Genomic DNA, 115,343 nt, shown 5'->3' on the forward strand with positions numbered 1-115,343 from the left:
TCTTTCTTATAGTGAGGATTTATCATACCATATAAATATATAAATGGGACATAATTAAAAATGGTATATAAGGACTTTATCAAAAATCAATCAGAGTCAATAAAATTAAAAATAATTTATACTTGACAAATCCCGTATTTCTAAATATACTATCATAGTACTTACTGATTTAAATAGATAAATAATTTAATGTTAACCATGGGATCTTAGCTCAGCTGGGAGAGCATCTGCCTTACAAGCAGAGGGTCACAGGTTCGAGCCCTGTAGGTCCCATTTTTTATGGACTTTTTTAAGCAATAAGTATGAGAAGTTATAAATTGTCCATAATAATATTATATGGCGGAATAGCTCAGTTGGCTAGAGCACACGGTTCATACCCGTGGTGTCATGGGTTCAAATCCCTTTTCCGCTACTTCAGGATGCACATACATGAACGGACTTTCTAGTATCATGATGTGCATTTTTTGATATATAAAGAATTAATTACAGTTAACATATACTATAAAATGAGAGCAGTCATAGAAAGGAGAAATTTTATGAGAGTTGGAATGGGATATGATGTCCATAAATTAGTAAAAGATAGAGATTTAATCCTTGGTGGGATTAAAATACCATATGAAAGAGGATTATTAGGACATTCAGATGCAGATGTTTTAGTTCATGCGATCATGGATGCATTACTGGGAGGTGCAGCTTTGGGAGATATCGGTAAGCATTTCCCGGATTCAGATCCAAAGTATAAAGGAGCATCCAGCATTGAACTATTAAAAGAAGTAAAAAACCTTCTTGCAAAGGAAATGTTCTTTATTGAAAATATAGATGCAACAGTCATTGCTCAAAATCCGAAACTTGCACCGTACATACCAGAGATGGTGAAAAATATTGCAAAGACTTTACGGATTAAAGAAAATCAAATAAATATTAAGGCAACAACAGAAGAAGGGCTGGGCTTTACGGGAACTGGAGAGGGAATTTCAGCACAGGCGATTTGTATGCTCAATTCTGTGGGTAATTATATTTATGATGATATAATGACTGTAGAAAAGAATTGTTCTTCCTGCAGTGGATGCTGTAAACGTTAGTATACCATTTTGAGATGTATTCTTTAAAAGAGTGGATAAATTAAAATGATTTTTATCTGATATTACTGGTTTGGAGGAAAACTATGGAGGAAAAGAAATCAAAGGTTATGAGTTATGAAAAAGTTTATACTGAAAAACAACAAAAAGACTCATATGATTTATGGAAACTTTGTTTTGGCGATACCAGAGAATATATGGATAATTATTTTGCCTGGAGATTAAAAGAAAATCAGATACTATCATTGTATAGTGATGAAGCTATGACTTCTATGATTCATTTAAATCCTTATCCTCTTATACTGTCAGGAAAAGAGATACAAACAAATTATATTGTTGGCGTAGCTACAAGACCGGAATATCGTAAACAAGGGCTTATGAGAAAACTTCTGACAAAGGCTCTTGAGGATATGTATGAGGAAGGTCATGAATTTACCTGGCTGATGCCGGCAAGTGACAAAATCTATCTTCCATTTGATTTCCGATATATTTATGAACAACAAAGAAGAAAAATAACCATAAATAAAGATAATGCATCTGTTTGGTCAGAGGAAAAAGAAAGTGATGTTCAGGCGGCAGCTATTCGTGGACTGGGGAATAAGGAATATCAGGATAAAATAGACCAGTCTGATATTTATATAAAGGTTTTGGACAGCAGCAATTCAAAAGAGATAACGCGTCTGATTAGTTTCGTAAATAAAGTATTAGATAAGACACAGGAAATCTTTGCAAAGCGGGATGAACATTACTATAAAAGACTTCAGGCAGACATGGAGAGTGCCGGCGGCAATGTATTGATTGTTTATAATGACAAAAGAATCATTGGCTGCGTTTCCTATATGTTAGAAGGAAATTATGCTGAGATAACAGAGTCGGTCATTAGAAAGAAATATACCAGACAAATAGTAGAAACAGTTGTGAAGGCAATTGCTGCAAAGTGGACTGATAAGAAAGACTCAATCAAAAATGATAAAAATACAGATGAAGTGAAAGATAATTTAGAGATTACATTTCTTGAAAGTGAGTTTATGGATGAGTCAGTTCTTGATGATTTTCATTTTAATGGAGAAACAAAACCTATTATAATGGCCCGTATTGTAAATGTTCCAAAATTTATGAAGGGCATAACTGCAAAAGAACCATTATCCATTATAATTAAGATTGAGGATCCCATATTAGATGGAAACCATAATATATGGGAGTTTAATTTTCAGAATAAAATTGGTGAAAGTTATTTTTGTGAAATAAGTTCGACAGATAAAATACCTGAAATAGTCCTTGATATTGGTAATTTTACTGAAATCTTTATGGGGCATAAGAAGATAACGGAGTTAGAGCAGAATTTATCTAATGATGTATTAGAAAAATTAAAAAATATAAAATTCTTTCATAAAATATTTCTAAATGAAATAGTATAGTTTATAATGAATTTATAAAGGATTGTGATACAAATTCCAGTGAAGATGCAGGCAGATTTGTGATTGCAAGATTAATATCTTGAAGTGATATTGACAAATAACACATTAATGCATAGAATATATTAGAAAATAAGAACATATATAAATAGCAATGAATAGAAGAGTAATTCTTTGGAAGATATCAGAGAGAGAATGTCGCCGTCTGAAAGCATTCTTTATGGGAAGAAGAATGAAGTGCATCTAGGAGCTGATTTTGTGAAGAAAGAGTAGCAAAATCCGGTTGCAGCCGTTATCTGTATGAAAGAAAGTATTCATACCTAAGGAAGAATGGGATGGAAGAATACTAAGTAGAGTGGAACCACGGTTAACTTCGTCTCTAATATTGAGACGGAGTTTTTTTACATATTATGAAACTATATTCCATACCACAAAAATATTTTGGGATAGATGGGACTTTACTGTCTGGAATTCTTATAATAATGGAGGTTGAAATCATGGGTATAATAAGATATATTAAGGAAGAGATGCAGATTATAAAAGACAGGGATGCAGCAATTAAAACACCCCTGGAGGTATTTTTATATCCAAGTTTTAAAGCAATTATAAGACATAGAATTGCACATAAATTATATAAGAACGGACATTACTTTTTAGCAAGATGGTATTCACAAAGGACTGTCAGAAAAACAGGAATTGAGATACATCCTGGTGCGACGATTGGAAAAGGTTTATTCATAGATCACGGACATGGAGTTGTAATTGGTGAAACAGCGATTGTTGGTGATAATGTAACTCTTTATCAAGGAGTTACACTTGGCGGTACCGGGAAAGAACAAGGGAAAAGACATCCCACGATAGAGAACAATGTTATGATCAGTGCAGGTGCAAAAGTATTAGGTTCATTTACTGTTGGTGAGAATTCAAAAATTGGTGCGGGATCTGTTGTATTATCTGAAGTTCCCCCAAACTCAACAGTTGTTGGTGTACCAGGCAGAGTGGTGAAAAGAGATAATGTTCGCATACCTACTGAAGATTTGGATCAAATTCATTTTCCAGATCCAGTTCTTAATGATTTATCCAGATTACAGTCAGATAATGAAATGCTGAAAAAACAATTAAAAGAAGCATGCGAAAGATTAAAAAAACTTGAAAAATAGGAGGAGTCCAATGAAATTATATAATACACTGACTAAGAAGAAAGAAGAATTTGTACCGATAGAAGAGGGCAAAGTGCGTATGTATGTATGTGGTCCAACGGTATACAATTACATTCATATTGGTAACGCCAGACCTATGATTGTTTTTGATACCGTTAGACGTTATTTTGAATATAAAGGTTATGACGTAAATTATGTATCTAATTTTACAGATGTGGATGATAAGATAATTAAGAAAGCCAATGAAGAGGGAGTGGAAGCCTCTGAGATTTCTGAACGTTTTATTAAAGAAGCAAAGAAAGATATGGAAGATCTCAATGTGAAACCAGCAACAACTCACCCAAAGGCAACAGAAGAAATTGATGGAATGATTGAGATGATTCAGGCGCTGATTGATAGAGGACATGCATATGCAAAGAATGGATCGGTTTACTTCCGTACAAGAAGTTTTGATGGTTATGGTAAATTGTCAAAGAAGAATATAGATGATCTGGAAGCAGGTATTCGTATTGCTGTAAATGATGAAAAAGAAGATTCCATGGACTTTGTTTTATGGAAACCAAAGAAACAGGGAGAACCTGCATGGAAGTCCCCATGGGGAGAAGGGCGTCCTGGGTGGCATATTGAATGTTCTGTTATGAGCAAAAAATATCTTGGAGATCAAATTGATATTCATGCCGGTGGAGAAGATTTAATTTTTCCTCATCATGAAAATGAAATTGCTCAAAGCGAAGCAGCCAATGGAAAAGATTTCACAAAATATTGGTTACACAATGGCTTTTTAAATATTGATAATAAGAAGATGTCAAAATCAGAGGGGAATTTCTTTACCGTCAGAGAGATTGGTGAGAAATATTCTCTTCAGGTATTGCGTTTCTTTATGCTTAGTGCACATTATAGAAGCCCGGTTAATTTTAGCAGGGATTTGATGGAAGCTTCTAAAAATGGATTAGACAGAATCTTAACTGCAGTAGATAATCTTAAGTTTATATCAGGAAGTGCTGCAAACAAAACAATCACTAAGGAAGAACAGGAATTTCTTGATATTATAAAAGGATTGAATGGTAAATTTGATGCTGCAATGGAAGATGATTTTAATACAGCAGATGCAATTTCAGCAATTTTTGAAATTGTAAAAGCAGCGAATACCAATCTTACTTCAGAGAATTCTTTAAGTGTGATTGAAACAACTTTAGAATTAATCAGTAAATTATGTAATGTACTGGGTATCATTACAGAAAAACAAGAAGAATTACTTGATGATGATATAGAGAAATTAATAGAAGATAGACAGAATGCCAGAAAGAATAAAGACTTTGCAAAAGCAGATGAAATCCGCAATCTTTTATTAGAAAAAGGTATTGTTTTAGAAGATACCAGAGAAGGGGTAAAATGGAAGAGAGCGTAAATAGTTTTATTGGTTTAATAAATGAACAATTTAAATTACCATTTACAGATATTAAAACATATTCCCCTTTAACATTGGCCTATATTGGGGATAGTATCTATGATCTGGTGATTCGGACTATGATAGTAAAGCGTGGCAATGCTCCAGTGAATAAGCTTCACAAATCCGCGAGCAGTATGGTAAAGGCATCGGCACAAATGGAATTATTTCATCGTATTGAACCAGAATTAACCGAGGAAGAACTTTCGATTTATAAGAGAGGTAGAAATGCCAAATCATATACTTCTGCAAAAAATGCAAGTATATCAGATTATCGATCGGCTACTGGGTTTGAAGCTCTGATGGGATATTTATATTTAACAGACCAGTTACCAAGGCTATTAGAGCTTATTAGCATGGGGCTGAACAAAAAAGAGTAAACAGAGTAGGAGAATAAAATGAGATACGAAGAATTTACAATAGAGGGAAGAAACCCAGTCCTTGAGGCATTTCGTGCAGGGAAAACAATTGATCGTGTATTTATTCTGGATGGATGCCAGGATGGACCAATAAAATCCATTCTAAGGGAAGCAAAAAAGGGAGATACTATTATCTCTTTCGTCAAAAAAGAAAGGCTTGACCAAATTTCTGAAACTGGGAAGCACCAGGGTGTAATTGCCTATGCAGCAGCATATGAATATGCACAGGTGGAGGATATTTTAAATTTAGCAAAAGAGAAGAATGAACCTCCATTTATTATTATATTGGATAGCATTGAGGACCCCCATAATCTTGGAGCAATGATCCGGACAGCGAATCAGGCTGGTGCTCACGGTATCATCATTCCTAAGAGAAGAGCAGTTGGATTAACAGCAACTGTTGCGAAGGTATCTGCCGGGGCAATTAACTATACTCCTGTTGCAAAAGTAACGAACCTTACATCTACCATTGAAGAATTGAAAGAACATGGACTCTGGTTTGTATGTGCAGATATGGATGGAGAAGTAATGTACAAACTTGACCTGAAAGGTCCCATTGGTTTAGTTGTGGGAAGTGAAGGAGAAGGTGTATCCAGGTTAGTGAAGGAAAAATGTGATTTTATTGCAAAGATTCCTATGGCAGGTGATATTGATTCACTAAATGCATCAGTAGCCATGGGTATTTTATCTTACGAGATTGTTAGACAAAGGATGAATTAATTTGGCGAAGGAATATCTGCTTGTAGATGGCTATAATATAATATTTGCCTGGGAGGATCTTCGGGATTTAGCAGATGACAATCTTGAAGCAGCCAGGGTAAAACTTGCTGATATACTGTGTAATTATCAGGGATTTAAGAAGAATGAGGTTATCCTTGTATTTGATGGGCATAAATTCAGAGGTAATCCAGGCAGCATCTATCATTATAATAATATTGATATTGTATATACAAAAGAAGCTATCTCAGCAGATCAATTCATAGAGACAGTTGTACAGCAGATGGGAAGAAGCTATAATATAAGGGTGGCTACTTCAGATGCACTTGAGCAAGTGATTATCCTTGGAAAAGGAGCAACCAGAGTTACTGCAAGAGAATTAAAAGCTGAAATCAGGGCAGTTGAGAAAAGCATTGAAGAAACATATAAAAAGAAAGTAAGCAACAAAAGAAATAGTCTGATTGATAATTTATCAGATGAGATGGCAGAGCTACTAGAGAAGATGCGGCTAGATGATTCAAAGTAACGGGGGTGAATGATATGATATATTCTGAAGAATTTCATGATATGTCAGATTCTGATATTTTCGAAAGAATGCATAAGGGAGATAAACAGGCAGTTGATTATCTCATGGAGAAGTATAAATATCTTGTCCGTCAAAAAGCCAGAACTTTGTTCCTTATGGGTGGAGATAAAGATGACCTGATTCAGGAAGGTATGATAGGACTTTATAAAGCAATTCGTGATTATAAAGAGGATAAGGATAATTCCTTTCGAAACTTTGCCGATTTATGCGTATCCAGACAAATGTATAATGCGATTAAAGCCTCCAACCGTAAAAAGAATATTCCATTAAACAATTATATATCCTTTTATACCCCTATTCATGGAGACAATCGTGAATATGAAGACAAGTTTTCCATGGTTGACTTAATCATTCAGGATAATGAATTAAATCCAGAGGAAATGCTTATTGACAAAGAGAATACCAGTATGATACAATATGAACTTGGTAAGCGCCTTAGTAGTTTTGAGCAGCAGGTTTTGCAAATGTATCTTGGTGGATTAAGTTATACTCAGATAGCCGAGGAACTTGAAAAAGAACCCAAATCAATTGATAATGCCCTTCAAAGAATCAAGGCGAAATTAAATCAGATATTAAGAGAAAGATAAATTTCTCTAATATGCTGCCGTGGCACAGTAGGTAGCGCGCAACATTGGTAGTGTTGAGGTCACGGGTTCGATTCCCGTCGGTAGCTTAATAAAATAGTGAGTAAAATTAAGGGTTTGATAGATTTTGCGAATAGGAAAAGCACTCGTAGTTGAGTGTTTTTTTTGATGTTCGGTGACTATTTGGTGACTGCTTAAAAACTGGACTATGGAAGATTGTAGAACGTGAAACTAATTATATAGAGAATAAATTAATAAATGCTAGGTTTAAAAAATCATTGTCATTTAATACTACAGGACAAGAATTAGGGATCACCAAAGAAGCAGTTAGACAATGGGAGAGTAAAGCATTAAGAAAGCTGAGACGATCAAGAGTAACGAGAGAGATACAAGAAAAGTTTGAAATTATAGTTTTATGGTAATAATTAATGGATTTCCACTATAAATTATTCTCTTAAGAAAATAATTTTGACTTTGCATGAAATGCTTTTTAGTATTATTTAATACAAGCTTATTGAAACATAAAAATTAATGGTATATAATGGATACAAGAAAATTTAAGGGGGATACAAATGGGACTATTTAGAGAAACACCAGAGAAAGATCGTGAAAAGATACAGGACTACATTAATGAATATCAATTAAACGAATTAAATGAAAATGATTTAGAACTTTTAAAGAAAAGTATTTTAAAAGTAGAGTCATACTTGGTTCCTTCAGCAGACATATACGTATCGCTCATGGTTACTCAAAACTGGACAATAATGAAACAACTTGAAAGATTAAATAAGAATATTGAAGAATTGAAAAATAAATTGTAATGATGAAGGCGCTCTTATAATGAGTGCCTTTTTAGTATTGCATGAATAAAAAAGAAGCACATATGCAAATACTAGAACTATCCTTGAAAGAAAGGAGGGCTCTAGTATGCATGAAATAATTATTTTCCTGTATATCGTAGAATCATTGATTGTATCTACAGAAAGAGTTATAGATTTAATCAATCGATATTACAGAAAGCCATAATCAAGGACTAAAACTACTTGTCCGATAATGTTACCTACAATAATATTATTGGACTAATAGTTTTATATTATTCATATTAAGTTATAGTTTTATATAACGTTTATTAAATTGTATTTTAAGAGCATCGGGGTATTTATACTATAAGGCATAAAATGGAATAAGTTTCATATTGAATATTGAATTTATAAATGATAAAATATTCTCAATTCAATACGGAGGTGAATTAGCATGGCTAAATTAAGGAAATGCATTCGCAGATTTATTTCTTTATGTAAGATATTTAAATTTTTCTTGCATTAGGATAAATTCTCTAATGTAAAACCGGGAAGATAAACTTCCTGGCCATGCTAATATGCAATAAATAACACAAATAATAAAATATAAATATAATTGTTACTAAATAAAGTTAAGTCTACGACCTATGTTGTAGGCTTTTTATATACCTAAAACAACACGAATAGAGGTGAGGCTTGGCAAGGAGCACCTGATAAAAGATATAATCAAGCATACGAATTATTTAAAAAGGGTATGAAGTTAGTTGAGATTGCAAGTCAACTAAATTTTCCAGAAGGTACAGTCTGTAGAAGTGAAGGGAATAAAAGTTCTAATAAACCTATTGACAAAAAGAACAAATGTTCGTATAATCATTATATGACATAAATTAACATAATTTTCCCTTTTGGTATTGATTAACATTATTTATGGATGTATAATGTGGTAAAATAATAATATTAGGGGGAAGTTAAATGGATTTTGAGCCACTTTTTACAACTTTACATGCAATTAATACAAAGGATGATAATGTCGAACGCAGAGATATTAGTGATAACGATGTAGTAGATGATTATATCAAAACATTAACACTAGAAATTAAAAATAGTAACAGATACAAACGCTATAAAACATCTAGTAATAATACTGAAGTAGTCACGACAATTATGAAGGCTTTGTTAAACGAACATTTAGATCAAGAAGAGATGGATATCATAGCTAATAGACTTCTAAAAAAGGAACAGGATGCTCAAAGAAAAATAAAGGCATTACCAAGAAATATAAGAGAAGGAAGCTTAATTCAATGTCTTTTTAAATCAAATGATGATTATTATTGCCTTATCTCAAAAGTTGAACTTGGTTCATTTTTAGATTTTGTAGATTTATTAAAAAAAGAAGGTTTGCCCTATACAAGTAAAGCATTGAAGAATTGTTTATTTAAATTTAATGAGAACAAAGAGATTGAAGATATATGGGTTTCTGATACTTCATCATCAAATGCGGCTTATTGGTATAAAGATTTCTTAGAATTAGAAGAATGTACAACTAATGAAATATCAACTAAGAATTCATTTGATTTAATAGAAAAAAGTTTATCTACAATAAAAAAATCTGCTCCAAAGGATTATTATAATTTTAGAAATCAATTAATATCATATTATAAAACACAGCCTATATTTGATTATGATAATATGATAGATTATGTTTTTGGAACATATACTCCAGAAGTTCTAGATGAAACAAATATAAATAATATTAAAAATAGAATCCAAAAAACATTTCTTAATAAAAAAATTGATACGCAATTTGATATTATAAGGGATCAAATTAAAGCAAAATCAATTTTAAGGGTAAATGAATTTGTTGAAATAAATATTAATAACAGTAGTGCTGACTTTAAAAGTAAAATACAAGCTTTTGAAGAGGAAAATAAGATGTATTTAAAGATTGAAACAGATAATGAAGAGGTGTATAATGCCTTTAAATAGCTAATCATGAGGGGGTAAATATGTTTGAAATAAAAGATTTTTTAGATAAGATGTTTTTAAATTATAAAATAAAAAATCAAAGTGAAAGTATTTACTCATATAAAATAGCTATAGAAGCAACAGATGTTATTTTATCAGCATATGCAGATCTGGATTATTTATTAAGTGAGTTACCATACAGGGATCATATTTGTTTTTCAATGCATATTAATAATGCAGAACCGGAAACAATTACATCTTATGATCTTGACAGGTCAGATTTTATTAATAAATTTATAGATCTAATAACATACCATAAAGATATACTTTTTGAAGAGGGAGATATATATAATTGTAATATAACAATAAACAAAAGTGAATCTTCAGATGCTATATCAATATATTATTTAAAACTTTTTATAAATTATCTAGATAGTTTATCAATTGATGATTTAAATAACTTGATCTCATCACTAGAAAATAATAATACCGTTATCAACTTTAATCTTATAAACGATAATATTAATTTTTATACTCAAAAATTCAATTTTTATTTTGATGTAAAGAATAGAAGATGTTGCAGGATTAGTAAATTTGATGAAATCTTAAGTAATAGTAGAGAAATTGTAAATTTTGTTGGATATAATAATTTTAAATTAATTCCAGATTATTTTTATTTAGTAAAAAGATCTAATAGAGATGATTATAATAAATGGTTTGATAAATTATCGATTATTATTTCCTTTTGTTACTTGACTAATTTAATAGAGTATAATAAATATGAACATAAAATAGATTATAAATTAAATGGTTATAAAACCATTTTTGGCAGCATTGATTTAAAAAAACATTATAAAATTGAACACTTAGCAGTAAATCAATATTTCAAAATATATAATTGGGTTTATAGCGATTCACATATAACTGACAAAATTGGTTTAGCCAGAAATATATTATCTATACATATTAACAATTATAATATATTTTGTTTAAAGGATGACTTATTTACTTCTATAAATGCTTGCTATGATATTTATCTTAAAGAAAACTTCGATAAGTATATCGAAGTAAAAAACAATGTAGTTACTTTATTAAATGATATGTCACAAAAGACAGCAGAAACAGCTGAATCATTTTCAAATAAAATTCGAAATAACTTTATTGCATACATAACTTTTTTTGCATCTACTATTATTATGAACACAATATCAACCGGAAAAATTGAAAATATATTTACAAAGGATATTGCAACTATATCAAATGCATTCATTGTAATTTCGTTTATTTATTTTATATTATCTTTATATGAATATATATCTTTGTATAAAAGATTTAAAAAGAACTATGACAGACAAAAAAATTATTATAATGATATTTTAAGCATAGCTGAATTAACCAAGATTTTTAATGAAGATAAGCCACATATTGAGGATTGTACTTATCTTAAACATATTGGAAGATTGTATAGCATTTTATGGTTAGCATCACTAATCATTTTATTTGTCGTTATACGCATATTGACTATAAAATAGTTCTTTGTAATTTAGAAGCATCCTTCAGGGTGCTTTTTTAAACTTGGTGTTGAATTTTTATGGAATATTTTGTATGATTATATTTATGGAGGGAGATTATGCAAAGTAAAGATACGTATGAATTAATTGGTGTTATATCAGGGATTGTTGCAATTATTGCAACATATTTTAACAATGGGTATAAGAAAAATGAAAAAATGGCAGAAGATTATTTTGAGTTATTATTGGTTCCATATGTTTGTGATTATAAAAATAATAATACATTAAACGCTGTTAAATATATAAAAAAAAATTATACACAAAAATGCTATTTTATACCTAAATATATTTTCTACTTAGTTAAATATAATAAAAAAGTTGAATTACATAAGATATTAATGGTAGATTATATATGGAGCTATCCCACAGGTAATAATATTATGAGCAATATATTGGATAAAATGTATAGAATTGTGTCGTTCATACAAAGTTTTGCATGCATATTTGGAGGATTATTTATAGTTTTTAAGGTTTTGATAATTATAGAGACTTTAATTAGTGGCACGGTAAATGACTTTACTCTGCCGGACTTGCTTCTTGGTTTTATATTAATCATCTTGTTTTTTACATTGATAAAACATTCATTTCAAAGTATTGAAGATAATTATTCATTAAGTAAAAAACAAATTGAAAAAAATGTAAAGAAAAAATTAAAAAAATATGATAAGGATTATAATAAATATTATGTTTAAAAATTGAATAAAGAAAAATATATTTATTATGGTGACTATTATTATAAAAAGTCACTAAAAAATATAAAATAGTAAAATAGAACATCTTTTAACAATTGAATAAATTAGGAGGAGCTATCATAACAATAATTCTTAGTGATTGTTTTCTTAATAACTTACCTTTTATTTTATTAAATACAGGTATAGTGCTTATTTTTTTAAACAAGCAAAGAAAGCAATAAAGGGAAAAGTAGCATGATTTGCAACACGTATCCTTGCAGTAAGTAGTGAATTTATAATTACAAAGGAAAAGTGTCTCCTATAAGTAATAAATAAATAAAACAATGAGATAAAATATTGTAATAAAAATATCTAAAGAATAAAAACATTATATATACTGAAAGATTAAATGTTATAATATGCAGATTTATAAACTATGTAAAATAATAATAATTAAAGCCTTCAACATTGATTTAAGGCTTATAGACGTTAAAAGCATATTTTAATTAAACAACAAATAAAACAACAGATCATTCTCAAAATATCAGACCGTATAACGTAGTTGTTCTATTAAAATTCTATGGACACAAGACTACCAGTGCTGAGTGCTATTAATATTTTTATAACCTAATCGTATTTAATATTGTAATCTTGTGAATAATAAAGAAAACACTATTGGTAGGTGAAGATTAAGGTGGAAGATTTATTAAAAGAGATTTTGCAGAGTGCAATTGATATAATTGAAGGCACCATAATAATGGTTGTATCAGCAATAGTTTTACCCCTTTTAAAAAAAATCTAAACAATAAAATATAAACATTACGGAACCATTAACAATGGTTCTTTTTTTATGAAAGAAGGCGAAACCAATGGATAAAGGAGGATATAAATATTGGTTAACTCCTAATGGCTTAATGAGGCTTAAATCATATGCAAAATTCACATATTAACTTTATAAAAGGATTGAATCAAGAATGGGACTAAAGAATAGTATTAAAGTCACATAAAAAATACTTGCAGCAGAATCATTTTTGAATTCTACAATAGTCCTAAAAGCCTTCTGAAAGCTCTAATTTGTCAAATAATACAAATAAAATTAATAATAAAAGTTAGTAAAATAAGCATTTACAAAACAGAACAAATTCTGATATTGAAGGAGAATATATAGATTTATTTTAGTGAAAAAAGACTCTTCTAATTAAATAATTTTTTTGCTATAATATGTTTATCTATACTTATATTGGTAGATGCATTATTTCTAAAATCATACACAAGGGAGATGCTGGATGGAAGTACAAGTTTGTAAAAATTGCAGAAGACTTTTTAATTATGTACATGGACCGAAGTTATGTCCGGAGTGTATTAAATCAACTTCAAAAGATGAAATAACAAAAGAGAATAGTGAAAAAGTTTCAAGAATAAAACCTGTATTTACAGAGGATGAAGAAAAATATGAACAGGTAAAAGATTATATTATGCATTATCCAAAAGCAACGATAGTGCAGATTTCCGAAGAAAATGGAATCTCTCCAATGAAACTTCTTGATTGGATTCGGGAAGACAGACTGGAGTTTTCAGAAGATTCAAAAGATGCCTGGTTTGAATGCGTAAGTTGCGGTGCAAAAATCAAAAGCGGAAGATACTGTAATAGCTGTAAGATAAAACAACATGGTTAATATATAAGGGGCAGATACAGGATATGAAGAACTAAAATCATATCCTGTATCTGCCCCTGCAATATTTGCATCAGCAGGGAACGAGCGTGATAATCCCTAAGTATGGTGTTTTTACATTTAAAAGGAGATTAGAAGTTACGGTCTCCAAATGTGCCATAGATGATTGTTCTGGCCTCTTGCAAAAACGTCCAGTCGATCTCCACCCCAGGATATAGCAGCAGGTTCAGAAGTGATTATACCGTCAAGATCTTCCCAAGAAGTCCATCTGGATCCGGTCCAGGATCGAAAGATCAGCTCATTATCATCGTCTCTTGCGAATATTTCAAGACGATTTCTTCCGGTTGAGGCAGCAGCAGGACCAGAAGTGATGGTACCGCCACCAACGTCGCTCCAAGGGCTCCAGCGAACTCCATCCCAGTATTTTTGCCACAAACTTTGATTGCGTCCTCTTGCAAATATATCTATTCTATCTGGTCCCCAGGAAACTGCGGCAGGTGGAGAAGTTAATACGCCGCCTAAATCTTCCCAGTCGCTCCATTCAGAACCATCCCACCATTTATGCCAAAGGGATTGATTTTGCCCGATACCAAATACATCTAATCGATTGTTTTGCCATGAAGCAACTGCGGGTGCATATGTTAAAACACCGCCTAAATCCTCCCAATTGCTCCATCTGGAACCATCCCACCATTTGTGCCATAAAGCTTGATTTTCCCCTACACCGAATACATCAATACGATTAGGTCCCCAGGATACAGCCGTAGGAGATGTTATAAGAATGCCCCCAAGGTCTTCCCAATCACTCCATCTAGAACCATCCCACCATATGTGCCAGAGAGCACGGTTTTGACCTCTTGCAAAAACATCGAGCCGATTCTCTTCCCAGGAAGAAACAGCGGGAGCCGATGTTAAGATACCCCCAAGGTCTTCCCAATTACTCCATCCTGTTTCAAGCTCATCATCATCATAATCATTTCTGATATTTCTTAGTGTGAAACTAATGATGTCCCTGAATATTTGATTGATCCGGTTATTTGGTATTCTGAAATTTCTTAAAAGACTGAAGAATACCCCATTATCTTCCCATAAATCATTAAGTAGATCCTGAGTCTTTTCATCGATAGATCCTGTATAGTTTCTTTCATTCCTTAATACATAAGATACTATACCTGAAAATATACTGTATGCAACTACTCGTCTGACTCCGCTTCTTTGCAATTCATCAAAATAATCTCTAAATTCCTGGTTGATCATATCCATAATCCGATTTGTATCTTGTGGTCTCCGACGCAGTTCACTAATTTCAATAAAATTATCTTCTATCACCTTATCTACCTTCTTAAATATAAATCACTACATTATATGCGATGGTTACATTATTGTTATGGGCAAAAGATCACCACTTGTATTTTCTGTAAAATAAAGATATTATTAAACTGGAATATGCACAATCAGGTACTAAAGTGATTTTATATCGATTGGAGGAAAGTATGAGTTTTAGCAAAGAATTTATATGGGGAGTTGCTACTTCGTCCTATCAGATAGAGGGAGGCTCTTATGAAGATGGGAAAGGTTTAAATATCTGGGATGTCTTCTGTCGGGAGGAAGGTAAGATATTTGATGACCATACCGGAGATATTGCCTGTGATCATTATCATAGATATAAAGAAGACATTAAAGCCATGAAAGAAATGGGAGTGAAAGGTTACCGTTTTTCACTTAATTGGGCAAGAATATTACCAAATGGTACTGGTTATAAGAATCAAAAAGGGATTGATTTTTATAATAATATAATTAATGAATTAATTAAAAATGATATTATTCCCTATATAACACTTTATCATTGGGAATTACCGTATGAATTACATAAAAAAGGTGGATGGTTAAACGAAGAAATTATTGACTGGTTTGCTGAATATGCAGCTGTTGTTGCAGAAGAATTTTCTGACCGGGTAAAATATTTTATTACGTTAAATGAGCCACAATGTTTTGTTGGCCTTGGATATTTACAGGGCAATCATGCTCCGGGACTTAAAATTCAGATAAAAGATACCTTTCAGATCATACATAACGCATTAAGAGCTCATGGAAAAGCAGTAATTGCCTTAAGAGAACATGCCAAAAAAGATATTGAAATAGGATATGCACCTACAGGACCTATGTTTTATCCTGCTACAGATCGTGAAGAAGATATTAATGCTGCGAGGGAGCAATTATTTTCATTACCTGATGATATGTCAAATTGGACATGGAATGTTTCCTGGTTTAGTGATCCGGTTTTTCTTGGGAATTACCCCGAAGAAGGACTTAAGAAATATAAAAAATATCTTCCGGATATAACAAAGGAAGATATGAAATTAATTTCACAACCATTGGATTTCATGGGAGAAAACATATATAATGGAGCAATGGTATATTCTGGACTGAATAAAGAGATTAAATTTGTAAATCGATATATTGGTTTTCCGAAGACATCAACTGGCTGGCCGGTTACCCCTGAGTGTATCTACTGGGGAGCAAAATTTTTAGTGGAAAGATATAAGCTACCCCTTTATATCACTGAAAATGGAATGGCTTGTCATGATGTGAAATCTGTGGATGGTCGTGTTCATGATCCTAATCGCATTGATTTTTTACATAGATATTTATATGGAGTGAAAAAAGCAATTGAAGATGGTATTAATATTGCCGGGTATTTTGAATGGTCCTTTATGGATAACTTTGAATGGAATGAAGGATATGATAAACGCTTTGGATTGATTTATGTAGACTATACCACCCTGGAAAGGACCTGGAAGGATTCTGCGTACTGGTATCAAAAAGTAATAAAAGAGAATGGAGAAAATATTATTATGAATAAAGAAAAAGAAATATTATTTTTAAATCCAATATTTGTAGAGATGATATGGGGTGGAGACCGCCTTGCCTTGGAATATAATTATGACATTCCAAGTGACAAAACAGGGGAATGCTGGGCAGTCAGTGCTCATAAAAATGGTGATTGCAGTATTGCAAATGGCACTTTTAAAGGAGAAAGACTAAGCAGCTTATGGACAAATCACAGAGAATTATTTGGAAATATTGAGGGTGACAGATTTCCTTTATTGGTAAAAATTATTGATGCCAAAGATGATTTAAGTATTCAAGTCCATCCAGATGATAGTTATGCCAAAAAGAATGAGAATGGATCCCTTGGCAAGACAGAATGCTGGTATATCCTGGATTGTAATGAGGACGCCAATCTGATTATTGGTCATAATGCAAAAGATAAGGAAGAATTAAAGCAGATGATCGATAAAAAAGAGTGGAATAAACTTATTAGAAAGGTGCCAATCAAGAAAGGGGATTTCTTTCAGATTGAACCAGGTACTGTTCATGCAATTACAGCAGGGACTCTGATTCTTGAAACACAACAAAACAGTGATATCACATACCGTTTATATGATTATGACCGTTTAAGCAATGGAGTACCCAGAGAACTTCATATTGAGAAAAGCATTGATGTAATCAGGGCCCCATTCGTAGAAAAAGACCTTCAAAGAAAAATTACAAAAGAAATGTACTATACGAAAGAAGAATTAGTAACCTGTGAGTATTATTTTGTAGATAAAGTAGATATTGCAGGTATTCAGATTTTTAGAAACACCAGTCCTTTTTTAATTATGAGTGTATTGGAAGGAGAAGGAATGATCAATCATACTCCAATTAAAAAAGGTGACCATTTCATTCTGCCAAATGGATTTGGTGACTATACATTAGAAGGTAATATATCGATTATTAGTTCTGGCGTAAGTAAATAATAAGATTGAATAATAGGATAAAATAGGTAATCAATAGTGATTAACCTATAGACAGTTGGGAAACTCTAAAATTATTTTACAAATTTAAAAAACTTAATAGTTTCCCAATTGTCCAAATAAATCGGCAGTACAATCTGAATTCCAGATATATTCTATATGAGTGGCTATTTCTTCTGCATATTGTCTATTGAAACGATCTTTAATAAATCCCAATGTCATATCCATCCCGGCGGAGACACCGGACGAAGTATAAAACTTGCCATCCGCAACCCATCTGGCTCTTCTGATCCAATTAACATGTGAATTAATTGATCTTACCCATTCAAAGGCCTTTTTATTAGAAGTTGCTTTTTTACAGTCAAGAAGACCTGTTTTAGCTAACAGGGCGGAGCCCGTACATATTGACAGACAATAACGGGCTTGTTCTGCATACTCTTTTAAAAGATTAATAAAAGACAAATCATTTATTAATACTCTTGTACCTTTCCCTCCAGGTACAACTAAAATTCCATCCCTGGATGCAGATGTGATATTTTTAGTCAATATGGTTGCATTTTGAGCGCTGACAATCTCTCCACCATTTTGAGAATAATAGTGCAGATCATATTCTTTCACACTTCCAAGAATTTCAACAGGTCCAAAAACATCTAAAGTTTCAAAATTATCAAATAATAATATATTTACATCCATAGCAGCCTCCTATCAATTATATTAATATCATATAAATATATGGTCCTATTACTCTCATAACGAATTATTCTGTACTCTAACACTATATCTAAAATCTGTCAAATATCAGGTGTCATAATCTAAATATAAATCATCCAGAGAAATTATTATTTATTATTATCTGGCCTTTTCCATACAAACCCAATGTAATATAAATTACACAAGAATTAAGTTTCACTTTATATGATATATGAATGAAATAATTTATTAATAAATTACAATATGCATTCTGCACAAAAATAAAATGAAAAAAAAGACTGTAACTAGTGAATAACACGTAAAATTTAGCATATTATGATAATGAGGAGATAGCCAAGATATAAATAAAGATTAAAAAGACTTGATTTTTTGGATTATTATGTTATACTTATTAAGTAATTGTTAACAAAATGTTACTGATTTTATGAAAAATATCTAATTTGTAATATTTCATTAAAAGAACTACCAAAGATAACCAATAGAACTAAGGTTATATAAGGAGATTAATTATGAAAACAAAGAAACTTTTAATTGGTTTTCTGGCAGGAGTATTGCTTTTGGGTTCAGCTGATATAAGAGCGCTGGCTGCAGAAACCACAGAAACAGAAACCGTAGTTGACAGTACTATTACAACTACAACGGAAACAGCATTAGAAGCGACTGATACAGAAACAACAGATACGAATACAGAAGTAACTTTGACAGAAGAAGAAAAGATTGCAGCAGAGAAAGAAGCAGCAGAAAAAGCAGCGGAAGAGAAGAAGGCAGAAGAAGAAGCCAAGGCAAAAGCTGCGGCAGAGAAAAAAACAGCTGCAAAGAAAGCAGCACTTAAGAAGAAACAAACTGCAGAATATAATAAACAAGTGAAGTATTTAGCGGCTTTAATATATACAGAAGCGGGAAATCAACCATACAAAGGTAAAGTTGCAGTAGCGAATGTAGTACTTAACAGAGTAGGTTCTAAGAAGATAACAGCTGAGAAAATCCGTGATGTTATTTATGCACCGAATCAATTCTCTGTAGTACGTAATGGTTCATTTGAACGTGCTTTAAACAACTATAATGATTTTGATTCAGCACAGGAAAAGGACTGTATTAAGGCAGCCAAAGCAGCACTGGAAGGCAAAAATTATGTTGGTGGTCGCGAGTACTTTACCAGATATACAAGATCTTTAGCGAGTAGTTATCCATCAGGTGTTAAGATTGGGGATCACTATTTTTGGTAATAATAGATATGATTTTAGGGCTTATCTCTTGGGATAAGCCCTTTTGATATTTAAGGCTTTTATATTAGAAAAATATGTGGTATTATAATATCATATGTACAGGAATAACAGGCGTATTCTGTCTAGAATTTGTGACTTAAGGAGGAAACATATAGATATGGATAATGTTTCAAGCGAAAAAGAAATAGTTTCAAAAAATTTTATAGAACAAATTATCGAAAAAGATATAGAAGAAGGTCATTGTAGTAGTATTATGACAAGATTTCCACCAGAACCAAACGGATATCTTCATATTGGACATGCTAAATCTATATTATTAAATTATGGATTATCAAAAAAATATGGTGGAAAGTTTAATTTAAGATTTGATGATACAAATCCTACCAAAGAAAAAACTGAATTTGTTGAATCTATTATTGAAGATGTAAAATGGATTGGTGGAGATTTTGAAGATAGATTATTTTTCGCTTCAAATTACTTTGATCAAATGTATGAAGCAGCCGTTAAGTTAATTAAAAAAGGAAAAGCTTTTGTATGTGATTTGACTGCTGATGAAATAAAAGAATACCGTGGTACCTTAAAAGAGCCTGGAAAGAATAGTCCTTACAGGGATAGAACTGTTGAAGAGAATCTTGCATTGTTTGAGGCTATGAAGAGTGGTGAATTTGAAGACGGTTCCAAAGTTCTTCGGGCAAAAATTGATATGAGCTCACCAAATATAAATATGAGAGATCCAATTATTTACCGTATTGCAAGAATGACACATCATAACACAGGGGATAAGTGGTGTATTTATCCAATGTATGATTTTGCTCATCCAATTGAGGATGCAATTGAAGGGATTACTCATTCTATCTGTACTCTTGAATTTGAAGATCACAGGCCATTGTATGATTGGGTCGTGAATGAATTAGAATATCCGAATCCACCAAAGCAGATTGAATTTGCCAAGTTATATTTAACAAATGTAATCACTGGTAAAAGATATATTAAAAAGTTAGTAGAAGATGGCATTGTAGATGGATGGGATGACCCAAGGCTTGTATCTATCAGTGCTCTGAGAAGAAGAGGCTTTACACCGGAATCCATTCGCATGTTTATGGAATTGTGCGGTGTATCCAAAAGTAATAGTTCAGTAGATTATGCGATGCTTGAATATTGTATTCGTGAAGATTTGAAATTGAAGAAGCCAAGAATGATGGCAATCTTAGATCCGATCAAATTGGTTATCACCAATTATCCTGAAGATCAAGTAGAATATCTTGAAGTTCCAAATAATCAGGAGAATGAAGAAATGGGAGTCAGAAAGGTTCCTTTTAGTCGTGAACTATATATAGAGAGAGAAGACTTTATGATAGAACCACCTAAGAAATACTTTAGATTATTTCCAGGAAACGAAGTCCGTTTAATGCATGCATATTTTGTGAAGTGTGAAGAGTATATTACGGATGAGACAGGAAAAGTAGTTGAGATTCACTGCACTTATGATCCGGAAACAAAGAGCGGATCCGGATTTACAGGGCGCAAAGTAAAAGGTACCATTCACTGGGTAAGCGCGCCACATGCAAAAAATGCAGAAGTTAGATTATATGAGAATATCGTTGATGAAGAAAAAGGTGTTTATAATGAGGATGGCAGTCTTAATTTAAATCCAAATTCACTCACCATTTTAAAAGAATGTTATGTTGAACCAAGCTTTGATGGAAGTAAGGCACATGATAGTTACCAGTTTTTAAGAAGCGGATATTTTTGTATAGATTCTAAAGATTCAAATGAGGAGCATCTGGTATTTAATAGAATTGTTTCATTAAAGAGTTCTTACAAACCAGTTTAAGGAGGAAGCAAGATGGGAAACATATTTTCTGGATTGGAAGATTTTGGTCTGGGTAAATTATCTAATATGGATATTTATAGTGTTGAAGAAAGTGCAGAAAAGAAAACGAGTAGTACACAAAAAGAAAAGCCAAAGTTTAATGAAGCAGATTTCATATTTGAAAAGACATTTAATTGTCCGGTATGTGAAGAAGAATTTAAATCTAAAACAGTTAAAACTGGTAAAGTTAAATTATTATCAGCAGATACAGATTTAAGACCCAAATATCATCTTCTTGATTCATTAAAGTATGATGCTATTGTCTGCCCAAAATGTGGATATAGTGCCTTAAATCGTTTCTTTAATTATATGACTGCCGCTCAGGCAAAATTGATTAAAGCGCAGATATCAACAAATTTCAAAGGGTTAACTGAAGAAGGTGATATCTTATCTTATGATGATGCAATTGCAAGACATAAACTTGCATTAGTTAATACTATTGTGAAAAAAGGTAAAATAAGCGAGAGAGCATACACTTGTCTTAAATTAGCCTGGTTACTTCGTGGTAAATCAGAATCATTACCAGCGGATACACCGAATTACGATGAAGTAAAGAAAGCTTTAGCAAAAGAAGAATTAGAATTTACTAATAAGGCATATGAAGGATTTATGTCTGCTTTTGAGAAGGAACTTTTCCCAATGTGTGGAATGGATGAAATTACTACAACTTATTTGGTAGCCGATTTGGCAAGGCGCTGTGGTAAATTAGACGAATCCAGCAGATGGATATCAAGAGTTTTAATTTCAAAAGATGCTAATGAGAGAATAAAATCAAAGGCAAGAGATATTAAAGAATTAATTCAAAATGCGAAAAAATAGAATTAAGGGAAAAAAAGGGATTTATAGGAGAGAGTATAAGGATGGCTTCAAAAAGTAGGAAAAACCATTACTTTAAGAATAGAGCGAATAGCAAAGAAAAAGAACAATTACCTGAGGACCGGGAAATCTATATTATGCTATCGCAAACCAGGACATATTTTGCAAGATTGATTAAACTCTATACAAAAGAACCATATGCCCATGCATCTATTGCATTTGATGAAGACTTAGAAGAAATGTATAGTTTCGCAAGGCTAAGACCTAAAAATCCGTTTATTACTGGATTTGTAGAAGAAGATATTAATTCAGGTGTGTTTGGAGCATGTACAGAGACTACTTGCTGCGTGTATAGCCTTAAGGTAACACAGGAACAGTATGACAGATTAAAATCTGAAGTTGAAGTCTTTAAACGTAATCGTGATAAATATTCTTATAATTTTCTTGGAATTGTTGGCGTTATGATTCATAAACCAATCAATTCAAAGAATCGATATTTCTGCTCTCAATTTGTTGCACATATATTGGAGAAGAGTGGGATTAAATTATTTAATAAGAGCAGTGCTTTGGTCAGACCTTTTGATATAAGAATTTGTCCAAAACTCAAGAAAATCTATCAAGGAAAACTTGTGGATTATAGAGACTATCGGAACTTAATATTGAATAATCAAGGGGTATTATCTTAATACCAAATGAACATAAATAGAGTTATTATTCCACTCACATAATCTGAGAGTGGAATAATAACTCTATTTTTATCTATCTTAAATTTATAAATTAATACTATTTGTTTTTAACATTGTTCTGGGAATTGCATCTTTTGCTTCTTTCCAGGGTTCGTCCCCATATCGATAATCGAATTTGTTAATGAACCATTCTAAATCTTCATTCACTCTTTTCATATTATTCATATAAAGGGAATTAAGTTCTGCTATAAAATCATCCAGGTATTTTCCATGAAAATAGTTTGGTGCGTTTTTATAAAGTAAGCTATAATGGTCGATACAAAATCCTTTAGTATCACGAAACTTTTTGGAGAAGTTTGGATCTGTTTTATATAAATGATAGATAGTTTTTATATAATGATTGAAGGTATCATTTATCTTATCACAGATAAAACAGGACGTTTTTAATTTATCCACATAGTCAGCGATCTCATTATTAGCTGCCTTCTTTTTAAATATAGAGGATGAAGATATTTTAGGCTGGGACTTCATTAAATGTTCAATATCTCTATTGATTTTATTCAAATGAGTATTTAATATTAGTGCCAATCCTAATCGATTCTGATTATTGTATAGCATCTTAAGATGTTCCGGACAAAATCCTTTTTCATCTGTGACAGCTCTCACATCTTCTTCCATATAACTTGGTCCCAAGGTATATGCAATTGCCTCCTCTTCAAGTGTTTCCCTCATGGAACAAAGGGGGCATTCTGTATCTTTATCAAAGGCATCATTTACAGGGATAGTATATAATTGTTCTTTCATCTTCCAATTTCCTCTCGAATATCTCATTTGTAAAATACACTAGAACTATTATATCATTGCTTTTGGAGTAAATCAAAAGGTATCATTTTATTTGATAGATGGTTTTGTGATGCCATCAAACCGCTAACATGAAATAACACTTTCTAATTGGGGAGAGGTCATATATAATAGAAAATGTAAATTGGAATCACATTAGGAGAGAGTTATGAAGATAATTGAGAAAAATGGAAATATTATTGTTCAGGGTTTGAGAGATTTTAATATTGGTCAGACTTTAGAATGCGGCCAATGTTTTCGATTTGATAAAATATGTGAAGATGATTATATTCTTGTGGCCAAAGGGAGAATACTGCATATTGAGCAAAAAGAAGATGATATTATCTTTTATGATACTGGTTTAGAAGACTTTAATTTAATCTGGAAAGAATATTTTGATTTGAACAGAGATTATGGATTGATCAAGAAAAGTCTGCTAAAGAAAGATAAGGTATTACAAGAAGCAATTCATAGTAAATCGGGGGTTCATATTCTGAATCAGGATTTTTTTGAGATGCTTATTACATTTATTATTTCACAGAACAAGCAGATACCTCATATTAAACAAATCGTAGAATTAATATCTAATCGGTACGGTGAAAAAATAGGCGAGATGTGTGGAAAGGAATATTATAGTTTCCCTACGGTAGAACGCTTAAGCAAAGTAAGTGAAGAAGAATTCCGCGACTGTAAAGCGGGATTTCGTGCACCTTATCTTGTAAATGCCTGCCGGTCCGTCTTGGAAGGCAGAGTTACAAGGGATAAGCTAATGAATCAAAGTACAGAAAAAGTATTGGAAATTTTAACGTCGATCAAAGGAGTAGGAGAAAAGATAGCAAACTGTGTTATGCTTTTTGGACTTTCAAGAAGTGAGTCATTTCCTGTTGATGTATGGATAAAAAGAGTCATGGAAAATCTTTATTTTCACGAAGAAACAAAGAAAGATATTATTAAAGAATTTGCAAAGGAACACTTTGGAGAATATGCAGGCTTTGCCCAGCAATATCTATTTTATTATGCCAGGGATAATAAGATGAAAAATGTGTCATAATTAACAAGGTTGATGTATATATTACCGTAACGTTTGCATTTTATAATAGTTGGAATCTTAGGATGATTACAACAACTCAGAGAAAAAGAGAGAAAACAAGAGAAAACAAGAGTAAATTATATATTTAATTTGAAATCACTTCAAATTAGAGGAATTTAAAATTTGCATATTAAAGGCAAATTCACTAATATATATTCTATCAGTTAGCACTCAATTCATATGAGTGCTAATAACTTCATAAAATATAAAGAGAAATAAAATTATAAGGAGGATTACAACATGAAATTAGTACCATTAGGTGATAGGGTAGTATTAAAACAATTAGAAGCAGAAGAAACAACAAAATCAGGTATCGTATTACCAGGTCAAGCGAAAGAAAAACCACAACAAGCTGAAGTTATCGCAGTTGGACCAGGTGGCATAGTGGATGGAAAAGAAGTAACTATGCAGGTTAAAGTTGGAGACAAGGTAATCTATTCAAAATATGCTGGAACAGAGGTTAAATTAGGTGAAGATGAATTTATCGTTGTTAAACAAAGCGATATTGTTGCAATAGTAGAATAGTTTAATTTTGAAAGAAAATAAAAATAGTATAAAAAGAATGATATTAGGAGGCAGATACAATGGCGAAACAAATTAAATATGGAGCTGAAGCCAGAGCAGCACTTGAATCTGGTGTGAATCAACTAGCAGATACAGTGAGAGTAACATTAGGACCAAAAGGAAGAAATGTTGTATTAGATAAATCATTTGGTGCACCACTTATTACAAATGATGGTGTTACAATTGCAAAGGAAATTGAATTAGAAGATGCATTTGAAAATATGGGTGCTCAATTAGTAAAAGAAGTAGCAACAAAGACAAATGATGTTGCCGGTGATGGTACAACAACTGCAACTGTATTAGCACAAGCTATGATTAATGAAGGTATTAAAAATTTAGCAGCTGGTGCAAATCCAATTATCTTAAGAAAAGGTATGAAGAAAGCAACGGAAGTAGCAGTTGAGTCTATTGGTAAGATGAGTTCTAAATTAAATGGAAAAGAGCAGATTGCAAGAGTTGCGGCAATTTCTGCTGGTGATGACGTAGTAGGACAATTAGTTGCAGATGCTATGGAAAAAGTATCTAACGATGGCGTTATTACAATCGAAGAATCTAAGACAATGTTAACTGAATTAGACTTAGTAGAAGGTATGCAATTTGACAGAGGCTATGTATCAGCATATATGGCTACTGATATGGATAAGATGGTTGCAGAACTTGACAACCCATATATTTTAATTACTGATAAGAAGATTTCTAACATTCAGGAAATTCTTCCAATTCTTGAACAAATAGTTCAAACAAGTGCTAAATTATTAATTATTGCAGAGGATGTAGAAGGAGAAGCACTAACTACATTAATCCTTAATAAATTAAGAGGTACATTTAATGTTGTCGCTGTGAAAGCACCTGGATATGGCGATAGAAGAAAAGCTATGTTACAAGACATTGCAATCTTAACAGGTGGTACTGTAATTACAGAAGAACTGGGCTTAGACTTAAAAGAAGCTACTCTTGACCAACTAGGACGTGCAAAATCTGTTCGTGTTGAAAAAGAAAATACTATCATTGTAGATGGTGAAGGAAGTAAAGAAGAAATTGATGCAAGAATCAATCAGATTAAAACTCAAATAGTTGAAACAACTTCTGATTTTGATAGAGAAAAATTACAAGAAAGACTTGCTAAACTTGCTGGTGGTGTAGCTGTAATTCGTGTGGGTGCAGCAACTGAAACAGAAATGAAAGAAAGCAAACTTCGTTTAGAAGATGCTCTTGCAGCAGCCAGAGCCGGTGTAGAAGAAGGTATCGTAGCAGGTGGTGGTTCTGCTTACATTCATGCTTCTAAAGAAGTAGCAAAATTAGCAGCAGAGCTTGAAGGAGATGAAAAAACTGGTGCCAACATAATTTTAAAAGCATTAGAATCTCCATTATTCCATATAGCAGCAAATGCAGGTTTAGAAGGTTCTGTTATTATTAGTAAAGTAAGAGATCAAAAATTAGGATACGGTTTTGATGCGTTAAAAGAAGAATATGTTGATATGGTTACAGCTGGTATCTTAGATCCTGCAAAAGTAACCAGAAGTGCTCTTCAAAATGCTACTAGTGTTGCATCAACATTTTTAACTACAGAATCTGTTGTAGCTAATATAAAATCAAACGAACCAGCTATGCCAGCTGGCAACCCGGGAATGGGCATGATGTAATCACTAAATAATTCCAAAATAGTATTATATTAATGAAATTTTTAAGGTGAAGGTTCAAGATGACCTTCACCTTATTTATTATTTGGGAAAAAGCTTTTATTCTTAAGAATTCTTTTGTATAATGTAGAAAGGAAATTGACTATAGGAGGATGATATATGAGCGAGTTATATGCAGAAGCTGGTGTAAAGAGAAGGGAAAATGCAAAGTCTATTGCTGCAAGAGTGGGAATGATAGCATTTATCATTGTTTCTTTTTTTATAAGTGGATTATCAACATTTTTAGTGGTTTTACCCGCAGCGGCTTTAATCATAGCATTTATATTTTTTCCAAGATTAAGTGTTGAATATGAATATGTTTTTTGTGATGGACAAATTGATTTTGATAAAATAATGGGAAAAGCAAAGAGAAAGACAATGCTTAAAATGGATTTGGATCAAATTGAGATTGTAGCGCCAACAAATTCTCATTCCCTTGATTCTTATAAGAACAGCAACCTTCCAAAGAAAAATTATTCCTCTCTGGATTCTAATGCAAGAACATATACAATTATTGGAAGAGTAAAGAATAAGACAGAAGGTCAGAACATTCAGGTTATTTTTGAACCAAGTGAAAAAATGATCGAATGTATGAAACTGAAATCCCCAAGAAAGGTTGTCACTTATTAGTTAACAGACACTTTGTCTTTACAAGTTATAAAGCTTTATGGATAGAGAAATCATTTGTGCTGCCTTTCCTTCCTGAGGGTATGTTCTTCACAAGCCTCAGTCGGATTCCACCCAAATGATTTCTCTATTTCACAAATGTTTTTCATTTTTGCAATATAAAACAATATGACAAATTAGGTTTTATTTCAATAGCATTAACAATCTTCAATTCATTTCGTAGTGCAGCTTCCTCAATTTCTGTTGGGGTATATTTTGAAAAACCATAATCAGTGTATTTTAATTTATCTAAGAATTCTTTAGAATATATAGCATTTACAAATAATCCGCCCGGTTTTAATACTCTTTTAATTTCTGATAATCCTCTATCTATATCTGACCAAAAATATATGGTATTAACTGTATACACCCCATCAAAGAAATCATTCCTGTAATCCATATTTAAAACATTTCCTTTTTCCAGATGCATCCTGTTCCCTTGAATAAACTTATGATTCCGTTTTCTTGCAAGTTCAACCATATCTTCAGAGATTTCAATCCCATAAAACTGACTTTGACTATGTTTCGCCAATTTATTGATCAGGTATCCATTTCCAAAACCCACATCTAATATCTTTTCCTGTGGATTAGAACCTATAGCCTTGATAACGCTCTTATACTGCTTTTGGTTCATCCGGTTCATAATAAAAGTTGATAATCGCCCGCCAATTCCGGTAGGTTTCCCAAATTGCTCACCGATATATTTTGTTAAGTTCATAGTTCATCCTCCAAGCCAGTAGCGTTTTTTTCACTTTTATCCCTCTGTGTATTTATAATAACTATTGTTCATAACTTTAGCATATATTATCATAAGTACCTGTCTTTAACAATATTTGAGGAGTGGAATTAATAAATAACAAATTTAATATAAAACCAAGGTTACTAGTAAGCGTAAGTTGTATTTAATGAGATCTAAGTCACTTTTCCAATGAACAGCCTTGCCTCAATATCTTCATGGAATAGAGCAGGGCATATTCAATTTTCGAGTCTTTAAGGATTTGTGTGTTTCTTATTACTTGTTAGAGGGCGACAATCTCGGCAAAAAATTCTGTTTGAGCGAAGCGAGTTGGTTTTTTGCCGAGATGTTTTAAGTCATCAAACAAGTATTAGAAACACTAAAATCCTTAAGTATGAGAAAAGTAAATATGCCCTAACCTATTCCTGTGATACATAAAGGGCAAGGCGTCTTAGAGATAAATTGAAATTTCCATTGGTTCATGGTTGACAATGCAATTAATATTGGTTATACTTTTTAAAATTATGATTTTAAAACAAGCGTACTTAAAGAAAGAGAGGATATCTAGGATGGGAACAATAATCGGCGATGGAATTACATTTGACGATGTGCTGTTGGTACCAGCTTACTCGGAAGTAACTCCGAACAAAGTTGATTTAACAACAAACCTTACCAAAACAATTAAATTAAATATTCCGATGATGAGTGCAGGAATGGACACAGTTACGGAACATAGAATGGCAATTGCAATGGCAAGACAAGGTGGAATTGGCGTTATTCATAAGAACATGTCAATAGAGGCTCAGGCAGAGGAAGTTGACAAGGTAAAACGTTCTGAGAATGGTGTCATTACGGACCCATTTTATTTATCACCTGAACATACTCTAGAAGATGCAAATAACCTTATGGCAAAGTATAGAATATCAGGTGTACCAATTACAGAGGGTAAAAAACTCGTTGGTATTATTACAAACCGTGATCTTAAGTTTGAAGAAGATTTTTCAAAGAAGATTAAGGAATGTATGACTTCCGAAGGATTAATCACTGCACCTGTAGGAATTACTTTAAACGAAGCAAAGAAAATACTGGCAAGAGCAAGAGTAGAAAAATTACCGATTGTAGATAAGAAAGGCAATTTAAAAGGACTTATCACAATAAAAGACATTGAAAAACAAATAAAATATCCTTTATCAGCAAAAGATGCACAAGGAAGACTTCTTTGTGCCGCTGCAGTAGGAATTACAAATAATATTTTGGAAAGAGTGGATGCGTTAGTAGAAGCCAAAGTCGATGCAGTAGTCATTGACTCTGCTCATGGACACTCTCTAAATGTTGTTAATACGGTAAAAATCATCAAAGAGAAATATCCAAAGCTACAGGTAATTGCAGGTAATGTAGCAACAGGAGAAGCAGCGAAGTCCCTTATCGAAGCAGGTGTAGATGCTGTAAAAGTTGGTATTGGACCTGGTTCTATCTGTACAACCAGAGTAGTGGCAGGTATTGGTGTACCCCAAGTTACTGCAATTATGGACTCTTACGAAGTGGCAAATGAATATGGTATTCCTATTATCGCAGACGGAGGGATTAAATACTCAGGAGATATGACAAAAGCAATTGCTGCCGGAGCCAATGTGTGTATGATGGGCAGTATATTTGCAGGCTGCGATGAAAGTCCGGGAACCTTTGAATTATTCCAGGGTAGAAAATACAAAGTATACCGTGGTATGGGATCTATTGCAGCTATGGAAAACGGCAGTAAAGACAGGTATTTCCAGACAGATGCTAAGAAATTAGTGCCTGAAGGAGTTGAAGGACGTGTTGCCTACAAAGGAACGGTAGAAGATACCGTGTTCCAATTAATTGGTGGTTTAAGATCCGGTATGGGTTATTGTGGAACAGCAAGTATTGAATCATTAAAAGAATCGGGTAGATTTGTTAAGATTTCAGCTGCATCTTTAAAAGAAAGTCATCCACATGACATTCATATTACGAAAGAAGCACCAAACTATAGTGTAGACGAATAATTATGTTTTATCTAGGGCTGTCGTTTCCCGGCAGCCCTTTTTGAGAAATTTGGGAGAAAGTATATGGGTAGAAGGTTAACAAAGAAAGAATGGAGAGCCAGAAAGAGAATTAAGTTACTTATTATAATAAGCGTTCTATTGATTGTAATAATTACAGTATTATGTATATTAGGAGCAATATTTCATACAAATTTTTGGAAGAAAGAAAAGTCCATTTATACGGTGTCAAAAGGTACTGTTTTAAAAGGAAATTATCCGGGGGATCTTAATCTAAATGTACAACTGCTTACACCAAATGAATTTTCCAGACCACAGACTGAGCTTGAAAAGATAAAGGGAGTAGTGGTACACTACACAGCCAATCCAGGAACAGATGCATTACAGAATAGAAATTATTTTGAGAATTTAAAAAACTCGGGGATTACAAAAGTGAGCAGCCATTTTGTTATAGGATTAAATGGAGATATCGTACAATGTATTCCGACCAGTGAGATTGCATATGCATCCAATGAAAGAAATGAAGATACGATTTCAATTGAAGTTTGCCATCCTGATGAAACAGGAAAGTTCAATCAGGAAAGCTATAATTCTTTAGTCAGACTGGTGGCATACTTGGTCTGCGAATATAATTTGGAATATGAGGCTATTTTAAGGCATTATGATGTAACAGGAAAAAACTGCCCTAAATATTTTGTTGAACATGAAGAAAAATGGGATAATTTTAGAAGAGATGTGTTTATTTATATAGAAAATAATAAAGCATAAGACATATCTTAATGCACCTTATTTGAAAATGAAGGTTGATAATTAAAGAAGCACTCTTAACTTTTATGAAATTCATAGAGTTAAGAGTGCTTTTATGTTTATAACGATAATGTGATTGTCTTATGTATTGGCTGATACATGCGATACTTCACACCTGCAGAATCGAGCATTCTTTTTGAAGCTTTTACAGAATCTTGATCCGCATATTTATCTTCCATATATATGATCTCTTTAATTCCTTTCTGAATTAATGCTTTGGAACATTCATTACATGGGAATAGTGTAACATATACTTTAGAATTTCTCATATTCGTACCGGTATAATTAAGGATCGCATTCATCTCTGCATGGCATACATAGAGATATTTCGTATCTAGGGGATCGCCCTCCCTCTCCCAAGGATATTCATCATCAGAACAGCCAATAGGCATTCCGTTGTAACCCAGGGATAAAATCTTATTATCTTCACTGACAATACAAGCCCCAACACTTGTATTAGGATCTTTACTTCTCTCAGCAGATAAAAGTGCAATACCCATAAAATATTCATCCCATTTTAAATAATTCTGTTTCTTCATATAAACCCTCATCCTTTCTGGTTTTACTGGCACCCGGTTTCTCTTTACAAAGATGTTAAGTGCATATTATTTATAATATAACACATTATATTTCTATATGAAATGATAACTTAGTCCTTATAGAAGGTAAAGATATATTTTTACCAAATAAATTCTGGATATTCACATTCTTATTCACTTTACATAAGCTTTACATTGGAAAAATACTGGTTTAACAAACAGGGTGTAAATTGTTTATTGTAAAAAGAAAAATAGAGGAGAACTTATACAGTCAACATGTATAACTCAAAAAATGGAGGAAAGAACATGAAATTGAAAAAATTATTAGCTTTTGGTTTAATTGCAACGATGACTTTAGCATTTACAGCTTGTGGTTCTAAAGGAAATGATACAGCCGCAGATGAAGAAACTAAGACTGAAGAACAGGGAAATACAACAGAAGAAGCTAGTGAAGATACAAATAGTGATTCAGAAGGATTATCAGGAACAGTAGTTATTACAGGTTCAACTTCAGTAGAAAAAATTCTTTTAGATATGATTGATGAATTCCAGGCAATAAATCCAGATGTTAAAATTAATTATACTGGTACTGGCTCTTCAGCAGGAATTCAAGATGCAATTGATGGTGTAAATTCACTTGGTGCATCCTCTAGAGAATTAAAAGAAGAAGAAACCAGCCAGGGATTAACTGCTGATGCATTTGCTTATGATGGTATTGCTGTAGTAGTACATCCATCAAATGAGATAGCAGATATTTCTTTAGAAGATTTAGCAAAAATATATAGTGGACAGATAACGAACTGGAAAGACCTTGGAGGTAAAGATTCAGAAATCGTTGTAGTTTCAAGAGAAGGTGCATCTGGTACCAGAGGTGCATTTGAAGAATTGATCAAATTAGAAGATGCCGGCGGATTATCAGAAGGGGCTACTGTAGTAGAAGGTAACGGTAATGTTCAGACTGGTGTAGCAGGAAATGAAAATTCAATAGGTTATGTATCTTTCTCATTTATTGATGAAACAGTAAAAGCGCTTACTGTAGGCGGAGTAGAAGCAAATGCAGAGAATGCAAAAGCTGGTGATTATAAATTATCAAGACCTTTCTTATTCGCATATAAGGCAGAAAGCTTAACCCCAGAAGCAAAAGCATTCGTTGAATTTACAAAAACAGATGATGCACAAGCGTATGTTGAAGCGCATGGCGGAATTAAAATAAACTAAACATGATAGGGGCATGGAAAGAGTATGGAAAATAACAAGAATGTAATAGATAAACAAGCTCATACAGATATGGCTGAAGTGAGAATGAAGCCGAATAGGGTAAGAGACATTGTAGAAAAAATTATTGAAACTATATTCTTACTATGTGCCATGGCCAGTGTAATAAGTGTAATAGCAATTATAGCATTTGTCTTCTGGAAAGGATTAACTCCTTTCCTGGGAGACAATTCATATAGCTTTGGCGCATTTATTACAGGAACAAAATGGGATCCCGGAAATGATATCTTTGGAATTTTCTATATGATAGTTGGCTCAGTATTTGCTACCATAGGAGCGATTATCTTTGGAGTTCCGATCGGTATACTGACTGCTGTATATATTGCAGAAATTGCACCAAAAGGATTAGTGAAAACTATAAAGCCTGCCATTGAATTATTGGCAGGCATTCCGTCCGTTATCTATGGAGCTTTTGGTGTAGGTGTTATTGTGCCTTTAGTTAATAAAATATCTCCAAGACCGCAAGGAGAATCTTTGTTGGCAGTAATATGCGTGTTGACTGTTATGATATTACCAACAATTATAAATTTAACAGAGGCTTCAATCAAAGCAGTACCAAAATCATATCGTGAGGCATCCTTGGGGCTTGGCGCATCTAAGACTCAGACTATATTTCAGGCAGTATTGCCTGCTGCAAAATCAGGTATACTTTCAGCAACTGTATTAGGGATAGGCAGAGCTATTGGTGAAACAATGGCAGTAATGATGATTGCAGGTAATCCAATCGGGGGCATTCCAAGCAGTATATTCGACAAAATCAGACCTTTAACTTCTAATATCTCTATGGAAATGGGATATGCATCTGGAAGACATCAGGAGATGTTATTTGCTACCGGGGTGGTATTATTCATATTTATAATGGTAGTAAATATTACACTTATTAAAATTACAAATAAGGCGGGTGAAAAATAATGGATTCAAGAAAAATGAAAGATGGAATTTTACAGGGGCTGATTTATTTTTCAACTGCATTCACCGTATTAGTATTAGTGGTTATCTTAGGATTTGTATTATATAAGGGATTACCGGGAATTAATTTAAATTTTCTGACCCGAATGTGGGATTCTAAGACCACTTTTGTAAAAGTCGTAAAAGAGGAATCTGTAGATAATAACACGAAAGATGGATATATATCGTCACTTGGGATTACTATTGATTTAGATGAAAAGAACAAAGTATATATTACAGAGATTGAGTCAGAGTCTCCAGTGAAAGAAGCTGTTAATCTTAAAAATGATTCTTATCCAATCAAAAAGGGAGATATTATTACAAAAGCAGATACAACAATATTTGAGAATATCACCATAGAAGAAGCAGCGACAGCTTTAGAGAATGGGAATGAAACAATGAAGTTAAAGGTAGTTCGTCCAGGTGGGGGTATCATCCCTATGCTGGTGTCTACAATATATATTATACTATTATCTCTTTTAATATCAGCACCAATCGGTATTCTGGCTGCAATTTATCTGAATGAATATGCAAAAGCAGGGCGGTTATTGAATATAATCCGTTTTGCAATTCAGAATCTGGCAGGAATACCATCAATCATCTATGGTTTATTTGGTATGTTAGTATTTGTTCAAATGTTACAGATGCAATATTCAATCCTTGCTGGTGCATTGACACTCAGTATTATACTTTTACCAACAATAATATCAACAACAGAAGAAGCATTAAAAGCAATACCGGCAACTTACCGGCAATCTTCCCTTGGACTTGGTGCCACAAAACTTCAGACCAATTATAAAGTAGTACTTCCAAATGCTTTACCAGGTATTCTGGTAGCAATTATATTAAGTATTGGGCGTATTGTAGGGGAATCCGCAGCGTTATTATTGACAGCAGGTACTGTTGCCCAGATACCAACGGCTTTTACAGGAAATGAAGCTGCAGCCGCAACATTAACAACAAAATTATATTGGTTAATAAAAGAATCCGGTGATTTAAGTGGAGCAAGCTCTATCGCTATTGTGTTATTGGTTTTAATTATTGTTTTAAATATTATATCAAAGACAATTACAAAACATTTTTTAGCAAAACAGGGAAATAAATAAAGAGGTGAGACAAGTGAACGATACAGTATCAAAATTTTCAGTAAATGATTTAGATTTATTTTATGGCAGCTTCCAGGCTTTAAAGAAGATCAATATGGAGATAAAAGAAAATGAAATTACTGCTTTTATTGGACCTTCCGGATGTGGTAAATCCACATTTTTAAAAACTTTGAACCGAATGAATGATTTAGTAGAGAATGTGCAGATTGGTGGAAATATATATCTTGACGGAGTAGATATCTATAGTGATATTGATGTGATTAAGCTAAGATCACGTGTGGGAATGGTATTTCAGCAACCGAATCCGTTTCCAATGAGTATCTATGATAATGTAGCTTATGGTCCCAGAATTCATGGGATTAAAAAGAAAAATCAACTGGATGAAATAGTAGAAAAGAGTCTGAGACAGGCTGCAATCTGGGATGAAGTAAAAGATAAATTAAAGAAAAGTGCCCTTGCAGTATCCGGTGGTCAACAGCAGAGAGTCTGTATTGCCAGAACCCTTGCAGTAGAACCGGAAGTAATTCTTATGGATGAACCGACTTCTGCCCTGGATCCAATCTCAACTTTAAAGATTGAAGATCTGGCAGTAGAATTAAAGAAAGATTATACTATTATCATTGTTACTCATAATATGCAGCAAGCCAGTAGAATATCAGATAAAACAGCATTTTTCCTATTAGGGGAAATGATCGAATATGGGGATACTCATCAGATCTTTAATAACCCTGTGGATAAAAAGACAGAAGATTATATTACAGGCCGTTTTGGTTGATTCTTTAAATATATAGTATTATTATATAAATAGAAATATTAATGAATCAAATGGTCTAAAATAGTGTTATATAAAACAATGAAAAATTTTAAAGATAGGAGAGGTATTCATGACAAGACAGGTTTTTATACAGGAATTAGAGCAATTACACAATAATGTGATTAAGATGGGAAGTATAGTTGAACAATCCATGAATGATACGATTCTGGCGCTTGAGAATATTGACGTGGAATTGGCAAAAAAAATTATTATTCGTGATGATGAAATCGATTTGTTAGAACAGAATATTGAAAGGGATTGTATTAATATCATCGCAAAACAGCAACCAATAGCATCTGACTTAAGAAAAATCACTTCCATCATGAAGATAATTACGGATATTGAAAGAATGGCAGATCATTGCGCTGATATCTCAGAATATATTATAGATCTTAATAAGAAACCAAAAGCAAAAGCTCCTGAAAATTTGGATAAAATGGTTACTGCAATGAAGAAGATGGTAATAGATACCATTGACAGCTTTGTAACGGCAGATTTAAAGAAGGCTAATAATGTAATTGCCTCAGATGATGAAGTAGATGAATATTTTAATGTGATCCGTGATGATTTGATTTCCATGATGCAGGTCAATAAAGATGTTATTCCACAATGTGTAGATTATCTTATGATCATTAAATATCTTGAGAGAATGGCAGATCATGCAACAAATATTGCTGAGTGGATTACATTTATTGTGACGGGGGATTTAGTATTAAGTTAGTAAATTTATTTTTCTAAGAAAGAGAAGGTGAGGATATGAGTGTAAAGACAATACTGGTACTAGATGATGAAGTCCATATTTTAGAATTAATAAATTATAACTTAAGTAATGAGGGTTACAAAGTAATTACAGCTGAAACAGGAGAAGAGGCATTAGAATTACTTGAAAAAAATGAAATTGATCTTGCAATATTGGACATAATGCTTCCTGGTATTGACGGTATTGAAGTTTTACGTAATATAAGGTCTCATCGCAATTATAAGAAGCTGCCGGTAATATTATTAACTGCAAAATCTGATGAAATCAGTAAAGTTGTTGGTCTTGAAGTGGGAGCAGATGATTACCTGGCAAAGCCATTTGGTGTACTTGAACTTCTGGCACGAATTCGGGCGGTACTTAGAAGAACGGAAGGGCCACTTAGTTCTAAAAGTGAAGAAAAAGAAGAGAAAATCACTATTGATCATATCACCATTAATAAGATAAGAAGAACAGTACAGGTAAATGATGCAGATATTGAATTATCCCTAAAAGAATTTGAGTTGCTTTATTTGCTGGCAGAAAATCGAGGGATTGTATTTTCCAGAGACACTTTATTAGAGAAAATCTGGGGATATGATTATCTTGGTGAAACAAGAACTGTAGATGTGCATATTCGAAATCTTCGGAAAAAGATTGAAGAAGATGATAATAACCCAATCTATATTAAGACTGTAAGAGGTGTTGGCTACAAATTTAGCTAGGAGAGAGGGATGAAGTATGCAAAAAAAATTATTTCTATCATATCTTATCATTATTACTTTGGTACTTCTCATATCCATTACATCTTTTTGGAGCAGAGGATATGAATTTATTGATCAGCAGGGCCAGGATTACTATATAATGCAGGCTCAGATCTTAGCGGATACCTTTGAGAAGGAAAACTTTGAGGGAAAAGCAGCCTACAATGATTTTATTATGGAATATTCGAAAAAATATGATATTCGAATTACTTTAATAGACTCCCTTGGGAATGTGGTTGGAGATACTACCCAGGAATCCCTGGAAAATCATGCGACCAGAGAAGAAGTAGCCAAAGCATTAAATGGAGAAAGTGTCGTTGTAAACAGATATTCCCAAACTATGGGCCAGGATTATTCTTATAGCGCAGTTCCTGTAAATACAGATGAATTTAAAGGAGTACTCCGTATCTCAGTTCCTTTGGATGAAATTGCAACTTTAGATGAGAATTTAATTAAAGCTATAGCCACTACTACTTTTTTATCTCTTGTTATCGTCTGTATCGCTGCATTTTTTTACTCCAGGATATTAGCAAAACCAATTAATGAGATTACAAACGCCGCAGAGAAAATTTCAGAAGGTGATTATAATATAAAGATATATACTGATGAAACAGACCAGATAGGAATCCTTGCAGGTGCATTTAATTCCATGACGAAGAATCTTAGAACAACAATATCTGCGTTAACTCAAAGAAATACTGAACTTGAAGCAATGCTTAGCAGTATGGCCAGTGGAGTAGTCGCAATTGATGATGGCAGCCTGATTCTTTTTCATAATCGATCTTTCATGGACATCACAGAAGCAAAAGAAGAGGATTTAAATGGGAAATCATTATATAGTATTGTTCGCAGCTCGGTGATCTTTGATGTGCTTGAAGGAGTAAAACAAAGTAATGAGACGGAAGTAAGGGAAGGCATTTTAAATGTAAGCATAAATAAAATTATTAAAGTAACAGCAACACCAATAAGTCTTTCAGCAGGGCAATCCATAGGTATACTTTTAATTCTTGATGATATTACACAGATACGAAAGTTAGAAAATATGAGGAGTGATTTTGTATCTAATGTTACCCACGAGCTAAAGACACCTTTGACTTCCATACGTGGATTTATAGATACTTTGAAGAATGGAGCAATAGAGGATAAGGCAGTGGCTCACAAATTCCTCGACATAATTGATGTAGAGGCGGAACGTCTATTTAGCCTGATACAGGATATCCTGTTACTTTCAGAGATTGAATCTAAGAAAGATAAAGAATTAATGACCTGCCGGGTAGATAAAACAATTGGAGAGGTAATTGAGCTGCTAAGACCAAAGATCACAGAGAACGTAGAGTTGATTTATGAGCAGGATTCCTATGTGAGACCGTATTCTTGTAATCCAGACAGAATGAAACAGTTAATGATTAATTTAGTGGATAATGCGATCAAATATACGGAACAAGGTACAATAAAGGTTGAATGTAAAGAAGAAAATAATAAATTGTTATTACGTGTAAGTGATACTGGTATTGGTATGGCGGGCGAGCATTTATCCAGGATATTTGAGCGCTTTTACAGAGTAGATAAAGGGCGTGCAAGGAAACAGGGTGGAACCGGACTTGGGCTATCTATTGTCAAACACATTGTTGAGCTTTATGGGGGAAGAATCAGAGTGGATAGTGAAGAAAATAAAGGAACTACTTTTGAGATTCGCTTACCTTATTAAAAACAATGGGATTGACAGTATATTTGTTACCTACTGCAGATATATTATTTAAAGTATTAATAAAATATATAATAAAAAATAATAAGAAACAATAATTAATCTATTGATTTAATGAAAAACTTATAGTAGACTACAAGTATCAAATCTGTACAACTGGCGGATAAATGGGATAACCCATAGGGAGTACAGATATTATAAGCCGACCGCCTGGGCAAACCGTTTTTTGGGTTACCCAGGCGGTCATTTTCGTGCAGGCAATGAGCCGAGCAGCAGGATAATTTAAGCCGACCCTCATATTTATATGAGGGTTCGGGCTTAATTATCCTGATAGTGGGCGACTGCCCACGAACTTTAGAAAACGAAGTTTTCTAAAGTCTGCTCGGAAGTTATCGAAAAGCGGAGCGACTGCCCACGAACTTTAGAAAACGAAGTTTTCTAAAGTCTGCTCGGAAGTTATCGAAAAGCGGAGCGACTGCCCACGAACTTTAGAAAACGGAGTTTTCTAAAGTCTGCTCGGAAGATATCAAAAAAGCGGAGCGACTGCCCACGAACTTTAGAAAACGAAGTTTTCTAAAGTCTGCTCGGAAGTTTGTAGACAATTGCGAAACTCTAAAATTATATTTATTTGTAAAACAATTAATACAATTCCAGAGCGGAAGCTAAGCGGAAGGAGCGTTGGAGCGGAGGAATTTGTATTAACTATTTTGCAAATTTAGAAAACTTAATAGTTTCGCAATTACCTAAATGATATTTATTTTAGAAGGAGAATAAAATGAGAGCATTAATTAGTGTATCTGACAAAACAGGTATTGTAGAGTTGGCAAAAGAATTTACAGAGCTTGGAATTGAGATTATTTCAACAGGTGGTACCTATAATAAATTAAAAGAATCCGGGATACCGGCAATTGAGATCTCAGAATTAACTGGTTTTCCGGAATGTCTTGACGGTCGGGTTAAAACATTGCATCCGATTGTACATGCCGGTCTTCTTGCAATGAGAAGTAAGCCAGAGCATATGAAACAATTAGAAGATTTAAATATTGAGACAATTGATATCGTTATAGTTAATCTATATCCATTTAAAGCAACAATACTAAAAGATGGAGTGACAAGAGATGAGGCTGTTGAGAATATAGATATTGGAGGCCCAACTATGCTTCGCTCTGCTGCCAAAAATTATCAAGATGTTGCTGTAGTAGTAGATCCAGGAGATTACGAAAAAATCCTTCAGGAATTAAAGGGAAACAAACAGATTTCTCTGGATACCAAATTCTATTTAATGCAGAAAGTATTTATGCATACTTCTAATTATGACACAATGATTGCAGATTATCTCAAGAAAGAAAGAGGGGATCATGAACTTCCGGAAACATTAACGATGACTTTCGAGAAGATTCAGGATATGAGATATGGGGAAAATCCTCACCAGAAGGCAGCATTCTATCGTGAAATTGGTAAGAAGACGGGCTCTCTTACAGATGGGATACAGCTAAATGGAAAAGAATTATCCTTTAACAATATCAATGATACCAATGGTGCCCTTGAGTTATTAAAAGAATTTAATGAACCAACTGTTGTTGCATGCAAACATGGAAATCCATGTGGAGTTGGAAGTGATGAAGATATCTATAAGGCATGGAATAAAGCGTTTCAGGCAGATAAAGTCTCCATCTTTGGCGGCATAGTAGTTGTAAATAGAGAAGTTACTGCAGCAGTGGCAAAAGAAATGGCTGAAATTTTCTTAGAAGTAATCGTAGCTCCAGGCTATGAAGAAGAGGCTCTTGCTATATTACGTTCTAAAAAGAATCTCAGAGTGTTAGAATTACCAGGGATTGAAATTCCTCAAGACGAAAATGCTTATGATCTTAAGAAAGTAAATGGAGGCTTAATCGTACAGACAATTGATAGTAAGCTGATGGATGAAGGGGATCTTAAAGTTGTTACAGACAGAGTTCCAACAGAAAAAGAGTTAGAGGATATGAAATTTGCATGGAGAGTTGTTAAATTTGTAAAATCCAATGGTATTGCAATTGCAAAAGATAAGCAGACAGTAGGTATCGGTCCTGGTCAGGTAAACCGTATCTGGGCTGCAAATCAGTGTTTTGATCATGCGGCAGAACTAATCGGACCGGATGCAGCAAAAGGCTGTGTATTAGCTTCTGATGCATTCTTCCCATTTGATGATTGTGTGGAGGCTGCATATAGAGCGGGAATTACAGCAATTATCCAGCCGGGTGGGTCTATTCGCGATGAAGACTCTATCAGGAAATGTAATGAATATGGAATTGCAATGGTATTCACAGGAATGAGACATTTTAAACATTAATCCGGAACCCATTTCAGGATAATGTTGTTCATTTATAATTAATTTAAAATAACTGCTTATCAGGCTCATGCCTGAAGCAGTTATTTTTCTATTTGCCGATGTTCTGGTTTCTGCAATATTTCTTGCCTACCTACCTAGAATCAATTATAATAGAAGATAATTCCATCAATTTGTAATTAAGTAACACTAATGTACATAGATAACCTGAAAAAGGGGAAAATAGGATATTAGTAAACAATTTGAATAATAGGAGGTTTTGTATCGTGTCTAAGAATATAAATAGCAGTAAAGAATTGACAGATATACCGGCATATGAGCTGGTTATGGAAGAGAATTTAGAAGAATTAAAGAGTCTGGGTCTTGTTTTTAATCATAAGAAAACAGGTGCGAGAGTAATCGTACTATCTAATGATGATGATAACAAAGTATTCTCCATTGGTTTTCGCACACCACCGGCAGATTCTACTGGTGTAGCTCATATTATTGAACATTCTGTTCTTTGTGGATCTAAGAAATTTCCAGCAAAAGATCCTTTCGTAGAACTAGTGAAGGGCTCACTAAATACATTTTTAAATGCAATGACTTATCCGGATAAGACAATTTACCCGGTAGCAAGCTATAACGAGAAAGATTTCAAGAACCTTATGGAAGTTTATTTAGATGCGGTTTTTTACCCTAATATTTATAAAAGAGAAGAAATCTTTAAGCAGGAAGGCTGGCATTATGAATTAGAAGATTTAGATGGTGAAATTAAATATAATGGTGTTGTTTACAATGAGATGAAAGGTGCTTTTTCTTCTCCGGAACAATTACTTTACCGATTGATTCAACACTCTTTATACCCGGATACTGCATATGGAACAGAATCAGGAGGCAATCCTGACTTTATCCCAGACTTAACTTATGAGGATTATCTTGATTTCCACAGAAAATATTATCATCCAACCAATAGTTATATATACTTATATGGAGATGTTGATATTGAAGAAAAGTTAAATTGGATTGATAAAGAGTATCTTATGAATTTTGATAAGATTACGATTGATTCTGCGATTCATAAACAGCCTCCATTTGTAAAGGTAAATGAAGTTACAGAATATTATTCCATAGCAGAAGGTGAATCTGGCGAAGAAAAAACATATTTAAGTTATAATGTTTCCATGGGAACAAGTTTAGAGAGAGAACTATATCTGGCATTCCAGGTTCTTGATTATGTACTTCTGGATGCTCCGGGAGCACCATTAAAGCAAGCCTTGCTTGATGCCGGAATAGGGCAGGATATTATAAGCAGCTTTGATAATGGAATATTACAGCCATGTCTTGCGATTATTGCAAAAAATACGGATGAAGATAAAAAGGAAAGATTCTTACAGGTAATTAAAGCTACATTAGATGAAATTATTTCAAAAGGGATTGATCCTAAAGGATTAAAAGCAGCAATCAATTATTTTGAATTTAAATATAGAGAAGCAGATTTCGGAGCATATCCAAAAGGTCTTATGTATGGAATTCAGATACTTGACAGCTGGCTGTATGATGATGGGAAACCATTTATTCATATCAGAGCCAATGAAACCTTTGCTTTCCTGAAGAATCAAGTAGGAACCAGATATTTTGAAGATTTGATCAAAGAATATATTTTAGAGAATCCTCATGCTTCTTTAGTCGTAGTCAAGCCAAAACCAGGCCTTACTACGAGAAAAGAAGAAGATGTGAAAAAGAAATTATCAGATTACAAAGCAAGTCTATCTAAAGAAGAATTACTTGCACTGATTGAAGACACGAAGAACCTTAAGAAATATCAGGAAGAACCTTCAAGCAAAGAGGATATTGAGAAAATTCCTTTATTAAACCGTGAAGATATTGAAAAGAAAGCCAGACCAATTTATAATGAGGAAAAAGAAGAAGCTGGTATCAAGGTTCTGCATCATAATGTATTTACCAACGGGATAGGCTATATTAAATTATTATTTAATGTAAAAAATATTCCTCAGGATAAATTTTCTTATCTTGGACTTCTATCTACTATGCTTGGTTATGTGGATACGAATAAACACAGTTTTCTGGATTTTTCTAATGAAGTGAATATTCATACCGGAGGTATTCATTCAACTGTAAGTACGTATAGCCAATATGGTAAATTAGGTGAATTTACCGGAATGTTTGAAATAAAAGCAAAAGCTTTGTATGAGGAATTACCTTCAACATTTGAATTAATAAATGAAATGATTCATGAAACAAATCTAAAAGATGAGAAGCGCCTGCTTGAAATTCTGTCAGAAGTGCGCTCAAGGTTACAGATGAAGATGAATTCATCAGGACATCTGATTGCAGCCAGCAGATCCACGTCCTATTATTCACCAAGTGCTTATTTTGATGAACTTACCAGTGGAATCAGTTTTTATCGTTTTATTGACGATTTAATCATTAATTTTGAAGCTAAGAAGACAGAGGTAATTCAAAATCTTGAAGAATTAGTGACTTGTATCTTTAGAAAAGAGAATCTTCTTATTAGTTATACTGCTGATGAAGAAGGATATGAGGCATTGGTGAATCAGATCACACCATTTGCAGAACAGCTGAGCACACAGCCAGTAGAGAAATATATAAATGAAATCAGACCTAAAATGCTGAATGAAGGATTTAAAACTTCAAGCCAGGTTCAATATGTGGCAAGAAGCGGGAACTTTATCCGGGCAGGATATGAGTATACAGGCGCATTAAAAGTATTAAGAGTTATCTTAAACTATGATTATCTATGGATCAACCTCAGAGTAAAAGGTGGAGCTTATGGATGTATGAGCGGTTTTGGATATACAGGGAATGGATATTTTGTATCTTATCGTGATCCAAACCTTCGAGAGACAAATGATATTTATGCAAAAACAGAACAATATGTGAAGAACTTTAATGCAGATGAAAGAGATATGACCAAATATATTATTGGTACAATTAGTGGTATAGATACTCCACTGACCCCTTCAGCGAAAGGAACTGTTTCGCTTTCTGCTTATCTTTCAGGAATTACAGAAACTCAGCTGCAAAAAGAACGGGATCAGATTTTAAGTGCTGATGTTGAAAGTATCCGTGCTTTATCGGGAATCGTGAAATCTATTATTGATGCAGGTAATATCTGTGTTATAGGAAATGAACAAAAAATAGAAGAGAATAAAGATCTCTTTATGGAAGTTAAGAATTTAATGTAATATATTAAAATAAAGGAGATATATGAAGAAAGAATACAAATCAGGTTTTGTTACCTTAATTGGCCGACCGAATGTAGGAAAATCAACACTTATGAATCAGATTATCGGCCAAAAGATAGCAATTACCTCTAACAAACCACAAACCACAAGGAATAGAATCCAGACAGTTTATACCAGCGAAGAAGGGCAGATTATATTCTTAGATACACCTGGTATTCATAAAGCAAAGAATAAACTTGGAGAATATATGGTAAATGTGGCTGAGAGAACGTTGAATGAAGTAGATGTGGTTCTTTGGTTAGTAGAGCCAAGCACTTTTATTGGAGCAGGAGAAAAGCATATCGCAGAGCAATTAACGAAAGTTAAAACCCCTGTCATATTAGTCATTAATAAAATAGATACCGTAAAAAAAGAAGAGATTTTAAATTTCATCAATGCATATAAAGATGTTCATGATTTTACTGCAATCATACCAGTATCTGCGGCAAAAGGTGAGAACAAGGAAAATCTGATTGGAGAAATATTTAAATATTTGCCAGCCGGTCCTATGTTTTTTGATGAAGATACCATTACAGATCAGCCAGAACGTCAAATTGTATCGGAACTGATAAGAGAGAAGGCCTTACGTTTATTAAATGATGAGATTCCTCATGGCATCGCGGTATCTATTGAAAGTATGAAGGAAAGAAATCATGGTAAAATGATGGATATTGATGCTACTATTATATGCGAAAGAGACTCTCATAAAGGAATTATTATTGGAAAACAAGGTGCCATGTTAAAAAAGATCGGCAGCAATGCGAGAAAAGAAATTGAAAATCTATTAGATTTACATGTAAATCTTCAGTTGTGGGTAAAGGTAAAAAAAGATTGGAGAGATAGTGACTTTTTCTTAAGAAATTATGGATTTAATAAAAATGAAATGGATTAATCTTTCTTTAAAGAACCTTAAAAATTATTTTGTCAAGGATAGGATGAAAAAAATAAATAGGATATTCTTATCAGTATATGAATCTGTCATTTGGACATCCTAAAAGTACAAAATACTTTTAAGGGGGCTTATCAGATGAAACAAGAAAATATGTGGAAACAATTTGAGAAGACAGGAAGTATCAGTGATTATCTTAATTTTGTAGCATGTACTAAGGAAGAGGGTCATGCTACATATGTAGAAGAAGGCGGGCAAAGTGGTAACACAAGTGAAGGTGACTGGTTTGGTTCTAACGACTATGCCAGTTGGAGATTATGATAAAAGGCTAGTTATTTTAACAAGAGAACGGGGCAAAATTACTGCATTTGCAAAAGGCGCTAGAAAACAAAATAGCGCCTTACTTGCATGTACCCAGCCCTTTTCCTTTGGCGAATATACTTTATATGAAGGCAGGACTGCTTATAATCTTATTTCAGCAGATATTTCTAATTTCTTTATAGAGCTGCGAGAGGATCTTGAAGCTGTCAGTTTTGGATTCTATTTCCTTGAGATGGCTGAATATCTCACAACGGAAAATACCAATGAAACTGATATTTTAAAATTATTGTATCAGACACTGCGGGCGTTAGTTAAGAAATCAATTTCGTTCGAATTAATACGATACATATATGAGCTAAAAATACTTTCCTTAAGTGGAGAGACACCTCAAGTTTTTGAATGTGTTCAATGTAAAAATACAGCGAGTTATTATCATTTTAGGGCAGCGAACGGAGGTCTTTTGTGTTCTGATTGTGTGAGAAAATATAGTGATTATATTAAGGTAAGCGGTTCAACTATTTATACGATGCAATATATCATTACTTCTTCCATAGAAAAGTTATATACTTTTATGGTTACGGATGAAGTATTGAATGAATTACGTTTGTGTTTAAAACAATTTAAAAAAGTTTATGTTGACAAAGAGTTCAAATCTTTAGAGATGCTTAAATTTCGTTGTTGAAAATAATTAGGTTTATGTTACAATAATAAGAAACTGGAAACCAAGAAAACTGGAGGGCATCTTATGAAAAGATATGTCTTGTACATACTCTTAATGATATCATTGTTCATACTTACTAGTTGTAATGGGAATGAGAATTTAGCTGCAGATGATATTAAAGTGAACACCGTGCTTATAAAAGGGAATGGTGGAATTCAATCTGCCATGGTAGGAGATTTTGATAAATCTTATTATAGTGAGGAAGAATTTAAGAACTTTGTAGATGAAGAGATAAGCGAATATAATCAGACAAAGACAAAAGATGCAGTTAGTATGAAATTTTTTGAAATTAAAGATAATATAGCCAGAGTGATTTTAAACTTTTCCAATATTGAAAATTATGCTCTATTTAATAATGTAGGAGCAGAATACATAACAACCAGAGAGGCTATGGACCATGAAAATATTCCCGATGAATTTGTTAGTGCGAAAGACGGTACAAAGGTATCAAAAGAAGAAGCGTTAATAGATGAAAAGTGCAGGGTGATCATACTTAGTGAGCCTTTAGATATAAGAGTAGAAGGAAAAGTAAAATATTATGCTAATTCTGTTCTTCTGAATGATAAGGCTGTACAATCTACAGAAGGAATCTCTGTTGTAGTAATAAAACCATAGAATATAGTTAAGGCTGAAAGTACCTTTCAATCTTGATTTGAGGCTCAAATGGATATGCATGCATATCACTTTGAGTCATATTAACAAAAATATATAAGATAATGTGAGGAAAGAAACATGGAAAAATCAATGGATAAAATTGTTGCACTTGCAAAAGCAAGAGGATTTGTATACCCAGGTTCCGAAATCTATGGAGGTCTTGCAAATACCTGGGATTATGGAAATCTGGGAGTGGAATTAAAAAATAATGTTAAAAAAGCATGGTGGTCAAAATTTATACAGGAAAATCCTTACAATGTAGGTGTTGACTGTGCAATTCTTATGAATCCACAGACCTGGGTAGCTTCTGGTCATCTTGGAAGCTTTTCTGATCCTCTTATGGATTGTAAAGAATGTCATGAAAGGTTTCGTGCCGATAAGATCATAGAAGATTATATGGCTGAGAACAATATTACAGTGGAAGGTTCTGTAGATGCATGGTCACATGAAGATATGGCAAAATATATCGAAGAAAAGAATATTGAGTGCCCTACTTGTGGAAAACATAATTTTACGGATATTCGTCAATTCAATCTTATGTTTAAGACATTCCAGGGAGTTACAGAAGATGCTAAAAATACAGTTTATTTAAGACCTGAGACTGCACAAGGTATTTTTGTTAATTTTAAAAATGTTCAAAGAACATCAAGAAAGAAGATCCCATTTGGTATCGGTCAGATTGGTAAATCTTTCCGCAATGAAATCACTCCTGGTAACTTCACTTTCCGTACAAGAGAATTTGAACAAATGGAACTTGAATTTTTCTGTGAACCAGATACAGATCTTGAATGGTTTGCTTATTGGAAACAGTTCTGTATTGACTGGTTAAAGAGACTCGGTATGAAAGAAGAAGAGATGAGAGTGCGTGACCATGACGCTGCAGAATTATCGTTTTATAGTAAAGCAACTACTGATATTGAATTCTTATTCCCATTTGGTTGGGGCGAATTATGGGGAATTGCAGATAGAACAGACTATGACTTAACTCAGCATCAGAATGTATCTAAAGAAGATATGAGTTATTTTGATGATGAAAAGAAAGAAAGATATATACCATATGTTATTGAGCCATCTCTTGGAGCAGATCGTGTTACATTAGCATTCCTTTGTGGAGCATATGATGAAGAAGAAATTGGTGAAGGAGATATTCGTACTGTACTTCGTTTCCATCCAGCATTAGCGCCAGTTAAGATTGGAGTACTTCCTTTATCTAAAAAATTAGCAGAAGGTGCTGAAAAAATCTTTACTGATTTAAGTAAATTATATAACTGTGAATATGATGACAGAGGTAACATTGGAAAACGTTACAGAAGACAGGATGAAATTGGTACACCTTTCTGTATCACATATGATTTTGAATCTGAAACAGATGGTGCTGTAACTGTCCGTGACAGAGATACAATGGAACAGGAGCGTATTAAAATCACTGATTTAAAAGGATATTTTGAGAAAAAATTTGAATTTTAATTAAAGTTCAGCCATGTAGCAAAGGGAAATCGAGCTTATGGCTGAACTGCCATAAATAGTTTACACAAAATGTAAATAGAGTTAATGTATATGAAAAAAACCAACAAATATTAAAAAAATGTTTCCTTAATTGGAAAGGTTATGCTATAATGTTTATTGGTGACTATTCATGCGGACAAGTAGTAATATCAATTAATTGTGGGCATGATAGCATTATTATATCAATTATATAGAATTATTAGGAAGTTCTATAATAATGAAATAAATTCAAATTCTTAGGAGGTAATGATTCAAAATGGCAAAATGGGTATATTTGTTTAAAGAAGGAAAAGCTGATATGAAAAACCTTCTTGGCGGAAAAGGTGCTAACTTAGCAGAAATGACTAACTTAGGACTTCCAATCCCTCAAGGTTTTACTGTTACAACTGAGGCTTGTACAGACTATTATAATAGTGGAAAAAAAATCACGGATGAAATTCAAGGTCAAATCTTTGATGCAATTGCAGAATTAGAAAAAATCCAAGGTAAGAAATTCGGTGACACAGAAGATCCATTATTAGTATCAGTTCGTTCAGGAGCTAGAGCTTCCATGCCTGGTATGATGGACACAATCCTTAACTTAGGTCTTAATGATATCGCGGTTGAAGGATTTGCTAAGAAAACTGGTAATCCAAGATTTGCATATGACTCATATAGAAGATTTATCCAAATGTTCTCTGATGTTGTTATGGAAATGAGCAAAACTTTCTTCGAAGGTATCTTAGATGAAATCAAAGAAGAAAAAGGCGCTAAATTTGATACAGACTTAACAGCAGATGATTTAAAAGAAGTAATTGCTAGATATAAAGCAATATATAAAGAAAAAATGGGAGATGAATTCCCACAAGATCCAAAAGTTCAATTAATTGAAGCAGTTACAGCAGTATTCCGTTCATGGGACAACCCTCGTGCCATCTACTACAGAAGAATGAACGATATCCCTGGAGACTGGGGAACAGCTGTTAACGTTCAGGCAATGGTATTTGGTAACATGGGTGAAACATCAGGTACTGGTGTTGCATTTACTCGTAACCCATCTACAGGTGAAGCTAAAATCTATGGTGAATATTTAATCAATGCTCAAGGTGAAGATGTTGTTGCTGGTATCAGAACTCCACTTCCTATCACCAGACTTGAACAAGATATGCCAGAATGCTATAAAGAATTCATGGAAATCGCAACTAAGCTTGAAAATCACTACGCTGATATGCAAGATATGGAATTCACTATTCAAGAAGGAAAACTTTACTTCTTACAAACTCGTAATGGTAAGAGAACAGGCCCAGCGGCTCTTCAAATCGCTTGTGATTTAGTAGATGAAGGAAAGATTTCAAAAGAAACAGCAGTTTCCAGAATTGATGCAAAATCATTAGATCAATTATTACACCCAGCATTTGATCAGGCAGCTCTTAAAGCAGCAACACCAATTGGTAGTGCGCTTCCAGCTTCTCCAGGAGCGGCAGCTGGTAAAGTATACTTTACAGCTAATGATGCTAAAAATAATCATGAAAAAGGCGAAAGAGTCATCCTTGTTCGTCTTGAAACCTCACCAGAAGATATCGAAGGTATGCATGCAGCTGAAGGTATCTTAACAGTACGTGGTGGTATGACTTCTCACGCTGCCGTAGTTGCTCGTGGTATGGGTACTGCTTGTGTATCTGGATGCGGTGAAATCAATATTAACGAAGAAGCTAAAGTGTTTACACTTGGTGGTGAAACTATCAAAGAAGGAGATTATATCTCACTTGATGGTTCAACAGGTAAAATCTATCTTGGAGATATGCCAACAGTAGAGGCATCTATTAGCGGTAACTTTGATAGAATTATGACTTGGGCTGATGAAATCAGAACATTAAAAGTAAGAACAAATGCAGATACTCCAGAAGATGCTGCGAATGCAGTAAAATTTGGTGCGGAAGGTATTGGTCTTTGCCGTACAGAGCATATGTTCTTTAACGAAGATAGAATTCCAAAGATTAGAAAGATGATCCTTTCAAAGACAGTTGAAGCAAGAGAGGCAGCTCTTGAAGAATTAATTCCTTTCCAAAAGGCTGACTTTAAAGGTATCTACGAAGTTATGGAAGGAAGACCAGTTACAATCCGTTTCTTAGATCCACCTCTACATGAATTCGTTCCAACAGAAGAAGCTGATATCGTTGCACTTGCAAAAGATATGGGTCTTACTGTAGAAGAAGTAAAAGCTACTTGTGATTCATTACATGAATTCAACCCTATGATGGGACACAGAGGTTGCCGTCTTGCCGTAACTTATCCTGAAATTGCAGCAATGCAGACAAGAGCCGTTATGGAAGCAGCAATTGAAGTAAAGAATGAAAAAGGATTTGATATCGTTCCTGAAATCATGATCCCACTTGTTGGAGAAAAACGTGAATTACAATTTGTAAAGGATGTTGTTGTTGAAACAGCAGAGAAAGTAAAAGCAGAAAAAGGATCTGACATTTCATACCATATTGGTACAATGATCGAAATCCCACGTGCTGCAATCCTTGCTGACGAAATTGCAGAAGAAGCTGAATTCTTCTCATTTGGTACAAACGATTTAACTCAGATGACATTTGGATTCTCTCGTGATGATGCTGGTAAATTCTTAGATGCATATTATACCAATAAGATTTATGAATCAGATCCATTTGCAAGACTTGATCAAGAAGGTGTTGGTCAACTTGTTAAGATGGCAGCTGAAAAAGGACGTAAGACAAGACCAGAAATTAAGCTTGGTATCTGTGGAGAGCACGGTGGAGATCCATCAACTGTTGAATTCTGCCACAATATTGGCCTTAACTATGTATCTTGCTCACCATTCCGTGTGCCAATCGCTAGATTAGCAGCAGCACAGGCAGTTCTTAATAATAAATAATAATATAACCTAATAAATGAAAAAGAGGACGAAAGTCCTCTTTTTCATTATTCCTGCAGCCTGAGTTGCTTGAAGGTTGAACTACTTCTGCATATTAAGAAACGGGTGTATAAAAAATAGTTTATTTTTTATATTGCAGATCGTACTTTTCAACTATTTTAGATAAAAAGTGCAGAAAATTCTCAGCATATGACTTGGGCTCTATAATTTCTAGATTTGTACCAAATCCAGCTATAAATTGGTAGCCAATATCGTCTTCAGGAACACATATTGTTGCTAAGTAAGATTCAGGGCTATAGTACTCAACACTCATTCGTCCATATCTCTCGATAAAGTGATCCTTTATACTTGGAGAAATCAATGCCTTAACTGTTACATTTTGTACACTATGCCTTTTTTCTGATTCTTGGTATGCTAAATAATCTCTAGGTATAAATGATTTTTTATCAATACTAAGTTTATCGGTTCTGGATAATTTAAATGTTCGATAGCTCATTCGATCTAAGCAATAACCTTTCAAATACCAACTCATTTCGCTAAAATGAAGTTGATATGGCTCTACGATTCTGTTTGTTTCACTACCGTTTTTATCTATATAAGAAAATGATACCAACTTGTTATTCATTATTGCTTCTTGGCACTTATAACAAATTTGGAGTATCTCTGCTCGACCGCTCCAATCATAGAATGACAATTGAATGGTATTCTCTATAGAATTTGAATTGACCATTGATTGAATTTTATTAATAGTTGTCTCTACTTCGTTGCTAACCAATATTTGTTCTAAGCCACTTAAGGCAGTTAATATATTCTGTAAGTCATTGCTACTTAAAAGACGTTTATCTAGTTTATATTCGTCCATAATACCGTAACCCCCATTAACTCCATTAATTGAATATATCGGAATATTAGTATAGCTTAGAGTTTCCATATCACGAAGTATCGTTCTCTTGGATACGCTAAATAAATTTGAAAGTACCTTGGCCGAGACAATATCTTTTTGAAGTAATATCATAACTATAGAAATCAATCTCTCAATTTTATCCATATTTACACCCACTGCATACCGCAAGCGGTCTTGCGGTACTGCCACAAATAAATAGGTTGAAAGAATCACGCGTGGCATCCTCCCTATAATTAATATTTTCTTCCAACCTTATTCTCCTAAATGTTTATAAAAAGAGTTATTATATTCAGAATATATAAAAAATATTATAAGATATAATAGGTGACATATATAGTGTCACCTATTATATCTTATAATTGTGTATATAACAAGAAGGAGGTTTTAACATGTCAGTTATAGCATATTTAAATTTTGATGGAAATGCTACACAAGCAATTGATTTTTATTCGAGGGCATTTGAATCAAATAATGTTAAAAAAGTAATGTTTAAGGATTTTCCACAAGACCCAAACTACCCATTACCAGAAGATGAATTGAATATGATTATGGAGTCTTCGCTAGAATTCGCTAGTGGAAAAATTATGATGTCAGATACCTTACCGTCTATGAAACAGATGACAGGCGAGGTGATTAAAGGTAATAATATGCTTATTAGTATCATTATTGATGACAAGCAACTACTGGAAAAGTATTTTACTAATTTATCAGTGGAAGGTTATGTCATTATGCCTTTATCTAATATGCCATGGTCTTCTTGCTTTGGGATGCTAGTTGATAAGTTTGGGATTACATGGAAGTTTAATAGTGATGCAGACAAGTTTCTTGACAGTGTAATTATGAGTAAATCATAGCTATTTGTTCTAAGAGGTAGATTAGGTGATTGACAAACTTCTATAATAAAAGAGTGGTAACATGGACATGGATTATTACCACTTTTTTATTGTAGATAACGAAGAATATTACTTCAAATTCAATGTATATATTTTTACAGATGCAAAGAATCCTATAAGGAGAACAAAACTTGGTTTATGAAAATGAGAAATTACTTATAATTTGCACAAGAGGAGACTTAAGAAACTGGTTACAAGAAAATTGTAATATTGAAAAATCTTGTTGGATTATGGTTAGTATAAAACCTACCACTGGTACATTGTTATATTTGGATGCAGTAGAGGAAGCCTTGTGTTATGGATGGATTGACGGAATCAAAAAGAAAATATCAGATAAAATATTAGCCCAGCGACTATCCCCAAGAAGTAAAAATAGTTCATGGACGGAATTAAACAAAGAACGTGTCCGTCGTCTTGAAAAATTAGGACTAATGACAGATGAAGGTAGAAAAGTACTTCCTGAGATGAACTATGATTCATTTCAAATAGATAAATCCATTGAGCAAAGGCTGAAAGAGGAGGAGATTGTTTATGAAAAATTCTGTAGTTTCCCAGAACTTTACAAAAGGATCCGAATTGATTCAATACAAAGTTATAAGAATAATCAAGAGTTGTTTGATAATAAATTAGATAAATTTATTAAAAATACAAAATATAATAAAATGTATGGGCAATGGAATGATAACGGTCGGCTTATTGACTACTAAAAAAGTCATACTTAAAATGTTAATTTTAATGTACTTCCAAATTCATTGCTCACCACTGAACTGCAGCAGCACAGGCAGTGTTGAATAAGTAAGAAATAGTTGAAATTTCAACGCTTTTCAATGGTTTGACTTGACTCAGACTGTATAAAGAATAACAAAAATATAAAGTACAGCACCCTATCATATGAAATGGTAGGGTGTTTTTATTATGCTTATAAATTAATTTTGTACTTAGCCAAAATGAATTGAGTACATTTAGAAAGTGATAATATTAACATTTTATGGTTGACAAGATATTAATGCAATGATACTATTTAACTAAATAGTTAAATAAGGAGGGCTGGTGTGGTGAACGTATTTAAAGCCTTAGGAGACTCGACAAGAAGAGAAATTCTTAAACTACTTAGTGAAAAAGATATGACAGCAGGCGAAATTTCAGAAAATTTTAATATGTCGAAACCAGCAATAACAAAGCATTTAGATATTCTGAGAGAAGCAGAGCTGGTATCTTCTGAAAAGGTAGGTTTGTATGTAATATATTCAATAAATTTATCCGTACTGCAAGAGTCCATCAGTAATTTTATGACATTTTTTAAAAAGGAGCAAGATAGATAATGAATAAAAATTATAGTGTATATGAATTAGTAATTTGCATTTTGTCATTAATTATCGTGATAGGTGGATTCATGGCACCTAATACCAACATAATACTTTATATGATAGGAATCTTCATATTTGTTCTTTTGATTATATTCCATGTTTATACACCTAAAATTGCAAATTTATCTATAGATAATCCTAAAGTTAAGACTATGAGAAGAATGAATGTGTTCTCAATGGTATTAGTAGCATTCTGTTTTGGAATCATAAATTGGTCATCGGAGTTACCGCTTATTAAAGAGAATCAAAGTATTATGAAATTTACAATTATTATTGTTGTTATGATTGGTATAGGAAACATTGCTCCCAAACTTCCGTACAACAGGTATATGGGATTGAGGTTGCCGTGGACAATTCGGGATGAAAAAACATGGAAAATAGCTCATCGGATAGTAGGGTACTTAACTTTTCCAATAGTGATAATTATCCTGATTGGTGGATTGTTGGTTGATACTGAAGAATTTGCAAAATGGGGAATTATTGCATGGGTTGCCATTCCAAGCCTGTATTCTTGTTATTACTATTATATGAGGATATTGGGGAAGAATTAATATAGCCAGACTTCGGGCTTTTACAAAGAATAAGAGTAGAAATAAGGATATTTCCATAGGATTCAGACGTCGTAACCTTTATTGAGATGATAAAATCTTAGCCCTAAGGTCAGCAATATTACCAGGACATAAATTAAATAATTTTAAAATAAAAGAGAAATTCCATCATTTTTTAAAGTTTAAAATTTATATTTCTTTCAAATGTATATTTTATATTTTTTACTTGCATTCTTTAAATGGGGGTGCTATAGTATCAACCATAATTGATATTCAAATCTGACTTTCAAATGATTGAATGTTTAACATCCAGGTTCAGCATATCTTATTTTAAGATAGTTGAAGACGAGATGGAAACGAAGAGGTTTCAACCCATATTAATGATTTATTGAACGATAATCGTTAATAAGGGCTGAAGCCTTTTTATATTAAAATTTAAAGGAGGAGAATTTATGAGAAAAAAGTTATTATCTTTAATACTTGTAAGTGTAATGGTTGGAACTTTATTAGGAGGATGCGGTAGTACAAACGACTCGGAGAGTTCATCGAATACAGCCGGTACTGAAACTACTTCTCAGACAGGGACAGGTGAAGAAGACAACATTGTACGTATCGGTGTTATTTCCACACTCACAGGCGGCAGCGCTGTTTATGGTCAAGGTGCACAGAATGCCATTGCCATGGCAGCAGAAGAAATCAATTCCAGCGACAGCGAGATTAAAATTGAGATTGTAAATGGCGGTAAGGTAGTAGATGATGCGGGGGATTCCAAACAAGCTGTGAATGCTTATAATAGTTTGGAGCCTGAAAAGCCGGAAGCAATTGTCGGGGCATTCTTCTCATCAGTAACATTGCCTATGGCTGAACTTGCTACAGAGCAGGAAATGCTATTACTTGCTGCAGGGGCAACAAACAAAAAAGTAACGGAAGTTGGACCTACCATATTTAGAGATTGTTTCATAGATCCATATCAAGGTAAGATGGCGGCACAATTTGCAAAGGAGCAGGGAGTTAAAAAAGCAGCAATTATTTATGCAAAAGATGATGATTACTCTAATGGACTTAAGGATGCATTTGTTGAGAATGCTACGGCAAATGGCATTGAGATCGTATATACCGGTGAATGTACAACAAAGGATACAGACTTTACAGCTCAGGCTTCACAGGCAGTTGCCTCAGGTGCAGATTTTGTATTTTATCCTGCTTTTCTTGATACAGTTCCATTGATTATACAGCAGATAAGAGATGCCGGGTATGAAGGTGTCATCATGGGTGGTGACGGCTGGGATGGTACAGATACAACCGGCCTTGAAACATATTTTGAAAATTGTTATTTTACAAATCATTATTCATCAGAAGATACTGCACCAGCTGTCCAGGCGTTTGTTTCAAAATATACTGAAAATTACGGTACAGATACATTAAATGCCTGTGCGGCACTTTATTACGATGCAATGTATATGTTAGTAGAAGCAGCTAAAAATGGTGGCGGAACGGATACAGCTTCTCTGGTAAAAGGTATGACCGGCATGACATTTACCGGAGTTGGTGGTACTTTTACAATGGATGAGAATCGTAACGCAGTGAAGAATGTGGTAATTAATACATATGAAAATGGTAAGGTTAAGTGGTTACAGACTTTAGAACCATGAACTTTTGTTGATTGAATAGTGTATATAAAATACTACGGCACAGGAGGAATTTCTGTGTCGTATGTTATAAATATATTCAGAAAGATAGGTGTTGGCATGGCATTATTTATTCAAAGTTTAGTTAATGGTTTGAATCAGGGAGCAATCTATGCATTAATTGCTCTTGGTTATACTATGGTCTATGGGATAATCCGTATGATTAACTTTGCACATGGTGATTTTATCATGGTTGGGAGTTATACCTTGTTCTATACGATACCATTGATGATCAGAACGGGTATGCCGCCGTGGATGGCAGTGTTCATTGCAATTGGAGTTTGTATTATTGTTGGAGTCTCAGTTGAAGTTATTGCTTATAGACCAGTACGAAAAGCCGGTTCCATGACAGCATTGATCACTGCGCTTGCAATGAGTCTTTTCCTGGAGAATTTAGCAATGGTAGTATTTGGGGCAAATCCTAAATCAGTAACTGCTATTTTTAATCTCCCGGCTCTTAATTTTCTTGGAGCAAAATTGCAGGTAAAGTATTTAATTACCCTCGGAATCGGTCTTGTTATCATGATTGCCCTTCAATTATTTGTTAAGTATACAAAACTGGGAAAAGGAATGAGAGCTGTTCCCCAAGATAAACAGGCGGCTACATTAATGGGGATTAAAGTAAATAATATTATTACGATTACGTTTGCAATTGGTTCCGCACTGGCAGCTGTAGCAGCACTTATGTATTGCAGTACCTATCCAAGAGCCACTACGGACATGGGGAGCATGATGGGACTAAAAGCCTTTATTGCAGCTGTTCTTGGCGGTATCGGCAGTATTCCGGGAGCTATGATCGGTGGGTTGATCGTTGGTTTAGTTGAGATATTGGTTAAAGTATATGTGGCACCAAGTTGGTATGAAGCCATTACATATAGCCTCTTGATCATCGTTTTAATTGTAAAACCAACTGGTATTCTTGGTAAAAATATTGGCGAGAAGGTGTAGGTGGTAAAATGAATAAAATACAAAATAAAAAATGGGCCTACATAATTAATTTTATAGGAATCTGCATACTATTCTCCTTATTAATGATACTTTTTAATTCTGGGATATTAGGAACCAGTACCAACTATGTCAAGGGGATTCTCACAACGGCATGTTATACGATTATTATGGTAGCATCCCTTAACTTATTAACAGGATTCATGGGAGAATTTTCTCTTGGCCATGCAGGTTTTATGTCCGTGGGGGCTTATAGTTCGGCAATCATAACAAATATGCTCGTGGATAAGGGAATCCCAGATATTATACTTTTTGTAATCGCTTTAATCGTAGGTGGTTTTGCAGCGGCAATTACAGGAACTTTAGTAGGGATACCGGCACTAAGACTTCGGGGGGATTATCTTGCAATTGTTACTATTGCATTTGCAGAAATCATTAGAGTTGCATTTACTAACTTTGCCATTACCGGCGGGGGAAGGACAATGAGCGGTATCACAAAACTTTCTAAATTTTCATGGTGTTTCTGGGTCATGGTAATTTGTGTAACATTTATGTATATGTATGTCCGCTCGAGATTTGGACGAACGGTGATTGCTATCCGTGAAGATTACATAGCTTCTGCTGCAAGCGGAATCAATGTTACTTTTTATAAAGTATTGACATTTACGATTTCTGCTTTTTTTGCGGGAGTAGCCGGGGCAATGTATGCTCATTATATGACAGCTATGATACCTACGAACTTTAGCTTTATGTATTCTGCAGAATTCTTAACAGAGGTTATTATCGGTGGTACAGGGTCATTAACTGGTTCAATTATGGGAGCTATCTTCTTATCAGCATTACCTGAGCTAATGAGAGATTTTTCTAATTACCGTATGCTTGCATATTCTGTTGTATTACTATTGGTTATGATATTCAAGCCAAGCGGGATTTTTGGAACTTATGAATTCTCATTAACAGGTGCACTTTCCAGATTATTTCATAAGAAAGAAAAAGGGAAAGGAGGAGCAGCAGATGAATAAGGCAGAGCAATCAGTATTAAAAGTAGCCCATTTAGGAATTGCTTTTGGAGGACTTAAGGCAGTAAATGATTTCAATATTGAAATAGGGAAAAGTGAACTGTATGGTTTGATTGGTCCCAATGGTGCAGGAAAAACCACAGTATTCAATTTGCTGACCGGGGTATATGAGCCTACAGAAGGTGCAATTTTTCTAAATGGTGAGAAAATGAATGGGAAAAAGACACATCAGATGGTACAGGCAGGTATTGCAAGAACTTTTCAAAATATACGTCTCTTCAAAAAGATGACAGCCCTGGAAAATGTAAAGGTTGCCATGAATATGAGCATGAAATATTCTCTTGGTTCTGCAATTTTCCGCCTGCCAAGTTATTGGAAGGAAGAATCAGAGGTAAACATAAAAGCAAAAGAACTTCTTGAAGTAGTAAATCTTGGAGATAAAGCTGATTTTATAGCAGAGAACCTGCCCTATGGACAACAAAGAAGACTGGAGATTGCAAGGGCTCTTGCAACCGGCATGAAATTATTATTATTAGATGAACCCGCCGCAGGTATGAATCCTACTGAAACAGCAGAACTACTGGATATCATTAATGTGATACGCACCAAATTCAATATCTCTGTACTGCTTATTGAACATGACATGAGCCTGGTCATGAAAATATGTGAGAAGATCCAGGTCATAGATTATGGGGTAACGATTGCATTTGGTACACCGGCAGAGATTGCAAATAACCCGAAGGTGATTGAGGCGTATCTTGGAAAAGAGGATGAATAGGAGGAAGAGTACGTATGTTATCAATTAAAGATTTGAATGTTTCATATGGTGCTGTACATGCCATTCACAATGCAAGCTTAGAGGTCAAAGATGGTGAGATTGTCTCGCTGATTGGTGCAAATGGTGCAGGAAAAACCACAATTTTACATACAGTCACCGGACTGAAAGATGCAAAAAGCGGAACAATGACCTATGATGACCTGGATTTGTGTACAACAGATGCCAGTAAATTAATCAAATATGGAATCTGCCATGTTCCGGAAGGAAGGCATATTTTCAGAGATATGACAGTTATGGAAAATCTGGAGATGGGTGCATATTCCAAGAAAAAAGATAAATATGATATGGGGAAAAATATAGAAAAAGTTTTCGAACGTTTTCCAAGATTAAAGGAAAGATATAAGCAATTAGCTGGAACCTTATCAGGAGGTGAACAGCAAATGCTTGCCATGGGCAGGGCTTTAATGGGAGAACCTAAAATACTGTTGCTTGATGAACCTTCTATGGGACTCTCTCCCATACTAGTAAAAGAGATTTTTAGTATTATTAAATATTGCCATGAAATAGGAATCACAATATTACTGGTGGAGCAGAATGCAAAAATGGCTCTTAGTATAGCAGACAGAGCTTATGTATTGGAAACAGGTAATATTACCATTAGTGGGAAAGCCAGTGACTTATTTGAAGATGACAGAATCCGTAAGGCTTATCTGGGACAATAGTCAAGAAAAATAATATGGAGGGAAATAGTATGGAACATTTTGTAATTGCTATCACGAGAACCTGTGGCAGTGGTGCAACAACCATTAGCAACATGTTGGCAGATGAATATCAGATTGCTTTATATGATAGAAAACTTTTGCAGATGGCTTCGGAAGACAGTGGAATTGATGAAGCTTTGTTTTATAATGCAGATGAAGCAGTAAAAAATACAATTTTATATCGTGTTTCAAAAAAAATTTACAATGGAGAGCTAATTCCTCCGGAAAGTGATAATTTCACCTCAGATATTAATCTTTTCAATTATCAGGCAAAAGTCCTTAAGGAGCTTGCCCAGATACAGTCTTATATTGTAATTGGCAGATGTGGTGACCATATTCTAAAAGACACAAAAAATATGATTTCTATCTTTCTTACAGCGGATGAAGAAGTTTGTATACAGCATGAGATGGAGAGACTTGTCTGCGGCAGGAAAGAAGCAAAAAGACGTATTGCAAAAACCAATAAATTCAGGAGCGAGTACTATAGTTATCATACAGGTAAAAAATGGAGGGAACCTGAAAATTATGATTTATGTATTAATACAGGCAGACTTGGATATAAGAAGACAGTTGAGTTGATTAAAAATTACGTTTCGTTTAGAATGGAGAATAGTAAATAAAATACAAAAATCAGGAGTAGAAAAATGAAAAATTTAGGTTACTATGATGGTAAATATGATTTAATCGAAAATATGATGGTACCATTCGATGACAGAGTCCATTATTACGGCGATGGAGTGTATGATGCTACTTGCGCAGGCAATCATATTATATTTAATTTGGAGGAACATATTGAACGATTTTATAACAGTGCAGGATTACTGGAAATAAAAATTCCTCACACAAAGGATGAACTGAAAGAAATTTTAAAAGAAATGGTTCGCAATGTAGATGGTGATCAGCTTTTTGTCTACTGGCAGGTGACCAGGGCGGTGGCACCCAGAAGTCATGCATTTCCTGATGAGAAGGCAAAATTATGGATCATGATAAGACCGACGCAAATTGGTGATCCTAAAAAGCTGTTAAAACTTATTACGGTAGAGGACACAAGATTTTTGCATTGCAATATAAAGACACTTAATTTAATACCTAATGTTATGGCTGCACAAAAAGCTGCATTTGCTGGTTGTGATGAGGTTGTTTTCCATCGTGGGGACAGAGTAACAGAGTGTGCCCATAGTAATGTACATATCATTAAAGATGGTAAATTTATAACACCTCCGGCAGATCATTATATTCTGCCGGGTATTGGAAGAGCTCATTTGATCAGAATGAGTAAAAAACTAGGGATTCCGGTAGATGAAACAATTTTTACTGTAAATGACATGATGGAGGCGGACGAGGTGATTGTAAGTTCTTCAAGTAATTTCTGTCTGTCAGCTTGTAAAATAGATGGACAGACGGTGGGAGGAAAAGCACCGGAACTTCTTCATAAATTGCAAGAGGCACTTATGGATGAATATTTGATTGCCACTAAGCAAAAGGAGGAATAACATTCCATGTCTAATGAGGAACTGACAATATATAACATTGGGGAAAACCTGGATTCACTTATGAACTTAGACCCCAGAGGTTATGGGGTCTGCCGTATTTTGTATGGGGGAAGCAGGGCGTATACAGGAGAACCCCTTACTATGCATTCGGCGAAGAAACTAGTCGAGAATGTAAAATCAGGTGATTTTGTATTCATTATTACAGGATTTATCTTGCTTCCTCATAAAGCACCGGAGATGGATGGGATCGTAAGTTCAATGCTGCTGGCTCGTTCCATAGTTCATGGATTTGATGCTAACCCGGTTATTATCTGCCCCCAGGATAATATTGAGGCTGTAAAGAAATGTGCAAGTGTTGTTGGGCTTCATTGCTATGAAGATTTGGATAAAGTAAGTGAGTTTCCAATTTCCATGGGAGTCATTCCTTTTACGAAAGATCAGAATATGGCAGAAGAACAGGCAGAGCAGATTATTTCAAAGGTACTGCCCAAGGCAGTAATTGCGATTGAGGCACCGGGAGCAAATGAGTGTGGGGAGTATCATAATGCAGTTGGTGTGAATGTAACCGTACTTGAAGCAAAAACAGATATTTTATTTAGGAAGTTAAAAGATAGAGGTGTTTTAAATATTGCAATTGGGGATCTAGGAAATGAGATGGGAATGGGGACGATAGGAGAGCATATCAAAAAATATGTTCCTTATGCAGCAAAAAATCAGTGTAAATGTGATTGTCATGGGGGTATTTTGGCAGCAACGAAGGCTGACAATATTATTACAGCAACCGTATCTGATTGGGGATGTTATGGATTAATGGCTGCAATCGCATATCTTAAAAAAGATCTGAATATTTTTCATAAGGGAGATATGGAAATGGAAGTAATGCGTGTTGCAACAAGAAGCGGGATAGTAGATATGACAGGTTCCCTCATTCCGGGAATTGATGGATTCAATACAAAAATGAATGTGAATATTGTGGAACTTATGCGCCAGTGTGCAGGATATGCAATTAAGTATGAGGGGAAATCAGATCACTGGTATGAAAATGTTTTAGCAAAAGGATTTTTTCAGAATAAGGGGTAAAGAGAATATGCACCGCCAATAGCGGTAGAATGGAGGGAACCATGTCTGAAATTCGTATATTACCGGCAGGGGATTTATCACTCGTTGTAGAATTTGGAAATGAAATCAGTATGGTTTGTAATAATAAGGTCAGACAGTTGAATCAAAGCCTTAGAGAGAAGAAAATAACAGGAATTGTGGAGACAGTGCCTACCTTTCGTTCCTTATTGGTATATTATGATCCTTCAAAAATTAAATATAAAAAACTTTGTAAATATATTAAATCTTTTTCAGTGGAGAATGGGGATGCAAAAGCAAAGACAAAGAGAATTATTGAAATTCCAGTATGTTACGGGGGTCAGTACGGTGAAGATCTGGTGGATGTTGCCAGACATGTGGGGATGAGTGAAACGGAAGTAATAACAATCCATTCCGGTGTGGATTATTTAATTTATATGTTAGGATTTTTACCCGGATTTCCTTATTTGGGAGGACTTGATAAGAGGTTAGAGTGTCCAAGATTACCTAATCCAAGAACAACGATACCCGCAGGTTCTGTTGGAATAGGCGGTGAACAGACAGGTGTTTATCCAATCTCTTCTCCAGGTGGATGGAGGCTTATCGGAAGAACACCATTAAAGCTTTATGACAGTGAACGAAAAGATCCAACTTTTTATCAGGCAGGGGACTATATTCATTTTCGACCTATTAATGAAAATGAATTTGTGGATATCGAGCAACTGATTCAGGAGGGAAAGTATCAGTGCAAAATAATCATGGAGGGTGATTAATATGAGTATTCAGATAATATCTCCAGGAGCATTGACCACCATACAGGATTATGGAAGAACAGGATATGGTGAAATAGGAATCCCGCCATCAGGAGCGGTAGATGCTGGGGCTATGGAAGTTGCTAATATTTTAGTCGGAAACAAAATGGGAGAAGGTGTGTTAGAATGTACTCTCTTTGGGCCCACAATTCATTTCACCAGAGATAATGTGGTTGCTGTTACAGGTGCAAATATGAATCCTAAAGTGGATGACAAAGACATTCCTATGAATACAGCTATCATTGTGAGGGCCGGAGAGAATTTGACACTGGGATTTGCAGCAGCCGGATGCCGAAGCTATATTTCTTTTTCGGGAGGTCTTGATATTACAGAATGCTTTGGCAGTAAATCCACCAATATGAATTGTACCATTGGTGGATTTTATGGAAGGCCCTTGAAAGCAAATGATGAAATATTATTTATGAAACCCGTAAAAAATATGTCAGGAATGGAAAAACGTATTTATAAACAAAGAGAGGCAGATACTCTGCCAGGAACTATCAGAGTAGTGATGGGGCCTCAGGACGATTATTTCACCAAGGAAGGGATTGATACTTTTCAAACAAGTATTTACAAACTGACCAATGATTCTAACAGGATGGCTTGTAAACTTACTGGTCCGGTTATTTCCAGTAAGCAGCCTACAGATATTATATCTGACGGAATTTCCTTGGGTTCCATTCAGGTTTCGTCCAATGGACAGCCAATTATTATGCTTTCTGACAGACAAACAACAGGTGGTTATGCAAAAATCGGTACAGTGATTTCTTCAGATATTCCAATCATTGCCCAATGCAAACCGGGAGATGAAATTAGATTTCAAAGTATAACACTTGCGGAAGCACATAAGATTTATAAGAAATATTGTAAGAATACAATAAAATTTCAAAAAAGAATAAATCGATTATGATAATAAACAGGTACAAGGCGGTATAACGGAGGTAAATGCTATGGAGTACAGAACTTATAGTCCTCTTGAAGTCAGAAGGCTTATCAGAAAAGGTGAAATCACAACTCCTACAGCAGGTATGTGCGGCGGTTATGCCCAGGCCAATCTGGTAATCCTGCCAAAAGAGCTTGCCTATGACTTTCTGTTGTTTGCTCAGAGAAATCCTAAGGCATGTCCTATACTGGAAGTTATGGATGAAGGTGAGAGAATGGTTAGATATATGGCTGGGGATGGGGATATTGCTACTGATCTTCCCAAATACAGAGTTTATGAATATGGAGAATTAACCGGCGAATATACAGATATTGAAAAATTTTGGAGACCTGATTTTATAAGTTTTTTGATTGGATGCAGTTTTTCTTTTGAGGAGGAACTTCTTGAGGCAAATATAACAGTGAGGCATATTGAGGAGCAGTGTAATGTTCCTATGTATATGACGAATATTCCCTGTGAAAAAGCGGGTATATTTTCTGGTAATGTGGTGGTAAGCATGAGGCCTATTCCATTTAAAGATGTGCCAAGAGCAGTTTCAGTTACCGCAGGAATGCCTAAAGTACATGGTGCACCCATACATATTGGAAGTCCGGAAGTAATTGGGATAAAAAGAATTGACAGGCCTGATTTTGGAGACCCGGTGACGATAAAAGAAGATGAAATACCGGTATTCTGGCCTTGTGGAGTTACGCCTCAGGCAGCACTTATGGCATCAAGACCACCATTTGCTATTACACATGCACCAGGGCATATGTTTATTACCGATGTAAAGAATGTGGAATTGAAATTTTAAGGGAGTGGATAAATGTATCAGATAGATTTAAACTGCGATTTAGGGGAAAGTTTTGGAAGATATACCCTTGGTATGGACGAAGATATACTTCCATATATATCATCTGCAAATATTGCCTGCGGGTATCATGCATCTGATCCGGTCATTATTGAGAAGACAGTGCAAAATGCAAAAGCAAATAATGTACATATTGGCGCCCATACTGGATTTCCGGATTTACTTGGTTTTGGACGAAGAAATATGAGCCTTTCATTTGAGGAAGCAAGGACCTATACAATGTATCAGATGGGGGCCTTAAAAGGGTTTTGTCTCGCTGCAGGAATACCATTATATCATGTAAAACCTCATGGTGCTTTCTATAATATGGCAGCACAGGATTATAAGTTATCCTGTGCAATTTGTGAAGGGATTGCATCTATTGATTCCAATGTTATCTTATTGGGGCTTAGTAACAGCCAGATGGAAAAGGCGGCGAAAATGGTTGGGATTACTTTTAAGCAGGAAATTTTTGCAGACCGGGCATATGAGGATGATGGAAGCCTGGTCCCAAGAAGCAGGCCGGGGGCAGTTATAGAAGAGGAAGAAGTGGCAATAAGCCGGGTGATCGATATGATAAAGAAAGGGAAAGTCAAATCAATTCATGGCAGGGAAATTGAAATAAAGGCAGATTCCGTATGTGTTCATGGAGATGGAGAGAAAGCTCTGGAATTTGTTAAAATGATCCATAGAACGTTGAAAGAGGAAGGGATTGGAATAAAAGCTTTTTGATAAAATGGCAATAAGTTAAATCGAATAATAAATGATTATATGTAATTATAATAAAAAGTAGGGGACGTAAGTTAAGTTCCCTATTTTTTATTTATCTATTGACAATAATGAGTTTATGGAATACAATAGGTAACAGTCGTTAGGTAACATATGTTATATATAAAGTTTATAGGAGGTTGACCAATATGCCACCGAAAGAAAAGGTCACAAAAGAAGAGATTATTAATACAGCAATTAATATAGTTCGGGAAAAAGGAATTGAAAATCTAAATGCCCGTAATCTGGCCAGGAAAATGGGCTGTTCTGTGCATCCTATATTCCGGGGATATCATTCTATGGAGGGACTTAAAACTGAAATTTATAAAATGGTCGAGCATATTTATAATCAGCAAATGTTAAATGCCGTAGAACATGGAGAGGACGGGTTTCTAAATATGGGACTTGCCTATATTAATTTTGCAAAGGATGAGAAAAACCTGTTTAAATTATTATTTATGTCGGATGCATTTCGGGAGCAAGGCATAATGGATATTGCAGGGACAACAGAGGGAGATGATGAAGTGCTGGACATGATCTGCCAAAGGACCGGACTTGGCAAAAAGTCTGCCAGAGAGTTATATACAGGTATATGGCTTACAACACATGGCATCGCATCAATGATTGCTACTAATAGCTGTCGATTTAGTGATGAAGAAAATAGACGATTATTAAATAATTCGTTTATGGGATTATTGATGAAGCTGAAAAAAGAGGAGGAACAAAGTTTATGAAAAAATCTTATGTAAAGGATCATCCATATATTGGATCATTTCTTATCGGACTATTATGTACTTTTTTAACAGCATTAGGAGCAGCAGTTCCTCAGATTATAGGATTAGATAGTGATGATCAAATGATTGTAACTACAATTTTCCTGATGATTTCAATTATTATTGGAATTGTTATAATGAAGAATTCACAATTTAAACTTGGAGATTATGGATTTAGAACAAGGGAAAAAGGAACTATCAGTAAAATATGGTGGTATGCTCCTTTAGTAGCTTTAGAGATTCTTCCATTAGCTGTGGTAGGATTTAGCTCTGAGATTACGTCAGTTCAATATATAATATTAGCCTTTTTTACAATCGCAATTGGCTTCAATGAAGAAATTTATTTTAGAGGACTTGCATTAAAGATTTTGGAACCAAAAGGGAAAAAGAGAGCAATCCTTTGGTCTTCTATCATATTTGGAGTTCTTCATCTTATCAATGTACTAAATGGGAAAGAGCCATTATATCTTGTTTTGCAGATGATTTTTGCGTTTTTAGTAGGATTTGTACTTGCTGAAATTGTGAGTATAACCAAAAGTCTCTGGGGAGTCATTATCTGGCATGCTGCTCATGATTATATTGCCAGTATCACAGGAGATGCTCTTGATGCAATGGCACTGATTATACTTGCAATTCAGGTAGGAATTTTAATAATTTATGGATTATGTATATGGAAAATAAGTAAAGCAGAAGATGCGAAAAAGTAATTATGTATGGAGATACAAGGTGACATAATCTGATGTGTTTGTATTATATCAATTAGAAATCATATCAGTACATATACAGAGCCAGAAATATAGGATCAGGAAGAAGAGTAGATAAAACTACTCTCTTTTTTATGGAAAAAACAAACTTTATGTAATAAAATAGATTATAACAATATATGGTTAATATTTAGATAAAAGGGGTGTTTAATATGGCAGATATTTATATAAACTATGGTATTGATTTGCAGGAAATGACCTTTGAATTGATGGATGCAGCAAAAGTTGCAGATAAACTGGATCCAACTATGAAGGTAGGTATTAAACCCAATCTGGTCGTATCACGTTCTGCGGACGACGGAGCTACCACCCATCCTGAAATAGTGGAAGGTATCATAAAATATTTACAGGCTTTTGGGATTCATGACATTACTATACTTGAAGGTTCATGGATTGGTGATAATACGAAGCGAGCCTTTAAAAATTGCGGGTATACTGATCTGGCTGAAAAATATGGGGTAAAACTTCTTGATACCAAGGAAGATAAGGTTGTGAAGATTAAAAATAAAAATGTGTTGTTAAATGTATGTGAAAGTGCCTTGAATGTGGATTATCTGATCAATGTGCCTGTTCTTAAGGGACACTGTCAGACTGGAATGACATGCTGCCTGAAGAATTTGAAAGGCTGTATACCAGACAGTGAAAAAAGACGGTTCCATACGATGGGACTTGACAATCCCATAGCAGTTCTAGGTACAGTCCTTCGCCCATCATTAAACATTATTGATTCTGTCTGCGGTGACTTGTCCTTTGAAGAAGGAGGAAATCCTGTTACAGCAAATCGTATCATACTTGGTTTTGATCCTGTATTGCTGGATTCTTACGGTGCCCAGCTAATGGGGTTTGGACCGGATGATATTGGATACCTGCGAATTGCTAAAAATTATGGAGCAGGTAAATATGCAGATATTGATACAGATATATTAGAACTAAATTCAGAGAATCGTCCAAAGACGATAACACAGCATAGCAGTGCTGTGAAAAGATTAAGTGGGTATATAGAAGCAGACAGTGCCTGTTCCGCCTGCTATGCGGCACTTATCTATGCGCTTGATAAAACAGGGGGAATCAAAGATGAGAAAATAAAGATCGGACAAGGCTATAAAGGGAAAACTTTAAGTGGACCAGGTGTGGGAAACTGTACTGCAGGTTGTGGCAGTTATGTAAAAGGCTGTCCTCCTAAAGCCAGTGATATTGTTGATATGATTAAAAACTGGAGATAGATTTTAGTAATACGGCAAAGGTTTTATACCAAAGGTAAAAGCCAGCGCAGGTGGGGATATTGTCTTTCAAGATAAAAATAATGACAGAATTTATCCGGAATATTTAACTGGTTCCTTTTTTTATTTAACTACAGATGATAGTCAAGGCGCCTATGCTGATTTAAAAGTTACAGCCACAATTAACGGAACCGTATATGATGGAATGATAAACAAAAGTGAACGTGGTTATACCTTTACAGTGAAATATCCTTTGCAAAAATATGGGACAAAAATCACAGTTGACATAACAGATGGAAACGGAGGATCAGCCAGTGAAACTTATACCATGGATTACTACATTAATTATAATATTACTGTAGAGGATAAGGATGTTCAACAAACGCAGATTACCGGAACAACTAAGTCTGATACTACATATGACCGGTATGGTATCATTAAAGAGGAAACTATTTTTACGGTCGCTGCAAAAATTGGAGATAAAACATACGATGGAACAGTATCGGGTCATAATTTTACCGTTACTTATCCTAAACAGGATTTTGGTACAAAAGTAACGATATTGGTTACTGATAGATGCGGAGGGCGTACTTCAGAAAAGACATTTGAAATTGCTAATTGTCCGCCCCAATTAAAAGTAGATAAAGTATCTTATAACTCAACATATATAACAGGGAAAACAGAACCAAATCTAGAGATACAGGTGGCTGCGTCAAATAAAAAATATCAGGGACAAGCGGATTCCAAAGGGAATTTTAAAATAAAAATCCCGGCACAGAAAATAAATACAAAAATTACAGTAGAATGTACTTCAGATACCGGATATTTCAATTCAAAAGACATTACTGTAGTTGGACCATCCTGCGGAGTAGTTATTAACGATGAAATTTTGAAAAATACGTCTAAAATAACAGGTTCAGTGACTGGAGGTATCAAAGGAGACTATCTTGTAATAAAAATAGGAAGTAAGTCTTATAAAAAGGTATTGAAAACCGCTAAGAAGCAAACCTTTAAAATTACTGTTAAAAATCCCGTTCCAGGACAAAAGGTAACAGTTACCTTATATAATAAATTCAAGCAAAAACGATATTCCTCTAATTCAAAAGTATATCTGGCATTAAAACCTACAATTGGTATGACAAAAAAACAGGTACTGCAGACAACATGGGGTTCTTCCGATTATGTAAGTAAATTCAATGTTGGAGGAGTTTCCTATGAACAATGGGGATATGAAATAAAAAATAAATTTACCTATCTTTGGTTTGAAAAAGGAATTTTAAAATCAATTAATAGTTATAGCTATAAAAATTAAAGGTACTTCTTATAATAATCCCTGATAAAATTAAATTTTATTAATGATTAATGATATAACCTATTCATTATATTTAGATATTTTGAATAGGTTATATTTTTATAAATGTTATTTACAAGATATGGTTGATAATGAAATTTATATGGTATAATATGTTACAATATTATTCTATAATCGAAGAGAGAACAATTGTAGGAAATAGAAAGCATGTGATGGAAAATTATAATGTTAAAAATTTATAGGCTACTGATTTTTATGGAGAGGATCAGATGAAACAAATATTAATATTAGAAGATGACAAAGATCTAAATAGAGGCATTGCGTTTTTTTATGAGAAAGAAGGATACCGGGTTTTAAAATCATATAGCCTTCATGAAGCAAGGAAAGTATTACAGAATCAGGCTTTTGAATTCGTTATCATGGATCTGAACCTGCCAGATGGTGATGGTCTTATGTTATGTAAGGAACTTAGGGAAAAATCAGATATGCCTATTATCATACTGACAGCAAGGGATTTAGAGATCGATGAAGTAAATGGATTGAATTCAGGGGCAGATGATTATATTGCAAAACCATTTTCACTATCTGTATTAAATGCCAGAGTAAATGCAGTTCTAAGAAGGAAATCCAGGAAAGAAGAGAATGAGATTTTGACCTCAAAGGATATCCGGATTAACAAAAAGACGATGAAAGTTTTTAAGGCCACAGATGAAGTGGATTGCAGTGTTACGGAATATAAGATACTCTGTTTTCTTATGGAGAACAAAAACCAGGTAATGTTAAAAGAGCAGATTCTGGCTGACATTTGGGATAAAGAACGAAATTTTGTAGATGAAAATACATTACCTGTAAATATCCGAAGGCTGCGTAAAAAAATCGAAGATAACCCATCTGAACCGAAATATATTAAAACAATACATGGAATGGGATATCTCTGGTGCGAAGAGTAATTGATGCAGTAGGATTGGAGGGCAGTATGGAACTAATTTGGATTGTAGTTTTGCTGGCGGCATTATTTTGTGGATTAATATTACTTGTAAGCCGAATTTACATAAATAGAACATTAAAAAAAATAAGTCAAATTATTAATAACTGTTTGTCAGGAAATATAGATTTGGATAAAGAGGTGGCTGAAACAAGGGAATCTAAGATTACGATGCAGTTAAGGACAGTCATAGAACGTGCAGAGCATGAAAAGAATTGTGCAAAGTTAGAAAAGAATGAAGTTGCAACCTTGCTGTCGGACTTGTCACATCAGTTGAAAACTCCTCTGGCGAATCTGTCCATGTATATAGAATTATTAAAAGATGAAAGACTGACAAGAGAGGAACAGCAGGAATTTATAAAGAAGGTTAGCGAGCAGAACAGCAAAATGGAATGGCTTACCAAAATGCTCATACAAATATCCAGACTGGAAGTTGGAATTATAGAGTTCGATGCGGCTCCAATTGAATTAAGGGAAACCCTTTCTGAAAGTATCAGTCTGGTATATGGGTCAACAGCTAGAAAACGTATGGAGATTGAAGTAGAAGACTTTACTGACTGTAAGCTGATACATAGCAGGAAATGGACAAAAGAGGTCTTTGTTAATATTTTTGAAAATGCAATTAAGTATTCCAAAGAATATTCAAAAATACTGGTAAGGGTAGTGCCCATGGAAATTTATACGAAGATTATGATAATAGATGAAGGAATAGGAATTTCTAAAGAGGAGTTTAGCCAGATATTCAAGAGGTTTTATCGTGGGAAACAAGTCAGGGAAACAGAAGGGAGTGGACTTGGACTGTATCTGGCTCAGTTGATATTGGCAAAGGAAGGTGGATATATAACAGTAGATTCTACTGTTGGAAGAGGAAGTGTATTTTCAGTTTTTTTGCAAAACAGTAAATAATACAGCTATCAGGTTCTTACAAAATTGTAAGAACTTTTTTTGGGAGTGTCATCAGGGTGTAAGAAATTTTTGGTACACTTTAGCCAGTAACATTAAAAACCAAGGATTATGTGCAGTAGAATATAAAGGAGGAGTATTATGTGCATTTTAAAAACAAAGAATTTAAAAAAATATTATGGAACAGCCCCCAACTTAGTGAAGGCATTAGATGGAGTGGATATAGAAATATATGAGGGGGAATTTGTAGCCATTGTTGGGACAAGCGGCAGCGGAAAATCAACTTTACTTCATATGCTGGGAGGACTGGATTACCCTACCAGCGGCTATGTTGCCGTAAGAGATAAAGAGCTTTCTGATTTTAATGAGAATGAATTAACTATTTTCCGAAGACGGAATATCGGATTTGTATTCCAAAATTATAATCTGCTCCCAATCATCAATGTATATGAAAATGTGGTTCTGCCTTTGGAACTGGATGGAAGCCATATTGATACGGACTTTGTAGAAGATATTTTAAAAACCCTGGGAATCGGGGATAAAAGATACAATAAGCCAAATCAGCTTTCCGGAGGACAGCAGCAGAGAGTCGCAATAGCCAGGGCACTGGCAGCAAAACCTTCCATAATCCTGGCAGATGAACCTACGGGAAATCTGGATTCAAAGACTTCTTCAGAAGTGGTGGGATTATTAAAAACTACCGGCCGGAAATTTAATCAGACCATTGTTATGATAACACATAATGAAGCGTTGGCTCAGCTTTGTGATAGAATCATACATATCGAAGATGGCAGGATTATAGAAAGAAGATAAGGAATAAGTATTTATACGCGTGGCAGAACACGCAGATAGGAGTAAGATATGAAAAATAATAATAAAAAAATTATTCATAAATTATCCGGAAGAAGTCTTAAGAACAACCGTATGCGCAACCTGTTTGCAGTGGTGGCAATCGGCCTTACTTCTTTGCTTTTTACGGCCCTTTTTACTCTTGGGAGTGGCATGCTGCAGATGACAGAGGAGCAGACCATGCGTCAGATCGGGACAAAGGCACACGGAGGGTTTAAATCAGTTACCCGGGTGGAATATGAGATACTGACGGCGAATCCTCTGGTTAAGGATTACGGATACGATGTTTTTATAGGAATTGCAGCAAATAAAGAATTTGAGAAAAGACAAACGGAGATTCGTTATGTGCAGCCGTATAATCTGAAATTCGGTTTTATGAAATTAGAAGACGGAAAACTACCGGAGAAAAAGAATGAAATTGTATTGGACACCATTGCACTTGATCTTCTGCAAATTCCACGAAAAGTTGGAGAAGAAGTTGCTCTGGAGTTTGATTTTTTAGGGAAAGAATATAATAAGCAATTCATACTCTCAGGATGGTACCAGGGAGATCCGGTAATAGGAGCAAGTACCGCATATGTTTCAGAGGAATATCTAAATGAGTTAAAAAAAGGAATGACTGACGAAGAAATACGAAAAGAGAATGAAGAGTCTCTCAATCGGAGTGGAGCAGGCCTTTATCAGGTTAATATCATGTTTAAAAATTCTATGCATATTGAGAAGAATATGATGGAGGTATTAGCTGACAGCGGGCTGAAACTGGATGATTCCCATATAGGAATTAACTGGGCATATATGACGGAGCAGGCTTCTGACATTGATATGGTTTCTGCGGTCATGCTGGCAGTTGTGTTCCTGGTAATGGTGTTAACGGGATTTCTGATCATATATAACATATTTCATATATCCATACTCAATGATATCCGCTTTTATGGTTTATTGAAAACAATCGGTACGACTAAAAAGCAGATTAAGACCCTGGTAATCAGGCAGGCCATGGTATTATCTCTGGTGGGCATTCCCATAGGACTGCTTTTGGGGTTCCTGGTTGGCAAAATATTTATGCCGGTTATTTTACATTTATCAGGTGGTATAAGTGTAACCGGTTTTGTTTTGAAAGGAAATCCCTGCATATTTCTCTTCGGGACAATCTTTTCCCTTTTCACCGTATGGATCAGCTGCCGTAAACCCAGCAGGATTGCTGGAAGCGTATCCCCTATAGAGGCATTGAAATATACAGGGGACATTAAGATGAAGGTTAAGAATAAGAGGACTACAAGAGGTGCTAAAATATCCAGAATGGCTCTTACCAATCTGGCCAGAAATAAGAAGAAAACAGGGATCGTAATTCTCTCTTTGTCCTTAAGTGTAATTCTTTTGACGGAAATTGTTACTCTCACAAAAAGTTTCAGCCTAGATGAATATCTGGAAAGTATGCTAACCGGCGATGCTATGATCTTCTCTTCCAGCATGATTAATTATAGACCTGATTTAAAACTCTCAGAGGAATTCTATCAGAATGCATTACATCAGGATGGAGTCGAGGAAGGAAATTTATTGTACCATAATAAAGGTGCCATGGACCACACTCTGACAGAAGAGGGATATGAGCAGTTTGCCAGACTTTACAAAGAAGAAAAACTGGATGCCAGAGATATGAGACTGGAAGAAACTTTAAAGGATAACAGGCCAATTTCAGAGCAGCGGTATGCCTATGACGAAGTGTTATTAAAGAATTTAAGATTACTGGAAGGTACACTGGATCTGGAAAAATTCCGGACGGGAAATTATGTAATAGTAGCTCCTTTATTATATGAGGCAGATTCTTATTATCATCCCGGTGATATCATTACACTTAATTTTACTGGTGCCAATCCGGAATATAAAGATATAAAGGATGATAAAGGAAATGTAATCGCCCAGGAATTAATTTATACCGGACAGAAGAAATATGAAGTTATGGCAGTAGCGGATATTCCTTATGGTATGACAGAAAAAAGGTTTTCTCTTAATGCTCTAACAACAATCTTATCTAAGAATGAATTGTTAAAAATGGATGGATTGGCAGAAGCATTTGCTGCCAGCTTTCAGGTTGAAGATGAGAAAGAAGCCGCTTTTACTGAATTCCTGGATTCCTATACAACACAGACGGATCCTGGTATGGCTTATCAGACAAAAGAAAGCCTGAGGGATGATTTTGCTTCTATGGTAAATGGCCTGACTCTGATAGGTTGTGCTTTGGCCTTTGTGATAGCCATTGTGGGAATCCTTAATTTTATTAATACCATGCTGACCAGTGTAATATCAAGAAAGCGAGAATTTGCAATGCTTCAGAGTATCGGACTGTCCAATGACCAGTTGAAAAAACTGTTACTGTTTGAAGGTATCTATTACATCTTATTCACTGCTGCCATTAGTTTGGCGGGAGGAAGTTTTCTGTCACTTACAGCAGTGCGGGCTCTTAATAACGTGGCAGAAAGTTTTAATTATCAGTTTACCTTGATGCCATTTTTAGAAACTATACCGGTATTCCTGGCAATTGTTTTTTTTGTTCCATCCATAGCATACCGTTATGTAAGGAAATATAGCATCGTAGAGCGGTTAAGGGAGGAATAGTATTGTCATTCTCAAATTTATGAGTATAATATTAATTACAGATAATACTAATAAAGGTCTTAATTTGTAATAAATACGAGGTGAAATAATGAATGACTATATGAAGGAATATGAAAAATGGATACAAAATGGAGATATAGATGCTGATTTAAAAAAAGAACTGGAAGATATCAAAGGAGATGAAGCAAAAATCCGGGACAGATTCTATTGCGATTTGTCTTTTGGTACAGCCGGTTTACGGGGAATCCTTGGTGCGGGTACAAACCGCATGAATAAATATGTTGTAGGAAGAGCGACAAAGGCATTGGGAAAGGTAATACAAAAGCAGGGAGAAGAATTTGCTAAAAAAGGTGTTGCCATTGCTCATGACTGTCGTATCATGTCACCGGAATTCGCCAGTATGTGTGCCAGAATACTTGCAAGTATGGGTATCAAAGTTTATTTATTTGATTCACTAAGACCTACGCCTGAATTATCTTACGCAGTGAGATATTATCAATGTGCAGCAGGTATTAATATAACTGCCAGTCATAATCCAAAAATATATAATGGATATAAAGTTTATTGGCAGGAGGGCTCACAGATTAAGTCTGATATTGCAGACCAGGTTTTAGAAGAAATAGCAAAAATGGATCTTTTTGAAGAGGATACCTATTTGTCAAGTTCAGAAGCAGAAGAACAAGGATTGCTAATTACAATCAATAAAGAAGTAGATGAAAGCTTCTACGAGAAAACAATGTCTGTTTCCCTAAGGGAAGAAGTAGATAAAGATATCTGTATTATTTATACCCCTTTAAATGGCGCAGGAAATATTCCGGTTCGTACTGTCCTAAAGAGAATGGGTTATACAAACATTCATATAGTAAAAGAACAGGAAAATCCGGATGGAACCTTTCCAACCATTGATTATCCTAACCCAGAAGATCATGCTGCCTTTGCCCTTGGGGAACAACTTGCCCTTGAGGTAGGAGGAGAGGTTTTAATTGCAACAGATCCGGATTGTGACAGACTTGCTGTTGAAGTGGTTCATCATGGAAAAATTGAGGCGCTGAATGGAAACCAAGTAGGAGTTTTAATAATTAATTACCTGCTAACATCTATGGCAGAAAAGAACTGTCTGCCTGATAATCCAGCGATGGTCAAATCCATAGTAACTGGTGAAATGGGAAGTGCGATTGCTAAATCCTATAATGTAAAGATGTTCAATGTTCTAACCGGCTTTAAGAACATCTGTGCTTTGCCTAATGAATGGGATAAAACAGGAGAATATACTTATATTTTCGGGTACGAAGAAAGTATCGGATATAATGTAGGAAGTTATTTACGTGATAAAGATGGTGTTTCAGCAACTCTTATTTTAACAGAAATGGCTGGATATTATAAAAAGCTTGGTAAAACTTTGATTGATGTATTAAATGATCTATATGAACAATATGGATATTATCGAGAGAATACAATATCAATTGTCTTAGAAGGAATAGAAGGTCAGGAACGTATTAAAAGAATGATGACGGAATATCGTATGAAGAACCCTAAAGCTATTGGAAGCTCAAATCTTGTGTGGATTACAGATTACGAAAGTTCTGAAGTAATCAATTTGGCGTCAGGTGAAAAAAGTAAGACCACGATAGAGAAAACCGATGCAATTGAATATAAATTCGATGACGGATGCTGGTATACTTTAAGACCATCTGGAACAGAGCCAAAGATTAAATTATATATTTATACGAAGGCTGATACTAGGGAAACAGCTGATTCTAAGCTGAAAGAAATGGAAAAGGCAATTTTAGATATTCTAAATAGCATTGAATAGTATGAAAGGACTGGGACATCGCATATTTAGCGAAGTCCCAGTCCTTTTATATTATATAGTCAGACAATAGTTAACTAATTTTTATATGATACGATCAAGTTTTTCTCCTAATTCCTTAGAAGCCTCCATTAATGGAAGTCGTAGTTCAGCAGAATCCAATAACCCTAATTTCTTTAAACAATATTTAATTGGAGCCGGATTAGGTTCTTTGAATAAAAGAGGTATAAAATCATATAGCTGCTTCCAGGTTTCCAGTGCTGCTTTTGTATTGTTTTCTTTTACTTTATTATAAACGTCTATAAAGAGTTCTGTTTTAAGATGGGAAGATGCCAGTATACCTCCCTGGCCGCCCAGTGTCAGTGTCAGATAGAAGAAGATATCTTCCCCAGTCAGGATGGAGAAATCCTTTGGAGGATCCATAAGCAGAGCCATTGTCTGTTTGATATCTCCACATGCATCTTTTAAACCTACAATATTTTTAATTTCTGCAAGTCTGTGAATGGTGTCGTTTTGTATATTGACCCCAGTACGATATGGGATATTATATATGATGATATTTAAATCTGTTGATTGTGCAATACTGTTAAAGTGACTGTAAATACCTTCCTGGTTAGGTTTATTATAATAAGGACAGACGGATAAGATACCTTGAATATCATATTTTTCAGCAATTTTTAATTTTTCAATTACTTTTGCGGTATAATTTCCGCCCACTCCCACATAGACAGGAAGTTTCTTTTCGTTATAATCTAAAGTTTTTTCTATCATTTCTTGAAATTCATAATCGTTTAGCACAGGTACTTCCCCTGTAGTACCTAATGGAATAAATCCACTTATCCCTTTGGTTGAATAATGATCGATTAGTCTTTTATAGGATTTATAATCTATTTTTTCATCTTTAAATGGAGTAACTATTGGTAGCCAAACACCTGTAAGTTGCATAAAAACCCTCCCTAACTCTTTCTAATTATATTTTATACAACATTATTTAATAATTAAAGTAGTATAATGCTATGAATCTTGCGAATAATGCTGTATAATTATATTATTAATATTAAGTGATCATGAACTTGTTCATGATATAATAAATCCGGAGGTTATATATGGGTGATGTTGAAAAAATCGGTTATTTAAATAATGATTTTGAAATGTTTCATATTATTGACAGCAAAAAGAAAGAATTTGATTTCCACTATCATGATTTCAACAAAATAATTATATTTATCAGTGGAAATATAAATTATTCCATTGAAGGGAAGAATTATTCCCTTAAGCCTTATGATGTTGTTCTTGTGAATGCAGGAGAAATTCATAGACCAAGTATCATTGATAATACAGATTATGAAAGAATCATTATATATGTGTCTACTCAGTTTTTAAATAAATATAAACAAGAAGATTATGACTTAAATTATTGCTTTGAGAGAGCGAAGAAAGAACATTCAAATGTACTTAGAATTCATTCCATTGATAAAAGCAAGCTCTATCAGGTATGTCAGGAACTGGAACATTCGTTTAATGATAATGAATATGCCAATGAACTTTATCAAAAAATCTTGTTTTTGGAGTTTATGATTCAATTAAACAGGACTGCAATATCCAATCATATCAATTACTTAGATTCTGTAAACGGGAATACAAAATTAATTCCAATTATTGAATATATTAACGAACATCTTACGGAAGAACTATCCATTGATAAGTTATCTTCCCAGTTTTATTTGAATCGTTATTATCTGATGCATTTTTTTAAAGAAGAAACAGGATATACTATCGGCAATTATATAACAGAAAAACGTTTATTACTTGCGAAGAACCTTGTTCAAAATGGGAGTTCTATAACAGATGCCTGCTTTCAAAGTGGATTCAAGAATTATACTACTTTCTTAAGAGCATTTAAGAAGAAATTCCATACCATTCCTAAAAATGCATCTTTTATTGATTAGTATATAAATAGAGAATTGATTTTTATATAAATTTATGTTAAGATAAATATAGTTAGCGTAAGCTAACCGCGTTTTTGACGCAGGAATAGGAGAATGTATTATGTATGAATCAGGAGAGAATTATCTGGAGACCATCTTAGTATTAAAAGAAAGATTGGGAAATGTAAGATCTATCGATGTGGTGAGGGAATTGAATTTCAGTAAACCAAGTGTAAGCCGTGCAGTTGGACTTTTAAAAGAAGATGGATATATTACGGTTGATGAAGATGGATTTTTAGAATTAACTGAAAAAGGAAGAGATAAGGCAGAAAGCGTTTATGAAAGGCATAGGATACTTACTTCATTCTTAATGAAAGTTGCTAATGTATCGGAAGAAACTGCGGAAGAAGATGCCTGCCGGATGGAGCATATTATAAGTCAGGAGACTTATATGGGAATTAAAGAGTTTTTAAAGAAATAGTAGTTGATAATAAATATCAGTGGCCTTTATTGATAAAAATTAGTCTTTAAGAGCCTTGATAATAAAGGAATTGTAGGTTATTATATATGAAAGTTAGCAATGGCTAACCACAAAGACAGGAGGTATCTATGTATTTAAATGGATATTCATTAGGAAGCACAAACAATAAAGAACTTAATATGAAGATTGCAAGACAATGCGCACCGTTACTGACAGGAATTAAAATTTCCAATTTGTTGATTACGTCCGTTGATTATAAAGAGAATATATATGGTCTGTTTGAAGGTTCCGTTATCAGCATGAAATTTTTAGCAGGTATAGATGAGAGGAATACATTTCTCTTATATAAACAAGAAGATTTAGTCAAGTACATAAATGAACCTCAGATACAAAATTATCTCATATATGCAGGATATGAAAGTATGGAGTTAGAATATATTTTAGAGGAATTTGCTTCAAGATATTCAACCTATCTGAAAGAGAAGGGGGATTTTCCCCATGAGCTTGGACTCTTACTAGGATATCCAGTAGAAGATGTAATTGGATTTATTGAGAATGAAGGGAGAAATTTTCTGTATATTGGCTATTGGAAAGTATATAGTAACTTAGAAGAAGCCATAGAAACCTTTAAAAAATATAATTATGCAAAAGAAATTGTTACATCTTTAGTTTCACAGGGAGTGAGCATACAAAGAATTTTGAATGAATATCACTTGAATCCATTACGGAACCGGAATCAGTTAGTAGCGGTCTCTTAGTCGGAATCAGGCATGAATCATATAGATATTTTTAATATTAAAAAGTAATAGAATTTAAGGAGGAAGTAATATGGATAAAATAATTGTAGCTTATTGGTCACAAACCGGAAATACACAGGCAATGGCAGAGGCGATTGGAGAAGGGATTCAATTAGCAGGGAAACAGGCAGAAGTGATTGAAATTTCAAAAGTATCCATGGATGATTTAAAAGCAGCATCTGTGTTTGCGCTAGGTTGTCCTTCTATGGGTGATGAAGTATTAGAAGAAGCAGAGATGGAACCATTTGTGTCAGAAGTTGAAACTTTTGTCTCAGGGAAAAAGATAGCTTTGTTTGGATCTTATGGCTGGGGTGATGGAGAATGGATGCGCGATTGGGAAGAACGTATGAAAAAAGCTGGAGCGGTTATTTTAAACGGTCAAGGTCTCATTACATTAGAAAGTCCTGATGATGAGGCAATAAAAAATTGCAATGACCTTGGGAAAGCCCTGGCAGAGCAATAAGATCTAGGGGTGTTGTAAAAATCTACTTGATTTACAACACCTTATTTAATACAAAGAATTGGAAAATATTATAAATGTAATTATCTACAGATTTTGGACAAAGAAAGGAAATGTAATTATGAGTGTAGTTATCATTGGAGGACACGACCGAATGGTGTGTGAATATAAAAAAATTTGTAAAGATTATAAATGTAAGGCAAAAATATTCACACAAATGTCTGGAAATTTAAAAGATCAAATAGGCAGCCCTGATTTACTGATATTATTTACAAATACAGTCTCCCATAAGATGGTTCGATGCGCTTTATGTGAAGCAGAAAGAAACAATTTTGAAACAGTTCGAAGCCACAGCAGCAGTAAAAGTGCATTAAAAGAAATACTGGAAGTGAAATGTCGATAATATTTAAACATGATATTTAATTTGTAACTATATGTAATAATGATTTAATGATTATGTAATCAAATTGTTTTATAATTTAAGCCCATATATGATACAATATATTGTATATTTTCAAGGTATCAATTGCATTATAAGATAGTAGGAGTGAAAACTTTTTTATATTTGCAGTTTACGCCAAATAAAAAGAAAGTACATGATTTTATTTGGTTTGGAGGACAATTATGATCAATAAAACATCAGATTACAATAATGAAGATAATAAAGACAAAAAACATAAAAGGAAAGAAGTATTGATTTATGGTGGTGCCGGTCTTTTACTGCCATTATTGATATTATATTTTCTGTTATCTATTTATTATAATAAACATTTTTATAATAATACAATGATTAATGGCGTCAATGCCTCTAATATGACTGTGAAGCAGGTTGAAATTGCCATTAATAAACAGGTAAATTCCTATATCTTAACTTTAGAAGAGAGAAATAATAAATCGGAGCAGATATATGGTGGAGATTTTGAATTATATGCCGTTTTTGATGGAATGCTTGGAGAATTATTAAATGAACAAGATGGTTTCGCGTGGCCGGTATATCTGATAAAGTCTCGTGAATTAGAAGTAAATACTATGATTGAATATGATGAATCACTGCTGAAAGAGCGATTTAACCAATTAATATGTTTGACGAAGGAAAATACAATAAAACCTGTAAATGCTCATATTTCCCAATACGGGGAAAATGGATATGAAATAGTACCTGAAGAGCAAGGAGCCAAGGTTAAAAAGGATAAATTATACGAAAAAATCAAAGAGGCTGTTTTCCAGTTAGAGCCAGTGCTTTCCTTGGATAAGGAAGGTTGTTATGAAGAACCAAAGGTGGATTCTAAAAATCCAAAATTGCTAAAAGCACTGGAGGATATGAATAAATTAGTAAGTGCTAAAATAACATATGAATTTGGGGAAGATACGGAAGTCGTAGATGGCAAACGGATCAGTGAGTGGATTTCTATAGATAAGAAATATGTAGTACATCTAAATAAAGATGGTGTGAAGGAGTTTGTTGATCATATAGGGAAGAATTATAATTCTTTTGGAAGAGTTCGTACTTTTAAGACTTCATATGGTGAAACCATAAAAGTCAGCGGAGGAGATTATGGATGGTGGTTAAATAGAGGACAAGAAGCAAATGAATTAACAGAATTGATTCTGGCAGGAAAACAGGAAGTAAAAGAGCCTGCATATTTTCAAACAGCAAGTCAATATGGAGAAGATGATATCGGTGATACTTATGTTGAAATAAATTTAACTGCCCAGCACTTATTTTTCTATAAAGAAGGAAAGCGTATTTTAGAAACGGATTTTGTATCCGGTAATATTTCTAGAAATTATGGAACTCCTACAGGCACTTATCCAATTCAATATAAAGAAAATGATGCTACTTTAAATGGAGAAGATTATTCAACTCCTGTGAAATACTGGATGCCTTTTAATGGAAATATCGGTTTGCATGATGCACCATGGCGGAATGAATTCGGTAAGGATATCTATTTGACAAAAGGTTCCCACGGTTGTATTAACATGCCGCCGGATGCAGCAAAAAAGATGTTTAAAAATATTAAAAGAGGGGTTGCGGTTGTAGTTTATGAATTACAGGGAACAGAGAATTACGAGAAAAAAGATAATAAAAGATTAGACTCCATCAGAGAAGATTAAATAAATCTACTTGACAATTATATCAAATAAGATTAACATTAAGGTACTTCGAGCGACGAAGTATTGATGGAGTTGATATTATGAATATAAAAGATAAGCCATTAGAAGAAATCATTTTTCAGTTCGTTGATCAATGTAAATTATTATTCTTTCCGGAACAGTGGAATCCAACCTTTTTAGATTATTCTAAAAATGAGGCATTTGCTCTTTTTCTTATCTATAGAAAAGGTCAGGTAAACATGACAGAGATAGCAGATTACCTGAGTGTTCCTCTTAACACAGTGACAGGTATTGTAAGTCGTCTGGAAAAACGGGAAGTGATTCAAAGGGAAAGAGACAAGAATGATAAAAGAATTGTATATGTGACTATGAGTTCTTCTGGAAAACAATTTGTGAAAGAGCAGTTAAAAGAACTAGAGCATTATTTTCAGATGGTAGTATCAAAACTTTCCGATGAGGAATTAGATAATATGATTCATATTATCAATAAAGTTTTTGATATTCTTAAAGATAATACATTAGTGGAAAAGGAACAACGTTCCATTAAAAAGGTAAAAAGGATTACAATCGAGTAGGATAGAGAAATGTTTCAGTACATTTCTCTATCTTTAGAACAAATAGTTCGAACAGTGAACTATTCGGTGGAAGAATAAATATAGAAAGAAGGATTGGAATGGGCAGGATCATAATATTCACAGGAAAAGGTGGAGTTGGGAAAACCAGCGTGGCTGCAGCTCATGCAAGAAAAGCAGCTCTTATGGGAAAAGAAACATTAATTGTAAGTGCCGATATGGCACACAATTTAAGTGATCTGTTTGAGGTACCTATTGGAAAGGAAATAACTAAAATTGAAGAAAGATTGTATGGACTTGAGATTGATCCTAATTACGAAATGGAACATGATTTTACTGATTTACTCACGTCAATAAAGAAGATGATACCAGATATGGAACTGGATGATGGAGATGGGAATCTGAGTGGATTCGAAATGTTTCCTGGTATGGAAGAGTTATTTTCACTCCTTAAGATTCAAGAACTATACGAAAGTAACTGGTATGAGGTCATTATCGTGGATTGTGCTCCTACAGGAGAAACATTGTCCCTTCTTAAGTTCCCTGAACTATTCTCCTGGTATGTTGAAAAATTCTTTCCAATTGGGAAAGTAGCCATGAAAGTGCTTAGACCGGTAGGAAAGAAGTTCTATAAAATTGAACTGCCTGATACAAAGGCAATGAACGACATGGAGAAACTATATGTTAAGCTGACCGGACTGCAGGAACTATTTAAAAATAAGGATATCGCCAGTATTCGTCTGGTAGCCATACCGGAGAAGATGGTGGTAGAAGAGACAAAGAGAAATTATATGTATTTAAATTTATATAACTATAATGTAGATGGGCTTTTTATTAATCGCATCCTGCCAAAAGACATTGATAACACATTCTTTGATGAGTGGATACTTTTGCAGGAGAAGTATATAAATGAATTGAAAAATATCTTTGGTAATATTCCTATTGGGTTTATTAAATGGTATGACATTGATATTAACGGAATGCAGGCTATTGACCGTTTAGTTCTGGATGTTTTTAACGATGATAATTTATTTGAAATAAAAAATATTATTCCAAATGAAGTGTATGAAAAAAATACAGAGGGATATCTGCTATCTGTAAATTTACCCTGCCTAAGTAAAGAAGAGATTGAAATATATGAAACAGGAAAAGAGATTATTCTGCGCATTGGTAATTTCAAGCGATGTATTCCACTGCCAGGTATTTTTCGCAATTATGAGGTATCCTCCGCAAAACTTGAGGAAAGTATACTTAGAATTCAATTTGTAGAGCAAAAGGAGGAAAACTAATATGAATCACGAATTTGTAACAAAAATGATTCAGGCAAAAAAAATGGAGTATGAAGCTCTGAAAGAGATTATGCCTGAAAAGATGGCAGATCATATAAATGAACTGGAGAATAATATTATTGATGTATTAAAAGAATGTATTTTATCCGGCTTCACAGATACTAGGGCTCAGAAAGATAGTGAAGAAACAAAAACTAAAGTGCAAAAAGTAGAGATTGATTAGTTTAGGAGGTGAAAGATATGCGCATTATTCTATATACAGGAAAAGGCGGAGTTGGGAAAACCAGTGTAGCGGCAGCAACTGCCTGTAAGATTGCCGGCTCAGGTAAAAAAGTATTAATTATAAGTACAGACCAGGCACATAGTCTTGGAGATTCCATAGACCATAGATTAACCTATGAACCAACAAAAGTAGCAGATAATTTATATGCTATGGAGATTGATGGGGTAAGGGAGTGCGAGAATGCATGGGGAAATCTGAAAGAATATATGAAGAAGCTTTTAACTTCCAGAAGTGGAGAAAGTATAGAAGTAGAAGAATTATTAGTTTTTCCCGGATTTGAAGAATTAACCTCCTTGCTTAAGATAAAAGATATCTATGATAAGAATATTTATGATGTATTAATCGTAGATTGTGCCCCTACAGGAGAAACCCTGGCACTGCTTAAATATCCTGAAATGTTTGGTGACTGGATAAGCAAGCTGATACCAATGAAGCGTAAAGCAGTAAAAGTGGCAGGTCCGGCAGTAGAAAAGTTAATGAAAATACCAATGCCAAAAGATAGTATCTTTGATGAAATAGAAATCTTACATGAAAAATTACTGGGATTAAGAGAACTTCTGGGAAATAAAGAGGTGGTAAGCATTCGTATCGTAACCACTCCAGAAAAAATCGTGGTAAAAGAAGCAAAACGTAATTTCGCATATCTTCATTTATATGATTATAATGTGGATGCTATTATAGTGAATAAAATTTATCCCCAAAGCTCTCTTTCCGGATATTTTAATAAATGGGTACAAAACCAGAAAGAATCCCTTCTTGATATAAAAGAAAGCTTTACCGGATTACCAATCTTTTATCTTGAATTTTTAAAAAATGAATTAAGGACGTTAAAGTGTTTACAAATAGCAGGGGATAAACTTTATGAAAATGTAAATCCTTTTAATATATTATTTCAGGGAAAAATTTTTGCGGTTGCTAAGATGGAAGACAATGATTGTTTTATAATAGACATTCCATTCTTTGATAAAAAAGATCTGGATGTTTTTCAAAAAGGGAATGAACTGTTCATTATTATTAAAAATGAGAGAAGAAAATTTATATTACCGGATAAACTAAAGAATAAAGATATTACTGGTGCAAAATATATAGATGGTAAGCTAAATATAATTTTCCAATAAAATCACAAACAAATGTTCTAAAAATTCCTTGATTTGTTATTGACTTAATGATAAAATAAAAGCAAACATATGTTCAGGGAAAGGGATGGCAAAATGAATGTGATTTATGATGAGAATATGTCTCTTGAAAGAAAATTAGAGATTTTATCAGATGCAGCGAAATATGATGTAGCCTGCACTTCAAGTGGAGTGGATCGTAAAGGAACACCGGGAAGTATGGGGAACTCCATAGCAGCAGGCATATGTCATAGTTTCTCCAGTGATGGAAGATGTATCTCTTTACTTAAGATACTATTTACCAATGAATGTATCTTTGATTGTAAATATTGTCTGAATCGCGCTTCCAATGATATTGTCAGGGCATCCTTTACTCCGGAAGAGGTATGTTCTTTGACCATGGAATTCTATCGAAGAAATTATATTGAAGGTCTGTTCTTAAGTTCCGGAGTACTGAATAGTCCCAATTATACCATGGAATTGATCTGCCAGACTCTTAAGATGCTTAGGGAAGTATATCATTTTAATGGATATATTCATTGTAAAGCTATCCCGGGCGCAGATCCAACTCTGGTTGAGATGACTGGGTGGTATGCAGACCGTATGAGTGTGAATCTGGAACTTCCTACTACGGAAGGATTAAGGACATTAGCTCCTCATAAAACACGTAAGACTATTTTAAGGCCAATGAAGCAGATCCAGCTTGGCAGGGATGAGATGGCTGGTAAGTCAGCATACCAAGTGACTCAAGAAGCTCTGAGCGGATCTAATTTCTATGGTATAAAACAGAATAATAATAGGAATCTTCCAAAGAATAATAGTATTCATGAGACTAAAAATAATAGCTTAATTCAATTGCCACAGAAATACTCTGGAGGTTTACAAACTCAAGAAGAATCAGAGAATATAAATATCATTGCCAGAAATTCCTCTGCGTCCTTTGGTCTTGTGAAACCACCATCTGTTAATAGAGGTTTTGTTCCAGCAGGCCAGAGTACCCAGATGATCATTGGAGCTACACCTGAAAGTGACTATGAAATTATTTCAGTAGCTGAAGCACTATATCAGAAATTTGATTTAAAAAGAGTATTCTACTCTGCATATATTAGTTTGAATCAAGACAGTTTATTGCCTGCTCTGCCTGATGGGCCTCCCTTACTAAGAGAACATAGATTATATCAGGCGGATTGGTTACTGCGGTTTTATGGATTTCAGGCATCAGAATTACTTTCTAAAGAGAGACCCAATTTTAATGTCTTCCTTGATCCAAAATGCAATTGGGCATTAGGAAATCTAGGACAATTTCCAGTGGAGATAAATAAAGCGGATTATTTCACTTTACTTCGTGTTCCTGGAATCGGAGTGAAGTCAGCCCAGAGGATAGTAAAAGCAAGGCAGCTTGCCAACCTTAAATTTGATGATCTAAAGAAAATAGGAGTTGTTTTAAAGAGAGCATTATACTTTATAACTTGTAATGGCAAGATGCTATATCCAGTAAAGGTTGAAGAGAACTATATTACCAATCAATTGATTAGTTTAAAAGAAAAACTACCATTAGGTATTGATGGAAGCAATTCTTATAAACAATTATCTTTATTTGATGATGTTAAGTTTAGTTCAATGAACGGTATCATGAATGTTAGGAGTATGTCCTTATGATCACTAAGAAGATTTTTATGTGTGAAGATAGTGTTGATGGAATTTTTACTGCCATCTATGATGCCTGGGATAGCAGATATGGACATGACAATGTAAGAATTCAGGTCCAGGGGGAAGAAATGGAATTAGAACTATTCTCTGAATATATTGATGTGGGACCGGATGAAGAAAAGATAAGAAAAGTGGCAAGATCCATAAAGGAGAAAATTTCAGAAGAAGCTTTTGACATGGTATGTAAGGCGGCCTGGTCCCATGAAAAGAATAAAGGAGATGTGATCTATCGTTTCCTTATACTAGGCTTTCACATTGGTTCAAAAGTAATAAACCTTCACAGCAATGATACAGTGATCAAGATGTTCAATATGAATCGGAATGTATTCTATGAGACACATCATTTTTTAGGATTTATTCGATTTACAGAAAGTAAGAATCATATACTGTTCTCTAAGATAAATCCTAAGAATGATATATTACGGCTGATCGCTCCGCATTTTTCGGATCGTCTGAATAATGAGAATTTCATCATATATGATGAAAAGAGAAAATCAGCAATTGTTCATAGAAGTGGTTATCCGTGGATTTTTACCTATGCCAATGAACTGGATGTGGATAAGTTAAGTAATTTATCCCCTGAGGAAGAAGAATTTCGTGCTCTTTGGCAAACATTTTTTGATACCATTGGAATAGAGGAACGAAAAAATTACAGGTTGCAACGAAATAATTTACCAAAGCGTTTTCGCAGCAATATGGTTGAATTTAATACACAAGACTGAACAAAGAGCAAGAGTATTATTAGAACTGTTATTAAAAACTCTTGCTCTTTGAATTATGTTCCATGAAATGACTTGCAATTATTAAATAATTATATCACTAAAGTTGATTATATTAGATGAGGTTTATGATTCATTATTTTTGATAAGTTTCTAAATAATATAACTAGAAAATTTCTGTTTATTTAGTTATGATATAAGTATCTCAAATTCTGGAATGATAGTGTAATAATTTGGCGATATTAATACAATAGAATGAAAGAGTAATTTATATTTTTAAAAATAATAAAAAGAGGTGGATCATGAGAATTAGCAGAAACAAAGTTGCAATTATCGGAGCAGGAGTGGTCGGTACAACGATTGCCTATAGCCTTGTATTGCAGGAAGTATGTGCAGAGATTACTTTAATTGATATTAATGAAGTAAAGGCATCTGGAGAAGCAATGGATTTACAACATGGGATAGAATATTGTGGAAGAAATACTAAGATCACAGCAGGAAATTATATGGATTGCAAGGATGCTGAAATTGTTGTGATTACAGCCTCTGCACCTTATAGTGGAGAATTGGACCGCCTGCAGATGATGGACAAAACAGCAAACATTATTAAATCCATTGTGCCTAATATTATGGAAAGCGGCTTTGACGGAATCATCGTAGTAGTATCAAATCCTGTTGACATTATATCGTATCTTGTTCATCATCTGTCAGGGCTTCCAAAGAGTCAGGTGATTGGAACTGGTACTGCTTTAGAGACTGCCCGGCTAAAACAGCATATTGGTGAAATTTTAAATATTGATCCAAGAAATGTAGAAGCATTTGTTTTTGGAGAACATGGAGATTCGTTGACGGTTCCCTGGAGCCACGTAAGAGTCAGCGGTAAAAATCTAATGGAAATCATAAGAGATAATCCAGAATACAGTGATTTAGATTTAAAGAAGATAGAAGAGTCCACCAGAAAAGCAGGCTTTGATGTACTTGGTAAAAAGGGAAATACCCAATATGGAATTGCCAGTGTGGCAACAGGAATCATTTCTGCTATCTTAAGGGATGAATATAAGGCAATACCAGTGTCAACATATTTAGATGGTGAATATGGAGTAAAGGATGTATTTTGTGGTGTTCCGGCTATTTTAAACCGATATGGAGTTGTAGATATTGTAGAATTACATTTAACAGAGGAAGAAACGGAACGATTTGACAATTCAGTAAATGTCATTAAAGAGAATATAGAAAAATTAGGACTATGAGTATAAAAATGGAGAAACGTAAGAGTAGATGAATATTCTTATGTTTCTTCTTATAAAGAGGGAATAAATATGAAATATAAATTAGAACAAGTAAATGAAGAGAAAAGACCGGGATGCAGCTCCCATGGTGAAAAGGCAATGAAATTCTTTAAAGAAGGTTATAACTGTTCCCAATCGGTATTCCTGGCATTTAGCAATGAATATGGAATGGATACAGATACAGCATTAAAATTAGCTTCTTCCTTTGGAGGAGGAATGGGCAGATTAAGAGAAGTATGTGGTGCAGTCAGCGGTATGTTTTTAGTGGCAGGTTTGATATATGGTTATTCTGATCCGAAAGACTTTGAAAATAAAACGGAGCATTATAAAAGAATTCAGTATCTTGCGAAAGAATTTCAGGATAAGAATCAATCCATAATCTGCAGGGAACTTCTAAATCTTACTGATAAAAAAAACGACCCTGTTCCGGAACAACGGACAAAGGAATATTATCAAAAAAGGCCTTGTGTAGAACTGGTCGGGATGGCAGCAGATATTATGGAAAAATATATAGAAGAGAATAAGACTGAATAAGAGGAAACCTTAATTCTGGTATGATTTTAGCCTGGTATGAATATTAGTAAAATAACGGATATAAAGTAGGTGTAAATCATAAACAATTATAATTTTTTATTTGCATTTGGAATCACTTTATTCGCAGGAATGGCTACCGGCATGGGAAGTTTATTGACTTTATTCATAAAGCGGATGGATCATAAATTTCTAGCTGGCACACTGGGATTTTCTGCCGGAGTGATGATGTATGTTTCTACGATCGAAATGTTCCCGGAAGCAAGTAAGGTGTTAATACATACGTATGGTTTTACAAAAGGTTACGGATTTACAATAATAGCTTTTTTTGGCGGTATTGCATTAATTGCCATCATTGACCGTCTCATTCCAAGTGATTTGTTACCGGATGGATCAGGGAATAATATCATATTAAAAAAGGCGAAAAATTCCATTGGAGTCAAAGATTTTAAAATGCTAAGAACTGGATTATTTACCGTTTTGGTAGTGGCATTGCATAATTTCCCGGAAGGCTTGGTAAGTTTTATGACAAGTTTAAAAAATCCTGCATTAGGAGCCAGTATTGGAATCTCTATTGCGATACACAATATTCCAGAGGGTATCATGGTGTTTTCTCCAATATATTATGCTACCGGAAGTAAAAGAAAAGCGTTCTCTTATTCCTTTTACTCTGGGTTAACGGAACCGTTAGGCGCATTGATTGGATATTTTTTATTATACAATTTTCTTAATGCGACAACCCTTGGTATTATCCTGGCAACGGTGGCAGGAATCATGGTTTATATATCTATTGATGAATTATTACCTTCAGCAGAAATCCATGGGGAACATTATACTGCTGTTTATGGTTTTATTATAGGTATGGCAGTGATGGCTATGAATGTATTATTGTTTTCATAAATATGAAAGAAAGAGCAAGTAAACAGACATCTCTATTACTTGCTCTTTCTTTTGTATTTTTAATTCATCTTATCTATTAAGTTTTATCTGATTTATTAATATCTCCCATAAATTCATGGAGATAAGACAGAAGCTGCCTGATATTTTGAGTATTTATATTTGTTGAACAAAGTAAATCTTCTGGAATATGAATTGCTTCTTTTTTCAGATCTATTCCTTTTTGAGTTAATTTAATATATACATTCCGCTCATCATTACTGCTTCGAATTCTCTTAATATAATCAAGAGCCTCCAATTTTTTCAGAAGAGGGGTCAATGTACCTGAATCCAGATAAAGCCGTTTCCCCAGCTCCTTTACAGTAACCTGATCTTTTTCCCATAGAGCAAGTAAGGTGATATATCCGGTATAAGTAAGTCCAAGAGGATCAAGAATTGGTTTATATTTTCTGATAATCTCTTTGGAGCTGACATAAAGAGCAAAACATAGCTGATTATCAAGTGTTAATATATTTTCTAAATTATAATTCATATTCTCCTGATTAAAATTTTGTTTTTTTGACGACTTCATAAAATGTGGAATCCTTTCATTGTATTTCATGCAATTAAATAGTAACCAATTAATTAAGAAAAGTCAAGAAAAAGGATTGACATTTACAATTTAATTGTTTAAAATTAAATTGTAAACAATTAAAAGGAACTGTATCTTAATTAAGTTCCACTTAATAGGAGTAAAAAACGTGAACCGGTACATAATGAAAGTATTAAATAATTATTATGTACATTAATGCAAATCAGACTAAAATAGAATGAAATTCAAGAGAGGAGAAAAGATTATGAATATTTATGAATTTAAAGCAAAAAATAGATTTGATGAGGAAATAGTCTTAGACCAATATAAAGGAGACGTTGTACTTATTATTAATTCCGCAACTCAGTGTGGATTTACACCACAGTATGATGCTCTTCAGGATTTATATGAAAAGTATGCCAATGATGGATTTGTAATTTTAGACTTTCCATGTAATCAATTTGGAAATCAGGCACCAGGATCAGATGAAGAAATAGCTTCCTTTTGTGATGCCAATTATGGTGTCAGTTTCCCAACATTTTCAAAAATAGAGGTAAATGGAGAGAATGCCCATCCCCTTTTTAAATATCTTGTAAATGAGAAAGGTTTCGCAGGATTTGATGAAGGCCATAAATTAACACCTGTTTTAGATAAGATGTTGTCTGAGGCAGATCCGGATTATAAAAACAAACCAAGTATTAAATGGAACTTTACTAAATTCCTAATTGATCGTGAAGGCAATGTTGTGGAAAGATATGAACCAACGGAAGATATCTTTAATATTGAGGAAAGAATAAAAGAATTATTATAGCTATATAAATTGGAGGTCAGAACATGGTTAAAATATGTTTCTATGATACAAAACCTTACGATAAAATCTATTTTGAAGAATTAAGCAAAAATTATGATTTTGAGATAGATTACCTGGAGTCCAAGTTGAATCATAAGACCGCAGTTTTATCGAATGGTTATGATGCAGTGGTTGCTTTTGTAAATGATACCATTGATAGTAAAACAATTGATATTCTTTATAACAATGGAGTGAAGATGATTGCCATGCGTTGTGCAGGATACAATAATGTTGATTTTAAAGCGGCAAAAGGCAAGATACATGTGGTGAGAGTACCGGCTTATTCACCATATGCAGTTGCTGAACATGCGATAGCATTATTATTAACATTAAATCGAAAGACACATAAGGCATATATTAGAACAAGGGATTTTAACTTCAGCCTCAATGGGCTGGTTGGATTTGATCTTTATGGAAAAACCATGGGAGTGATAGGAACAGGTAAAATAGGAAAAGTTTTTATAGATATATGTAAGGGGTTCGGACTTAAGGTAATTGCTTATGATCCATATCCTGATAAAGAATCAGGGATTCAGTATGTTGACTTTAATGAATTATGTAAAGAATCGGATATTATATCCCTTCACTGCCCTTTGACAAAGGATACGCTGCATATGATCAATTCCAAATCAATGGATAAGATGAAAGATGGAGTTTATATTATTAATACTTCCAGAGGTGCACTCATAGATACAGAAGATTTATTAAATGCAATTAAAGATGAAAAAATCGGTGGTGCGGCATTGGATGTATATGAGGAAGAAACCGAACTTTTCTATGAGGATATGTCTTATAAGATCATACAGGATGATGTGCTGTCAAGAATTATTTCCATGCCCAATGTAATTGTCTCTTCCCATCAGGCGTTTCTGACAAATGAGGCGCTTCATAATATCGCAGATACTACCCTTCTTAATATAAAACGCTTTTTTGTCGATAATATATTGGAAAATGAAGTTTGTTAATAATATTAAGGAGAGAAATATATCATGAAATTTGTAATACAAAGGGTAACCCATGCTAAGGTAACAGTTGAGAATACGGTGGCAGGAAAGATCAATAAAGGCTTTTTAGTATTCATTGGTGTAGGAGCAGAAGATACCAAAGAAGAAGCAGACCGTCTGATCAATAAAATGATTCATTTACGTATCTTTGAAGATGAGAATGGGAAAACTAATCTTGCTTTAAAAGATGTTAAAGGAGAACTTTTATTAATATCTCAATTTACTTTGTATGCAGATTGCAGGAAAGGAAACCGTCCTTCCTTTATAAATGCCGGGAAGCCGGAATTAGCCAATGAACTTTACGAATATATTATCAGTGAATGTAAAAAGCATATTGAAGTAGTAGAGAAAGGCGTTTTTGGTGGAGATATGCAGGTTGAACTTTTAAATGACGGGCCATTTACAATAATTTTAGATTAAATATAAAAAGTATTGACTTTATAAATTTATAATGATAAAATTGCACGGGTAAGTCAAAGAAATGGATTGTGACTGATGATGCAGGCAAGACCAACTTAGTAGTAGCAATTATTACAAGTATGGTCTTTTTTTTCGTGATGGCAACGAGCCGATCAGCAGTATAACTAAACCGGAACCTATGTTTACATAAAGGTTCCAGTTTAGTTATACTGATAGTGGGCGACTGCCCACGAACTTTAGAAGCACGAAGGGCTTCTAAAGTCTGTAAGGCGAGCAATATATTGTAAGGCAATATATTATAAGGCAATATATTGTAAGGCAATATATTATAAGGCAATATATTGTAAGGCAATATATTGTAAGGCAATATATTGCTTGGCGCTATATATCCACAAGGCGCTATATGGTCGAAAGCATCAGATACAGTGATACTTCCAATTGTTAGACGCGTAAACAAAACAGAAGATATCCGGTAAAATTTGATTCATAGAATTGACTTAATTCATAGAATTGATTTAATTCATAGAATTGTTTTGCAGAATGAGAGGGATAGAATGTATAAGATTACAAAAGTAATTAATAACAACTTTATATGTTCTGTGAATGAAAAGGGAGAAGAGGTAATACTTAGAGGTCCTGGAATAGGATTTGGCAAGAAAGCCAATGATCTTGCAGCAGAAGATAAAATTGAGAAAATTTATAGCATGACATCTCAAATAGCACTTAGCAAGTTACAGAGCCTGGTTGCTGATATTCCTCTTATTCATGTAGAAGTTTGCACGGAGATTATCGAAAAGATCAAGAAAGATCTGGGAAAGCAATTAAATGACAATATCTATATTACTTTGACAGACCACCTTAATTTTGCAATAGAAAGACAGCGTATGGATCAAGAATATGCCAATGCAATTTTGTGGGAAATTAAAAAGTTTTATCCTCTTGAATTTAAGATGGGGTTGCAGGCATTAGACATTGTGAAAGAAAAATTAGGTGTAACATTAAAAGAAGATGAAGCGGGCTTTATCGCACTTCATATTGTAAACTCTGAGTTAGATACTAATATGAATGAGATGGTGCAGATAACAAACCTGATTCAGGATATCCTGGAAATAACCAAGAATTACTACAAGATAGAATTTGATGAAGATTCCCTGCATTTTTCAAGATTTATTACTCACCTGAAATATTTTGGACAGAGAATATATCATAATAAAAAAGTGAAGGATAATGATTTTCATCTGCAAAAAATTATAAAAACGAATTATAGTAAAGATTATAAATGTGCAGAACTAATACAAAATTATGTAAAAGACAAGTATCATCAGGAGTTGACTGGCGAAGAGATGATGTTTTTAACCTTACATTTAAAAAGAATATCTTTTGAATAAAGTGGATTGTGACTGGTTATTCAGGCAAGACCTAATTAGGAATAATTGGGTCTTTTTTTATGCAAAATAATATATCATGGAGGTAAATAAAATGAAAGATAAGATATTTGGTGTATTACAGCGTGTAGGTAGATCATTCATGTTACCTATTGCAATATTGCCTATTGCAGGTTTATTTTTGGGAGTTGGTGGTTCTTTTACCAATGAAACAATGCTGGAAACTTATAATTTAACAAAAGTAATGGGTCCTGGAACTTTTATCTATGCATTGCTTACTGTATTAAAAGCAGCAGGTGACATTGTTTTTGGCAATTTACCATTAATTTTTGCGATTGGTGTAGCAATTGGCATGGCAAAAAGAGAAAAGGAAGTTGCAGCCTTAGCCGGTGCAATTGCATTCTTTATTATGCATGCATCCATTGGTGCCATGATCACTATCAGCGGTGGTACAGAATCCATGCTTGCCGGTTCTTCAGCCTCGGTACTTGGTATCACTTCATTGCAAATGGGCGTTTTTGGAGGTATTATTGTTGGTCTTGGGGTAGCCGCATTACACAACCGTTATTATAAGATAGTACTGCCACAAGTCTTATCGTTCTTTGGTGGTACAAGGTTCGTTCCTATTGTTTCAGCAATAGTGTACATGATTGTAGGAATCTTAATGTTCTATATTTGGCCGCCGGTACAAACAGGTATCTACTCTGTAGGGGATTTGGTCCGTAACTCAGGTTACGGTGGAACAATGATTTATGGTATTATGGAAAGAGCGCTCATACCATTTGGCCTACACCATGTATTTTACTTACCTTTCTGGCAAACAGCAGTTGGCGGGACTGCACAAGTTGGAGGTCAGTTAATCGAAGGTGCTCAAAATATCTTTTTTGCCGAATTAGGAGCTACAGGTATTGAACACTTTAATGTGGAAGCAACAAGATTTATGTCCGGTAAATTTCCTCTTATGATATTTGGACTACCAGGAGCTGCATTGGCAATGTACCACTGTGCAAAAACCAATAAAAGAAAAATCGTTGGTGGTTTATTACTATCAGCGGCACTTACCTCCATGTTAACAGGTATCACTGAACCGATTGAATTTACATTTCTTTTTGTAGCACCAATCCTTTATGTAATTCATTGTGTATTTGCAGGAGCGGCATATATGATAATGCATATGCTAAATGTTGGTGTTGGGATGACTTTCTCAGGCGGTTTTATTGATATGTTCTTATTTGGTATTTTACAAGGCAATGATAAAACAAATTGGCTTAATATTGTATTAGTGGGTATCGTATACTTTGCCGTGTATTATTTCTTATTCAAATTTTTAATTATGAAATTTGATTTTAAGACACCCGGCCGTGAAGAGGATGATCAGGATGTAAAACTTTATACAAGAGCTGATGTAAATGCAGCAAAAGAAGCAAAAGCCGTAAAGGGTGACAATGGAGCAGATGAAGTATCTCCATTGATCGTAAAAGGTTTAGGGGGAAGCCAAAATATTAGCGATGTAGATTGTTGTGCAACCAGACTTCGTGTTACTGTGAATAATCCAGATAAAGTAAAAGATGATATATTAAAACAAAGCGGCGCTGCAGGAGTCGTGAAAAAGGGGAATGGCATTCAGGTAATCTATGGACCGCGTGTTACGGTCATTAAATCAAATTTAGAAGATTATCTTGCAGAAGGCCATCATGAAGAAGATTCAGAAGATTCCAATATGGTTAATGATAATAAAGAAGTCATTCATGCTCCAATAGAAGGTAGAATCGTAACATTAGAGGACGTGAATGATGGTGTGTTCTCGGCAGGTATGTTAGGGAAGGGTATTGCAATAGAACCTATGAAAGGCCGTGCAGTATCTCCGGTAGATGGGACTGTTTCAACTGTATTTGAAACAAAACATGCAATTGTCATCACATCTGATAGCGGTGCTGAAATATTGATTCATGTGGGAATGGATACAGTTCAGTTAAATGGGAAACACTATACGACTCATGTGAAAGATGGTGACAAAGTTAAAGTCGGTGATTTATTAGTAGAATTTGATATGGATAAAATCAAAGAGAAAGGTTATCGTTTAATTACACCTATCATCATTACAAATACAGATAGCTACAAAGCAGTCAGTCCTTTTGCAACAGGGGATATCAAAGAGAAAGAAGCAATTTTAAATATAGAATAATATAGTTTTACAGAAAGCCAGTATCTGAATAAATACAATTCAGATATTGGCTTTTTTTATTATGTGTGATAGAATTTTTATTAACGTTAAAAAATTAACAAAAATCAATATAAGGAGGTCAATTATGACGATTACCATATGTATCGGAAGTTCATGTCATTTAAAAGGTTCCAGGGAAGTGATTCGCAATTTAGAAGAATTAGTAGAAAGAAATGGACTTCAAAATAAAGTAGAAATGGAAGGTTCCTTTTGCCTGAACCAGTGTGTGAAGGGAGTTTGTGTAAAGATAGAAGATCAAATATATTCTGTAACCCCTTCTACCACAGAAGAATTTTTTAAAAATGAAGTGTTAACAAGAGTGAAATAGTCTTATTTTTTTGCATAATTTTAATAGTTAAATAAATATCAATAAGGAGATAAAAATGCTAGAGAAGAATTATAATTTAAGTAATATAAAACATGAAGTGTTATTAGAAGTTGCTAAACTTGCGAAAAATAATAACCTTAGTGATGTTGATAAATTGCCATATCAAATGATTGAAGGGCCCCAATCTAATTTTAGATGCTGTATCTATAAAGAGAGAGAAATTATTAGTCAAAGAGTCCGCTTGGCACAAGGAAAATCGCCAAGTCCAACAAAGGAAAATAAAAACATTGTTCAGGTAATCAGCAGTGCATGCGAAGGATGTCCTATTGCGAGATATGTTGTTACTGATAATTGTCAAAAATGTATGAGCAAAAAATGTCAGCAGGCATGTAAATTTGATGCCATATCCATGACAAAAGACAGAGCATACATAGAAGCATCCATATGTAAGGAATGCGGAGCCTGCGCACAAGCCTGTCCATATAATGCAATTGCAGATCTTATGAGACCTTGTAAAAGAAGCTGTCCGGTAGATGCCATATCAATGGATGAAAATAATATTGTCATTATTAATGAAGAAAGGTGTATTAATTGTGGGTCCTGTATTAAAGACTGTCCTTTTGGCGCAATTTCAGACCGTTCTTTTATGGTGGATGTAATTAAACTGATACAAACAGGAATTCCCGTGTATGCAGAAGTAGCACCTGCGATTGAAGGACAGTTCGGGAAAGGAATATCCATTGGAGCCCTCAGAGAAGGAATAAAGAAATTAGGGTTTGTGGATATGTATGAAGCAGCAATAGGTGCAGATATTGTTGCTGTGAATGAAGCAAGAGAACTTATAAGAGCCAAAGAAGATGGGCATAAGATGACTACATCCTGCTGTCCGGCATTTGTTAATATGATAAAGAAACATTTCCCAACAGTCATAGATTGTGTTTCCACAACAGTATCTCCAATGACTGTAACTGCAAGGCTTATAAAATCAGCTCATCCAGATGCTGTTGTAGTTTTCATTGGACCTTGTATTGCCAAGAAAGGTGAAGTACTTGAGAGTGTCACTCAAGACAGTGCAGACTATGCATTGACCTTTGAAGAGCTGGATGTACTGTTTGAAGCATTTGAGATAAACCTCAATACGGAAGAAAGATATCTTCAGCAGGCAAGTATTTATGGAAAACAATTTGCCAGTTCGGGTGGAGTGACAAAAGCAGTAGTTCAGGCGATTGAGGAAGAAGGATTAAATAGTGAGGACTATAAGGTGCGTCAGTGCAATGGAGCCGATGAATGCAAGAAAGCATTGATGATCTTAAAGAGTGGGAAATTACCGGAAGATATTATTGAAGGTATGGCTTGCGTTGGAGGATGTATGAATGGACCGGCAAGCAGGATAACAGGTCCTGTCACAATGAGGAATCGAAATGAATTACTTGACCAGACAGATGGAAGAGGGATTCATGAAAATCTAAATAATTATGAAAAATATAATTTTTCTGTACATAGGAAATAATAAAAAGAGACTGTCCCATTTCTGGTCTTATAACTACAAGAAGATCTATGCTCTTTCCTGACACACACTGCTGTCCTTGACTGAGATTATAAATGATGATAGACTACTATTAAAACAAATGAAAACAACACGAATCAACGTGGTATTTGTTGGAATTTGGAGCGATTGGACAAGATAAAAGTTGTTTGGGAGGAGCCATAATGTATACGGTATTACTAGTTGATGACGAAGCTTTAGTAAGGGAAGCAATTAGTTCTAATATGGCATGGGAAGAATTAGGCTATGAATTAATTGGAGCATGTAAAAATGGGAAAGAAGCCATGGAGTTTCTGAAAGAGAATAGAGTTGATTTAGTCATTACTGATATTTGCATGCCTTTTGTTGATGGCTTGGAATTATCTAAATTTGTATTTGAAAGTTATCCCGATTCAAGAGTAATTATTATTAGTGGTTATAATGAATTTGAATATGCGAAAAAAGCTGTAAAATACAGAGTGGCAGAATATGTTCTAAAGCCTGTAACAATGGCAGAGCTTAGTGAAGTTTTATTAAATGTCAGGAAGACCTTATTTGAAGAGAAAATTAAAAAAGATAGTATGAAGAAGCTGGAGGTTGCTTATATTAAAAACCTTCCTATATTAAGAACAAGATATTTAAATCAAATGGTGAATGGAATTCGTAAGGAAGAATTAGAGGAAGATATTCAACTAAAATTAAAAGAGCTAAATATCAGTATAGAGGGTAAGTATTATACCGGAGCAATTGTCATGGTTGAAAAAACAGAGGAATTTCTCCTTATGATGCCGGAAGCAAAGAAAGACTTGCCAGCCTTTATTATCTTTAATATTTTAGAAGAAATGCTTGCAGCAAGTGCGAATAATATTGTTTTTCAGGATTTAAATAATAATACAGTGATTTTATCAGGGACCGAATCAGAAGAGGAACACAGACAGCAATTTCAAAAGATATTTGAAGAGTGCAGAGGGATTGTAGAGCGTAACTTTGGTTTAGGCATTACGATAGGTATTGGAAAGAAAGTAACCGCTCTTGGGAAAATAAGCAGGTCCTATGAGAGTGCAATTACAGCTTTACATTATAGATTTTTATATGGAGTCAATCGTATTCTGGATATCCGGGATTTTGCAAATAGAACTTCCAAAAACTATGATTTTAATGAGGAGATTAAAAGATTAGTTACAGCAATTAAGATCAATAGTGCTAATGAGATTAATGAGATCTTAGCAGAAATGAAAGAGTTATCCAGAAAGTACCTGATTTCCCAAAGCAGAGTATACGCTGTATTACAAAATTTAATTGTTTCAGTAAATCATCTTTTAGAAAATGCCAATGTATTAAAAGAAAATCTGGAGGAGAAACAGGAGGAAATATTACAGAGATTATATGGTGAAGAAACTTTGGATGACATTGATATGGTCATGGGTAATTATTGCCTCTATATTGGTGAATTGTTGTCTGAACAAAGAGAAGGCTCAGGCAAAAAACAGGCAATCCTTGCAGTGGAGTATATAGATAAGAATTATGCCAATCCAGAATTGACCCTGCAATCCATCTGCAATGATCTTGCAATCAGCACCAGTTACTTTAGTACGATCTTTAAAAATTATACCGGAGAAACATTTATAGAAGCTTTGACTAAGAAACGTATGAATAAATCAATGGAATTATTGGCAAATACCTCTATGAAGATATACGAGATCGCAGAAAGGGTAGGCTTTAGTGATCCTCATTATTTTGCAATTACATTTAAAAAATATACAGGAATGACACCGAAAGAATATGCCAAAGAAAGAAGGCGTGAATAGTTATGAATCGTAAAAAGAATAACTTTTTGCCCCTTCCTTTCAAACGTATTCGAATGAATATGATTTTCTTCTTTTCTGTTTTAATCCTGTTTGCTTTGTTCGTATATTTAGGGATATCTATTCAGGTAACAGAAGAAGCAGTACTTGAGAATTCTACTGAGTATACAAAACAACTGATTGGACAAGTGAATAATGATATTGATGTTTATATCAGTTACATGGAGAATATATCCACTATGGTGGTTTCTAATATGGATATCAGAGAATATCTAAATGGGAATAAATTGGATTATAATAGAGAAGAAATTCTTAGAAATAGAGTATTGTCCCAGTTTGAAACCATATTGAATATGAGGGAAGACATCTATAATATAGGGATTTACGGGGAAAATGATAAAATGATTTTAAATCGTGGAAATCAGATTATAAACCCCAATGTTGATGTAAAAAAAATGGATTGGTATGTAAAAGCAGTCAGATCAGACGGACGCAGAGTGCTCTCTTCTTCTCATGTTCAAAATCTTATTTATGATGACTATAAATGGGTGGTAACTTTAAGTAAAGCTATTAGGACAAAAGATACAGGTGAAGTTCTTGGAGCTTTACTTGTTGATTTAAATTATAGTTCTATCACAAATCTTTGCCAGAATATAAATATGGGCAATAAAGGATATATATTCTTGCTTGATGAAAAGGGAGAGGTTATCTATCATCCAAAACAGCAATTGATCTATACAGGTTTGAAGAGAGAAAAGATATCAGAAATCCGGGCCTGTGAAGATGATCATTTTATTACAACGGTAGATGATGAAACAAAGCTCTATTCTATGTCAACTTCAGAAAAGACAGGCTGGACCGTGGTTGGTGTGGCTAATATTGATGAGTTAGTTACGAATAAAGAAAAAACCCAGAAGACATATTTCTTAAGTGTATTATTATTACTGTTAGCCGCAGTGATCGTTGCATTTATTTTTTCTGATCAACTTACAAAACCAATCACGGAATTACGTAAGTCCATGAAAGAAGTAGAAAAAGGTAATTTTGAGGGGATAGCACTGCAGGATCTGGGTGATAGTGAAATCGGCATGCTCTATCGTTCTTTTAATATAATGACTGATGAAATCCAAAATTTAATGCATGATAAGATGAAACATCAAAAACAAAAATATAAGTTAGAACTCAGGGCATTGCAGTCACAAATCAATCCTCATTTCCTGTACAATACTCTGGATTCTATTGTATGGATGGCTGAGGGGGGCAACAATAAAGAAGTTGTTATTATGACCTCCTCATTAGCGAAACTTTTAAGACAGAGTATTAGTAATGAAGAAGAATTTGTAACGATCGATAAAGAAGTGGGATATGTGAGAAGCTATCTTACAATACAAAAAATGCGTTATAGAGATCAGCTTAACTTTGAAATTGATGTAGACCCTTCCATTCATTGGTATCAGATCGTCAAGCTTACCTTACAGCCACTTGTAGAAAATGCCATATATCATGGAATTAAATACAGAGAAACAAAGGGAACAATTAAGATTTTAGGATATGAAGCCGGAGATGATATCATACTTCAGGTCATTGATAACGGAGTAGGAATGGATGAAGAAACATTAAATCATCTATTTGATAAAAAAGAAAAATCAGAGAAAAGTAATGGTGTTGCCATTGAAAATGTAAATCGCAGATTAAAACTTTATTATGGGGAAGATTATGGTCTGTTCTATGAGAGCAGGATTAATGCAGGAACTACGGTAAGCATTGTAATTCCAAAGGGGGAAGGTGCGATACAGGATGAATAAGATGAAAACATATAGTAAGAAGTTGATTATATTAGTATTTGTAATAGGAATCCTGTTTCTCTTTTATAGTAATCAGATGAAACCCCAAAAAGCTTATAAGATAATCTGTATTACAAAGATTATGGATGAGACAAATGGATTTTGGAATTCTATTATGGATGGTGCCAATTTGGCTGCTTCTGAATTTGGAGTTGAATTATCCATTAGCGGGCCAGATGTGGAAGAAGACTATATAAAACAGAATCAGTTAATAGAAGAAGCGATTAAACAAAAACCGGATGCTATTGTTCTTGCAGCTGCTGATTATGAAAAAACTAATGAAAGTGCAAAGAAGATAGTAGAAAATGGAATTAAGCTTGTTCTAATTGATTGTGAAGTTAAGGATGATATTGCTGATACTACCATATCTACGGATAATTATAAAGCAGGAATCCGAATGGGTGCTGTGATGAAAAGGCTGCTGCAAAACGAAGATCAGATAGGAATTATAAGTTTTGTAAAAGGAACTTCAAGTGCGATTGATCGGGAAGCAGGTATTCGAATGGGCCTATCTGATGATCAGGATAGAATTGCAGAAATTGTATATTGTGATTCAGATTATGATAAGGCAGAACAGCAGACGAAAGAAATGCTTCAAAAAAACCCTAAAATAACAGTATTAGCAGGATTAAACCAATATTCTTCCGTAGGAGCTGGAAAAGCAGTTAAAGAGTTAGGACTGGGTGGAACCGTCAAAATAATTGGATTTGATAACGCCAGGGAACAGATTAAATATCTGGAAGAAGGTATTTATGAGGCAATTGTAATACAAAAATCTTTTAATATGGGATATCTTGGGGTAGAGAGTGCAGTAAAACTCATTAAAGGGGAACGTGTAGAGAAGGAAATTGATTCCGGTTCTACTCTTATTACCAAAGACAACATGTATTCCAGTTTAAATCAGAAATTATTATTTCCATTTGAATAAATACTTGTGGGGCATCCTTATCACGTTAGTGAAGTTTATCACATTTTATGTTTTCAAAATAGTGTATGATTATCCAACAGAGACAAACGGTCTCTTTATGGATTAATCATACACTATTATTTTTAGTTATTGGTCACAATATACAAATCCCACATGACAAAAAGGTTAAAATATTACGAAAAGTAATATTTTAACCTTTTCACGTAAGATAATCTATTAAAATTGAACAAAGCCTATCTTATAATGTACATACGATAGTTGATACAGGATTTGAGGCATTTCTCAGATCCATATTAGAAAGTGGAAGGTGAAAACAGATGTCTAGGACACTAATCTCTATGGAAGGAATTGATAAGTCTTTTGCTGGAGTAAGCGCTTTAAAGCAGGCTAAGCTTGAGGTGAAAGCTGGCGAAGTACATGCGCTGATGGGCGAAAATGGTGCCGGAAAATCTACTTTAATGAAAATCCTTACAGGTATCTATAGTAAAGACAATGGTTCCATAAAGTTTGATGAGAAAGAAGTAGAATTTAAAAATCCAAGAGAAGCACAGGACGCAGGTATTGTTATTGTTCATCAGGAACTTAACATGATGAACCATCTTACAGTTGCTCAAAATCTTTTCATAGGTAAAGAAAATATGAAAGGTAAGTTCATTAATGATAGAGCAAATAATGAACAGGCAAAATTACTGTTTAAGAAAATCAATATTGATATTGATCCAAAAGAAATAATGGGGAATCTTACTGTCGGCAGACAGCAAATGGTGGAAATAGCAAAAGCAATTTCAACAGATGCAAAAGTAATTGTATTTGATGAGCCAACAGCTGCATTAACAGAAACAGAGATTACTGAATTATTTAAAATAATCAGGGATTTAAGAAATAAAGGTATCGGTATTGTTTATATATCACATAGAATGGATGAAATAAAACAGATTACTGACAGGGTTACAGTAATGCGTGATGGTGAATATGTTGGAACTTTAATTACAGAAGAATGCACGAAAGATGATATCATCAGCATGATGGTAGGACGTGTTATCTATGAAGATCCAAAGCAAACAAGTAATGTACCGGCAGATGCACCGGTTGTATTAAGTGTTAAAAACTTAAATGCAGGAAAAATGGTCCGTGATGTAAGTTTTGAACTTAAAAAAGGTGAAATACTTGGCTTTTCAGGATTAATGGGTGCAGGAAGAACGGAAACTGCAAGAGCGATCTTTGGAGCGGATCCTAAAGAAAGTGGACAAATTTTTGTTAATGGAAAAGAAGTTACAATTAATAATCCTATGGATGCCGTTAATGCTGGTATTGGATATCTTTCAGAAGATAGAAAACGTTATGGAGTAATTGTTCAAAAAACGGTTGCCGACAACTCAGTAATGGCAAACCTGGAGAATTATAGTTCCGGTATTTTTATCAATGATAAAAAAGTAAAGAAAGATTCTAAAAAATATGTGGAATTATTAAAAACAAAAACACCTTCTGTAGATCAATATGTAATGAATTTATCCGGTGGTAATCAGCAAAAAGTAGTTATTGCAAAATGGTTGATAAGAGATAGTGAAATACTCATCTTTGACGAACCAACAAGAGGTATTGATGTTGGTGCTAAAAGTGAAATATATTCACTTATGAATGAACTGGTAAAAGAGGGAAAATCAATCATAATGATATCTTCCGAATTAACAGAGGTTCTAAGAATGAGTGACAGAGTCATTGTTATGTGTGAAGGAAGAATAGCTGGAGAATTTTCAATTGAAGAAGCAAATCAAGAAAAGATTATGCATTCTGCAACATTGAGAAAATAGTAGGAGGATTTAAAAATGGGAAACAATTCATTAAAACGTGTATTTAAGAATATGGGTACACAAAAATTAATTGCAATATTAGCTTTAGTATTTATTTATGTATTTTTTGCAGTCTTTAGCAGTTCATTCAGAACTTCTAATACTTTAATCAGTATTTTCGATTCATCCTATTATATAGGATTTATGGCAATCGGTGTGACATTCGTAATTATTACCGGGGGTATTGATTTATCCATAGGAACGGTTTTAATTTGTTCCTCATTAATTGGCGGTGTTCTTTACGAAAAAGGATTACCACTTGCACTTGTTTTAATCTGCATTATATTAATTGGTGCATTATTTGGATTCATAAATGGTATATTAGTTTCTAAATTCAAATTACCAGCGTTTATCGCAACTTTAGGTACAATGATGATTACAAGAGGGTTTGGCTCAATTGTTACAAAGACGAAGAGTATTACATATCCGCTTCGTACAGCAGAAGATGGATGGTATAAATCATTATTCCGTACAGGTCCCATTGGTAATATGGAAACAGGCTTTCCAACAGGTTTCATTATTTTAATGGTATTAGCAATAGCTATGGCTATTTTCTTAAATAAAACAAGACCGGGCAGATATATCTTAGCATTAGGAAGTAATAAAGAAGCCACACGACTTTCAGGTGTAAATGTTGTAAAATGGGAAACACTTGCTTATGTAATCAGTGGTACATTCGCTGGTTTGGCAGCAATTTCTTATATAGCAATTTATTCTACTGTTCAACCTGGTTCAGGTAATGGTTTTGAAATGGATGCAATTGCAGGTGTAGTTATTGGTGGAACATCACTTGCAGGTGGCGTTGGTTCTATTGCAGGAACAATCATTGGTGTATTCATCATGAGTATTTTAAAAGTAGGTCTTCCATTTATTGGACTCCAACCACATTATCAATTATTTATAACAGGTTTTGTAATTATTCTGGCTGTTTATGCTGATGTTCGTAACAGAGCAAAATCAAGTAAAAATTAACTTAGTTTATAATCCTGGATACAGGGTATAAAAATAAATGTTCATAAGAATAAAGGAGGAAATATTTTATGAAACTAAAAAAGGTAGTAGCGATGGGGATTGCAACTGTATTAGTTGCAGGTATGATGTTAACAGGATGTGGAAAGAAGGAAGAGGTTACTCCGGAAAACACTGAAAACACTGGTACTGAAACAACAACTGAAACAGATACTGGTAATAGCGAGAATTTAACTGTTGAAATTATTGCAAAAGGTTTTCAACATGATTTCTGGCAGGCAGTTTTAAAAGGAACTGAAAAAGCAGCTGAAGAATTTGGTGTAACAACTAACTTCGTTGGACCAGCAAATGAAAGTGCAATTGCAGAACAAGTAGAACAACTTAATAATGCAATCAATAAAGGACCAAGCGCTATCGCTTTAGCAGCTCTTGATACAAGTGCAGCAGTAGATGCAATTTCCAATGCTCAATCTAAAGGTATTCCAATTGTAGGATTTGATTCAGGTGTTCCTGGTGCTCCGGAAGGATCTGTAGTAGCAAATGCTGCAACTGATAACTACAAAGCTGGAGAATTAGCAGCTGAAAAAATGTATGAAGCAATCAAAGATAAAGTAACTGATCCTGCAGAAACTGTAAGAATCGGTGTTGTAGCTCAAGAAGCAAATTCAGATTCAATCACAAAACGTACAGCAGGTTTTGTTGAAAAAATGTCATCATTAATTGGCGAAGATAAATCAACTGTAGAAGGACATGATAAATATAACAGAAAAGTTGATGGTGCTAAAGTTGTCATTGAAGTAAGAATTCCTTCAGAAGTATCAGATAATGCTGGTAAAACAGAAGCTTTAACTTTACTTAACAAAGCAGATTTAGTAGGTATCTATGGTTCAAATGAATTTGCATCTAAATGTATCATCAATGCAAATGAAGGTATGAATAAACTTGGTACTGATAAAGTTATCGCTATCGGATTTGATTCCGGTGCTCTTCAAATCGATGCAATCAAATCAGGTGTATTCTATGGTTCAATTACTCAGGATCCAATCTCTATTGGATACAACGCTGTTAAACTTGCTGTAGCTGCAGCAAAAGGTGAAGCAGTAACTGACGTGGATACAGGCTGTCAATTCTACAATGCAGAAAACATTGAAAATGAAGATATTGCTCCATTATTATACGAATAAAATCAATATGGCAGAAGAGTGATTGTATATAGATTTGGCTTTGCAGAGCAATCTGCAGAGCCATTCTGCTAAAAAGATAAAAAGGAGAGTTTTTATGTTAAAAGGAATACCCCAAATATTATCACCAGAATTATTAAAAGTTTTATGTGAGATGGGACATAGCGATACAATTGTAATTGCAGACGGCAATTTTCCGGCAGAATCAATGGGTAAGAATGGAAAAGTATTACGTCTGGATGGACACGGTGTTCCAGAAATTTTAGAAGCAATATTAAAAGTTTTTCCTCTTGATAGTTATGTAGAAGAACCAGTGAGTCTTATGGAAGTTGTACCCGGAGATAAGGTAGAAACTCCAATATGGAATACTTACAAAGAAATCGTAAGTAAATATGATGGACGTGGTGAGAAATGCGTAGGTAATATTGAACGTTTCAAATTTTATGATAAAGCGAAAGAAGCTTATGCGATTATAGCAACAAGTGAAAAAGCTCTTTATGCCAATGTATTATTACAAAAAGGTGTAGTAGTAGAGTAAAAACATATAAGGAAGAAAATAATTCAAATTTATATATATCTAAAGTAAAACAACATAAATTTTGCCCTCTCAGTAATTAATATAAATAATAAGCAGACACTTGCCACATGAGTATCTGGAATTAGAGTGGTGGCTATCTATATGAAGATAACCATCACTCTTTTTAGCTAAAATGAAAGAAGTAGTATTAATATTTAAGAAGTAATAATGGTGAACTTATAGAAAGGCGGCTACATTATGGAAAATAAAAAATATTCAATTGGATTAGATTATGGCACACAATCAGGAAGGGCAGTTTTAGTAGATGTTTCAACAGGAGATATTGTTGCTCAGGCTGTAAAAGAATATACTCACGGAGTAATTGATGAATATTTACCAGATAGTAATATTAAATTAGGTCATGACTGGGCATTAGAACATCCAGGGGACTATTTAGAAGTGGTTGAGACTACAATACCTGAGGTATTAAGGATATCAGGAGTAAGAGCAGAAGATGTGATCGGTATATCGGTGGATTTTACTGCTTGTACGATTCTTCCAATTGATAAAGATGGTCTGCCATTAATGTTTCATGAAGATTTAAAAGGGGAACCACATGCCTGGCTGAAATTATGGAAGCATCATGCTGCCCAGTCACAGGCAAACAAGTTGAACAAAATTGCTAAGGAAAGAGGTGAGAAATTCTTAGCCAGATATGGTGGGAAGATTTCTTCAGAATGGATGATTCCAAAATTGATGCAGATTTTAGATGAAGCACCGGAAATATATGAGACAGCAGACCGTTTTATGGAAGCAGCAGATTGGATTACTATGATGCTTACAGGAGAAGAAAGAAGAAACAGCTGTACAGCCGGATATAAAGATATGTGGCATAAGCAGGAAGGTTTTCCTTCCAAAGAATTTTTCAAAGCATTGGATCCAAGGCTTGAGAATGTAGTGGAAGATAAATTAAATGCTGATATTTATCCCCTTGGAGGAAAAGCTGGAGAATTAACAAAGGAAATGGCAGAAAAAGTTGGACTTATGCCTGGAACATCAGTGGGAATCCCGAATATTGATGCCCACGTAGCAGTGCCGGCAGTGGGGATTACAGAACCAGGAAAGATGCTAATGATTATGGGAACATCAACCTGCCATATCATGTTAAATGATAAAGAGGTAATTGTACCGGGTATGTGCGGCGTTGTGGAAGATGGTGTAATTCCGGGATACTTTGGCTACGAAGCAGGCCAGGCCTGTGTAGGGGATCATTTCGAGTGGTTTGTAGAGAATTGTGTATCAAAAGAATATTATGATGCTGCCAAAGCTGCAGGCCAGAATATCCATCAATATCTAACAGAAAAGGCCGGTAAATTAAAAGTGGGAGAGAGTGGTTTAATTGCACTTGATTGGTGGAATGGCAATCGTTCTGTGCTGGTAGATGCTGACCTTACAGGAATGATATTAGGATGTACGCTTTTAACAAAACCGGAAGAAATCTATAGAGCTTTGATCGAAGCTACAGCCTATGGCACTAAGATGATCATAGATACTTTTGAAAAGACAGGAGTGGCAATAAATGAACTCTTTGCTTGTGGCGGTATCTCGAAGAAGAATAAATTAATGATGCAAATATATTCAGATGTAACAAATCGTGAAATTCGTATTTCTTCATCAGACCAGACCCCGGCATTAGGAGCTGCTATGTTTGCAGCTGTTGCGGCAGGAAAAGAAAAAGGCGGATATGATTCTATTGTAGATGCAGCAAAAGTAATGGGAAAAGTGGAAGAAGAATATTATAAACCAATCAAAGAAAATGTTTTAATGTATGATAGATTATACAAAGAGTATGAAAGGTTACACGACTATTTGGGCAAAGGTGAGAATGATGTCATGAAACACCTTAAAGCCATTAAAACAGAAGCAAGAAAGAAATAGCAGAAGAGGTAATTGGGAAACTAATAAGTATTCTAAATTTGTGATACAATTCATACAAATTCCTTCGCTCCAACGCTCCTTCCGCTTAACTTCCGCTCCGGAATTGTATTATTTGTATCACAAATGACCAAAATTTTGGAGTTTCCCAATTACCTAAAAAATATACTTTCACAAGATGAAAGCAAAAATTTAAAATTACCCCCCTTGCCGATTTGTTATGGAAATGATAAGATTTCAATAATTCAATCGGAAAGGGTGGTAATTTTTATGTATCAGGGAATAAAAGGAAAAGCTCTTAAACAATTACAAATAGATAATCGAATTTATGATTACTATAGTATACTTTCTTTACAAGAAGAAGGTTATGATATAAAACATCTTCCATATTCAATTCGGATACTGTTAGAATCTGTGCTAAGGCAATGTGATAATTACATTATTACAGAGGAACATATTCGTAACCTGGCAAATTGGAATAACTTTGAAAACCTGGAAGCAGAGGTGCCATTTAAACCGGCAAGAGTAATATTGCAAGATTTTACGGGAGTTCCTGCTGTTGTGGATTTAGCATCAATGCGTCTGGCAATGGAAAAGGTAAATGGAAATATTAATAAAATAAATCCGGAAGTTCCAGTGGACCTTGTTATCGATCACTCAGTTCAAGTGGATGAATATATTTCTAAGAATGCCTTAAAGGATAATATAAAGATTGAATTTGAAAGAAACATGGAACGATATCAGTTCTTAAACTGGGCAAAAGAAGTATTTGCCAATTTCAACGTAGTTCCTCCTGCGACAGGCATTGTCCATCAGGTAAATTTAGAATATCTGGCAAAAGTAGTAATAGAGAAGTCAGAAAAAGATAGAACAGTTATATATCCTGATACATTAGTAGGAACAGATTCTCATACTACCATGATCAATGGTCTTGGTGTATTAGGGTGGGGTGTTGGAGGAATTGAAGCGGAAGCCGGTATGCTTGGACAACCATCCTATTTCCCGATCCCCGAAGTGATAGGAGTCCGTATTACAGGTTCTTTAAATACAGGTGTGAATGCTACGGATCTTGCTCTTCATATTACAAAAGTATTGCGTGGCAGAGGAGTGGTAGGTAAATTCATAGAATATTTTGGAGAGGGAGTAAACCAATTATCATTGGCAGATAGGGCAACAGTAGCCAATATGGCACCTGAATACGGTGCAACTTGTGGTTTCTTTCCAGTGGATGAAGAAACTCTTAATTACCTGGAATTAACGGGACGTTCGAAGGAGCATATTAGTCTGGTAGAGAAGTATCTTAAAGAAAATTATATGTTCTATGATAAAAATCAAGAGGAACCAAACTATAGTGAGATTATTGAAATAGACTTAAATGAGATTGAAACCTCTTTATCAGGACCAAAGCGGCCTCAGGACTTGATTCCTCTAAGCAGGATGAAAAAAGAATTTGTTAAGTCTGTTACAACAGCTCTTGGTAATCAGGGACATGGGCTTTCCGAGGAAGAGTTTGAAAAAGAGGTTACCATTCAATTGCCGGATGGAAGAAGCAGTACTATGAGAACAGGTTCCATTGCCATAGCAGCTATTACATCCTGTACAAATACCTCTAATCCAACGGTTATGATAGGAGCGGGTCTGCTTGCCAGAAATGCAGTTCTAAAAGGTCTGAAAGTGCCAGCTCATGTAAAAACTTCTTTGGCACCAGGTTCAAAAGTAGTAACGGGATATTTGAAAGAGGCAGGGCTGCTGGAATATTTAGAACATCTAGGTTTTCATATTGTTGGTTATGGCTGCACCACTTGCATTGGTAATTCGGGACCTTTATTACCGGAAATCTCAAAAGAAATTATAGAAAATGATTTATTAGTTACTTCAATATTATCAGGAAATCGTAATTTTGAAGGCCGTATACATCAATTAGTAAAAGCAAATTATCTGGCATCCCCTATTTTAGTTGTAGCATATGCAATTGCAGGAACCATGAATATTGATTTGCTGAAGGAACCATTAGGCGTGAATGATTCTAAAGAGCCAGTGTATCTGAAAGATATATGGCCTTCATCAAACGAGATTTCCAGAGAAGTTATTAAAAGTGTGAAGCCGGAATTATTCAAAAATGAATATAAAACAGTTTATGAAGATAATTCCCTGTGGAACTCAATAAAGGTTGAAAAAAATGAATTATATGAATTTGACAGAGAATCAACATATATACAAAATCCTACTTTCTTTGCCCATATGTCCAAAGAACCTGGTAAAATAAAACCAATATCAGGGATAAGGGTGGTAGGAAAGTTCGGTGATTCTATTACTACAGACCATATTTCACCAGCAGGCTCCATAGGAAAGAATACCCCGGCAGGTAAATATTTAATGGAACATGGCATCAATCCTGAAAATTTCAATACGTATGGATCCAGGAGGGGAAATCATGAAATCATGATGAGAGGAACTTTTGCTAATATACGGATCCGTAACCAGCTGGCACCAGGTATTGACGGCGGATATACAACTTATTGGCCTGAAAATGAGGTAATGCCAATCTATGATGCCTGCATGAAATATAAAGAAAATAATACAGGTTTAGCAATCCTTTCTGGTAAAGATTATGGCATGGGTTCTTCCAGAGACTGGGCGGCAAAAGGTCCCAGCCTTCTTGGAATTAAGATAGTAATCGCAGAAAGTTATGAACGTATTCATCGCTCTAACCTTGTAATGATGGGGATTCTGCCTCTCCAATTTATAGATGGTGATACTCCTGAGAGCTTAGGATTGACTGGTGAAGAAATTTTAAGTGTTGATATTGATGAATCAGTAAAACCTTTTGATAAAGTTCTGGTTACAGCAAGTTTAAATGGAAACATTACAAAATTTAATTGCAGGGTTCGTTTTGATTCCATAATCGATATTGATTATTATCGCCATGGTGGTATCTTGCAGATGGTTTTACGCGATAAGCTAAAAAGTGATTTAAATCCCTAAAATATGAAAAAATATATCTAATAATCACTAATTTTGCACCTGAATTATAAAATAAGTATAAAAAATATCTAAAAAATCTATTGACAATTAGTATAAACGTTGTTAAAATGAGAAAGAATTAGAAATAAATAATTACTTGGATTGTTACTGGGATGCAGGCAAGACCAAATTTTGTAGGGCAATATTTAAAGATTTTGTCTTGTAAGATTTGGTCTTTTTTATGCCCAAAAGGACCTTATCAATCAGTATCTGATGACTACCAACTGTAACACTCCCACTTCTAAAGTGGGAGATAACAGTTGCTACGTCCCTAGATAAGAGGGGCTAAGATTCAGATGTGGTAAAAACCACACCTGAATCAAGTTTCACTTTATATTTTGAGGTGTAATAATGCAAATTGAGAAAGTAATCAATAATAATGTGGTAAGTGCAAGGGATGAAAGCAATCGTGAAGTTGTTGTGATGGGCAAAGGAATTGGTTTTAAGGCCAAAGCAGGAAATATAATTAAAAAAGAGAAGATTGAAAAGATTTTCTACATGGATAGCCAAAGTTCAGTAGATAAATTTAAAGAATTATTAACAACGATGCCATTAGAGCACATACAAGTATCTAGTGATATTGTAGAATATGCGAAAAGGGTTTTAAATAAGAAATTAAACCAAAACATATATATTACATTAACAGATCATATTAATTTTGCTGTAGAACGTTTCAATCAAGGCATGATGTTTCAAAATCCATTATTG

The 115,343-nt window shown here is 34.2% G+C and carries 105 protein-coding genes, 3 tRNA genes, 1 pseudogene, 1 riboswitch and 1 other annotated feature (1 of these 111 running past the window's edge); of the genes and pseudogenes, 101 read left to right on the forward strand and 8 right to left on the reverse strand.

From position 1 onward, the window contains the following. Window positions 1-200 precede the first annotated feature (200 nt). The 17 genes from EDD66_RS12850 to EDD66_RS12930 all read left to right on the forward strand — a co-directional run bounded on the left by EDD66_RS12850 (window position 201) and on the right by EDD66_RS12930 (window position 14,090). Window positions 201-273, forward strand: a tRNA-Val gene (locus EDD66_RS12850). Window positions 274-338: 65 nt separating this feature from the next. After that, window positions 339-412, forward strand: a tRNA-Met gene (locus EDD66_RS12855). Between the two features lie 124 nt (window positions 413-536). After that, on the forward strand, window positions 537-1,082 hold the full coding sequence (gene ispF / locus EDD66_RS12860; protein WP_123610003.1) for a 2-C-methyl-D-erythritol 2,4-cyclodiphosphate synthase: 546 nt from the start codon (window positions 537-539) through the stop codon (window positions 1,080-1,082). Window positions 1,083-1,165: 83 nt separating this feature from the next. Then, window positions 1,166-2,497 carry a GNAT family N-acetyltransferase gene (locus EDD66_RS12865; protein ID WP_123610004.1) on the forward strand — a complete coding sequence of 444 codons (1,332 nt, stop codon included), beginning with the start codon at window positions 1,166-1,168 and terminating at the stop codon, window positions 2,495-2,497. A gap of 142 nt (window positions 2,498-2,639) precedes the next feature. Next, window positions 2,640-2,878 (forward strand) — a binding site (T-box leader). 113 nt (window positions 2,879-2,991) lie between these two features. Continuing rightward, on the forward strand, window positions 2,992-3,654 hold the full coding sequence (gene epsC / locus EDD66_RS12870; protein WP_123610005.1) for a serine O-acetyltransferase EpsC: 663 nt from the start codon (window positions 2,992-2,994) through the stop codon (window positions 3,652-3,654). A gap of 10 nt (window positions 3,655-3,664) precedes the next feature. Continuing rightward, complete coding sequence (gene cysS, locus EDD66_RS12875; RefSeq protein ID WP_123610006.1) at window positions 3,665-5,062, forward strand: cysteine--tRNA ligase; 1,398 nt, start codon at window positions 3,665-3,667, stop codon at window positions 5,060-5,062. Continuing rightward, on the forward strand, window positions 5,047-5,481 hold the full coding sequence (locus EDD66_RS12880) for a Mini-ribonuclease 3 (RefSeq protein WP_123610007.1): 435 nt from the start codon (window positions 5,047-5,049) through the stop codon (window positions 5,479-5,481). The genes cysS and EDD66_RS12880 overlap by 16 nt, the downstream gene beginning before the upstream one ends. An 18-nt stretch (window positions 5,482-5,499) precedes the next feature. Beyond that, the gene (rlmB, locus tag EDD66_RS12885; RefSeq protein ID WP_123610008.1) at window positions 5,500-6,240 is read left to right on the forward strand and encodes a 23S rRNA (guanosine(2251)-2'-O)-methyltransferase RlmB; all 741 of its coding nucleotides are present in this window, start codon (window positions 5,500-5,502) and stop codon (window positions 6,238-6,240) included. Between the two features lies 1 nt (window position 6,241). Continuing rightward, window positions 6,242-6,763 carry an NYN domain-containing protein gene (locus EDD66_RS12890; protein ID WP_123610009.1) on the forward strand — a complete coding sequence of 174 codons (522 nt, stop codon included), beginning with the start codon at window positions 6,242-6,244 and terminating at the stop codon, window positions 6,761-6,763. 14 nt (window positions 6,764-6,777) lie between these two features. Next, window positions 6,778-7,410: an RNA polymerase sporulation sigma factor SigH gene (gene sigH, locus EDD66_RS12895; protein WP_123610010.1), complete on the forward strand. Its 633-nt coding sequence runs from the start codon at window positions 6,778-6,780 to the stop codon at window positions 7,408-7,410. A gap of 13 nt (window positions 7,411-7,423) precedes the next feature. Next, window positions 7,424-7,496 (forward strand) — tRNA-Thr (locus tag EDD66_RS12900). A gap of 165 nt (window positions 7,497-7,661) precedes the next feature. After that, window positions 7,662-7,829, forward strand: a complete 168-nt coding sequence (locus tag EDD66_RS19025) for a sigma factor-like helix-turn-helix DNA-binding protein (RefSeq protein WP_408632112.1) — start codon at window positions 7,662-7,664, stop codon at window positions 7,827-7,829. Window positions 7,830-7,979: 150 nt separating this feature from the next. Further along, window positions 7,980-8,228: a hypothetical protein gene (locus EDD66_RS12910; RefSeq protein WP_123610012.1), complete on the forward strand. Its 249-nt coding sequence runs from the start codon at window positions 7,980-7,982 to the stop codon at window positions 8,226-8,228. A 951-nt stretch (window positions 8,229-9,179) separates the two neighbouring features. Continuing rightward, window positions 9,180-10,193 (forward strand): hypothetical protein, encoded by a 1,014-nt coding sequence (locus tag EDD66_RS12915; protein ID WP_123610013.1) that lies wholly within the window; start codon window positions 9,180-9,182, stop codon window positions 10,191-10,193. A 20-nt stretch (window positions 10,194-10,213) separates the two neighbouring features. Then, window positions 10,214-11,704: a hypothetical protein gene (locus EDD66_RS12920; protein WP_123610014.1), complete on the forward strand. Its 1,491-nt coding sequence runs from the start codon at window positions 10,214-10,216 to the stop codon at window positions 11,702-11,704. A gap of 98 nt (window positions 11,705-11,802) precedes the next feature. Further along, on the forward strand, window positions 11,803-12,435 hold the full coding sequence (locus EDD66_RS12925; protein WP_123610015.1) for a hypothetical protein: 633 nt from the start codon (window positions 11,803-11,805) through the stop codon (window positions 12,433-12,435). Window positions 12,436-13,700: 1,265 nt separating this feature from the next. After that, window positions 13,701-14,090: a flagellar protein gene (locus EDD66_RS12930; RefSeq protein ID WP_123610016.1), complete on the forward strand. Its 390-nt coding sequence runs from the start codon at window positions 13,701-13,703 to the stop codon at window positions 14,088-14,090. Between the two features lie 135 nt (window positions 14,091-14,225). Here the strand turns inward: EDD66_RS12930 and EDD66_RS12935 are convergent, their stop codons facing one another. Further along, entirely contained in the window at window positions 14,226-15,416 is a 1,191-nt protein-coding gene (locus EDD66_RS12935; protein WP_243115356.1) for a sialidase, read from the reverse strand. A gap of 164 nt (window positions 15,417-15,580) precedes the next feature. Here EDD66_RS12935 and EDD66_RS18950 point away from each other — a divergent pair. Together EDD66_RS18950 and manA are read left to right on the forward strand one after the other, a co-directional pair. Next, a pseudogene (locus EDD66_RS18950) lies at window positions 15,581-16,918 on the forward strand (GH1 family beta-glucosidase); the annotation flags it as partial. 24 nt (window positions 16,919-16,942) lie between these two features. Beyond that, the gene (gene manA, locus EDD66_RS18955; RefSeq protein WP_334295115.1) at window positions 16,943-17,890 is read left to right on the forward strand and encodes a mannose-6-phosphate isomerase, class I; all 948 of its coding nucleotides are present in this window, start codon (window positions 16,943-16,945) and stop codon (window positions 17,888-17,890) included. A gap of 93 nt (window positions 17,891-17,983) precedes the next feature. On the opposite strand, the gene EDD66_RS12945 is transcribed toward manA, so the two are convergent. Further along, on the reverse strand, window positions 17,984-18,580 hold the full coding sequence (locus EDD66_RS12945; protein WP_123610018.1) for a DJ-1/PfpI family protein: 597 nt from the start codon (window positions 18,578-18,580) through the stop codon (window positions 17,984-17,986). A 527-nt stretch (window positions 18,581-19,107) separates the two neighbouring features. On the opposite strand from EDD66_RS12945, the gene EDD66_RS12950 reads away from it, so the two are divergent. The 4 genes from EDD66_RS12950 (at window position 19,108) to EDD66_RS12965 (ending at window position 23,199) form a co-directional block, all read left to right on the forward strand. Continuing rightward, the gene (locus tag EDD66_RS12950) at window positions 19,108-19,824 is read left to right on the forward strand and encodes a cell wall hydrolase (RefSeq protein WP_123610019.1); all 717 of its coding nucleotides are present in this window, start codon (window positions 19,108-19,110) and stop codon (window positions 19,822-19,824) included. 157 nt (window positions 19,825-19,981) lie between these two features. Beyond that, window positions 19,982-21,658: a glutamine--tRNA ligase/YqeY domain fusion protein gene (locus tag EDD66_RS12955; protein ID WP_123610020.1), complete on the forward strand. Its 1,677-nt coding sequence runs from the start codon at window positions 19,982-19,984 to the stop codon at window positions 21,656-21,658. A 12-nt stretch (window positions 21,659-21,670) separates the two neighbouring features. Continuing rightward, the gene (locus EDD66_RS12960) at window positions 21,671-22,516 is read left to right on the forward strand and encodes a DUF2225 domain-containing protein (protein WP_123610021.1); all 846 of its coding nucleotides are present in this window, start codon (window positions 21,671-21,673) and stop codon (window positions 22,514-22,516) included. 41 nt (window positions 22,517-22,557) lie between these two features. Next, the gene (locus tag EDD66_RS12965; protein WP_243115357.1) at window positions 22,558-23,199 is read left to right on the forward strand and encodes a hypothetical protein; all 642 of its coding nucleotides are present in this window, start codon (window positions 22,558-22,560) and stop codon (window positions 23,197-23,199) included. 84 nt (window positions 23,200-23,283) lie between these two features. On the opposite strand, the gene EDD66_RS12970 is transcribed toward EDD66_RS12965, so the two are convergent. Continuing rightward, complete coding sequence (locus tag EDD66_RS12970; RefSeq protein WP_123610022.1) at window positions 23,284-24,003, reverse strand: DUF6062 family protein; 720 nt, start codon at window positions 24,001-24,003, stop codon at window positions 23,284-23,286. A 205-nt stretch (window positions 24,004-24,208) separates the two neighbouring features. Here EDD66_RS12970 and EDD66_RS12975 point away from each other — a divergent pair, with 205 nt between their 5' ends. The 4 genes from EDD66_RS12975 (at window position 24,209) to EDD66_RS12990 (ending at window position 28,002) form a co-directional block, all read left to right on the forward strand. Then, on the forward strand, window positions 24,209-25,090 hold the full coding sequence (locus EDD66_RS12975) for a DNA-3-methyladenine glycosylase family protein (protein ID WP_123610023.1): 882 nt from the start codon (window positions 24,209-24,211) through the stop codon (window positions 25,088-25,090). Between the two features lie 279 nt (window positions 25,091-25,369). Then, complete coding sequence (locus EDD66_RS12980; protein ID WP_123610024.1) at window positions 25,370-25,654, forward strand: co-chaperone GroES; 285 nt, start codon at window positions 25,370-25,372, stop codon at window positions 25,652-25,654. A 59-nt stretch (window positions 25,655-25,713) separates the two neighbouring features. Further along, the gene (gene groL / locus EDD66_RS12985) at window positions 25,714-27,336 is read left to right on the forward strand and encodes a chaperonin GroEL (protein WP_123610025.1); all 1,623 of its coding nucleotides are present in this window, start codon (window positions 25,714-25,716) and stop codon (window positions 27,334-27,336) included. A gap of 156 nt (window positions 27,337-27,492) precedes the next feature. Beyond that, window positions 27,493-28,002 (forward strand): DUF6106 family protein, encoded by a 510-nt coding sequence (locus EDD66_RS12990; RefSeq protein WP_123610026.1) that lies wholly within the window; start codon window positions 27,493-27,495, stop codon window positions 28,000-28,002. A gap of 142 nt (window positions 28,003-28,144) precedes the next feature. Here the strand turns inward: EDD66_RS12990 and EDD66_RS12995 are convergent, their stop codons facing one another. After that, window positions 28,145-28,756 (reverse strand): class I SAM-dependent methyltransferase, encoded by a 612-nt coding sequence (locus EDD66_RS12995; RefSeq protein ID WP_123610027.1) that lies wholly within the window; start codon window positions 28,754-28,756, stop codon window positions 28,145-28,147. Between the two features lie 587 nt (window positions 28,757-29,343). Between EDD66_RS12995 and guaB the strand changes: the two genes are divergently transcribed. Then, window positions 29,344-30,798, forward strand: a complete 1,455-nt coding sequence (guaB, locus tag EDD66_RS13000; protein WP_123610028.1) for an IMP dehydrogenase — start codon at window positions 29,344-29,346, stop codon at window positions 30,796-30,798. Between the two features lie 63 nt (window positions 30,799-30,861). After that, window positions 30,862-31,563: a peptidoglycan recognition protein family protein gene (locus EDD66_RS13005; RefSeq protein ID WP_123610029.1), complete on the forward strand. Its 702-nt coding sequence runs from the start codon at window positions 30,862-30,864 to the stop codon at window positions 31,561-31,563. Between the two features lie 98 nt (window positions 31,564-31,661). On the opposite strand, the gene EDD66_RS13010 is transcribed toward EDD66_RS13005, so the two are convergent. Then, complete coding sequence (locus EDD66_RS13010; protein ID WP_123610030.1) at window positions 31,662-32,141, reverse strand: deoxycytidylate deaminase; 480 nt, start codon at window positions 32,139-32,141, stop codon at window positions 31,662-31,664. A gap of 306 nt (window positions 32,142-32,447) precedes the next feature. Here EDD66_RS13010 and EDD66_RS13015 point away from each other — a divergent pair, with 306 nt between their 5' ends. From EDD66_RS13015 to ppdK, 15 genes are all read left to right on the forward strand, one after another. Then, window positions 32,448-33,359 (forward strand): phosphate ABC transporter substrate-binding protein, encoded by a 912-nt coding sequence (locus EDD66_RS13015; protein ID WP_170164352.1) that lies wholly within the window; start codon window positions 32,448-32,450, stop codon window positions 33,357-33,359. Between the two features lie 24 nt (window positions 33,360-33,383). Further along, window positions 33,384-34,328 carry a phosphate ABC transporter permease subunit PstC gene (pstC, locus tag EDD66_RS13020; protein WP_330511194.1) on the forward strand — a complete coding sequence of 315 codons (945 nt, stop codon included), beginning with the start codon at window positions 33,384-33,386 and terminating at the stop codon, window positions 34,326-34,328. Continuing rightward, window positions 34,328-35,470 (forward strand): phosphate ABC transporter permease PstA, encoded by a 1,143-nt coding sequence (pstA, locus tag EDD66_RS18710; protein ID WP_243115358.1) that lies wholly within the window; start codon window positions 34,328-34,330, stop codon window positions 35,468-35,470. The genes pstC and pstA overlap by 1 nt, the downstream gene beginning before the upstream one ends. A gap of 13 nt (window positions 35,471-35,483) precedes the next feature. Beyond that, entirely contained in the window at window positions 35,484-36,245 is a 762-nt protein-coding gene (gene pstB, locus EDD66_RS13030) for a phosphate ABC transporter ATP-binding protein PstB (RefSeq protein WP_243115359.1), read from the forward strand. A 109-nt stretch (window positions 36,246-36,354) separates the two neighbouring features. Beyond that, window positions 36,355-37,005 (forward strand): phosphate signaling complex protein PhoU, encoded by a 651-nt coding sequence (phoU, locus tag EDD66_RS13035; RefSeq protein WP_123610033.1) that lies wholly within the window; start codon window positions 36,355-36,357, stop codon window positions 37,003-37,005. A gap of 35 nt (window positions 37,006-37,040) precedes the next feature. After that, a complete protein-coding gene (locus EDD66_RS13040; protein WP_123610034.1) occupies window positions 37,041-37,745 on the forward strand; it encodes a response regulator transcription factor in 705 nt (234 codons plus the stop codon). Window positions 37,746-37,761: 16 nt separating this feature from the next. Then, window positions 37,762-39,492 carry a sensor histidine kinase gene (locus tag EDD66_RS13045; protein WP_123610035.1) on the forward strand — a complete coding sequence of 577 codons (1,731 nt, stop codon included), beginning with the start codon at window positions 37,762-37,764 and terminating at the stop codon, window positions 39,490-39,492. A gap of 139 nt (window positions 39,493-39,631) precedes the next feature. Beyond that, window positions 39,632-39,712: riboswitch (ZMP/ZTP riboswitch) on the forward strand. Window positions 39,713-40,264: 552 nt separating this feature from the next. Next, a complete protein-coding gene (gene purH / locus EDD66_RS13050) occupies window positions 40,265-41,818 on the forward strand; it encodes a bifunctional phosphoribosylaminoimidazolecarboxamide formyltransferase/IMP cyclohydrolase (protein WP_123610036.1) in 1,554 nt (517 codons plus the stop codon). 323 nt (window positions 41,819-42,141) lie between these two features. Next, a complete protein-coding gene (locus EDD66_RS13055; protein WP_123610151.1) occupies window positions 42,142-45,024 on the forward strand; it encodes an insulinase family protein in 2,883 nt (960 codons plus the stop codon). A gap of 22 nt (window positions 45,025-45,046) precedes the next feature. Next, entirely contained in the window at window positions 45,047-45,955 is a 909-nt protein-coding gene (gene era / locus EDD66_RS13060) for a GTPase Era (protein WP_123610037.1), read from the forward strand. Window positions 45,956-46,090: 135 nt separating this feature from the next. Beyond that, window positions 46,091-46,273 carry a hypothetical protein gene (locus EDD66_RS13065; protein ID WP_123610038.1) on the forward strand — a complete coding sequence of 61 codons (183 nt, stop codon included), beginning with the start codon at window positions 46,091-46,093 and terminating at the stop codon, window positions 46,271-46,273. Continuing rightward, on the forward strand, window positions 46,254-46,955 hold the full coding sequence (gene recO / locus EDD66_RS13070) for a DNA repair protein RecO (protein WP_408632113.1): 702 nt from the start codon (window positions 46,254-46,256) through the stop codon (window positions 46,953-46,955). Before EDD66_RS13065 ends, recO begins: the two co-directional genes overlap by 20 nt. A 63-nt stretch (window positions 46,956-47,018) precedes the next feature. Further along, entirely contained in the window at window positions 47,019-47,609 is a 591-nt protein-coding gene (locus EDD66_RS13075) for a hypothetical protein (protein WP_123610040.1), read from the forward strand. Between the two features lie 117 nt (window positions 47,610-47,726). Further along, window positions 47,727-49,115: a glycine--tRNA ligase gene (locus tag EDD66_RS13080; RefSeq protein WP_123610041.1), complete on the forward strand. Its 1,389-nt coding sequence runs from the start codon at window positions 47,727-47,729 to the stop codon at window positions 49,113-49,115. Between the two features lie 295 nt (window positions 49,116-49,410). Further along, a complete protein-coding gene (ppdK, locus tag EDD66_RS13085; RefSeq protein WP_123610042.1) occupies window positions 49,411-52,032 on the forward strand; it encodes a pyruvate, phosphate dikinase in 2,622 nt (873 codons plus the stop codon). Window positions 52,033-52,153: 121 nt separating this feature from the next. Here the strand turns inward: ppdK and EDD66_RS13090 are convergent, their stop codons facing one another. Next, window positions 52,154-53,149, reverse strand: a complete 996-nt coding sequence (locus EDD66_RS13090; RefSeq protein WP_207667790.1) for a helix-turn-helix transcriptional regulator — start codon at window positions 53,147-53,149, stop codon at window positions 52,154-52,156. A gap of 176 nt (window positions 53,150-53,325) precedes the next feature. Here EDD66_RS13090 and EDD66_RS13095 point away from each other — a divergent pair, with 176 nt between their 5' ends. From EDD66_RS13095 to EDD66_RS13215, 25 genes are all read left to right on the forward strand, one after another. Further along, window positions 53,326-53,790 (forward strand): VOC family protein, encoded by a 465-nt coding sequence (locus EDD66_RS13095; protein ID WP_123610043.1) that lies wholly within the window; start codon window positions 53,326-53,328, stop codon window positions 53,788-53,790. A 170-nt stretch (window positions 53,791-53,960) separates the two neighbouring features. Then, a complete protein-coding gene (locus EDD66_RS13100; protein WP_243115360.1) occupies window positions 53,961-54,536 on the forward strand; it encodes a YdeI/OmpD-associated family protein in 576 nt (191 codons plus the stop codon). Between the two features lie 348 nt (window positions 54,537-54,884). Continuing rightward, a complete protein-coding gene (locus EDD66_RS13105) occupies window positions 54,885-55,151 on the forward strand; it encodes an autorepressor SdpR family transcription factor (protein WP_330511201.1) in 267 nt (88 codons plus the stop codon). Then, window positions 55,151-55,747 carry an SdpI family protein gene (locus EDD66_RS13110; RefSeq protein WP_123610045.1) on the forward strand — a complete coding sequence of 199 codons (597 nt, stop codon included), beginning with the start codon at window positions 55,151-55,153 and terminating at the stop codon, window positions 55,745-55,747. The genes EDD66_RS13105 and EDD66_RS13110 overlap by 1 nt, the downstream gene beginning before the upstream one ends. Before the next feature lie 449 nt (window positions 55,748-56,196). Further along, window positions 56,197-57,396 carry an ABC transporter substrate-binding protein gene (locus EDD66_RS13115; RefSeq protein WP_123610046.1) on the forward strand — a complete coding sequence of 400 codons (1,200 nt, stop codon included), beginning with the start codon at window positions 56,197-56,199 and terminating at the stop codon, window positions 57,394-57,396. Between the two features lie 96 nt (window positions 57,397-57,492). After that, window positions 57,493-58,380 carry a branched-chain amino acid ABC transporter permease gene (locus tag EDD66_RS13120; RefSeq protein WP_170164360.1) on the forward strand — a complete coding sequence of 296 codons (888 nt, stop codon included), beginning with the start codon at window positions 57,493-57,495 and terminating at the stop codon, window positions 58,378-58,380. An 8-nt stretch (window positions 58,381-58,388) separates the two neighbouring features. Continuing rightward, entirely contained in the window at window positions 58,389-59,399 is a 1,011-nt protein-coding gene (locus EDD66_RS13125; protein WP_123610047.1) for a branched-chain amino acid ABC transporter permease, read from the forward strand. Further along, window positions 59,392-60,174 carry an ABC transporter ATP-binding protein gene (locus tag EDD66_RS13130; RefSeq protein ID WP_123610048.1) on the forward strand — a complete coding sequence of 261 codons (783 nt, stop codon included), beginning with the start codon at window positions 59,392-59,394 and terminating at the stop codon, window positions 60,172-60,174. The genes EDD66_RS13125 and EDD66_RS13130 overlap by 8 nt, the downstream gene beginning before the upstream one ends. Before the next feature lie 14 nt (window positions 60,175-60,188). Continuing rightward, complete coding sequence (locus EDD66_RS13135; RefSeq protein ID WP_123610049.1) at window positions 60,189-60,896, forward strand: ABC transporter ATP-binding protein; 708 nt, start codon at window positions 60,189-60,191, stop codon at window positions 60,894-60,896. 29 nt (window positions 60,897-60,925) lie between these two features. Further along, a complete protein-coding gene (locus EDD66_RS13140; RefSeq protein ID WP_123610050.1) occupies window positions 60,926-61,555 on the forward strand; it encodes a cytidylate kinase-like family protein in 630 nt (209 codons plus the stop codon). A 24-nt stretch (window positions 61,556-61,579) separates the two neighbouring features. After that, entirely contained in the window at window positions 61,580-62,428 is an 849-nt protein-coding gene (locus EDD66_RS13145) for an aminotransferase class IV (RefSeq protein WP_123610051.1), read from the forward strand. Window positions 62,429-62,434: 6 nt separating this feature from the next. Beyond that, window positions 62,435-63,508 carry a DUF4392 domain-containing protein gene (locus EDD66_RS13150; protein WP_123610052.1) on the forward strand — a complete coding sequence of 358 codons (1,074 nt, stop codon included), beginning with the start codon at window positions 62,435-62,437 and terminating at the stop codon, window positions 63,506-63,508. 41 nt (window positions 63,509-63,549) lie between these two features. Continuing rightward, window positions 63,550-64,278, forward strand: a complete 729-nt coding sequence (gene pxpB, locus EDD66_RS13155; protein WP_123610053.1) for a 5-oxoprolinase subunit PxpB — start codon at window positions 63,550-63,552, stop codon at window positions 64,276-64,278. A 1-nt stretch (window position 64,279) separates the two neighbouring features. Beyond that, complete coding sequence (locus EDD66_RS13160; RefSeq protein WP_123610054.1) at window positions 64,280-65,227, forward strand: 5-oxoprolinase subunit C family protein; 948 nt, start codon at window positions 64,280-64,282, stop codon at window positions 65,225-65,227. A gap of 40 nt (window positions 65,228-65,267) precedes the next feature. Further along, the gene (locus EDD66_RS13165) at window positions 65,268-66,053 is read left to right on the forward strand and encodes a putative hydro-lyase (protein WP_123610055.1); all 786 of its coding nucleotides are present in this window, start codon (window positions 65,268-65,270) and stop codon (window positions 66,051-66,053) included. Window positions 66,054-66,065: 12 nt separating this feature from the next. After that, complete coding sequence (locus tag EDD66_RS13170) at window positions 66,066-66,821, forward strand: LamB/YcsF family protein (RefSeq protein WP_123610056.1); 756 nt, start codon at window positions 66,066-66,068, stop codon at window positions 66,819-66,821. A gap of 185 nt (window positions 66,822-67,006) precedes the next feature. Next, complete coding sequence (locus tag EDD66_RS13175) at window positions 67,007-67,591, forward strand: TetR/AcrR family transcriptional regulator (RefSeq protein ID WP_123610057.1); 585 nt, start codon at window positions 67,007-67,009, stop codon at window positions 67,589-67,591. Beyond that, the gene (locus EDD66_RS13180; protein WP_123610058.1) at window positions 67,588-68,337 is read left to right on the forward strand and encodes a CPBP family intramembrane glutamic endopeptidase; all 750 of its coding nucleotides are present in this window, start codon (window positions 67,588-67,590) and stop codon (window positions 68,335-68,337) included. Before EDD66_RS13175 ends, EDD66_RS13180 begins: the two co-directional genes overlap by 4 nt. Before the next feature lie 209 nt (window positions 68,338-68,546). After that, window positions 68,547-69,617, forward strand: coding sequence for a DUF362 domain-containing protein (locus EDD66_RS13185; RefSeq protein ID WP_123610059.1), 1,071 nt, complete (start codon window positions 68,547-68,549; stop codon window positions 69,615-69,617). Window positions 69,618-69,819: 202 nt separating this feature from the next. Further along, a complete protein-coding gene (locus tag EDD66_RS13190; protein ID WP_123610060.1) occupies window positions 69,820-70,926 on the forward strand; it encodes an Ig-like domain-containing protein in 1,107 nt (368 codons plus the stop codon). A gap of 269 nt (window positions 70,927-71,195) precedes the next feature. After that, window positions 71,196-71,876, forward strand: a complete 681-nt coding sequence (locus tag EDD66_RS13195) for a response regulator transcription factor (RefSeq protein WP_123610061.1) — start codon at window positions 71,196-71,198, stop codon at window positions 71,874-71,876. Window positions 71,877-71,902: 26 nt separating this feature from the next. Beyond that, window positions 71,903-72,817: a sensor histidine kinase gene (locus tag EDD66_RS13200; protein ID WP_123610062.1), complete on the forward strand. Its 915-nt coding sequence runs from the start codon at window positions 71,903-71,905 to the stop codon at window positions 72,815-72,817. A 138-nt stretch (window positions 72,818-72,955) separates the two neighbouring features. Beyond that, the gene (locus EDD66_RS13205) at window positions 72,956-73,627 is read left to right on the forward strand and encodes an ABC transporter ATP-binding protein (protein ID WP_123610063.1); all 672 of its coding nucleotides are present in this window, start codon (window positions 72,956-72,958) and stop codon (window positions 73,625-73,627) included. 48 nt (window positions 73,628-73,675) lie between these two features. Then, complete coding sequence (locus EDD66_RS13210; protein WP_123610064.1) at window positions 73,676-76,279, forward strand: ABC transporter permease; 2,604 nt, start codon at window positions 73,676-73,678, stop codon at window positions 76,277-76,279. 88 nt (window positions 76,280-76,367) lie between these two features. Continuing rightward, a complete protein-coding gene (locus tag EDD66_RS13215) occupies window positions 76,368-78,092 on the forward strand; it encodes a phospho-sugar mutase (RefSeq protein WP_123610065.1) in 1,725 nt (574 codons plus the stop codon). 81 nt (window positions 78,093-78,173) lie between these two features. On the opposite strand, the gene dapA is transcribed toward EDD66_RS13215, so the two are convergent. Beyond that, on the reverse strand, window positions 78,174-79,034 hold the full coding sequence (gene dapA, locus EDD66_RS13220) for a 4-hydroxy-tetrahydrodipicolinate synthase (protein WP_123610066.1): 861 nt from the start codon (window positions 79,032-79,034) through the stop codon (window positions 78,174-78,176). 161 nt (window positions 79,035-79,195) lie between these two features. Here dapA and EDD66_RS13225 point away from each other — a divergent pair, with 161 nt between their 5' ends. The 15 genes from EDD66_RS13225 (at window position 79,196) to zupT (ending at window position 92,278) form a co-directional block, all read left to right on the forward strand. After that, on the forward strand, window positions 79,196-80,038 hold the full coding sequence (locus tag EDD66_RS13225) for an AraC family transcriptional regulator (RefSeq protein ID WP_123610067.1): 843 nt from the start codon (window positions 79,196-79,198) through the stop codon (window positions 80,036-80,038). 100 nt (window positions 80,039-80,138) lie between these two features. Beyond that, window positions 80,139-80,498 carry a metal-dependent transcriptional regulator gene (locus EDD66_RS13230; protein ID WP_123610068.1) on the forward strand — a complete coding sequence of 120 codons (360 nt, stop codon included), beginning with the start codon at window positions 80,139-80,141 and terminating at the stop codon, window positions 80,496-80,498. Between the two features lie 128 nt (window positions 80,499-80,626). Then, complete coding sequence (locus EDD66_RS13235; RefSeq protein WP_123610069.1) at window positions 80,627-81,256, forward strand: DUF3793 family protein; 630 nt, start codon at window positions 80,627-80,629, stop codon at window positions 81,254-81,256. A 70-nt stretch (window positions 81,257-81,326) separates the two neighbouring features. Next, window positions 81,327-81,758 carry a flavodoxin gene (locus EDD66_RS13240; RefSeq protein WP_123610070.1) on the forward strand — a complete coding sequence of 144 codons (432 nt, stop codon included), beginning with the start codon at window positions 81,327-81,329 and terminating at the stop codon, window positions 81,756-81,758. A 118-nt stretch (window positions 81,759-81,876) separates the two neighbouring features. Next, window positions 81,877-82,158, forward strand: coding sequence for a DUF2325 domain-containing protein (locus EDD66_RS13245; RefSeq protein WP_123610071.1), 282 nt, complete (start codon window positions 81,877-81,879; stop codon window positions 82,156-82,158). Window positions 82,159-82,379: 221 nt separating this feature from the next. Next, complete coding sequence (locus EDD66_RS13250) at window positions 82,380-83,870, forward strand: L,D-transpeptidase family protein (RefSeq protein WP_123610072.1); 1,491 nt, start codon at window positions 82,380-82,382, stop codon at window positions 83,868-83,870. An 80-nt stretch (window positions 83,871-83,950) separates the two neighbouring features. After that, window positions 83,951-84,445 (forward strand): MarR family winged helix-turn-helix transcriptional regulator, encoded by a 495-nt coding sequence (locus EDD66_RS13255; protein WP_123610073.1) that lies wholly within the window; start codon window positions 83,951-83,953, stop codon window positions 84,443-84,445. A gap of 98 nt (window positions 84,446-84,543) precedes the next feature. Next, on the forward strand, window positions 84,544-85,731 hold the full coding sequence (locus EDD66_RS13260) for an ArsA family ATPase (RefSeq protein WP_123610074.1): 1,188 nt from the start codon (window positions 84,544-84,546) through the stop codon (window positions 85,729-85,731). Between the two features lies 1 nt (window position 85,732). Then, the gene (locus tag EDD66_RS13265; RefSeq protein WP_123610075.1) at window positions 85,733-85,954 is read left to right on the forward strand and encodes a hypothetical protein; all 222 of its coding nucleotides are present in this window, start codon (window positions 85,733-85,735) and stop codon (window positions 85,952-85,954) included. A gap of 17 nt (window positions 85,955-85,971) precedes the next feature. Then, the gene (locus EDD66_RS13270) at window positions 85,972-87,132 is read left to right on the forward strand and encodes an ArsA family ATPase (protein WP_123610076.1); all 1,161 of its coding nucleotides are present in this window, start codon (window positions 85,972-85,974) and stop codon (window positions 87,130-87,132) included. 93 nt (window positions 87,133-87,225) lie between these two features. Beyond that, the gene (locus tag EDD66_RS13275) at window positions 87,226-88,788 is read left to right on the forward strand and encodes a putative DNA modification/repair radical SAM protein (RefSeq protein ID WP_123610077.1); all 1,563 of its coding nucleotides are present in this window, start codon (window positions 87,226-87,228) and stop codon (window positions 88,786-88,788) included. Continuing rightward, the gene (locus EDD66_RS13280) at window positions 88,785-89,561 is read left to right on the forward strand and encodes a TIGR03915 family putative DNA repair protein (protein WP_123610078.1); all 777 of its coding nucleotides are present in this window, start codon (window positions 88,785-88,787) and stop codon (window positions 89,559-89,561) included. Before EDD66_RS13275 ends, EDD66_RS13280 begins: the two co-directional genes overlap by 4 nt. Before the next feature lie 299 nt (window positions 89,562-89,860). Then, window positions 89,861-90,808: an L-lactate dehydrogenase gene (locus EDD66_RS13285; protein WP_123610079.1), complete on the forward strand. Its 948-nt coding sequence runs from the start codon at window positions 89,861-89,863 to the stop codon at window positions 90,806-90,808. A gap of 69 nt (window positions 90,809-90,877) precedes the next feature. Next, window positions 90,878-91,381 carry a C-GCAxxG-C-C family protein gene (locus EDD66_RS13290; RefSeq protein WP_123610080.1) on the forward strand — a complete coding sequence of 168 codons (504 nt, stop codon included), beginning with the start codon at window positions 90,878-90,880 and terminating at the stop codon, window positions 91,379-91,381. A gap of 78 nt (window positions 91,382-91,459) precedes the next feature. Next, complete coding sequence (zupT, locus tag EDD66_RS13295) at window positions 91,460-92,278, forward strand: zinc transporter ZupT (RefSeq protein ID WP_330511232.1); 819 nt, start codon at window positions 91,460-91,462, stop codon at window positions 92,276-92,278. A 76-nt stretch (window positions 92,279-92,354) separates the two neighbouring features. Here the strand turns inward: zupT and EDD66_RS13300 are convergent, their stop codons facing one another. Then, window positions 92,355-92,807, reverse strand: a complete 453-nt coding sequence (locus EDD66_RS13300; protein ID WP_123610082.1) for a MarR family winged helix-turn-helix transcriptional regulator — start codon at window positions 92,805-92,807, stop codon at window positions 92,355-92,357. 304 nt (window positions 92,808-93,111) lie between these two features. On the opposite strand from EDD66_RS13300, the gene EDD66_RS13305 reads away from it, so the two are divergent. The 17 genes from EDD66_RS13305 to licT (EDD66_RS13385) form a co-directional block, all read left to right on the forward strand. Further along, a complete protein-coding gene (locus EDD66_RS13305) occupies window positions 93,112-93,657 on the forward strand; it encodes a glutathione peroxidase (protein ID WP_123610083.1) in 546 nt (181 codons plus the stop codon). Between the two features lie 23 nt (window positions 93,658-93,680). Beyond that, entirely contained in the window at window positions 93,681-94,661 is a 981-nt protein-coding gene (locus EDD66_RS13310; protein ID WP_123610084.1) for a 2-hydroxyacid dehydrogenase, read from the forward strand. A gap of 24 nt (window positions 94,662-94,685) precedes the next feature. Beyond that, a complete protein-coding gene (gene dtd / locus EDD66_RS13315) occupies window positions 94,686-95,120 on the forward strand; it encodes a D-aminoacyl-tRNA deacylase (protein ID WP_123610085.1) in 435 nt (144 codons plus the stop codon). 554 nt (window positions 95,121-95,674) lie between these two features. Then, window positions 95,675-96,508, forward strand: a complete 834-nt coding sequence (licT, locus tag EDD66_RS13320; RefSeq protein ID WP_243115362.1) for a BglG family transcription antiterminator LicT — start codon at window positions 95,675-95,677, stop codon at window positions 96,506-96,508. A gap of 91 nt (window positions 96,509-96,599) precedes the next feature. After that, entirely contained in the window at window positions 96,600-98,690 is a 2,091-nt protein-coding gene (locus tag EDD66_RS13325) for a PTS transporter subunit IIABC (RefSeq protein WP_123610086.1), read from the forward strand. A gap of 124 nt (window positions 98,691-98,814) precedes the next feature. Next, the gene (locus tag EDD66_RS13330) at window positions 98,815-99,057 is read left to right on the forward strand and encodes a (2Fe-2S) ferredoxin domain-containing protein (RefSeq protein WP_123610087.1); all 243 of its coding nucleotides are present in this window, start codon (window positions 98,815-98,817) and stop codon (window positions 99,055-99,057) included. A gap of 55 nt (window positions 99,058-99,112) precedes the next feature. Beyond that, window positions 99,113-100,567 carry a 4Fe-4S dicluster domain-containing protein gene (locus EDD66_RS13335; RefSeq protein WP_123610088.1) on the forward strand — a complete coding sequence of 485 codons (1,455 nt, stop codon included), beginning with the start codon at window positions 99,113-99,115 and terminating at the stop codon, window positions 100,565-100,567. Window positions 100,568-100,767: 200 nt separating this feature from the next. Further along, window positions 100,768-102,390 carry a response regulator gene (locus EDD66_RS13340; protein ID WP_123610089.1) on the forward strand — a complete coding sequence of 541 codons (1,623 nt, stop codon included), beginning with the start codon at window positions 100,768-100,770 and terminating at the stop codon, window positions 102,388-102,390. A 2-nt stretch (window positions 102,391-102,392) separates the two neighbouring features. Beyond that, window positions 102,393-104,192 (forward strand): sensor histidine kinase, encoded by a 1,800-nt coding sequence (locus EDD66_RS13345; RefSeq protein ID WP_123610090.1) that lies wholly within the window; start codon window positions 102,393-102,395, stop codon window positions 104,190-104,192. 1 nt (window position 104,193) lies between these two features. Further along, window positions 104,194-105,159 carry a substrate-binding domain-containing protein gene (locus EDD66_RS13350; RefSeq protein WP_170164353.1) on the forward strand — a complete coding sequence of 322 codons (966 nt, stop codon included), beginning with the start codon at window positions 104,194-104,196 and terminating at the stop codon, window positions 105,157-105,159. Between the two features lie 317 nt (window positions 105,160-105,476). Beyond that, window positions 105,477-106,970 carry a sugar ABC transporter ATP-binding protein gene (locus tag EDD66_RS13355; protein WP_123610092.1) on the forward strand — a complete coding sequence of 498 codons (1,494 nt, stop codon included), beginning with the start codon at window positions 105,477-105,479 and terminating at the stop codon, window positions 106,968-106,970. A 15-nt stretch (window positions 106,971-106,985) separates the two neighbouring features. Then, the gene (locus EDD66_RS13360) at window positions 106,986-107,981 is read left to right on the forward strand and encodes an ABC transporter permease (protein ID WP_123610093.1); all 996 of its coding nucleotides are present in this window, start codon (window positions 106,986-106,988) and stop codon (window positions 107,979-107,981) included. 68 nt (window positions 107,982-108,049) lie between these two features. Then, window positions 108,050-109,162, forward strand: a complete 1,113-nt coding sequence (locus EDD66_RS13365; RefSeq protein ID WP_123610094.1) for an ABC transporter substrate-binding protein — start codon at window positions 108,050-108,052, stop codon at window positions 109,160-109,162. A gap of 94 nt (window positions 109,163-109,256) precedes the next feature. After that, on the forward strand, window positions 109,257-109,697 hold the full coding sequence (locus EDD66_RS13370; RefSeq protein ID WP_123610095.1) for an RbsD/FucU family protein: 441 nt from the start codon (window positions 109,257-109,259) through the stop codon (window positions 109,695-109,697). A gap of 237 nt (window positions 109,698-109,934) precedes the next feature. Next, the gene (locus EDD66_RS13375) at window positions 109,935-111,614 is read left to right on the forward strand and encodes a ribulokinase (RefSeq protein WP_123610096.1); all 1,680 of its coding nucleotides are present in this window, start codon (window positions 109,935-109,937) and stop codon (window positions 111,612-111,614) included. Window positions 111,615-111,881: 267 nt separating this feature from the next. Continuing rightward, window positions 111,882-114,596: an aconitate hydratase AcnA gene (acnA, locus tag EDD66_RS13380; protein WP_123610097.1), complete on the forward strand. Its 2,715-nt coding sequence runs from the start codon at window positions 111,882-111,884 to the stop codon at window positions 114,594-114,596. Between the two features lie 390 nt (window positions 114,597-114,986). After that, window positions 114,987-115,343, forward strand: partial view of a BglG family transcription antiterminator LicT gene (gene licT / locus EDD66_RS13385; protein ID WP_123610098.1) — the start only. 480 nt of this gene lie beyond the right edge of the window; the window shows 357 of its 837 coding nt (coding positions 1-357); it begins with the start codon at window positions 114,987-114,989; its stop codon lies beyond the right edge, outside the window.

The sequence above is a fragment of the Mobilisporobacter senegalensis genome (genome assembly GCF_003752155.1).
Classification (GTDB): domain Bacteria; phylum Bacillota; class Clostridia; order Lachnospirales; family Lachnospiraceae; genus Mobilisporobacter; species Mobilisporobacter senegalensis.

Bases quoted from the DNA above. Each gene is read 5' to 3' on its own strand.
- ispF (WP_123610003.1), top strand. From the start codon at position 537: ATGAGAGTTGGAATGGGATATGATGTCCATAAATTAGTAAAAGATAGA.
- EDD66_RS12865 (WP_123610004.1), top strand. From the start codon at position 1,166: ATGGAGGAAAAGAAATCAAAGGTTATGAGTTATGAAAAAGTTTATACT.
- epsC (WP_123610005.1), top strand. From the start codon at position 2,992: ATGGGTATAATAAGATATATTAAGGAAGAGATGCAGATTATAAAAGAC.
- cysS (WP_123610006.1), top strand. From the start codon at position 3,665: ATGAAATTATATAATACACTGACTAAGAAGAAAGAAGAATTTGTACCG.
- EDD66_RS12880 (WP_123610007.1), top strand. From the start codon at position 5,047: ATGGAAGAGAGCGTAAATAGTTTTATTGGTTTAATAAATGAACAATTT.
- rlmB (WP_123610008.1), top strand. From the start codon at position 5,500: ATGAGATACGAAGAATTTACAATAGAGGGAAGAAACCCAGTCCTTGAG.
- sigH (WP_123610010.1), top strand. From the start codon at position 6,778: ATGATATATTCTGAAGAATTTCATGATATGTCAGATTCTGATATTTTC.
- EDD66_RS12910 (WP_123610012.1), top strand. From the start codon at position 7,980: ATGGGACTATTTAGAGAAACACCAGAGAAAGATCGTGAAAAGATACAG.
- EDD66_RS12915 (WP_123610013.1), top strand. From the start codon at position 9,180: ATGGATTTTGAGCCACTTTTTACAACTTTACATGCAATTAATACAAAG.
- EDD66_RS12920 (WP_123610014.1), top strand. From the start codon at position 10,214: ATGTTTGAAATAAAAGATTTTTTAGATAAGATGTTTTTAAATTATAAA.
- EDD66_RS12925 (WP_123610015.1), top strand. From the start codon at position 11,803: ATGCAAAGTAAAGATACGTATGAATTAATTGGTGTTATATCAGGGATT.
- EDD66_RS12930 (WP_123610016.1), top strand. From the start codon at position 13,701: ATGGAAGTACAAGTTTGTAAAAATTGCAGAAGACTTTTTAATTATGTA.
- manA (WP_334295115.1), top strand. From the start codon at position 16,943: ATGAATAAAGAAAAAGAAATATTATTTTTAAATCCAATATTTGTAGAG.
- EDD66_RS12945 (WP_123610018.1), bottom strand. From the start codon at position 18,580: ATGGATGTAAATATATTATTATTTGATAATTTTGAAACTTTAGATGTT.
- EDD66_RS12950 (WP_123610019.1), top strand. From the start codon at position 19,108: ATGAAAACAAAGAAACTTTTAATTGGTTTTCTGGCAGGAGTATTGCTT.
- EDD66_RS12955 (WP_123610020.1), top strand. From the start codon at position 19,982: ATGGATAATGTTTCAAGCGAAAAAGAAATAGTTTCAAAAAATTTTATA.
- EDD66_RS12960 (WP_123610021.1), top strand. From the start codon at position 21,671: ATGGGAAACATATTTTCTGGATTGGAAGATTTTGGTCTGGGTAAATTA.
- EDD66_RS12965 (WP_243115357.1), top strand. From the start codon at position 22,558: ATGGCTTCAAAAAGTAGGAAAAACCATTACTTTAAGAATAGAGCGAAT.
- EDD66_RS12970 (WP_123610022.1), bottom strand. From the start codon at position 24,003: ATGAAAGAACAATTATATACTATCCCTGTAAATGATGCCTTTGATAAA.
- EDD66_RS12975 (WP_123610023.1), top strand. From the start codon at position 24,209: ATGAAGATAATTGAGAAAAATGGAAATATTATTGTTCAGGGTTTGAGA.
- EDD66_RS12980 (WP_123610024.1), top strand. From the start codon at position 25,370: ATGAAATTAGTACCATTAGGTGATAGGGTAGTATTAAAACAATTAGAA.
- groL (WP_123610025.1), top strand. From the start codon at position 25,714: ATGGCGAAACAAATTAAATATGGAGCTGAAGCCAGAGCAGCACTTGAA.
- EDD66_RS12990 (WP_123610026.1), top strand. From the start codon at position 27,493: ATGAGCGAGTTATATGCAGAAGCTGGTGTAAAGAGAAGGGAAAATGCA.
- EDD66_RS12995 (WP_123610027.1), bottom strand. From the start codon at position 28,756: ATGAACTTAACAAAATATATCGGTGAGCAATTTGGGAAACCTACCGGA.
- guaB (WP_123610028.1), top strand. From the start codon at position 29,344: ATGGGAACAATAATCGGCGATGGAATTACATTTGACGATGTGCTGTTG.
- EDD66_RS13005 (WP_123610029.1), top strand. From the start codon at position 30,862: ATGGGTAGAAGGTTAACAAAGAAAGAATGGAGAGCCAGAAAGAGAATT.
- EDD66_RS13010 (WP_123610030.1), bottom strand. From the start codon at position 32,141: ATGAAGAAACAGAATTATTTAAAATGGGATGAATATTTTATGGGTATT.
- EDD66_RS13015 (WP_170164352.1), top strand. From the start codon at position 32,448: ATGAAATTGAAAAAATTATTAGCTTTTGGTTTAATTGCAACGATGACT.
- pstC (WP_330511194.1), top strand. From the start codon at position 33,384: ATGGAAAATAACAAGAATGTAATAGATAAACAAGCTCATACAGATATG.
- pstA (WP_243115358.1), top strand. From the start codon at position 34,328: ATGGATTCAAGAAAAATGAAAGATGGAATTTTACAGGGGCTGATTTAT.
- phoU (WP_123610033.1), top strand. From the start codon at position 36,355: ATGACAAGACAGGTTTTTATACAGGAATTAGAGCAATTACACAATAAT.
- EDD66_RS13040 (WP_123610034.1), top strand. From the start codon at position 37,041: ATGAGTGTAAAGACAATACTGGTACTAGATGATGAAGTCCATATTTTA.
- EDD66_RS13045 (WP_123610035.1), top strand. From the start codon at position 37,762: ATGCAAAAAAAATTATTTCTATCATATCTTATCATTATTACTTTGGTA.
- purH (WP_123610036.1), top strand. From the start codon at position 40,265: ATGAGAGCATTAATTAGTGTATCTGACAAAACAGGTATTGTAGAGTTG.
- EDD66_RS13055 (WP_123610151.1), top strand. From the start codon at position 42,142: ATGGAAGAGAATTTAGAAGAATTAAAGAGTCTGGGTCTTGTTTTTAAT.
- era (WP_123610037.1), top strand. From the start codon at position 45,047: ATGAAGAAAGAATACAAATCAGGTTTTGTTACCTTAATTGGCCGACCG.
- EDD66_RS13065 (WP_123610038.1), top strand. From the start codon at position 46,091: ATGAAACAAGAAAATATGTGGAAACAATTTGAGAAGACAGGAAGTATC.
- recO (WP_408632113.1), top strand. From the start codon at position 46,254: ATGCCAGTTGGAGATTATGATAAAAGGCTAGTTATTTTAACAAGAGAA.
- EDD66_RS13075 (WP_123610040.1), top strand. From the start codon at position 47,019: ATGAAAAGATATGTCTTGTACATACTCTTAATGATATCATTGTTCATA.
- EDD66_RS13080 (WP_123610041.1), top strand. From the start codon at position 47,727: ATGGAAAAATCAATGGATAAAATTGTTGCACTTGCAAAAGCAAGAGGA.
- ppdK (WP_123610042.1), top strand. From the start codon at position 49,411: ATGGCAAAATGGGTATATTTGTTTAAAGAAGGAAAAGCTGATATGAAA.
- EDD66_RS13095 (WP_123610043.1), top strand. From the start codon at position 53,326: ATGTCAGTTATAGCATATTTAAATTTTGATGGAAATGCTACACAAGCA.
- EDD66_RS13110 (WP_123610045.1), top strand. From the start codon at position 55,151: ATGAATAAAAATTATAGTGTATATGAATTAGTAATTTGCATTTTGTCA.
- EDD66_RS13115 (WP_123610046.1), top strand. From the start codon at position 56,197: ATGAGAAAAAAGTTATTATCTTTAATACTTGTAAGTGTAATGGTTGGA.
- EDD66_RS13120 (WP_170164360.1), top strand. From the start codon at position 57,493: ATGGCATTATTTATTCAAAGTTTAGTTAATGGTTTGAATCAGGGAGCA.
- EDD66_RS13125 (WP_123610047.1), top strand. From the start codon at position 58,389: ATGAATAAAATACAAAATAAAAAATGGGCCTACATAATTAATTTTATA.
- EDD66_RS13130 (WP_123610048.1), top strand. From the start codon at position 59,392: ATGAATAAGGCAGAGCAATCAGTATTAAAAGTAGCCCATTTAGGAATT.
- EDD66_RS13135 (WP_123610049.1), top strand. From the start codon at position 60,189: ATGTTATCAATTAAAGATTTGAATGTTTCATATGGTGCTGTACATGCC.
- EDD66_RS13140 (WP_123610050.1), top strand. From the start codon at position 60,926: ATGGAACATTTTGTAATTGCTATCACGAGAACCTGTGGCAGTGGTGCA.
- EDD66_RS13145 (WP_123610051.1), top strand. From the start codon at position 61,580: ATGAAAAATTTAGGTTACTATGATGGTAAATATGATTTAATCGAAAAT.
- EDD66_RS13150 (WP_123610052.1), top strand. From the start codon at position 62,435: ATGTCTAATGAGGAACTGACAATATATAACATTGGGGAAAACCTGGAT.
- pxpB (WP_123610053.1), top strand. From the start codon at position 63,550: ATGTCTGAAATTCGTATATTACCGGCAGGGGATTTATCACTCGTTGTA.
- EDD66_RS13160 (WP_123610054.1), top strand. From the start codon at position 64,280: ATGAGTATTCAGATAATATCTCCAGGAGCATTGACCACCATACAGGAT.
- EDD66_RS13165 (WP_123610055.1), top strand. From the start codon at position 65,268: ATGGAGTACAGAACTTATAGTCCTCTTGAAGTCAGAAGGCTTATCAGA.
- EDD66_RS13170 (WP_123610056.1), top strand. From the start codon at position 66,066: ATGTATCAGATAGATTTAAACTGCGATTTAGGGGAAAGTTTTGGAAGA.
- EDD66_RS13175 (WP_123610057.1), top strand. From the start codon at position 67,007: ATGCCACCGAAAGAAAAGGTCACAAAAGAAGAGATTATTAATACAGCA.
- EDD66_RS13180 (WP_123610058.1), top strand. From the start codon at position 67,588: ATGAAAAAATCTTATGTAAAGGATCATCCATATATTGGATCATTTCTT.
- EDD66_RS13185 (WP_123610059.1), top strand. From the start codon at position 68,547: ATGGCAGATATTTATATAAACTATGGTATTGATTTGCAGGAAATGACC.
- EDD66_RS13190 (WP_123610060.1), top strand. From the start codon at position 69,820: ATGATAAACAAAAGTGAACGTGGTTATACCTTTACAGTGAAATATCCT.
- EDD66_RS13195 (WP_123610061.1), top strand. From the start codon at position 71,196: ATGAAACAAATATTAATATTAGAAGATGACAAAGATCTAAATAGAGGC.
- EDD66_RS13200 (WP_123610062.1), top strand. From the start codon at position 71,903: ATGGAACTAATTTGGATTGTAGTTTTGCTGGCGGCATTATTTTGTGGA.
- EDD66_RS13205 (WP_123610063.1), top strand. From the start codon at position 72,956: ATGTGCATTTTAAAAACAAAGAATTTAAAAAAATATTATGGAACAGCC.
- EDD66_RS13210 (WP_123610064.1), top strand. From the start codon at position 73,676: ATGAAAAATAATAATAAAAAAATTATTCATAAATTATCCGGAAGAAGT.
- EDD66_RS13215 (WP_123610065.1), top strand. From the start codon at position 76,368: ATGAATGACTATATGAAGGAATATGAAAAATGGATACAAAATGGAGAT.
- dapA (WP_123610066.1), bottom strand. From the start codon at position 79,034: ATGCAACTTACAGGTGTTTGGCTACCAATAGTTACTCCATTTAAAGAT.
- EDD66_RS13225 (WP_123610067.1), top strand. From the start codon at position 79,196: ATGGGTGATGTTGAAAAAATCGGTTATTTAAATAATGATTTTGAAATG.
- EDD66_RS13230 (WP_123610068.1), top strand. From the start codon at position 80,139: ATGTATGAATCAGGAGAGAATTATCTGGAGACCATCTTAGTATTAAAA.
- EDD66_RS13235 (WP_123610069.1), top strand. From the start codon at position 80,627: ATGTATTTAAATGGATATTCATTAGGAAGCACAAACAATAAAGAACTT.
- EDD66_RS13240 (WP_123610070.1), top strand. From the start codon at position 81,327: ATGGATAAAATAATTGTAGCTTATTGGTCACAAACCGGAAATACACAG.
- EDD66_RS13245 (WP_123610071.1), top strand. From the start codon at position 81,877: ATGAGTGTAGTTATCATTGGAGGACACGACCGAATGGTGTGTGAATAT.
- EDD66_RS13250 (WP_123610072.1), top strand. From the start codon at position 82,380: ATGATCAATAAAACATCAGATTACAATAATGAAGATAATAAAGACAAA.
- EDD66_RS13255 (WP_123610073.1), top strand. From the start codon at position 83,951: ATGAATATAAAAGATAAGCCATTAGAAGAAATCATTTTTCAGTTCGTT.
- EDD66_RS13260 (WP_123610074.1), top strand. From the start codon at position 84,544: ATGGGCAGGATCATAATATTCACAGGAAAAGGTGGAGTTGGGAAAACC.
- EDD66_RS13265 (WP_123610075.1), top strand. From the start codon at position 85,733: ATGAATCACGAATTTGTAACAAAAATGATTCAGGCAAAAAAAATGGAG.
- EDD66_RS13270 (WP_123610076.1), top strand. From the start codon at position 85,972: ATGCGCATTATTCTATATACAGGAAAAGGCGGAGTTGGGAAAACCAGT.
- EDD66_RS13275 (WP_123610077.1), top strand. From the start codon at position 87,226: ATGAATGTGATTTATGATGAGAATATGTCTCTTGAAAGAAAATTAGAG.
- EDD66_RS13280 (WP_123610078.1), top strand. From the start codon at position 88,785: ATGATCACTAAGAAGATTTTTATGTGTGAAGATAGTGTTGATGGAATT.
- EDD66_RS13285 (WP_123610079.1), top strand. From the start codon at position 89,861: ATGAGAATTAGCAGAAACAAAGTTGCAATTATCGGAGCAGGAGTGGTC.
- EDD66_RS13290 (WP_123610080.1), top strand. From the start codon at position 90,878: ATGAAATATAAATTAGAACAAGTAAATGAAGAGAAAAGACCGGGATGC.
- EDD66_RS13300 (WP_123610082.1), bottom strand. From the start codon at position 92,807: ATGAATTATAATTTAGAAAATATATTAACACTTGATAATCAGCTATGT.
- EDD66_RS13305 (WP_123610083.1), top strand. From the start codon at position 93,112: ATGAATATTTATGAATTTAAAGCAAAAAATAGATTTGATGAGGAAATA.
- EDD66_RS13310 (WP_123610084.1), top strand. From the start codon at position 93,681: ATGGTTAAAATATGTTTCTATGATACAAAACCTTACGATAAAATCTAT.
- dtd (WP_123610085.1), top strand. From the start codon at position 94,686: ATGAAATTTGTAATACAAAGGGTAACCCATGCTAAGGTAACAGTTGAG.
- licT (WP_243115362.1), top strand. From the start codon at position 95,675: ATGTATAAGATTACAAAAGTAATTAATAACAACTTTATATGTTCTGTG.
- EDD66_RS13325 (WP_123610086.1), top strand. From the start codon at position 96,600: ATGAAAGATAAGATATTTGGTGTATTACAGCGTGTAGGTAGATCATTC.
- EDD66_RS13330 (WP_123610087.1), top strand. From the start codon at position 98,815: ATGACGATTACCATATGTATCGGAAGTTCATGTCATTTAAAAGGTTCC.
- EDD66_RS13335 (WP_123610088.1), top strand. From the start codon at position 99,113: ATGCTAGAGAAGAATTATAATTTAAGTAATATAAAACATGAAGTGTTA.
- EDD66_RS13340 (WP_123610089.1), top strand. From the start codon at position 100,768: ATGTATACGGTATTACTAGTTGATGACGAAGCTTTAGTAAGGGAAGCA.
- EDD66_RS13345 (WP_123610090.1), top strand. From the start codon at position 102,393: ATGAATCGTAAAAAGAATAACTTTTTGCCCCTTCCTTTCAAACGTATT.
- EDD66_RS13350 (WP_170164353.1), top strand. From the start codon at position 104,194: ATGAAAACATATAGTAAGAAGTTGATTATATTAGTATTTGTAATAGGA.
- EDD66_RS13355 (WP_123610092.1), top strand. From the start codon at position 105,477: ATGTCTAGGACACTAATCTCTATGGAAGGAATTGATAAGTCTTTTGCT.
- EDD66_RS13360 (WP_123610093.1), top strand. From the start codon at position 106,986: ATGGGAAACAATTCATTAAAACGTGTATTTAAGAATATGGGTACACAA.
- EDD66_RS13365 (WP_123610094.1), top strand. From the start codon at position 108,050: ATGAAACTAAAAAAGGTAGTAGCGATGGGGATTGCAACTGTATTAGTT.
- EDD66_RS13370 (WP_123610095.1), top strand. From the start codon at position 109,257: ATGTTAAAAGGAATACCCCAAATATTATCACCAGAATTATTAAAAGTT.
- EDD66_RS13375 (WP_123610096.1), top strand. From the start codon at position 109,935: ATGGAAAATAAAAAATATTCAATTGGATTAGATTATGGCACACAATCA.
- acnA (WP_123610097.1), top strand. From the start codon at position 111,882: ATGTATCAGGGAATAAAAGGAAAAGCTCTTAAACAATTACAAATAGAT.